The organism is Candidatus Hydrogenedentota bacterium (assembly GCA_019637335.1).
Taxonomy (GTDB): Bacteria; Hydrogenedentota; Hydrogenedentia; order Hydrogenedentales; family JAEUWI01; genus JAEUWI01.
The window spans coordinates 57,672-173,014 of record JAHBVV010000011.1; the positions used below are offsets into that span (position 1 = coordinate 57,672).

Annotated in this window: 88 protein-coding genes and 1 other RNA gene (2 of these 89 cut by a window edge); 51 read left to right on the plus strand and 38 right to left on the minus strand. The window is 63.8% G+C overall.

All coding sequences use genetic code 11. The annotated features are described in order from the left end of the window. From KF886_13480 to KF886_13490, 3 genes are all read right to left on the minus strand, one after another. A protein-coding gene (locus tag KF886_13480) for a hypothetical protein (protein MBX3178366.1) crosses the window boundary here: on the minus strand, window positions 1-520 show its 5' portion. The gene continues 1,484 nt to the left of window position 1, outside the view; 520 of the gene's 2,004 nt are visible here — the first part of the coding sequence; its start codon is at window positions 518-520; its stop codon lies beyond the left edge, outside the window. A 102-nt stretch (window positions 521-622) separates the two neighbouring features. After that, window positions 623-1,369 carry an RraA family protein gene (locus tag KF886_13485; GenBank protein ID MBX3178367.1) on the minus strand — a complete coding sequence of 249 codons (747 nt, stop codon included), beginning with the start codon at window positions 1,367-1,369 and terminating at the stop codon, window positions 623-625. Window positions 1,370-1,687: 318 nt separating this feature from the next. Further along, window positions 1,688-2,137 carry a hypothetical protein gene (locus tag KF886_13490; protein ID MBX3178368.1) on the minus strand — a complete coding sequence of 150 codons (450 nt, stop codon included), beginning with the start codon at window positions 2,135-2,137 and terminating at the stop codon, window positions 1,688-1,690. 927 nt (window positions 2,138-3,064) lie between these two features. Between KF886_13490 and KF886_13495 the strand changes: the two genes are divergently transcribed. The 6 genes from KF886_13495 (at window position 3,065) to KF886_13520 (ending at window position 11,685) form a co-directional block, all read left to right on the plus strand. Further along, on the plus strand, window positions 3,065-5,122 hold the full coding sequence (locus tag KF886_13495) for a heparinase II/III family protein (GenBank protein ID MBX3178369.1): 2,058 nt from the start codon (window positions 3,065-3,067) through the stop codon (window positions 5,120-5,122). Window positions 5,123-5,435: 313 nt separating this feature from the next. Then, entirely contained in the window at window positions 5,436-6,338 is a 903-nt protein-coding gene (locus tag KF886_13500) for a hypothetical protein (GenBank protein MBX3178370.1), read from the plus strand. Window positions 6,339-6,619: 281 nt separating this feature from the next. Then, complete coding sequence (locus KF886_13505) at window positions 6,620-7,066, plus strand: Hsp20/alpha crystallin family protein (GenBank protein ID MBX3178371.1); 447 nt, start codon at window positions 6,620-6,622, stop codon at window positions 7,064-7,066. A 193-nt stretch (window positions 7,067-7,259) separates the two neighbouring features. Beyond that, on the plus strand, window positions 7,260-8,216 hold the full coding sequence (locus KF886_13510; GenBank protein MBX3178372.1) for a glycosyltransferase family 2 protein: 957 nt from the start codon (window positions 7,260-7,262) through the stop codon (window positions 8,214-8,216). Further along, window positions 8,213-9,058 carry a class I SAM-dependent methyltransferase gene (locus tag KF886_13515; protein ID MBX3178373.1) on the plus strand — a complete coding sequence of 282 codons (846 nt, stop codon included), beginning with the start codon at window positions 8,213-8,215 and terminating at the stop codon, window positions 9,056-9,058. The genes KF886_13510 and KF886_13515 overlap by 4 nt, the downstream gene beginning before the upstream one ends. Then, on the plus strand, window positions 9,055-11,685 hold the full coding sequence (locus KF886_13520; protein MBX3178374.1) for a YfhO family protein: 2,631 nt from the start codon (window positions 9,055-9,057) through the stop codon (window positions 11,683-11,685). The genes KF886_13515 and KF886_13520 overlap by 4 nt, the downstream gene beginning before the upstream one ends. Here KF886_13520 and KF886_13525 read toward each other — a convergent pair. Next, a complete protein-coding gene (locus tag KF886_13525) occupies window positions 11,606-13,162 on the minus strand; it encodes a hypothetical protein (GenBank protein ID MBX3178375.1) in 1,557 nt (518 codons plus the stop codon). The genes KF886_13520 and KF886_13525 overlap by 80 nt on opposite strands. Before the next feature lie 181 nt (window positions 13,163-13,343). Continuing rightward, the gene (gene infA / locus KF886_13530; GenBank protein MBX3178376.1) at window positions 13,344-13,562 is read right to left on the minus strand and encodes a translation initiation factor IF-1; all 219 of its coding nucleotides are present in this window, start codon (window positions 13,560-13,562) and stop codon (window positions 13,344-13,346) included. 239 nt (window positions 13,563-13,801) lie between these two features. Here infA and KF886_13535 point away from each other — a divergent pair, with 239 nt between their 5' ends. From KF886_13535 to KF886_13550, 4 genes are all read left to right on the plus strand, one after another. Next, entirely contained in the window at window positions 13,802-14,803 is a 1,002-nt protein-coding gene (locus KF886_13535; protein ID MBX3178377.1) for a DUF3500 domain-containing protein, read from the plus strand. A gap of 329 nt (window positions 14,804-15,132) precedes the next feature. Beyond that, entirely contained in the window at window positions 15,133-17,946 is a 2,814-nt protein-coding gene (locus KF886_13540; GenBank protein MBX3178378.1) for an MMPL family transporter, read from the plus strand. A gap of 282 nt (window positions 17,947-18,228) precedes the next feature. Beyond that, window positions 18,229-19,044, plus strand: coding sequence for an outer membrane lipoprotein-sorting protein (locus KF886_13545; GenBank protein ID MBX3178379.1), 816 nt, complete (start codon window positions 18,229-18,231; stop codon window positions 19,042-19,044). 64 nt (window positions 19,045-19,108) lie between these two features. Further along, complete coding sequence (locus KF886_13550; GenBank protein MBX3178380.1) at window positions 19,109-20,602, plus strand: hypothetical protein; 1,494 nt, start codon at window positions 19,109-19,111, stop codon at window positions 20,600-20,602. A gap of 23 nt (window positions 20,603-20,625) precedes the next feature. On the opposite strand, the gene KF886_13555 is transcribed toward KF886_13550, so the two are convergent. Further along, window positions 20,626-20,934, minus strand: coding sequence for a winged helix-turn-helix transcriptional regulator (locus tag KF886_13555; protein MBX3178381.1), 309 nt, complete (start codon window positions 20,932-20,934; stop codon window positions 20,626-20,628). 1,648 nt (window positions 20,935-22,582) lie between these two features. On the opposite strand from KF886_13555, the gene KF886_13560 reads away from it, so the two are divergent. The 3 genes from KF886_13560 to KF886_13570 all read left to right on the plus strand — a co-directional run bounded on the left by KF886_13560 (window position 22,583) and on the right by KF886_13570 (window position 24,002). Next, window positions 22,583-22,963: a hypothetical protein gene (locus KF886_13560; GenBank protein MBX3178382.1), complete on the plus strand. Its 381-nt coding sequence runs from the start codon at window positions 22,583-22,585 to the stop codon at window positions 22,961-22,963. 21 nt (window positions 22,964-22,984) lie between these two features. Further along, entirely contained in the window at window positions 22,985-23,173 is a 189-nt protein-coding gene (locus tag KF886_13565; protein ID MBX3178383.1) for a hypothetical protein, read from the plus strand. 616 nt (window positions 23,174-23,789) lie between these two features. After that, complete coding sequence (locus KF886_13570; protein ID MBX3178384.1) at window positions 23,790-24,002, plus strand: hypothetical protein; 213 nt, start codon at window positions 23,790-23,792, stop codon at window positions 24,000-24,002. A gap of 1,011 nt (window positions 24,003-25,013) precedes the next feature. Here the strand turns inward: KF886_13570 and KF886_13575 are convergent. Beyond that, window positions 25,014-26,018 (minus strand): NAD-dependent epimerase/dehydratase family protein, encoded by a 1,005-nt coding sequence (locus KF886_13575; GenBank protein ID MBX3178385.1) that lies wholly within the window; start codon window positions 26,016-26,018, stop codon window positions 25,014-25,016. Between the two features lie 689 nt (window positions 26,019-26,707). Between KF886_13575 and KF886_13580 the strand changes: the two genes are divergently transcribed. The 5 genes from KF886_13580 (at window position 26,708) to coaBC (ending at window position 30,757) form a co-directional block, all read left to right on the plus strand. Continuing rightward, on the plus strand, window positions 26,708-27,718 hold the full coding sequence (locus KF886_13580; protein MBX3178386.1) for a glutaminyl-peptide cyclotransferase: 1,011 nt from the start codon (window positions 26,708-26,710) through the stop codon (window positions 27,716-27,718). 96 nt (window positions 27,719-27,814) lie between these two features. Next, window positions 27,815-28,693, plus strand: a complete 879-nt coding sequence (locus tag KF886_13585; GenBank protein MBX3178387.1) for a YicC family protein — start codon at window positions 27,815-27,817, stop codon at window positions 28,691-28,693. 28 nt (window positions 28,694-28,721) lie between these two features. Further along, complete coding sequence (gene gmk, locus KF886_13590) at window positions 28,722-29,300, plus strand: guanylate kinase (GenBank protein ID MBX3178388.1); 579 nt, start codon at window positions 28,722-28,724, stop codon at window positions 29,298-29,300. Next, the gene (gene rpoZ, locus KF886_13595; GenBank protein MBX3178389.1) at window positions 29,300-29,527 is read left to right on the plus strand and encodes a DNA-directed RNA polymerase subunit omega; all 228 of its coding nucleotides are present in this window, start codon (window positions 29,300-29,302) and stop codon (window positions 29,525-29,527) included. The genes gmk and rpoZ overlap by 1 nt, the downstream gene beginning before the upstream one ends. 3 nt (window positions 29,528-29,530) lie before the next feature. Further along, on the plus strand, window positions 29,531-30,757 hold the full coding sequence (gene coaBC, locus KF886_13600) for a bifunctional phosphopantothenoylcysteine decarboxylase/phosphopantothenate--cysteine ligase CoaBC (protein ID MBX3178390.1): 1,227 nt from the start codon (window positions 29,531-29,533) through the stop codon (window positions 30,755-30,757). A 4-nt stretch (window positions 30,758-30,761) separates the two neighbouring features. Here the strand turns inward: coaBC and KF886_13605 are convergent, their stop codons facing one another. Genes KF886_13605 through KF886_13625 form a run of 5 tightly spaced genes read right to left on the minus strand, consistent with a single transcriptional unit; the run spans window position 30,762 to window position 36,229 of the window. Then, window positions 30,762-31,751 (minus strand): glycosyltransferase, encoded by a 990-nt coding sequence (locus tag KF886_13605; GenBank protein MBX3178391.1) that lies wholly within the window; start codon window positions 31,749-31,751, stop codon window positions 30,762-30,764. Then, window positions 31,741-33,825 carry an ABC transporter ATP-binding protein gene (locus tag KF886_13610; protein MBX3178392.1) on the minus strand — a complete coding sequence of 695 codons (2,085 nt, stop codon included), beginning with the start codon at window positions 33,823-33,825 and terminating at the stop codon, window positions 31,741-31,743. Before KF886_13610 ends, KF886_13605 begins: the two co-directional genes overlap by 11 nt. Then, window positions 33,825-34,715: an ABC transporter permease gene (locus KF886_13615; protein ID MBX3178393.1), complete on the minus strand. Its 891-nt coding sequence runs from the start codon at window positions 34,713-34,715 to the stop codon at window positions 33,825-33,827. The genes KF886_13610 and KF886_13615 overlap by 1 nt, the downstream gene beginning before the upstream one ends. A gap of 28 nt (window positions 34,716-34,743) precedes the next feature. Then, a complete protein-coding gene (locus KF886_13620) occupies window positions 34,744-35,763 on the minus strand; it encodes a hypothetical protein (GenBank protein ID MBX3178394.1) in 1,020 nt (339 codons plus the stop codon). Between the two features lie 13 nt (window positions 35,764-35,776). Then, the gene (locus KF886_13625; GenBank protein ID MBX3178395.1) at window positions 35,777-36,229 is read right to left on the minus strand and encodes a hypothetical protein; all 453 of its coding nucleotides are present in this window, start codon (window positions 36,227-36,229) and stop codon (window positions 35,777-35,779) included. Between the two features lie 128 nt (window positions 36,230-36,357). Between KF886_13625 and KF886_13630 the strand changes: the two genes are divergently transcribed. Next, a complete protein-coding gene (locus KF886_13630; GenBank protein ID MBX3178396.1) occupies window positions 36,358-37,155 on the plus strand; it encodes a phytanoyl-CoA dioxygenase family protein in 798 nt (265 codons plus the stop codon). 183 nt (window positions 37,156-37,338) lie between these two features. On the opposite strand, the gene KF886_13635 is transcribed toward KF886_13630, so the two are convergent. From KF886_13635 to KF886_13645, 3 genes are read right to left on the minus strand one after another with little or no spacing between them, the layout of a single operon-like run. Then, window positions 37,339-38,523 (minus strand): SpoIIE family protein phosphatase, encoded by a 1,185-nt coding sequence (locus KF886_13635; GenBank protein ID MBX3178397.1) that lies wholly within the window; start codon window positions 38,521-38,523, stop codon window positions 37,339-37,341. Beyond that, the gene (locus tag KF886_13640) at window positions 38,523-38,903 is read right to left on the minus strand and encodes a response regulator (GenBank protein MBX3178398.1); all 381 of its coding nucleotides are present in this window, start codon (window positions 38,901-38,903) and stop codon (window positions 38,523-38,525) included. The genes KF886_13635 and KF886_13640 overlap by 1 nt, the downstream gene beginning before the upstream one ends. After that, window positions 38,903-41,719, minus strand: a complete 2,817-nt coding sequence (locus KF886_13645) for a PAS domain S-box protein (protein ID MBX3178399.1) — start codon at window positions 41,717-41,719, stop codon at window positions 38,903-38,905. The genes KF886_13640 and KF886_13645 overlap by 1 nt, the downstream gene beginning before the upstream one ends. Window positions 41,720-41,919: 200 nt before the next feature. Here KF886_13645 and KF886_13650 point away from each other — a divergent pair, with 200 nt between their 5' ends. The 6 genes from KF886_13650 to KF886_13675 all read left to right on the plus strand — a co-directional run bounded on the left by KF886_13650 (window position 41,920) and on the right by KF886_13675 (window position 48,847). Next, window positions 41,920-44,709 carry an EAL domain-containing protein gene (locus KF886_13650; protein ID MBX3178400.1) on the plus strand — a complete coding sequence of 930 codons (2,790 nt, stop codon included), beginning with the start codon at window positions 41,920-41,922 and terminating at the stop codon, window positions 44,707-44,709. A gap of 28 nt (window positions 44,710-44,737) precedes the next feature. Continuing rightward, window positions 44,738-45,634, plus strand: coding sequence for a hypothetical protein (locus KF886_13655; GenBank protein ID MBX3178401.1), 897 nt, complete (start codon window positions 44,738-44,740; stop codon window positions 45,632-45,634). A gap of 181 nt (window positions 45,635-45,815) precedes the next feature. Beyond that, a complete protein-coding gene (locus KF886_13660) occupies window positions 45,816-46,910 on the plus strand; it encodes a COX15/CtaA family protein (GenBank protein MBX3178402.1) in 1,095 nt (364 codons plus the stop codon). 48 nt (window positions 46,911-46,958) lie between these two features. After that, the gene (cyoE, locus tag KF886_13665) at window positions 46,959-47,792 is read left to right on the plus strand and encodes a heme o synthase (protein MBX3178403.1); all 834 of its coding nucleotides are present in this window, start codon (window positions 46,959-46,961) and stop codon (window positions 47,790-47,792) included. A 20-nt stretch (window positions 47,793-47,812) separates the two neighbouring features. Further along, on the plus strand, window positions 47,813-48,421 hold the full coding sequence (locus KF886_13670) for an SCO family protein (protein MBX3178404.1): 609 nt from the start codon (window positions 47,813-47,815) through the stop codon (window positions 48,419-48,421). A 6-nt stretch (window positions 48,422-48,427) separates the two neighbouring features. Further along, complete coding sequence (locus KF886_13675; protein ID MBX3178405.1) at window positions 48,428-48,847, plus strand: DUF420 domain-containing protein; 420 nt, start codon at window positions 48,428-48,430, stop codon at window positions 48,845-48,847. Here KF886_13675 and KF886_13680 read toward each other — a convergent pair. Beyond that, a complete protein-coding gene (locus KF886_13680; protein MBX3178406.1) occupies window positions 48,819-50,225 on the minus strand; it encodes an FAD-dependent oxidoreductase in 1,407 nt (468 codons plus the stop codon). The two genes, KF886_13675 and KF886_13680, sit on opposite strands and share 29 nt — an antisense overlap. Before the next feature lie 408 nt (window positions 50,226-50,633). Between KF886_13680 and KF886_13685 the strand changes: the two genes are divergently transcribed. The 6 genes from KF886_13685 to KF886_13710 all read left to right on the plus strand — a co-directional run bounded on the left by KF886_13685 (window position 50,634) and on the right by KF886_13710 (window position 56,823). Next, window positions 50,634-53,045, plus strand: a complete 2,412-nt coding sequence (locus tag KF886_13685) for a PSD1 domain-containing protein (protein MBX3178407.1) — start codon at window positions 50,634-50,636, stop codon at window positions 53,043-53,045. 203 nt (window positions 53,046-53,248) lie between these two features. After that, window positions 53,249-53,563 carry a type II toxin-antitoxin system ParD family antitoxin gene (locus KF886_13690; GenBank protein MBX3178408.1) on the plus strand — a complete coding sequence of 105 codons (315 nt, stop codon included), beginning with the start codon at window positions 53,249-53,251 and terminating at the stop codon, window positions 53,561-53,563. Next, window positions 53,541-53,888, plus strand: a complete 348-nt coding sequence (locus KF886_13695) for a type II toxin-antitoxin system RelE/ParE family toxin (protein MBX3178409.1) — start codon at window positions 53,541-53,543, stop codon at window positions 53,886-53,888. The genes KF886_13690 and KF886_13695 overlap by 23 nt, the downstream gene beginning before the upstream one ends. 63 nt (window positions 53,889-53,951) lie before the next feature. Beyond that, window positions 53,952-54,269: a hypothetical protein gene (locus KF886_13700; GenBank protein MBX3178410.1), complete on the plus strand. Its 318-nt coding sequence runs from the start codon at window positions 53,952-53,954 to the stop codon at window positions 54,267-54,269. An 18-nt stretch (window positions 54,270-54,287) separates the two neighbouring features. After that, the gene (locus tag KF886_13705) at window positions 54,288-55,715 is read left to right on the plus strand and encodes a DUF1501 domain-containing protein (GenBank protein MBX3178411.1); all 1,428 of its coding nucleotides are present in this window, start codon (window positions 54,288-54,290) and stop codon (window positions 55,713-55,715) included. Between the two features lie 124 nt (window positions 55,716-55,839). Next, window positions 55,840-56,823: an OmpA family protein gene (locus KF886_13710; GenBank protein ID MBX3178412.1), complete on the plus strand. Its 984-nt coding sequence runs from the start codon at window positions 55,840-55,842 to the stop codon at window positions 56,821-56,823. Window positions 56,824-56,853: 30 nt separating this feature from the next. Here KF886_13710 and KF886_13715 read toward each other — a convergent pair whose 3' ends face one another. Next, window positions 56,854-57,507: a DUF1080 domain-containing protein gene (locus KF886_13715; GenBank protein MBX3178413.1), complete on the minus strand. Its 654-nt coding sequence runs from the start codon at window positions 57,505-57,507 to the stop codon at window positions 56,854-56,856. A gap of 149 nt (window positions 57,508-57,656) precedes the next feature. Here KF886_13715 and KF886_13720 point away from each other — a divergent pair, with 149 nt between their 5' ends. The 7 genes from KF886_13720 to KF886_13750 all read left to right on the plus strand — a co-directional run bounded on the left by KF886_13720 (window position 57,657) and on the right by KF886_13750 (window position 69,194). Further along, window positions 57,657-58,370 carry a hypothetical protein gene (locus tag KF886_13720; GenBank protein ID MBX3178414.1) on the plus strand — a complete coding sequence of 238 codons (714 nt, stop codon included), beginning with the start codon at window positions 57,657-57,659 and terminating at the stop codon, window positions 58,368-58,370. Window positions 58,371-58,728: 358 nt separating this feature from the next. Continuing rightward, window positions 58,729-59,088: a transfer-messenger RNA gene (gene ssrA, locus KF886_13725) on the plus strand. Window positions 59,089-59,447: 359 nt separating this feature from the next. Beyond that, window positions 59,448-61,685: an MEDS domain-containing protein gene (locus KF886_13730; protein MBX3178415.1), complete on the plus strand. Its 2,238-nt coding sequence runs from the start codon at window positions 59,448-59,450 to the stop codon at window positions 61,683-61,685. A gap of 727 nt (window positions 61,686-62,412) precedes the next feature. Next, window positions 62,413-63,726 carry an ATP-binding protein gene (locus tag KF886_13735; GenBank protein ID MBX3178416.1) on the plus strand — a complete coding sequence of 438 codons (1,314 nt, stop codon included), beginning with the start codon at window positions 62,413-62,415 and terminating at the stop codon, window positions 63,724-63,726. A 318-nt stretch (window positions 63,727-64,044) separates the two neighbouring features. Further along, on the plus strand, window positions 64,045-65,595 hold the full coding sequence (locus tag KF886_13740; GenBank protein ID MBX3178417.1) for a threonylcarbamoyl-AMP synthase: 1,551 nt from the start codon (window positions 64,045-64,047) through the stop codon (window positions 65,593-65,595). Beyond that, window positions 65,585-66,754: an MFS transporter gene (locus tag KF886_13745; protein ID MBX3178418.1), complete on the plus strand. Its 1,170-nt coding sequence runs from the start codon at window positions 65,585-65,587 to the stop codon at window positions 66,752-66,754. Before KF886_13740 ends, KF886_13745 begins: the two co-directional genes overlap by 11 nt. Window positions 66,755-66,926: 172 nt before the next feature. Beyond that, entirely contained in the window at window positions 66,927-69,194 is a 2,268-nt protein-coding gene (locus KF886_13750) for a hypothetical protein (GenBank protein ID MBX3178419.1), read from the plus strand. A gap of 26 nt (window positions 69,195-69,220) precedes the next feature. Here KF886_13750 and KF886_13755 read toward each other — a convergent pair whose 3' ends face one another. Then, the gene (locus KF886_13755; protein ID MBX3178420.1) at window positions 69,221-69,592 is read right to left on the minus strand and encodes a hypothetical protein; all 372 of its coding nucleotides are present in this window, start codon (window positions 69,590-69,592) and stop codon (window positions 69,221-69,223) included. A gap of 283 nt (window positions 69,593-69,875) precedes the next feature. Here KF886_13755 and KF886_13760 point away from each other — a divergent pair, with 283 nt between their 5' ends. Then, the gene (locus tag KF886_13760; protein ID MBX3178421.1) at window positions 69,876-70,697 is read left to right on the plus strand and encodes a PEP-CTERM sorting domain-containing protein; all 822 of its coding nucleotides are present in this window, start codon (window positions 69,876-69,878) and stop codon (window positions 70,695-70,697) included. A gap of 558 nt (window positions 70,698-71,255) precedes the next feature. Here the strand turns inward: KF886_13760 and KF886_13765 are convergent. The 5 genes from KF886_13765 to KF886_13785 all read right to left on the minus strand — a co-directional run bounded on the left by KF886_13765 (window position 71,256) and on the right by KF886_13785 (window position 83,252). Next, window positions 71,256-75,752 (minus strand): right-handed parallel beta-helix repeat-containing protein, encoded by a 4,497-nt coding sequence (locus KF886_13765; GenBank protein ID MBX3178422.1) that lies wholly within the window; start codon window positions 75,750-75,752, stop codon window positions 71,256-71,258. Window positions 75,753-75,957: 205 nt separating this feature from the next. After that, window positions 75,958-78,327 (minus strand): beta-galactosidase, encoded by a 2,370-nt coding sequence (locus KF886_13770; protein MBX3178423.1) that lies wholly within the window; start codon window positions 78,325-78,327, stop codon window positions 75,958-75,960. A gap of 169 nt (window positions 78,328-78,496) precedes the next feature. Then, the gene (locus KF886_13775) at window positions 78,497-79,903 is read right to left on the minus strand and encodes a DUF1080 domain-containing protein (GenBank protein ID MBX3178424.1); all 1,407 of its coding nucleotides are present in this window, start codon (window positions 79,901-79,903) and stop codon (window positions 78,497-78,499) included. A gap of 306 nt (window positions 79,904-80,209) precedes the next feature. After that, window positions 80,210-82,576: a serine hydrolase gene (locus KF886_13780; protein MBX3178425.1), complete on the minus strand. Its 2,367-nt coding sequence runs from the start codon at window positions 82,574-82,576 to the stop codon at window positions 80,210-80,212. 151 nt (window positions 82,577-82,727) lie between these two features. Next, window positions 82,728-83,252: an RNA polymerase sigma factor gene (locus tag KF886_13785; GenBank protein ID MBX3178426.1), complete on the minus strand. Its 525-nt coding sequence runs from the start codon at window positions 83,250-83,252 to the stop codon at window positions 82,728-82,730. A 1,311-nt stretch (window positions 83,253-84,563) separates the two neighbouring features. Between KF886_13785 and KF886_13790 the strand changes: the two genes are divergently transcribed. Together KF886_13790 and KF886_13795 are read left to right on the plus strand one after the other, a co-directional pair. Beyond that, entirely contained in the window at window positions 84,564-85,607 is a 1,044-nt protein-coding gene (locus KF886_13790; GenBank protein ID MBX3178427.1) for an RHS repeat-associated core domain-containing protein, read from the plus strand. A gap of 20 nt (window positions 85,608-85,627) precedes the next feature. Beyond that, the gene (locus KF886_13795; GenBank protein MBX3178428.1) at window positions 85,628-85,822 is read left to right on the plus strand and encodes a hypothetical protein; all 195 of its coding nucleotides are present in this window, start codon (window positions 85,628-85,630) and stop codon (window positions 85,820-85,822) included. Window positions 85,823-86,421: 599 nt separating this feature from the next. Here the strand turns inward: KF886_13795 and KF886_13800 are convergent. From KF886_13800 to KF886_13840, 9 genes are all read right to left on the minus strand, one after another. Then, on the minus strand, window positions 86,422-87,600 hold the full coding sequence (locus KF886_13800; protein ID MBX3178429.1) for a cysteine desulfurase: 1,179 nt from the start codon (window positions 87,598-87,600) through the stop codon (window positions 86,422-86,424). Then, window positions 87,597-89,471: a squalene--hopene cyclase gene (locus KF886_13805; GenBank protein ID MBX3178430.1), complete on the minus strand. Its 1,875-nt coding sequence runs from the start codon at window positions 89,469-89,471 to the stop codon at window positions 87,597-87,599. The genes KF886_13800 and KF886_13805 overlap by 4 nt, the downstream gene beginning before the upstream one ends. A 13-nt stretch (window positions 89,472-89,484) precedes the next feature. Further along, complete coding sequence (locus tag KF886_13810; GenBank protein ID MBX3178431.1) at window positions 89,485-90,348, minus strand: hypothetical protein; 864 nt, start codon at window positions 90,346-90,348, stop codon at window positions 89,485-89,487. Then, entirely contained in the window at window positions 90,287-92,107 is a 1,821-nt protein-coding gene (locus KF886_13815) for a polyprenyl synthetase family protein (GenBank protein ID MBX3178432.1), read from the minus strand. The genes KF886_13810 and KF886_13815 overlap by 62 nt, the downstream gene beginning before the upstream one ends. Before the next feature lie 64 nt (window positions 92,108-92,171). Continuing rightward, on the minus strand, window positions 92,172-93,368 hold the full coding sequence (locus tag KF886_13820) for a radical SAM protein (GenBank protein ID MBX3178433.1): 1,197 nt from the start codon (window positions 93,366-93,368) through the stop codon (window positions 92,172-92,174). 2 nt (window positions 93,369-93,370) lie between these two features. After that, window positions 93,371-94,249, minus strand: coding sequence for a ferredoxin family protein (locus tag KF886_13825; GenBank protein ID MBX3178434.1), 879 nt, complete (start codon window positions 94,247-94,249; stop codon window positions 93,371-93,373). Then, the gene (locus KF886_13830; protein ID MBX3178435.1) at window positions 94,246-94,626 is read right to left on the minus strand and encodes a hypothetical protein; all 381 of its coding nucleotides are present in this window, start codon (window positions 94,624-94,626) and stop codon (window positions 94,246-94,248) included. Before KF886_13830 ends, KF886_13825 begins: the two co-directional genes overlap by 4 nt. Beyond that, window positions 94,623-95,735 (minus strand): cobalamin biosynthesis protein P47K, encoded by a 1,113-nt coding sequence (locus KF886_13835; GenBank protein MBX3178436.1) that lies wholly within the window; start codon window positions 95,733-95,735, stop codon window positions 94,623-94,625. The genes KF886_13830 and KF886_13835 overlap by 4 nt, the downstream gene beginning before the upstream one ends. A gap of 90 nt (window positions 95,736-95,825) precedes the next feature. After that, window positions 95,826-96,302, minus strand: a complete 477-nt coding sequence (locus KF886_13840) for a glycine cleavage system protein H (GenBank protein ID MBX3178437.1) — start codon at window positions 96,300-96,302, stop codon at window positions 95,826-95,828. A gap of 353 nt (window positions 96,303-96,655) precedes the next feature. On the opposite strand from KF886_13840, the gene KF886_13845 reads away from it, so the two are divergent. From KF886_13845 to KF886_13855, 3 genes are all read left to right on the plus strand, one after another. Next, window positions 96,656-98,134 carry a glutamate--tRNA ligase gene (locus KF886_13845; protein ID MBX3178438.1) on the plus strand — a complete coding sequence of 493 codons (1,479 nt, stop codon included), beginning with the start codon at window positions 96,656-96,658 and terminating at the stop codon, window positions 98,132-98,134. Between the two features lie 160 nt (window positions 98,135-98,294). Next, a complete protein-coding gene (locus KF886_13850; GenBank protein ID MBX3178439.1) occupies window positions 98,295-99,272 on the plus strand; it encodes an ROK family glucokinase in 978 nt (325 codons plus the stop codon). A gap of 39 nt (window positions 99,273-99,311) precedes the next feature. Further along, window positions 99,312-100,244, plus strand: a complete 933-nt coding sequence (locus tag KF886_13855; GenBank protein MBX3178440.1) for a 1-phosphofructokinase family hexose kinase — start codon at window positions 99,312-99,314, stop codon at window positions 100,242-100,244. An 11-nt stretch (window positions 100,245-100,255) separates the two neighbouring features. Here the strand turns inward: KF886_13855 and KF886_13860 are convergent, their stop codons facing one another. After that, window positions 100,256-100,807, minus strand: coding sequence for a hypothetical protein (locus KF886_13860; GenBank protein ID MBX3178441.1), 552 nt, complete (start codon window positions 100,805-100,807; stop codon window positions 100,256-100,258). A 292-nt stretch (window positions 100,808-101,099) separates the two neighbouring features. Here KF886_13860 and KF886_13865 point away from each other — a divergent pair, with 292 nt between their 5' ends. Both KF886_13865 and typA read left to right on the plus strand, forming a co-directional pair. Next, the gene (locus tag KF886_13865) at window positions 101,100-101,477 is read left to right on the plus strand and encodes a PilZ domain-containing protein (protein MBX3178442.1); all 378 of its coding nucleotides are present in this window, start codon (window positions 101,100-101,102) and stop codon (window positions 101,475-101,477) included. Between the two features lie 233 nt (window positions 101,478-101,710). Then, complete coding sequence (gene typA / locus KF886_13870; protein MBX3178443.1) at window positions 101,711-103,606, plus strand: translational GTPase TypA; 1,896 nt, start codon at window positions 101,711-101,713, stop codon at window positions 103,604-103,606. A 147-nt stretch (window positions 103,607-103,753) separates the two neighbouring features. Here the strand turns inward: typA and KF886_13875 are convergent, their stop codons facing one another. Together KF886_13875 and KF886_13880 are read right to left on the minus strand one after the other, a co-directional pair. Then, window positions 103,754-103,975 (minus strand): hypothetical protein, encoded by a 222-nt coding sequence (locus KF886_13875; protein MBX3178444.1) that lies wholly within the window; start codon window positions 103,973-103,975, stop codon window positions 103,754-103,756. Then, window positions 103,965-105,173, minus strand: a complete 1,209-nt coding sequence (locus KF886_13880) for a glycosyltransferase (GenBank protein MBX3178445.1) — start codon at window positions 105,171-105,173, stop codon at window positions 103,965-103,967. Before KF886_13880 ends, KF886_13875 begins: the two co-directional genes overlap by 11 nt. Before the next feature lie 132 nt (window positions 105,174-105,305). On the opposite strand from KF886_13880, the gene KF886_13885 reads away from it, so the two are divergent. The 3 genes from KF886_13885 (at window position 105,306) to KF886_13895 (ending at window position 108,029) form a co-directional block, all read left to right on the plus strand. Beyond that, a complete protein-coding gene (locus tag KF886_13885; protein ID MBX3178446.1) occupies window positions 105,306-105,773 on the plus strand; it encodes a DUF1569 domain-containing protein in 468 nt (155 codons plus the stop codon). A 61-nt stretch (window positions 105,774-105,834) separates the two neighbouring features. Then, window positions 105,835-107,088, plus strand: coding sequence for a phosphoserine phosphatase SerB (gene serB / locus KF886_13890; protein ID MBX3178447.1), 1,254 nt, complete (start codon window positions 105,835-105,837; stop codon window positions 107,086-107,088). 101 nt (window positions 107,089-107,189) lie between these two features. Then, window positions 107,190-108,029: a hypothetical protein gene (locus KF886_13895; protein ID MBX3178448.1), complete on the plus strand. Its 840-nt coding sequence runs from the start codon at window positions 107,190-107,192 to the stop codon at window positions 108,027-108,029. A 7-nt stretch (window positions 108,030-108,036) separates the two neighbouring features. Here KF886_13895 and KF886_13900 read toward each other — a convergent pair whose 3' ends face one another. From KF886_13900 to KF886_13910, 3 genes are all read right to left on the minus strand, one after another. Then, entirely contained in the window at window positions 108,037-108,906 is an 870-nt protein-coding gene (locus tag KF886_13900; protein ID MBX3178449.1) for an alpha/beta hydrolase, read from the minus strand. Between the two features lie 8 nt (window positions 108,907-108,914). Continuing rightward, complete coding sequence (dusB, locus tag KF886_13905; GenBank protein ID MBX3178450.1) at window positions 108,915-109,892, minus strand: tRNA dihydrouridine synthase DusB; 978 nt, start codon at window positions 109,890-109,892, stop codon at window positions 108,915-108,917. Window positions 109,893-110,756: 864 nt separating this feature from the next. Further along, on the minus strand, window positions 110,757-112,103 hold the full coding sequence (locus KF886_13910; protein ID MBX3178451.1) for a hypothetical protein: 1,347 nt from the start codon (window positions 112,101-112,103) through the stop codon (window positions 110,757-110,759). Window positions 112,104-112,940: 837 nt separating this feature from the next. Between KF886_13910 and KF886_13915 the strand changes: the two genes are divergently transcribed. Further along, complete coding sequence (locus KF886_13915) at window positions 112,941-114,362, plus strand: sulfatase-like hydrolase/transferase (GenBank protein MBX3178452.1); 1,422 nt, start codon at window positions 112,941-112,943, stop codon at window positions 114,360-114,362. Between the two features lie 351 nt (window positions 114,363-114,713). Beyond that, a protein-coding gene (locus tag KF886_13920) for a DUF2157 domain-containing protein (protein ID MBX3178453.1) crosses the window boundary here: on the plus strand, window positions 114,714-115,343 show its start. The gene runs 696 nt beyond the window's last position; the window shows 630 of its 1,326 coding nt (coding positions 1-630); its start codon is at window positions 114,714-114,716; its stop codon lies off the right edge, out of view.

The window sequence follows — 115,343 nt, forward strand, 5'->3', positions numbered from 1 at the left end:
CGGGCGCATCCGCGGGCGCTGGATAGGCCGACGGCGGCGGGACGGGCTCGCCCAGGTACATCCGGGCAAGCGGCTCGGCGGGAAAGGCCTCGTGCGCCTGCTCGAAGATCCCCCGCACCTGGTCCAGCCGCGCGCGGCGAACGGCGGGGTCCTTCCAATAGCCCCCGTACTCCATCGTTACCCAAATCAGCATCCGCGCGCGATACAGGTGTGTCAGCGGATACAGCGGTGAATCCGCGGCGATGCCGAAATCGTAGTCCTCGGTGTCGAGCACCGGACGGCTGAAATAGTCCGTCCGCGGGTTGTTGATGTAGCGGTCCACCTCCTCCGCCAGCCGCGCCGCATCCCGCCGGACAGAATCGTCCAGGTTCGGATCCGACGCGAGTTCCTGCAACACGAGCAGGCGCGCGGCGTCCGACGGCGCGTTGCCCGCGCGGGAAATGCGGTCTTCGAGGCCCGCGGCGCCCGCGAACGGCCCGGACAGGAGAAAGAAGGTGACAAAAATACAGCACAGGCGCATCGGAATGGCCCTCCTCATGATCAGGTGGCGCGCAACGTTGAATCCATTCTCACCTTACGGGAGCCACACCGCCGATGCAAGCCACGGGCGCCGCGTATCCGCCTACCACTCCCCGCGTTTGCCGAACTTCTCCCGCGCCGCCGCGCCAAAAGCCGCGCCCGCCGCGCGCATATCCGCCAGGATCTCCTCCGTCGTCTTCCCCGCCGCCCCGCGCCCCGCCGGGATTACCGTCCGGCACTCGTTGGAGTCCATAAAGCGCGCCGCGTCCAGCAGCCCGGCCTCGTCCTCCTCCGGAACAACGAGAAATCCGTGCTTGTCCGCATGGATAATCTGGCCCGGGCGCACCCGGCGGCCAAACACCTCCACCTCGCAATTCCAGCGCGCCGGCCAGCTGTGCGCATGCCCCACGCAGAAGCGCCCCGCCAGCGCCTTGAAGCCCGCGTTGCACATCTCGTCCCAATCGCGGATCGCCCCGTCCGTAATCGTGCCCACGCACCCAAGCGCCCGGTGAATATTCGCGTTCACCTCGCCCCAGTACGACCCCAGCACCCGGGGCTTGTCCAGATCCTGCACCACAACAATCTTCGGACCCGGCTGCTCCGCGATATAGCGGAGATACGCCTGCACCGCGTCCGGATGCTCCGCCTTGTGCGCGGGATTCCCCGGCTCGCAGACCACCGTCACCGCATACCCCACCATCGGGCCCATCTGCGGCATGAAATCCGTGCACGCCTCCAGATTAAACCCGTCCGCGGCCGGATCATGCCGGGTGATTTGCTCCCAGCCATTGTAAATCGTCGGGGTGTTCCAGCGTTTCAGTTCCAGCAGTTCGGCGTGGGAGAGGGGCATGGCGGCGCTTTCGAATCCAGAGGTTGGACGCCGGGAACCACAATCGCCCGGCGGACTGCGGAAACTCTAGCAGGATACGGGCGTCGGATTAAACCGCGGGGAGGGGGAGGGCAAACCAGAACCACCGGCGCCGACTTCATTGCGGCGCCATGCGATCGGCGCAAAATCCCCCTTTTCGTGCCACGCGATTGCCGCCTCCGGCGGCATTCGTGTGCCTGGAGCAAGGCAGCGCGCGGCGCCGGCAGAACAACCCCTCACGCGCGTTTCGAGCATCCAAATGCGTATCGTCCGGAAGCTAATGGAGGGATTTTGATCGCCCTACGGAAGGTTTGCCAGATCGTCCATATCGTTCGCCCGCCCTCGTGCGCGCTTGTTTACCTTGAGGTCTTCCAGGCTGATGATATCGGCTTCGATATCGTCGAATCTGGCCTTCCCCCGCCGCGCGTAACATGCCTGGAATATCAGGCCCTCCATGCCAGTGAGCAGTTCGATGCGCAGCGGCGGACACCCCAGCCGGATGACTTTGCCCCATTTCCGGAATGCCTCGTAGAATGTTTCAGAAGGGCGGATTTCAAACGCTTCCAATGTGGCGGTCACTGCGCGTTCGTTGTCCAATGTATTATCGACCCAGAAGTGTATCCCTCCGGCGCCGCGGGGATATCCGTAGTAAACCACCGCAATCCCGCCGACAAGCATGTACCGGACGTCATTTGAGATCATCAATCTCAAAAACTCGTTCCATACGTGCGGTAGCGGGATCGTAGCCATACACCATCCGTCTCATATATTCGATCGCCTCAAGCCGCTCTGCCGGCGTCCGGCTCAGCCAGTATTCCAGGTCGGTTCCCTCGTTGCCAAGGTCGCACACGGAGAAGGCCGTCTTATCGAAAGTGTTCCAATCCACGCTATCCATCCTCTGCACGGCGCGATTTGCGCCATGCTCACACCTCCATTATGGCCCCCTCGGGCGCGCCAATCAACCACCCGATCGCACCGACGCCCCGCCGGAACCGCGATCGCCCACGCAACTCCCAATCGCCCTCGGCCTCGGCATGCCGCTCGCTTCAGTCAACGCGCGCCAACGTGGCTTGGCCTTCCAGGCTGAGGCAGCGTGAGCGCCGGATTCGAACACCCCATCGAGGTCGTGAACACAGCCTCGGATTCCCAAAGTCTGATCGTCTTTTCCTCATTCGTGTCCATTCGCGTTGATTCGCGGTTCAACTTCCTTTGGTTTCGGCCAACGGCCGCCCTGAGCCCTTCGTGGTGATCAATTAATAGACTCCCCTGTGATCTCTGTGATCTCTGTGTTCTTTGGGCTCTATGTGGCTCCCAAACCAATCCCCGTCGCGCCATACTCCCACATCCCGCCCCGGGTCTCGTCCTCCCTTCGTCGTTCTTCTCAACCATCTGTGTGGTCACAAATCCCGATCGCGGCCCGCGGCTGCACCAGGCGAATTCGTGTCAATTGGTGTTCATTCGAGGTCAAAAAACGCTCCCATGCATCCACCCAATTCGTCTGCCTGCAAGAAATCACCCTATGCGCTCTCTGCGTTCTATGCGGTTAAAGCTCTTCTCTGTTAACCTTCGTGCCCTTCGTGGTGATCCCCGCTTCGTTTGTGGCCGATCGCCTTTGCCCCCTCCGCCATTGATGCGCTACCATGCAAATCAATCGCAGCACAACGCAAGGGGCCCATCATGCGCACGCGCCTTCCGAAACCAATCCTGATCGCCATCCTCCTCTTCCTCACGTTGAGCACCCGCGCCGCCGAACCCGACTACGCCGCGAAAGCCGCACAATTGGCCGCGCCTCGGGATCGCCCATCCATGTATATCACCGCCGCGCCGGTCCCTGGGCTGCGCTCCGTGGCGGATCTCCGCGCGGGGATTCAGTCGGGCCACGCGAAAAAACTCTGGGAGGCCCTGCGCGAATCGGTGGACGCGGATCTCGAATCCCCGCCCGTGACCCCGGTGCGGATGGATAACGGCGAGCGCGTCGTGCTCAACCGCTCCTACGGGATCGTATCCCAGGCCGCGAGCCGCATTCTGAACACCGCGCTGGTGGGGCTCGTGCTGGAGGACCGGCGCTATGTTGACGCCACCCTGAACCAGATAATGGCGCTGTTCGACGAAGCGCAGTGGCCGGAATGGTCCGACCAGGCGCACCTGAACAAGGGAATGCACGCGGACTTGCGGCACGGGCAACTCGTGCTGCCCGTGGCCCTCGCCTACGACTGGCTCTACCATCAGCTCACACCCGAGGAACGGAAGGCCATTCTCGACGGCCTCGATGAATACGCGATTACGCCCTACAAAAAAGGCCTCGAGGCCGGAGAACACTGGAGCCGCCGCCACAGCAACTGGATGACCGTCGTGCTCGGCGGCTTCGGCGTCGCCGGCATGGCCCTGGGCCTCGATCACCCGGACAGCGCGATGCTCGTAGCGAATTCGCTGCCCATGATGGAGACCTACCTCGACGCCCTCGGCCCGGAGGGCGAGTTCAACGAAAGCGTGCAGTACGCGGGGTCGATGTTCTCGGTCGTGGGCTATTTCATGGCCATGCGTTACGCAAGCGGCGGGGAGGACCAGCCCTTCGACCGGCATTCGCTCGACAAATTCTACACGTGGTACATGCACTTCACCTTCCCGCCCGGGCGCGTGGCGGGCTTTGGCGATCCCGCCCCGGACATGCCCCCCGTGGTCACGCCCGTGGCTGCCGTGGCGGCCGCCACCCGGAACCCCGTGTTCCAATGGTTCTATGAGCAATACCACACCCAGATGTTGGAGTCGCACCGGCGCCGCGCCATGGAGCTGCTCTACTACGACGCCACCCTCGAACCGAAATCCCCCGCCGGCGTCCTCCCGCTCGGCCGCGCCTACCACTACCAGGGCCACCTCGTGAGCAGTCGCAGCAGCTGGGATCCCGATTCCTGCGTCTCCGTGGTCTATGGCAAGTCCGGACGCGAAGCGCACCACGGCCACGCGGACTGGGGGCAGGTCTGTATCGATGGCTACGGCGAACGCCTGATCGTGGATCTGGGCTCGCCGCCGGGCTACCCCAAGGACAGCACCGAGCGCTATTACAACTACCAGCAGTTCGGGCACAACGTCTTCGTGTTCGGCCAGAACGAACTCGGCGGCGTCCACGCCCGCGAGAAGAATCCCGGCGGCGCGACGGTGTACGCGGAGTTCGACGAAGACCGCGGCGCCGCCTGGACCTTCGATCTCGGCGCGGTGTACGGCGAGGGCTACACCGTCACGCGGACCGTCGTCCACCTGCTGCCCCGGACCGTGGTAGTGCTGGACACGGCGAAGTTGCCCGAAGTGCAGCCAATCAGCCTGCGCTGGCATCTGGCGAAGCCAGTCGAGCCCGCGCCGGATGGTTCATTTCGATGCGCGAGTGGTGGCGTGACGTTGATCGGCCGGATGGTGCAGATCGCTGGGAATGGAAGTCTATCCAACGGACAGCATGCCTATGAGCCCCCCTACAACAAACACAGACTCGGGGAAGAATTCGCGCAACGGTATGAGCCGTATATCGAAGCAAGATCGGAAGCGGATCAATGTCGGGTCATTTCGATGTTCTCGGTCACTGAATCTAACGAGTCGCATCCGGTGTGGCAGGATACACCTGCCAGGGACATATGGTCGATCCAAACGCCGGAGGGACTGGTTTCAGTTGACTTGGAGGAGGCGGGATTGACGGTGGCGCTGGATGACACAGCGTTGTGGCAGGTGGCGGTGGGAGGAGAGTAAATCTGTTGGATTCTCAGAGGTTTTCTGCAATGACCCGTCGTTTGCGCGGCGCGCGTTGGCGATTCATCGCGCACATGAACCGGGCCGACGTCGGTTTAGGGCGGGTCTCTGGAAACGCCTGGCGGATGCCGCGACATCCATTGTCGGCAAACCCGACGCATATTTTATGGAGAGTTTTTGTTTTTTCGGGTACTATCGAGGTGAGGTCGACCGTTCGACCTGCTCATGGTTCATTGTGGTGTGCGCAATTAGCGGCCTGCGAATAGCGTAGCGTCAAGAAGGTGTGCAGATAAATCTGGAGTTACCCCATAACATGGCGAGTCATTGGCTCCTGAAACTGTGCGGTCTTTTCCAGACTTTGGTTGGTATCTTTTGCTGCATAGTTTTTCTAAATCTCTGGCCAACTGCCGACTTCGTGATAGGAATTCTCTTCGGAACCATGGGCCTTTGGCTATGCGCGCTCGGTTTGGGCGTGATGGCGAGTTCACCGTGGGCCTGTTCGCTTTCCCAAGCGACGGCGTGGCTTTGCTTCGCTTTTGGTGCGTGGCAAGTCTTTGGAGAGAAGCTGATTCGTACGGCGAGAATGACGCACACGGCCGACAACGGTGACGTATGGGTGGGCCAAGTCTGTGGCCTTATGGCATTTGCAATTCTTGTAAGGCTGCTTCTTTTTGTCCTGATTCCCTTGGGGTTGGCCCTTGCCTATAGCTTTCTTCAACCCATCGCGAACGCCGGAGAACAAGGGCCGGGAAGGCGCTGGTCGAGGGACCACCCGACATCGGCCCTGGTCCTGTCGGGTCTGTATGCGGTGTCCGCGTTAATTTTGGGCTGCAACGCCTGGCTGGGGACACCATTCCTTTTCTTTGGCGTAATGCTCCCTGGCCCGATTGGCGCCCAGCTGGCCAGCCTAGTTGCGCTCGGGATGCTCTTGCTCTCTGTCGCACACGGGCTGCAATGGAAGCGGACGTGGCTCTTCTCCTCAATATTCAGCGTGGTAATCGGCGGGTCCATCATGACTACGTTGACACGCGTTGATTCCGCTGCACTCTATACTGCCATGGAGTGGTCCGCCGCACCCGGGTATCCACATATCGATGTCGCGCGCTATGGCGCCGCCTTTTGGATGTTCGGAATACTCGGACTCAATATGTACGGGCTGATGAAGCCACTGTTGTTCAGACCTGCCGAACCGGATTCGCCATTGGCTGCAACGTAGCAGCAGGTCAGCGATAGATTTTGCCTGCCAAACGCATTGGTGTGTGTCATTTTGAAGCGCCCGATGTAAAGTAGAGCATAGCGCGCCAGACCCTACAGGGGGGATTTCAAACAGCTTATTTTGTAAGGTGCTTATTTCCAATGCCTTAAAGATTTATATTACTTTTGGCACGGCCTTCGCTCTATGCCTGACAGAACACGCAGACAGCGCGGCCACCGGATGGTCCGGAGCCGCAGACTACATCAAGTTTCAGGCACTGAGTTAACGAAGGAGTTTGAGTTATGAACGCGATGACCTGCAAGTCCAACAGCAACTGCAACGCCCTGTCGCCCTGGGCCGGCTTCCGGGACCTGGAAAACCACCTCGAACGCGTATTCCACGGCCACGCCAACCCCGGCGCCTGGATGCCCCCGGTCGACATCTATGAGACCGCGGACGCCTACATCCTCGAGGCCGATCTCCCCGGCATGAAAAAGGAAGACATCGCGGTGCAGGTCGTGCAGGACCGGGTCTCCATCAAGGGCGCGCGGAAGCGGCCCGAGCGCGTGGCTGAAACGGGCTACCGCCGCTACGAACGCGCCGAGGGCCAGTTCGAGCGGAACTTCCGGATCAACGGCGGCGTGGATGCGGCGAAGGTCGAGGCCAGATTCGAGAATGGCGTCCTCACGGTGACCCTGCCGAAGCCGGAAACCGCGAAGCCCCGGCAGATTGACGTGAAAGTGAGCTAACAGCCTGCCACACCGGCCATGCGAAGCCTCCCGCCGCGCCGCCTCCTCCGGGCGCGGCGGGGGCGTTTTTCGTTCGCCCCTGGATCGCGTGCCATCATGTGCGCTTTGCATCATTACGGGCGCCTTTCGTATGCTGCGGGGAGTTTCACCCAAACCCGTTCGATGACACGGCGCGAGACGCGCTGAAGGCCCCATGGAATCTACGCTTCCCACGCTTTCTGTCGTACTGCCCGCCTGCAACGAGGCGGACAATGTGCGCCCCCTCACCGAGGCGCTTCGCGAAGTCCTCGATGGGCTGGAGACTCCTTGGGAAGTCATCTGGGTAAACGACGGCAGCGCGGACGGCACGGCCGAAGCCATCGACGCGCTGGCGGCGGCGGATCCCCGGGTGCGCGCGCTCCATTTCTCCCGAAACTTCGGCCATATGGCCGCGCTCTGCGCCGGTCTGGAGGCCGCCCGGGCCACTGGCGCCGTTGTCACCATGGATGCCGACGGCCAGCATCCGCCCGCGCTAATCCCCGATCTGGTGTCGCGCTGGAAGGCCGGCGCCGATATCGTTCAGACCCTGCGCGAGCCGTCGAGCCAGGAAGGTTTTCTCAAGCGCCAATCCTCGGCGGGATTCTACCGGGTCCTGGGCTGGCTCGCGGATATCGATCTGCCCGCGGGCGCGGCGGACTTCCGCCTGATGGATCGCCAGGCCGTGGATGCGCTCAACAGCCTGCCGGAGCGCGTGCGCTTCGTGCGGGGCCTCGTGCACTGGGTCGGCTTCACCTGCGAGTGCGTCTCGTATGCGTCCGCGCCGCGCCAGCACGGCGAAACGAAGTACAGCTTCTTCAAGATGATGGCCTTCGCGCTCAGTGGCCTAACGTCCTTCTCCGTGCGCCCCCTGCGCCTTTCCTTCTTGATGGCGCTCATCGTTATCGCGCTCGCCGCGTGCTACAGCGCCTTTGTCCTCTGGGCCTGGTGGGCCGGTCTCGCCCTCACGCCCGGCTGGGCAAGCATCATCCTGGTCATGATGCTACTCGGCGGCGCCCAGCTCTTCGCCATCGGCATCGCCAGCGAGTATCTGGCCCGCAGCTACATGGAGCAGAAACAGCGCCCCATCTATATCCTCCGCAAACCCCGGCCACGCGAAACGGATTCGCCATGAGCGGCGCCTGCATCTGCTGTGAAGGGGCGGACGCCGTCCCGCACCTGCGTGGCCTGCTTCGGTGTCCCGACTGCACCCATGTCTGGGCGGACATGCGCCTGTCGGACGAAGAACTCCGCGCACTTTACGCCGAAAACTACTTCCTTGGCGAAGAATACCTCGACTACGAAAAGGAGGCGCCCGCGCTCCGTCGAAACTTCCGGCTGCGCCTCCGCGAGCTCACGGCCCGCGCCCCGGGCGGCGCCCTCTGGGAAATCGGCTCGGCGTACGGCAATTTCCTCCAGGAGGCGCGGGAATACTACGCCGTGGCCGGCTGCGACATCTCCGATCACGCCGCCGCCCGCGCCCGCGACGTTTTCGGCCAGCAGGTGACCTGCGGCGACTATCTGACCCTTGATATCCCCATGGGCCAGGACGTCGTGTGCCTCTGGGATACCATCGAGCACCTCGCCGCCCCCGCGCCCTATCTGGCGCGCGCCGCGGAGCAATTGAGGCCCGGCGGCGTCCTCGCCCTGAGCACCGGCGACATCGGCGCGTGGCTCGCCCGCGTGCGCGGGGAGAAATGGCGGCTCATTCACCCGCCCACGCACCTCCACTATTTCACCGCCCGTTCCATGCGGACCCTCCTCGCGCGGCTGGGCTTTGTCGAGGTGGAAGTGCGCCACCACGCCTTCTGGCGGAGCGCGGACGCCGTGGCCTACCGCCTGATCGGCCATCCCCCGGATCGATGGACCGCGGGCCTCTACCGCCTGCTGAATCGGGCCGGCGCGCTGGACTTTTCCTTTCCGGTGAACACCTTCGACCTGATGACCGTGTATGCGCGGAAGGGCGCCGCCGAATGAGGGCGTGTTTTTCGCAACATCCCCGGCTGCGCGAGGCCCTGCTGGCCCTGGCGGCGCTCATTATCATCGCCGGCGCGCTCGCCCTCACCTTCCTGCACGTGCTCCGCTCCGGACCGGAGGACATTGCGGGACGTTACGACATCTTCCGCTACTACGGCCCCATCACCTTCTATCTCGATTTTTGCCTCAGCCAGGGCGAACTCCCGCTCTGGAATCCCATGGTCTATTGCGGGCTGCCGAACGCGGCCAACCCGCAGGCCTTCGTTTTCTACCCGCTGAACCTGCTGCGGAGCCTGCTCCTGCCGTCCGTGAGTCCGCTCGCGACCAACATCAGCCTCGTAATCTTCGTCGGCCTGCACCTGCTCGCGATGGGGTGGGGGACCTGGCTCCTGGCGCGCGCGCACCGCCTCAGCTTCCCGGCCGCGCTCGTGGCCGCGCTCGCCTGGGTATGCAGCGCCCTCATCGTGCGGCGGGCCTGCGAGTACCACTTCCTCTACACCATGGCCTGGCTGCCGTTTCTGCTCATCCTGGTCAAAGCCGCCATCGACGCGCGGGAAGCCCGCCTCAAATTCGCCATCGCCCTCGCCGCCGGCCTGCTCTTCGGCATGGCCATTCTCGGCGGCTTCCTGCAAATCGTGAACTACCTCGGCGTCACCATTGCCTTCTACGCCCTCCTCTACCGGGCCTCCCTCGCCGGAGAAGGGCGCGGATGGCGCGCGGCGCTCGCCCGCGTCGGCGTGGAATCCGTCTGCTTCGCCACTATGCTGGCTGTCGCGGGCCTGATCGCGCTGGTATTGCTCCTTCCCGTGACCGAGCTCGCCCCCTTCTCCACCCGCGACAAGGGCTCGTCGGTCAGCATGTACTCCGACCTGATGGCCTGGGACATCAAGCGCCTCTACCAGAGCCTCGTGATTTACGCCGGCCCCCAATGGGAAACCGAGACCGCGCGCCTGGCGGGCGTGACGGCCATCCTCCTCGCCGTAGCCGGATGCTTTCACCGCCGCCGGGGCCTCGTGGCCCTCTTCGGGCTGCTCGCCTACGCCTTAATCGATTGCGGCTTCGGACCGCCCTTCCCGATTGCCTCACTCGTGAACCTCGTTACCCCGTTCTCCTCCTCGGCCTACTCGCGTGGCTTCGATTTCGCGCTCTTGCCCCTGGGCATGCTCGCGGGCCTCGGCGTGGACACCCTCCGCGACGCCGCGACCCGGCCCGCTGCGCGGCGTTTTCTCGCGGTCGCCCTGCTTTATGCCGCCGGCGTCACGCTGATCCCGCTCTGGGGCTGGACCCACCCCCACGGCTACCTGCCGGTGTCGGGCCTGGTGGTCCTGATTCCCGCGCTGGGCCTGCTGCTCATGCTGGCCGCCATCGCGCTCCGGGGCCGCGCGGCGGGGGCGATCGCCTTTCTACTGCCCTTCGTGTTGCTCGCCGAAACCCTCGCGTGGAACAGCGTCTTCGTGCCCTGGATGATCGCGCGCCACCTCAACGAAACCCCGCCGCTGCAAGCCGGCCACCAATTCCCCCAGGCCAACCGGCGCGGCACGGATCCGATACCCAACCGCACGCTTTACAGCATGCGGCCCGCCATAAACGGCGTGGACCCCCTGCACCTGGCGGACATGCGGGTGCTCGTGAGCGGCCAGTTCCGGGAAAAGCTGAACAAACGCGAAGTGCGTGACTGGGAACCGACCGCCGAAAATGCGCGGGGGAATCTCTTCCTGAAGCGCTTCTTCTGGCTCGTTCCCGCGTGGGACGATGCCCCGCTGCCCGGGAAGACCGATCTGTTTCCCCCGACTTCCGTGGTCTACCTCGACGAAGCGCCCGCGCTGGACGTCCCCCGCCACAGCGGACCGGGAGGGACCTGGGCCAGCGTGTCGGAACGCGCAATCCGGGTCGAAATCCCCGGCGCCGCCGCGCAGGTGAACGACCCCGCGACGCCCCTGCGGTCACGATTCTTGTTTACGGTCCCGGAGACCATTGAGGGCGTTTCCGCGGGCTCCTCCGGCGCGCTCCACAGCGCGCTGGTGCTGCACTACGTCGGCGATACCCCCGCACAGGTGGATACCGTTTTCGTGGACCGGGAAGACGGGGCCCGCACGTGGGGCCTACGGCACCGCCCGGGCCGGGGTGCGGGGGTATTGGAGGTCCCCGTGCCCGATATGCGCGCGGGGACCGCCGAAGTGACCATCAAGCCGGAGAAGCAGGGCAATTTCCGGCTCACCGACGCCTATCTGGCCGTGGACCCGGAGGATCGCGATCAAAACATTGCGATCCGGGACTTCTCCGCCAACCGCATGGCGCTGTCGGTCGAAGTGGCGGGGGAGAGGCCGTCCATGCTGGTCTTCCTGGATGCCTGGTATCCCGGTTGGACTGCCTGGATCAACGGAGAGCCCGCACGGATTCAACGCGCGAACGGTGCTTTCAAGGCGATCGCCCTGCCGCCGGGGACGCACGAGGTCGTCTTCGCGTTTCGGCCGCGATCGGTCTACATTGGCCTGGCGATCTCGCTCCTCGCCGCGGTGGGCGCCTTCGGAGCCATGGCCGTGCTGCTCATTCGCTACCGGCGGGATCAGCATCGCCGCCCGTCGCCGGCGCCGTTGCTGGAGGCGCCGGATTCCGCGCAGCCGTGAGGCCCGCCCCGATCAGGTAGACGCAATACGCGAGCAACAGCCATGAAAGCAGGGCCGACAACGCATACTGCGACTCCAGAAACCCCGTGATGTTGAACGCGTGGAACGCGATGACGACCCCGAAGGAGATTGCGGCCCCAATCAGGCGCACGGTGCTGTCCAGGCGCGGCAGAAAAAGAAACAGCGGCAGCAGCAGCGCGATTTGGTAGTACGTCGTGGGCGAGCTGAGGATAAACATCGGGACATAGGAAAACGCCACGGCCTCGTAGTCCTCCAGCTTCCGGACACCGAAGAAGGCAAGCAGCAAGCCCACAATCTGGCAGGCGCGCCACGCGATCTGGTGCTCCCCAAACCACGCTTCCTTCCCCGCGATGCCATCGAAGGCGTGGAGGAAGGCGTATTTGAACCCCGTGCGTTGCGATACCAGGTCCTCGTCGTGCAGTGCGATCTTTTCGAGGAAATCCCGCCAGTGTTGCAGGCCTCCATCCCAGACCACGCTCGCGGTCACCAGCGCCACGGCCACCGCCGCGAAGGCCCAGAAAAACTCCACATAGTGCCGCGCGATCCGACGGTTCGTGTAGATGTCCCAAGCGAAGCGCGCGCCCATCCCGAAGAGAAACACCAGGGGGAACAAACGCGACATCCCCGCAACCGCCACCAGCGCCCCGGCGCTCTTGAAGTGGCCCAGCCGCAGCAGACAGATCGCGATCCCCAGGCAAGCCAGCCAGTCCCAGCGCAGCAGGGCGCCCCGGATTTCATTGACCCCGTACATGCCGAAGGCGAAGTGGGCCCCGAAATAGACCAGCACAAGCAGCATGACGCGCGCTCCAAACGCGCTGCGCACCGCCCCCAGCATCAACGCGAGCAGCAGCGGGTCCAGCCAGAGGAGCAGCCGCATGTGGAAGGGCTGGGCCGTGTCCGTCGCGTTCGTGATCCAAGCCCCGAACATATTCCACACCGGCGTCGCGTTGTACCCCTTGTCATGCACCACGCCCGGCCAGCGCCGTGGAATGGTGATCTCCTGAAAATACGCCACGTCCTTCTTGAACGCGTCCCAGCGCTCCGGGGTGAACAGCGCGCGGTAGCGCTCGGCGTCGCGCATGATGTCCGCGGCGGGTTCCATCGCGTAGGTCCGCATGCTGCGGACCCGGTCATGCATCAGGCGCCCATTGTTCTCGGTATTGGCCACGACCGTGGCGTTGTAGAGGTCGTCGTAGCCCAGTTCGGCGGAGTACTTGGCCCCCAGGTAGTAGTGATACCAGCCGTGCGGGTTCATGAAGCGGCCATGCTTGGGGTAATAGCCGAAATCGAGGAAGAAGGCCACCGAGAGGATCGCGAGCACGCCCAAGGCGATCCCGGCGCGCCGGTCCACATCCGGAAGCCGGTGCTGGCGGGCGATCCGCAGAATAATCAGCAGCCCGATCGCCGCCGCGCAAACGAGGATCTTCCCAATGGCGATGAGCGTAAGCAGATTCACAAGCGCCTCTCCCGGACCGCGGCACAAAGCCCGTATGGTAGGGCGAGCGGGTGTGGAATTCAAGGGCCGCCCGGGGTGCGCGGATCCGCCCCCCGCCGGGAAGTCCGTCCAGCCGCGTTCCCGGACACAACCGTCCTGCGAACTCTGCAATGCGGCGGAAGGAAACGGGCGGGGGAGAGGGCTACTTGTACCGGTAGGTGATGCGACCCTTGGTCAGGTCGTAGGGGGACATTTCGAGGGTGACGCGGTCACCGGGCAGGATACGGATGTAGAACTTGCGCATCTTCCCCGAAATGTGCGCCAGGACCATATGGTCATTCTGGAGCCGCACGCGGAACATGGCGTTGGGCAGCGGTTCTACCACCGTACCTTCGACTTGGATGGATTCTTCTTTTTGCATACGTTGCGATCAATACCTTTTTGCTATGCGTCAGGGTCAATGGATCCAGGAGCGCTCATGCCGCTACCGGCTTGTCCCCCGGGCATACTCCTCTGTGAGTATACCACAAAAATGCCCGCCCCTTTCAAGCGCGCTCTTGCGTTTCGTGCGGGCCGTGGCGTACGCTCCTCTCTTCGGCCTCAATTCGCCACAATGGCGCTCCACGGACCAGCCTTCTGGCCCACGAAAAGGACCCATAAATGACCGGTATTACTTCGTTTTTGTGCCTCGCGGGTTGCCTCGTCGCCGCAACTCCCTCCGCGGACCTCGCCACCGCCGTGAACGCCTTTCTCGACGGGCTCGACGGCAGCCAGCGCGCCCGCGCGACCTTCGCCTTCGATTCCGACGAGCGCTGGAACTGGCATTTCGTCCCCCGCGAGCGCGCCGGCGTCTCCTTTCGCGATTTCAACGAAGCCCAGCGGGATCTCGCGCTGGCGGTGTTGAAGGCCGGCCTCAGCGAACAGGGCTTTCTGACCGCCGAGACCATTCGCGACCTCGAAAACGTGCTCCGCGAAATCGAAGGCCCCCAGGCGACCCACCGCGACCCGCTCGCCTACCACTTCCTCGTCTTCGGAACCCCCGAACCCGAGGGGACCTGGGCACTCCGCTACGAAGGCCACCACCTCGCCCTCAACTGGACCGTGGTAGGCGGAAAGCCCATCGCCACGACCCCACAGTTCCTCGGGAGCAACCCCGGCGACGTCCAGCACGGCCCCCACGCCGGCACGCGCGCCCTCGGCGATCTCGAGGACCTCGGACGCGCCTTCGTCACGGAATTGGACGAAGCAGCCCGCGCGGCGGCCATCCTGAGCGACACCGCGCCGCGCGACATTCTGACCGGAGCCTCGCGCGAGGCCGAACCGCAGGAAGACCGGGGCGTCCGCTATGCCGATCTCGCGCCGGAGTTTCAAGCCCGGATGATTTCCCTGATCGAGGCCTTCGCCCGTGTCCAGCGCCCCGAAATCGCCGAACAGCGGCTTGCCCGCATACGGCGCGCCGGGCTCGACGATGTGAAGTTCGCCTGGATGGGCGGCCTCGAAAAAGGACAGGGCCACTACTACCGGATCCAGGGCAAGACCTTCATTCTCGAATACGACAACACCCAGAACAACGCCAACCACGTCCACGCGGTCTGGCGCGACTTCCACGGCGACTTCGGCCGCGACCTCCTCCGCGACCACTACGCGCGCCACCCCCACTAACCCACAAGAACGCGCCTCAGGCGCGTTCACGTGCCCGGAGCAAGTCGCCCCCATCCCCGCCAAGAACACTCCACCCGAGCGCTTCAACAGGAGGTTGGGCATCCTGCCCGAGACAGCGTAAGGCCACTACTCTCGAGCAGCTGCTCCGAAATATCAAAGGGCGCCACGGGCGCCACACTGCACCCGCCAATCCCACCCCACACGCCCAGCGAAAAACATTTGCAAATCCCCCCACAACGGTGTACAATATGTCGTGAGATTGCGATATGTCCACGTGTGGCCCCACCTATGGGCTCGGAAGGATACCCCCCATGAAAATCAGCGATTCGATGACACGCGCCGCCATGGACCACGCGCGCCTCGTCGCCGCCGCCTTGCTCGCGGCCTGCGTCGCCGTTGCGCTCCTCGCCGGACTGCCCAGCGTCTTTCCCGATGCCCTCCCCGCGCTGAACGGCGTCAAGGTCGACACCGACCCCGAGAACATGCTGAGCCGCGACGAGGCGGTCCGCGTATTCCACAACGACATGAAGAGAGTCTTCGCGCTGAACGAAATGGTCGTGCTCGGCGTGGTCAATGAATCCCACCCCGATGGCGTATTCAACCCCGAATCCCTGCGCAAGATATACGAGCTCACCGAATACGCGCAGACGCTGCGAGGCGAGGCCATCGGCCAAACCGATCCCCAGGCCGGCGTCATCCGCGCGGATGTCATCGCCCCGTCAACGGTCGACAATATCGAGCAGGGCGGCCCGGGCGTCGTGAAGTTCGAGTGGCTCATGCCCGGGCCCCCCGCCACCGAGTCTGACGCCATCGCCGTGCGCGACAAGGCCCGCCGGATCCCCTTCCTCGACGGCACCCTGCTCTCGGAGAGTGGGGGGGCGCTCTGTCTCTACCTGCCCCTGACCTCGAAGGATCTGAGCTACAACGTCTACTCCAGTCTCCGCGACCGGATCGCCACTTTCGAGGGGGACGAGCGCTACTTCATCACCGGGTTGCCCGTGGCCAACGACACCTTCGGCCATGAGATGTTCGTTCAGATGGCGATTTCGGCCCCGACGGCCATGGTCGTCATCTTCCTCCTGATGCTCTTTTTCTTCCGGAAGCTCACTCTGATCATATCGCCGATGCTGATTGCGCTGGCCTCCGTCATCCTCACGATGGGGACGCTGGTTATCACCGGCAACACGATTCACATCATGAGCTCGATGATCCCTATTTTCATCATGCCCATCGCTGTGCTCGATTCGATCCACATCCTGTCGGAATTCTTCGACCGCTACCAGCAGACGCGCAACCGCCGCGAGACCATGTTGCAGGTCATGGACAACCTCTTCACACCCATGCTCTACACCTCGCTGACTTCGTCGGCGGGTTTCGCATCCCTGGCGCTCACCCCGATCCCGCCGGTACAGGTTTTCGGGCTCTTTGTCGCCATGGGCATCATGCTGGCCTGGTTCCTCACCATCACCTTCATTCCCGCGTATATCATGTTCATCCCGGAAAAGCGCCTGGAGAACTTCGGGCTTGTGCATGAGCCCGGTGCGGAGGAGGCCATCGAAAAGGGGCCGATCGCGCGCTTCCTGCACTGGATCGGCTATTTCGCCTTCCACCACGCCAAAGGCGTCGTGGCCGCCGCCGTCCTCCTGCTGGCGGTCGCGGCTTACGGCATCGCGAATATCGAAATCAACGACAACCCCACCAAGTGGTTCAAACAGTCGCACCCCATCCGCGTGGCCGATAAGGTCCTCAACGAGCACTTCGGCGGCACCTACATGGCCTACCTCGTACTGCGCGCGCCCGGCGAGTCCGCCGAAACCGCCCTCGCGGGGACCAGCCAGCCCGAAGCCGAGGAAACGCCCGACGCGCCCGCCCTGCCCGCTGGACTGGGGGGCGACAGCGCGCCCGCCCTGCCCGCCGGCCTGGGGGGCGACCGTGCGCCGGCCCTGCCCGCCGGCCTGGGGGGTGCGCCGGTGGAAGAAGCAGCGCCCGCCCGGGCGGCGGATTCCGGAAAACCGGAAACCTTCAAGGATCCCGAAGTGCTCCGCTATATGCGCGGCCTCCAAGACCATCTGCAAACGACCGGCGTCGTCGGCAAATCAAATTCCGTCGCCGATATCGTGCGCACGGTCCACCGGGAACTGATCGATGGCAGCGAGGAGAATTTCCGTATCCCGGACAGCCCCGCCGCCGTCGCGCAGTGCCTCATGCAGTTCCAGAGCAGCCACCGGCCCGACGACCTGTGGAAGCTGGTCACCCCCGACTACCGCCAGACCAGCCTCTGGGTGCAGCTTCGCAGCGGCGACAACGTGGATATGACCCACGTCGTGGATGAAGTGGCCCGCTACATGGTGGAGAACCCCCCGCCCGTCCCCCTGGAACACGAGTGGTTCGGCCTCTCCTACATCAACGTGGTCTGGCAGGAGAAGATGGTCGCCGGCATGCTCGAGGCCTTCCTCGGGAGCTTCCTGGTCGTCCTCTTCATGATGGTCATCCTCTTCCGGTCGGCGCTCTGGGGCCTGCTCTCCATGATCCCGCTGACCCTGACCATCGCGCTGATCTACGGTGTTGTCGGCATCATCGGCAAAGACTACGACATGCCCGTGGCCGTGCTCTCGTCCCTCACCCTCGGCCTCGCGGTCGACTTCGCGATCCACTTCCTCGCCCGATCCCGCGCCCTGTATGCAACCTACGGATCCTGGGACGCCTGCCACGACCACGTCTTCGGCGAGCCGGCCCGCGCGATCATGCGCAACGTCGTGGTCATCGCCGTCGGCTTCACACCCCTGCTCCTGGCCCCCTTGCTTCCCTATGTCACCGTCGGCATCTTCCTGGCCTCGATTCTTCTCGTTTCCGGGCTGGCCACGCTGCTGCTGCTACCTTCGCTGATCCGCCTGCTGGAACCGCTCCTGTTCCCCAAAACCCAGTTGGTGGCCATGCTATGCCGTTTCGGAACCACCTTTGTCGCAAGCGTAATCGGCATCTTTCTCGTCGCCGTAAACGCGCACCCGTTCCTGGGCGTCACCTGGGCCACCCTGCTCACCGCCATCGCGCCCCTCGTTCTGGTCGCCGCCGGGATCAGCTGGGTCCTCGCCCGGCGCAGCTCGTGCCGCACCTGGCCAGCCGCCGAAACGGAGGCGCCATGACACTGCTCAGAAAACTCTCCCGAAAGAAACAGGTTGCAGTATCAACACAGCTGCTGCTCTCAGATTTCAAAGGGAGATACGGGTGCCACGTTCAAGCTCCGTGGCTCCGCCGCGAAGGCTTGAGCGTGCGAGATTCCAGTAGAGCGCCAACAATCAGAAGCAGCATTTCATCCAAGATGGTTTGCGCGAAGCGTCATGAAAGCCTGTAACTCCAGGGCCTTTACGCCCAGTAGCTATTGAAATCCACAGAACGTTGAGACAAATACGTCAAGGAGACCAGCCATGAAACTCTCTATACGCAACGCCACCCTGGCCCTCGCCCTCGCCGCCTTCCTCGCGGCCCCGGCGCCAGCCCAGGAGACCCCCAGCGTCGACGAGATCGTCCAGAAAGCCCAGCACATGGCCTACTACCAGGGCCAGGATGGCCGCGCCAAGGTCACTATGACCATCAAGGACAAGCAGGGGCGCACCCGAACCAAGGCCTTCACCATCCTGCGCATGAACGCGGACGACCAGGACCGCGAGCAGAAGTTTCTCGTCCACTTCTCCGAACCCGCCGACGAGCGCGGCACGGTCTTCATGGTGCACAAGCACGTCGGCAAGGAGGACGACCGCTGGCTTTACCTGCCCGCCCTCGACCTGGTCAAGCAGATCGCCGCGAGCGATGAGCGCACCAGTTTCGTGGGTTCCCATTTCTTCTACGAGGACGTCTCCGGACGCGGGATCGAAGAAGATACGCACGAACTCGTGGAGACCACGGCAAACGCCTACGTCTTGAAGAACACGCCGAAGAACCCGGGCGCGGTGGAGTTTGACTCCTTCACGATGTATATTGACAAGAACTTCTTCATTCCATTCGAGATTCGGTTTGAGAAGGGCGGCAACGTCTACCGCATCGCCCGCGTCCTCGAAGTCAAGGACATCACGGGAAGCGACGGAACCGTCTACAAGACCGTGACCAAGTCGGAAATGGTGGACGTCGAGTCCGGCGGTTCGACGCGGCTGGATTACGAAAGCGTCGAATACGGCGTCGGCCTGAGCGACGATCTCTTCACGGAGCGCTACCTGCGCAAGCCGCCCCAGCAGTTCCTGAGGTAGTCCGGTTGCGCGCCGCCCCCGGCTGGGCGGCGGCGCGCCCATTGGTTATGACAGGGCATACATCATGATACACACGCGTCTCCCGCGCACGATTTCCCTGCTGGCATGCGGCCTGATCCTGCTCGTCGGCCTCCCCTTCAATCCCGCCGCCGCCCAGGACGAACCCGCGTTGCCCCCCGGCCTCGGCGGGCCAGAACCGGACGACGCCCCCGCGCTCCCGCCCGGCCTCGGCGGGGGGGAGGCCCCGGGCTTGCCACCGGGCCTGGGCGGGCCGGAAACCGGCGATGCGCCCGCACTGCCGCCCGGCCTGGGCGATGCGCCGGAAGATTCCGCCGCGCCCGAAGCCGGGTCCGGCGATACGCGCTTGATCGATCGCCTGCCGCCATGGCTCCACGGCTTCTGGGAAACCCGCGCGGGGATGCGGACCCACAACGATCCGGAACAGCCGGGGGATATCAGCATCGGCGAAACCCGCCTGCAACTCGAAGGCAAGAAGTTCTGGGACGCCGCCAGCCTCGAAGTCACCGCCGATTTCGTGGGGGACGCCGTGGATGAGGAGGGCCATTTCGACCTCCGCCAGCTACGCCTCAGTTTCTCGCCGCTCGATACCGTCGACATCCGCATCGGGCGGCAGGTGCTCACCTGGGGTACGGGCGATATGCTCTTCATCAACGATCTCTTCCCCAAGGACTGGCCGTCCTACTTCCTCGGCCGCGATCAGGAATACCTCAAGGCCCCCTCCGACGCCCTTCGCGTCGGCTGGTACCCCGGCCCCGTTAACATCGAAGTGGTGTACACGCCCCGATTCGATCGCGACCGTTTCATCCGCGGCGCCCGCGTCACCTACCACAACCCGCTCTTCGGGCCCTCGGGGCGCGACAGCCAGGTGCAGAGCAGCCCCCCGAATGACTGGTTTCAGGACGACGAAATCGCCCTCCGCATCTACCGCCGCGTCAACCGCTTCGAACTCGCGTTCTACGCCTACGACGGCTTCTGGAAAAGCCCCGGCGGCCAGTCCTTCATTCCCTTCGAAGCCACCCACCCGCGGTTGCGCGTCTATGGGGCGAGCGCGCGCGGCCCGCTGGGCAAGGGGATATTCAACGTGGAAGCCGGTTACTACGACTCGCGGGACGACCGGAGCGGTGCGGATTTCGCCGTGAACAACAGCGAGTTCCGCTTTCTCATCGGGTACGAACAGGAGCTCGCGAAAGAGTTCACCGGCGCCGTCCAGTACTACCTCGAACACATGATGGACTACGACGCCTACGCCAATTCCCCCTTCTTCCTGTTCCTCCCGAAGCGCGACGAGGACCGACACGTCTTCACCGCGCGCCTCACCAGACTCCTCATGAACCAGAACCTCACCCTCAGCTTCTTCGCATACTACAGCCCCACCGACAAGGACGCCTACCTGCGGCCCAAAGCCACCTACAAGGTAAACGACCACTGGACCGTGGAAGCAGGGGGGAACGTGTTCCTCGGGCAGGACGACCACACCTTCTTCGGGCAGTTCGAAGCAACCACCAACGTCTACGCGTCGATGCGCTTCTCTTTCTGAGGGGATCAGATGCGGAAGCCGCGCTACTTGAAGCGCTCGCCCACACACGCCATGATGTTATTCAGGTGCGGCTCATTGATCTGGTAGAAGATCTGGCGCCCACGCCGTTCCGCGCGAAGCAGCCCGCGGTCCTTCATCTTACCCAGATGTTCAGACGCCATATGGCTCGGAATGTCGCACGCCTCCGCCAGCTCGCCCACCGGGTACTCCCCCTGGATCAGCATCTGCACCATCCGCAGGCGGTGCGGGTGCGCCAGCGTGCGCAGGCATTCGGCCGCCTTCTCCAATCCCTCCAGGGACGTCAGCGGACATACTTTGTTTCGCGTGGTCATGGTTCGCACTGCTCCGTCTCTACCCAGACATACGTATTATATATCGCAATATGACGATATGTCAACCCAGAAAAAACACGCAAACAGCCAAGACAAATGCTCCGCACCCCGCGACCACAACACCGCACCCTCCTCAATGCATCCCAGACCAACGCGTCAACCCGTGCCACGCGATCGCGCCCCCGAAGGATCGCGGGCATTCCTGCCCGCGACAACGACCGCCCCCGCCAGCACAACACCGCACCCTCCTCAACGCACCCCAGCCCCGCGCGTCATCCCGTGCCACGCGATCGCGCCCCAGCGCGTTCGTGTGCCAGGAGCAACGCCCGCCCACCACCGCCAAGCACCACCCCACACGAGCGGCTCCACACCCCACACGAGCGGCGAAAAGGCCCCCCCTCCCGGCGTGCCACGGACAAGCCCCCGCCCGTCATCCCGTGCCACGCGATGGCGCACCAGCGCCTTCGTGTGCCAGGAGCAACGCCCGCCCACCACCGCCAAGCACCACCCCACACGAGCGGCTCCACACCCCACACGAGCGGCGAAAAGGCCCCCCTCCCGGCGTGCCACCGACAAGCCCGCAAGGGCTTGCCCGTGCCAGTCCCCAGGGACTGACGCGCCAAAACCACACCAACCACCAAAATCAGCCCACACGTCCAACAGAGCACAAACCCCCATCCCAGCCACCCCAACCGGCGGGTCTGTCCCGTCGCCGTCCACCCCAGCCCCGCGCGTCAACCCGTGCCACGCGATCGCGCCCCAGCGCGTTCGTGTGCCAGGAGCAACGCCCGCCCACCACCGCCAAGCACCACCCCACGGCAAACCACACCCCGCTCCACACCCCCCTCCCGGCGTGCCACGGACAAGCCCCCGCGCGTCAACCCGTGCCACGCGATCGCGCCCCAGCGCGTTCGTGTGCCAGGAGCAACGCCCGCCCACCACCGTCAACACCACCCCACACGAGCGGCTCCACACCCCACACGCTCCACACCCCCCTCCCGGCGTGCCACGGACAAGCCCCCGCGCGTCAACCCGTGCCACGCGATCGCGCCCCAGCGCGTTCGTGTGCCAGGAGCAACGCCCGCCCACCACCGTCAACACCACCCCACACGAGCGGCTCCACACCCCCCACGCTCCAGCCGTCCCCCCTCCCGGCGTGCCACGGACAAGCCCGCAAGGGCTTGCCCGTGCCAGTCCCCCCAGGCGCGCCCTGGCAGCCAATGCTGCTCCGAAAACACAACGACGAGCGCGCAAAGAACGTGGCACAGCCGTCCCGGCCAGGGCAATCTCATTTAAACTCGATCTCGGTATATGGACGTAAACTTGAATCGATTTGGAACCTTGAATCAACGATAGTGAGCGTTGTGGAGCGCCGGCATCTGTGCCGGCAGGGTCAGAGATTCGCCGCATGCGAAATGCCAGCGCTCCAACACGCGCCTTTTGTACATTGATGGCTCATGGCCGGCTGGGACGTGCTCAACGAAGAGGACGGCACCGGCACGCTGCTGCGCACGCGCTTCGGCGGCCTGGCCATCGCCGCGGGAAGCTCCGCCGCCACGGGAACCTGGGCCTACTATTTCCCGTCCCGGCCGAAGCTCCGCCGCAGGAGGTATAATTCACCGGCCACACCTGGGTCGCCGCTGCGCGGCTGTACTATACCGCCTACCGGTACTACAGCCCCGACGCTAACCGCTGGCTCACCCGGGATCCCCTGGGCATGGTCTACGGCCCGAATGTGTATGCGTATGTGGTGAATAATCCGGTGAGTATGTGGGAGACTATAGGAACGTTTGCAGCTACCGCCTCCTTTAGCATGAGTATCAGCTCTCTCGGAAACCTACAACAGGGAAAGGCAAGAAGCGACTACGCAGCGTTCGGGAGGACCGTGACCCAGCTGGCGAGTATAGCCAGCCGATTGGAAATGATCGGTGACTTTGCCGATACTCTTGACTTTGAACTTCTCGCGCTGAACAGGGCTATCGGTCAAAATAGCTCTCGGTCGGTTTGCGGGAAAGCTTTGAGTTGTTGATCGAATAATTTGGAGTCAGTGATGCGCAATGTATTTGTAGTGCGCCAATTGTATCACTACAGCGAACGACAGTTTGCCCACACGGAACACGAGGCGGTATTTTCGACGTTCGACGCTGCGCACAAGTTCATGCTGGAACACCTGAGCAATCCAGATGCAAGCGTAGTTGAATTGCAATGCTTCAGAAATGGTAACACTTTAGCGGAATGAAGTTGACTTGATTACTCCACGACACAAACCCGCCCCGCAACGGAAGGGCGGACCAATGGGAGCGCGGGCGGCCCGCCCGCATCGCGCCGAAGGCGCGAATTTGATCAACGGGGGTGGTCCGGGTCCAGTCTTCCTCCCGATCAAATGTGCCGACATTGCGAACACGCTTTGCACCTCCGGTGCATTGCAGGCGGGGACGCCTGCGCTCCCAGCCTTGCGCGCTCTCCTCGTAGTGTCGCGGGAAACTAGCAAAAAGACTGGCTCAACTTCAGACGGCTAAAGTATTACCAGAAATGAAATTACTGAAATTTGTCTAGACACGCCAAATGATCCTAATCGCTACCTGAAGAGGGTTTATCTGCCAACAGGAAAACTTCACATCGATTATACGAGTGAGGAAGGCCGTCAATACCAAGTCGTCGATGGTACCGCGAGTAAATTTGCTGTAGGTGATCTTGTGAAAATTCTTCCAGACTACCTTTTCCCGGGGAGTGTTTTGTTTCAAGGTGGGAGCGGCGTTATTGGAGCGTTGGCCAATAGATCCAGTACCTGTCGGTGGTGTAATGAGTACGACTATGATGTGTTTGTGTTGACAGAGAGAGGGAGGCTCTGCAGTTTGTCAACGCTGGAAGCAGCGCTTGAGACGTTATCAGATCCGCTTGAGGTGGAGCTCGAATTCATGGAGAGATTGTCCGATCATTTAAAAGGGAAGAAGTCTCTTTCCAAGGAAATGAGCGATAGGTTAGCCCAATTCCAACAGGACCAACCCTTGTATTTGCTCAATACAGAAATCTACGATTTTTCGACGGGGTCCATTTTGCAGGCGTAATATTCAACCTACAATTATTCTGGCGAATGTGGAAAGCCGGAACAGCCACCAGTTTTGGGTCTCAAGCAACAGCCTGGGCCGCCGCGTGACGGTGACCTTCCCCCAGACAATCGCAACCACATAATAACGAGTACGACCTCCTGGCCTTGCCACGAAGCCTATCGACCTCAATCCCGTTGCGGGCGAGGCGCATGGTTAGTTCTTGAACCGCAGAGAACGCAAAGGGAGCCTTTTTGCGTTCTTTGCGCTCTTTGCGGTTGATAATCCACTCCCCAATTCTCCGGCGCGCGCGGCTTCTCCCCGATCGCCCCCCCCGAACGCGGTAACGCGTCATTTTTTCCTTGCCAGATGCGTCCCCTTGGCCTATACTACCCCAGGCAACGAAATCCCAGGCAGGAGCGGCGAACTTTGGTCACGGCGGCAGACAAAATCCTACCTCGCAATAGCGCGTGGGTGAGTCTTGCCCGCCCGCACCGGCGGGAGACGGCGAGCCAGGAGGATAGGCTTCCAGCCTGTCCCGCGGGCCGCGTCGGATGCCAACGTTGCCGTAGGCTTTGGGACAACTACCTGCCATCCGGGGCTCACGAGACGAATTTGCCGCTAATCGCGTTGACTCGGGCACAGGTTGGGACAGGCAGGGATGCCTATCCTCCTGATCTGGACACCGAGACCATCGCCACGGACAGGGACGTGTGGTATGAGTTCTACGTCAAGGGACGAGAAATATGGACAGCCAACGATATTGCACCTCAAGTACAAATGCCTGGGCCGCCGCGTGACGGTGACCTTCCCCCAGACAATCGCAACCACATAATAACGAGTACGACCTCCTGGCCTTGCCACGAAACCTATCGACCCCAATCCCATTGCCGTCGAGGGGCATGGTTAGTTCTTGAACCGCAGAGAACGCAAAGGAAGCCTTTTTGCGTTCTTTGCGCTCTTTGCGGTCGATAATCCACTCCCCAATTCTCCGGCGCGCGCAACGGTCCAGCCCGGCGCCGCCAGACACATTCAGCGTCCCCCGAGTTCCTTCAGGAACCCTTCCGCCCGCGCGGCCAGCGTGTCGACCCAGGGCTTTGCATCCGCGGGCTCGTGGAGGTTGTTCTCGTCCATCCATCGCACCGTGTCGCGAACACCATCCTCCCACGGCGCCAGGTCGCGGTACGCCGGCACGTCGGCCTTGAGCGCGGCGTTGCTGTAGGCCGCGTGGTACTGGAAATTCTCCCGCAGCCACTCCGCCTTGCCATCGGGCGTCCCGGCCACAATCTGTTCCGTCGTCAGCGCAACCAGGTTCGCGGCCACCCCGATCGCCTCGGCCATGCGCTCGTGGAAACGGCGCCAGGTCATGATCTCGTCGCCGACAATATTGTAGGCCTTGCCGAAGGTGACCTCGCGCCCCAGCGCGCCGACGAAGCCCTTCGCCATATCGTCCACGTGCCCGGGTTGCCACAGGCCGTGCCCATCCCCCGCGACGAGGACCGGGCGCCCCGCGCGCAGCCGTGTAACCAGGCTGGCGTCGTAGCCCCAGACGTCGAGCAGGGGTTGCCCGGGGCCGTAGCAATGGGAGGGGCGGAAGAGCGTCACGGGAAACCCGGAGGACGCGTGCGCCGCGACGAACGCGTCCTCCGCCTCCAGCTTGCCCCGGCCATACGCGCTGACCGGCGTGCGCGGCTCGTCTTCCACCGCCGGAATACGCGAAAGCGGGCCGCCATAGACGCAGACCGTGCTGCAGAACAGGTAATGCGCCACGCGGCCGCCGAACACGGCGATGTTGTGTTCCGCCGTCGCCCGGTCGTAGGTCAGCATATCGATCACCGCGTCGGCTTCGATATCCCGAACGGTCCGCGCAAAGCCCTCAAAGTCCTCGCGATCGCCGTGGAGAGTCTGGACTACTCCCTCGAACCGCGCGGCGGTCTGGCCGCGGTTAAACAAAATCGGCTCGTGCCCCTCGGCCAGGAGACGCCGCACGATGGGGGTGCTGATAAGGCCCGTGCCTCCGATAACAAGAACGCGCATGAACAACTCCAGGTTGAAAAGTGAAGTTTGGGATGGAATCCGAAACGGTGCGCCAAGGCCATTCCATCCCCGCGTGCGAGGCTGTCAATTTAACGTGTGCGGTGAGCGCATTTCCTACCATTCTGTGCTAACGCCCTACAGCGTCATTCCCGCGAAAGCGGGAATCCAGTGGAATCCGGAGGTTTGTGCGATCGCGTTGCTGGATCCCCGCGTGCAAGGCTGTCATTTTAACGTGTGCGGTGAGCGCATTTCCTGCCATTCTGTGCTAACGCCCTACAGCGTCATTCCCGCGAAAGCGGGAATCCAGTGGAATCCGGAGGTTTGTGCGATCGCGTCGCTGGATCCCCGCGTTCGGGGCTGTCGATTTAACGTGTGCGGGGAGCGCATTTCCTACAATTTTGTGCTAACGCCCTACAGCGTCATTCCCGCGAAAGCGGGAATCCAGTGGAATCCGGAGGTTTGTTCGTTCGCGTCGCTGGATCCCCGCGTTCGCGAGGATGACGGATCTGCTCATTCCTTCTATAGTGTAGGGTGAGTTAAGTAAACCGACAGCCCCGTTCGCGGGGATGACGGACCTGCTCATTCCTTCCATAGTGTGGGGTGAGTTAAGTAAATCGACAACCCCGTGCGGTATAATACCTGCATGCGCCGCGGTGGGTACAGCGGCGCCGCACCCCAGGGAGCCGTTCATGCGCCATCATATTTTCCTGCCGCTGCTCATCGCCATCCTCGCCGGGGGCTGTCCCGGGGCCTCCGGGGGCGGCCTGACGCTTGCCGAGGCCACGCTCCGCCTGCGCGACGGGTTTGCGGCGGCGGATGCGGACGGCGACGGCAGGCTTTCCTCGGCCGAGGCCCGCGCGCACCTTACGGCGCTCTCCGCCGCGCAGTTTCGCGCGCTCGATCGGGATGGGAGCGGCTACCTGGAACCCGTGGAGCTCGGTTTGGCCGCGGCGGAAGGCGAGGGTGAGGGGGAAGGGGAGGAGGAGCCGCGCATACCCGTCTTCTACACCTACCAGGTGCGGGAAATGTTCCCGCACGACACCGGCGCATTCACCCAGGGCTTTGTGTATGACGATGGCGCGCTCTACGAGGGCACCGGCCTTGTCGGGCGCTCGTCTCTTCGGCGCGTGGACCTGCCCTCGGGCGCCATCGAGCAGCAGGTGGACCTGCCGTCTCCCTATTTCGGCGAGGGCGTCGACGTATGGGACGCCGAAATCGTGCAACTGACCTGGCGGCACGGGCGTGGCTTCGTCTACGCGCGCGATACCTTCACCCCGCTCCGGGAGTTTCGCTATTCGGGCGAGGGGTGGGGCATCACGCACGACGAGCATGGCTGGATCATGAGCGACGGCACCCACCTGCTCCGCATCCTCGACCGCGAGACCTTTGCGGTCGATCGCCAGCTCGCCGTGTACGACCGCGGCGAGCCCGTGCGCAATTTGAATGAACTCGAGTACATTCAGGGCGAAATCTGGGCCAACGTCTGGCAGACCGACCTCGTCGCGCGGATTGATCCGGCCAGCGGCGAGGTCGTGGGCTGGGTGGACTTGAGCGGGCTCCTGACGCCGGAACAGCGGCGGACCGCCGATGTGCTGAACGGCATCGCGTACGACGCGGCGAACGACCGCATCCTGGTCACCGGGAAGTTCTGGCCCTTCGTGTTTCACATCACCGTGTTCCCGGCGGGCGATTCCCGCTGAGCCGGGCGGTTTAACCCATTCCAGCACAAAAGTTTGCGAAGGAAACCGCCGCTGCGGTATACTTCCGCGATTCCCAGCGCATGACAGGAGTGCCCCATGACCCGCAGCATGACCGGCTTCGGCCGCGTGTCGGCCGAAATTGACGGCGAAAACGTCACCATCGAAGTGACCACGGTCAACCACCGCTTCCTGGAATGCAGCTTCCGCATGCCTAACACCTGGGCCGCGCTGGAGATTCCGCTGCGGAACGTGGCCAAGGACCTCGTTTCGCGGGGAAAGTTGAATGTAAGCATCCGTCGCAGCCGCGGCCCGATGGGGCGTCCCGTCATCCATTTCGACGCGGAAAACGCCCGGCAGTACATTGAGGCGAGCCGCGAACTGGCGCGCATGATGAGCAGCACCGAGGCGCTTTCCCTGGACGCCCTCACGCAGCTCGAAGGCGTGTTTTACCAGGAAGAAAACGAGCAGGACCTGGAATCCGTACGCGAACAGCTTTGCGCGGCGTTCCAGGCGGCGCTCGAACAGTTGAACCAGGCCCGCGCGCAGGAGGGTGAGTCCCTCGCGCGCGATGTCGCCGATCGTATCGCGGCCATGCAGGACGCCGTCTCCATCATCGAGGGGCGCCTCCCCGAGCTGGCCGTGGCCTATGCGGATCGCCTGCGCGCGCGCGTCGCGGAGTTGAACGCGGAGGCGGGGATGAAGGAGGAGCGGCTCGCAATCGAAATCGCGCTCATGGCCGACAAAATGGACGTAAACGAAGAGGTCGTGCGCCTCAACAGCCATTTCGAGCAGGTGCTCGGCCTTTTGAAACAGCCGGAGCCGATCGGGCGCGACCTGAATTTCCTGGCGCAGGAGCTCCAGCGCGAAATCAACACGCTGGGCTCGAAATTGCGCGATCTGGACGTCACCCGCGAGGTGCTCCGGCTGAAGGCGGAACTGGAAAAGCTGCGCGAGCAGGCGCAGAACATCGAATAAGGCGTCGGGCGTGGCGAACTCGGGTATCCTGCTGGTCATTTCCGCGCCATCGGGCGCGGGAAAGCTCACCTTGCTCAACGAGGTGCGGCAACGCGCCGTCGATCGGTTTGTGACCACCATCTCCGCGACGACCCGGCCCCCACGGCAGGGCGAAGCCGACGGGCGCGAGTACTACTTTCTGGGCCGGGCCGAGTTCGAGGCCCGGCGGGACGCGGGCGCCTTCGTCGAGTGGGCGGAGGTCCACGACAACCTGTACGGGACGCTTCACAGCGAGTTGGACCGCTGCCTGGCGACCGGCAAGGATGTGATCCTCGAGCTGGACGTCCAGGGCATGAAAAGCCTCAAGCGCCAGCGCCCGGACATGGTCAGCGTCTTTCTGATGCCGCCCTCGCTCGACGAGTTGGAGCGGCGGCTCCGCAAGCGCGGCTCCGAAAGCGAGGAGGTCATCGCGCTTCGCGTGCGAAACGCCGCGGGCGAAATCGCCGAGCGCGGGGCTTTCGACTATATTGTGGTAAATGATAAAATTGAAACGGCGGCCAGCGACCTCGAGGCGATAATACGCGCCGAGCGCTGCCGCGCCTTCAGGCAACTTCAGGAGAATGCATAATGCCTACACCCTTTTCCGTTGACGAATTCGAGGGCAAGGTCGACAGCCTCTACCGCCTCGTTATCGTGGCCGCCCGGCGCGCCAACCAGATCTCGAAAAACGAATCCCACGGTTTCGGCACGGTGATCCAGTCCAAGAAATCGACCATCACGGCGCTCGAAGAAGTGCTGGACGACAAGCTCGGGTACTACACCGGCACGCCCGAGGAAGAGAACTACCTGGAGTAGCCCATGGATGGCGTGTTCGCAAACCGGTGTATCGTCCTGGGCATAACGGGATCCATCGCGGCCTATAAGGCCTGCGATGTCGCCTCCCGCCTGGCCGAGGCCGGCGCGGACGTGGTCCCCGTCCTCTCCCACGGCGCGCGCGAGTTCGTGGGCGCCGCCAGCCTCGAAGGCATCACCGGGCAGCGCGCCATCACCGGGATGTTCGAGCCGGCGCACAGCCCGGAAATCGAGCATATCGCCTTGGCCCGGCGCGCCGATCTCTTCCTGATCGCGCCCGCCACCGCGAATATCCTCGCGAAGGCGGCGCACGGCCTGGCCGACGACTGGCTCACCACCACGCTCCTGGCGACGCGCGCCCCGGTGCTCTTTGCGCCCGCCATGAACACCATGATGTACCAGCACCCCGCGACGCAGGAAAACATTCGCATCTTGAAGGCGCGGGGTTGCCGTTTTGTGGGGCCCGGCGACGGCGCGCTTGCCTGTGGCGAAGTCGGCCCCGGCCGCCTGATCGATACGCCCGCCATTTTGGACGCCGCAGCGATTACGCTCCGCAATGACCGGTCCCTCCGGGGCCGGCATGTGCTGATTACCAGCGGCGCCAACCACGAGCCGATCGACCCCGTGCGCTATATCGGCAACCGCAGTAGTGGAAAGATGGGCCACGCCCTCGCGCTGGAGGCGCTGATGCGCGGCGCCGAGGTTACGGTCGTCTGCGGCCCCTGTGACACGCCCCCGCCCAACGGTGCGCGCGTTATTTCCGCGCCCACCGCCCGCGCCATGCTGGAAGCCGTGGACGCCTGCCTGCCGGAGGCCGATATCTTCATCGCCGCCGCCGCCGTCGCGGATTATCGCGTCGAAAATCCCCCGACCGAGAAACAGAAGCGCGCGGAGGGCGGATTGACCCTTTCCCTCGCGCCCAACCCCGATATCGCGGCGCACGTGGGGGTGGCGCGCCAGCCGCACCAGATCGCGGTGGGGTTCGCCGCGGAAACGCACGATATTCTGGCGCATGCCGCGGAGAAACTCCGCAAGAAACACCTCGATCTCATTGTCGCCAACGATGTGCGCGCCGAGGATTCGGGGTTCGGGTCCGACACCACCCGCGCCTGGTTTCTCACCCCCGACGCGGAGGCCGAGGCCCTGCCCCTCACCACGAAGGCCGAGTTGGCGCGCCGCCTCTTTGACCGGCTGCTCGAAATGCGCCCCGCGCTTACGGCGGCGATCCGCTGAGCGTTCAGCGCGCCTCCCGCCGCTCGCGCTCGGCCTGTTTCACGCCCCGACGCCAGCCCCGGTAGTAGGAGAGCCGCTCCACAATGCGAAGCCCCATCAGCTGGAGCCGCCGGACGGATCTCACGCCATACGGCGCGCATTGGCCGTGGAACCACCGCAGATCCCAAAAGAAGGACCGCACGCCGGTGACCGTGGGCCGCACGGACTGCACGCCCCAATAGTTCTCCCCGCCGTGCCGCCCCCATTCGGGATGCAGCTCCTCCTGCGTGAGCAGGCGGTGCGTCACCAGCCCGCAGCCGTACCCGTAGTTGGTCCAGGTGCGGACAAAACTCCGCCAGGTGTCGCGGTAGTCATGGTGGATCAGCGCCGATTCCGCATAGGCGAAGCGCAGGCCGCGCTTGTACAGCGCGATGCTCGCGGCCACATCCTCGCCGCCGGGCGTCCCGATATCCGCCGTGAAGCCGCCCGCCTCCAGCAGGGCGTCGCGCCGGTAGAGGCAGTTGCACGTCACCAGATACGGTATGGGATGATCCTCGAATACGATCGGCGTCAGCGTGGCGTTCACCGTGTTGTAGATCGCATAGAGGTTGTCGCGGTTATGCGGTTTCACCGGCCCTCCGGCGCCCACGGCTTCGGGATTGGCCCGCACCGCCGCATACAGCCCGGCCAGCCAGCGGAGATCCGCCACGCAGTCCGTATCCGTAAACGCCACCCATCGTCCCCGCGCGGCTTCCGCGCCCCGGTTGCGCGCGCTGCCGGGGCCCTGGTTAACGTCCTGGCGCACGTAGCGGCACGCAATCTCGGGGTGAGCCGCCGCCCACGTGGCGACCGTAGTCTCCGTGGCGTCCGTGGACGCGTCGTCGACCACGATGACCTCCCACGGCGGCGCGCCTTTCTGCCCGGCCAGCGAATCCAGCAGGCGCGAAAGCAACGCCGCGCGGTTGTAGGCGGGTACGATCACCGAGATCTCGATCGGCGCCGGGCTACCGGACATCGCGCGGTTCCGTTTCGAATCGCACAAGGGCATGCAAGAGCTCGTGCGAGCCGGGTCCCAGCTCAAAGGCCCCGGCGGGACCCGGATTACACATCAGCTGTATCACGCGGCCGGCGTCCGGACCGCCTGTGGATATCGCCGTCGGATGACCGGCGCCAAGCTGGGACTCCAATTCGAAGATCAGCGCCGGGAAGGTGTCCGAGTGGGCGCGAATCCAGCCGCCGTCCCCATAGCGCGTATTCAGGTGCCTCCAGGAGCCGTCCGGCTGCGGATCGACATCAAATTCGCCGGACTCCCGCGCGGTCTCCCAGCGTGTATAGGCGGCCCCAAGTTCGAGCGAGAGATTGGCGTCTTCCAACCGGATTGGGTCATCGCAGGCAATCGAAAGGCGGAGGCGGAGCAGCGCGCCATCGGGCTCCAATGACCACGTCACGCGGAACGGCGCACGCGGGGAATCGCCGGTGAGGAGAATGCGCGCGCCCTCGCGCCGGGGCGGATCCCAGCGCATGGCCTGTCCGACGATCCAGAGTCCATTCACGCGAAATTGCGGGTGTAGATGACGTTCCCGCGACACTATCGCGTCACCGGCGGACAGGATGGCGAAGCCCCGCTCAAGCCGCGCGGACCAGCCATCGCCCGCGACCGTGGAAGCGGCTTCGGCGGCCGACCGGGCGTCGTGTACGGCTTCTGAACTGGCGAATGCGATCCGCAGCGCAGCCTGGCGTCGGCGTCCCGGCGGAAGAGGCCGCTCGGCCCCCGGAATGGCCTCGGTCACGTGCGCCACCCGCGCCTGCGCGAGGTAGTCGGTATTATCCAGCTGGACGGGCGTCCGGGTAGCGTCCGAATCCAGGGCGATACGGATGGGGGGGAGGCTCCCGGCGTCTGGAAGCAGGTAAGCGGGCCCGCTCCCGGCGCGCGCGGGAATTACATTCGCCCAGTGCAGGGCGGTGGGCTCAATCGCCGGCAGCGGCTGGGTGTAGCCATCCTGAAACCAGGCCGTGTAAGTTGCGGGGAAGAAGGCCTGCACCGCGACATAGTCGATGTCGGCGTGCTGGTGGTTTTCCCACGACACGAGGAGTTCCAGACCGTTCTCGTCGAGCGACGCCTCCAGGTGGAGCGTTATCGGAAGCCGCGGCATGACCCCGGTCGCCAGGAAATGATCCGGGCCGGTACGCGATACGGTCCAGGCCGCCGAGGTGGATTCGTGGTAGCTGCCCAGGCTGAAAAACTGCGCCTTGATACCCGCGGGCGCCGTGATCTCCTTCTGATCGCGGTATAGTGAGAGACGCCCGTTGTTGAACAGGACTTCGTCGCGATCATGGGTCAGGCGCGCAATGCCCGCTTCACCGCCGGTCTGGCGCAGGTAATAGTCAATCGTCTCCTGCGCTCCGCCGCGCGAAAGCACGCGCCCGCGTTCCAGCAGGATCACGCGGTCGCAGAGCGCGCTCACGGTCCCGAGGTCGTGGGAAACGAACAGGATGGTCTTGCCCGAGGCGCGCAATTCCTGGATGCGCGCTCGGCACTTCCGCTGGAAGGCCTCGTCGCCGACGGAAAGCACTTCGTCGACCAGGAAGATGTCGGGATCGCTGTGGACCGCCACGGAAAAGGCAAGCCGCACATACATCCCGCTGCTGTAGGTGTCGACGGTCCGGTCGATGAACTCGCCCAGGTCCGCAAAGGCTGCGATCGCGTCGAAACAGGCGTCGGTTTCCGCGTGGCGCATGCCGAGCAGGCCCGCGTTGAGGTACACGTTCTCGCGCCCGGTGAGCATGGGGTGGAACCCCGCGCCCAGCTCCAGCAGACTGGCAACGCGTCCCCGCACCGAAAGCGATCCGGAGGTCGGCGCGGTAACCCCCGCGATCAGTTTCAGCAGCGTGCTCTTGCCGGATCCGTTGCGCCCGATAATGCCCACGGCCTCGCCCGAGTCGATGGCCAGCGTCACGCCATCCAGCGCGGGCGGCGGCGCGGCGGTGCGCGAAAACCAGGACGAAAGGCCGCCCCTCCCGAGTAACGCCCGCTTGCCGCCCGTTGCCGGGTAGGCCTTCGTCAGGTCGTGCGCCTCGATGATCGCCATCAGACGTAGTCCGCCAGCGTGGGCGCGGCGCGCCGGAAGGTCCACGCGCCGGCAACGAGCGCGATCACCGCGAATGCGGATGGCCACACGAAGAGCCAGCCGTCCGGGGTGCGCCCTTCGAGCAGGGCCTGCCGGTACGCCTCCAGAAGCTCCGCCATCGGATTGGCGAGATACAGTGCGGCAATCCCCTCGGGAATGCGCCCCGCATGCGCCGCGCCGAGCACCCAGTCCAGATCATAAAAAACCGGGGAGGCGTAGAAGCCGAGGATTAGCCCGACATTCACCAGGTAGCCCACATCACGAAAGCGCGCGTGCCCGGCCGCGGCCATCAGAGCGATCCCCACCGTGCCAACCGCCTGAATCAGGAAGATCACCGGCGTCCACGCGATCCCCGGCCCGAGGCTTCCGCCGAGTCCCAGGTGTACGCCAATCAGGAGCAGCAGCCCGACCCCCAGGGCGATCAGCGGATAGCCGAACGCCGCCAGCGGGACCACCTCGCGCGTGAAATTGACCTTGGTGACCAGGTGGGCGGCGTTCGTGAGCGACGGCGTCGCGGCGGCCAGGGCATTCGCGGTGAATTGCCAGAACACGAGGCCGCAGAGCAGGCCCACCGCATAGGGCACGCCCGCGCCGAACATTACTTCGCCCGCCCGCGGCGCGAGAATCCACTGGAAGATCACGGTCAGCACCGCCGTGTACGCCAACGGCTCCAGGGCGGCCCACAGAAAGCCCGCCGCCGCGTACCGGTAGCGGACGCGGAGGTCTTTCCAGATTAAGTCGCGCAACAGTTCTCGCGACCGGATCAGGTCGCGCGGCAGCGCCCGGAGCCGGGCGTTGTTCAGGTGCGTGGAAGGGCCGGATTGCATGGGGGAGATGGTAGCACCCCGCATGCGGGGCTTCAAACGGCGGAAAATGGCCTCAGGCGTTCTCGAGTATCTCGGCGAGCGCCGCCATATAATCCGGATCCGCACCCTTGAGCTTGCCCGAGCGCGCGAGACGGAGGTAGGTCCCGATCCATTGGGCGGCCGTTTCCCGATCCGTCGCCGCGGCGATCGCGTCCACAAACGCCTCGGGATCCTCCGGCGCCAATGGGCTTTCTACCCCGCGGAACTTCCACGTGTCCGTGAGCAGGAAGCCGACGACCTTGGCCGGGCTGAGCCGCGTCTGCATGTGCACGCAATTCACCAGCTTCAGCCCCGGCATACCCTTCCCGCCGCGATGCACCTGAAAGGTCGACGGCTCGATCTGGTGCGTGTCAATGCCGTCCCGCTTGATCGGGTGAAACGCCGACGCGATCAGGGTGACCATGCGCGCGCGGAGGTGTTCGGTCTCCCGTTTCGTAAACGTGTGGGGCACGCCGCCGGCCGTCATGTACTGGCCGTTCCGGTGGATACCCAACGGCTCGTAGCCGGAATGCACGGTGGTGATGTACGCGCCAATATCCCGGTTTTTCGCCTCGCGGCGGTACCGGTCGGGCAGGAATATCGCGCCGGACCGGATCGGAACCGCCATGGCGTCGGGGATCCGCTCCGCTAGAATTTTCAGGTGCTTGTACTCCAGCGCAACCCGCCGCGTCGCCTCTTCCGCGTTTTTCGCCACGATCAGCGCGAACGACGCCCGCTTCCGGCTCGCGTAGGCCGCGCTGACGTGGAAAATGAAGCGGAGCGCGTCCTCGTCGGCCAGTGTGAACACGATCTGGCTCAGCCGCCCGGGCGCGCCGATCAATTGCTCAATGGCGGGCTGCAGGAAGCGATCGCCTTCGTGAACCAGCTTGTCGATGGCGCTCGCGAGCGTCTCCAGCTTGTAAAAGCGCCGCCACGATTTTCCGCGGAAATCCGTGAGTTCGACAAGGTTCTGCCACTTGGAGACGGCCACCAGCTCCCGGCGGGGCTGGTTGCGGCCGGTGAATTCCTTGGGTTTTCTTCGGGGTCGGGGCACGGCTTATCTGTTTCTAGACGCGGTGATTATCCGCTTGCCAGTTCTGGATGCGTTTCTTGATGGCGTCCGCCTTGTGGATGTGCTCGTCGAGCACCGCGCGAACCAGGTCCGGAAGTTCCTCGTCCGATGCGAAGCGCAGCCCAACCAGTTGCTGGACCGTCAGCTGCCGCGACGCCGTCCGCAACTCGGCCGGCAGCACCTCCGCCAGGCGCGCGCGCATCTCGGCGCGGATAATCCGGTCCTGGAGCTTCGTGGCGTAGTGCCGCATCAGCAACAGCGCGTAAATCGACGCAATCGCGTGGATCAAGACTGCCGTGCCCACCAGGCAGGTTCCAGCGGTCGTGTTCGGCATGAACAGGCCCGCGGTCGCGAGGATCGCCGCAAGCAGGAGCACAACGGAAAGTACGATCAACTTGACGGGGACAACAACATGGTTCTCGTAATTCTGCGGTGCGGGGTCGGCCATGGAAGAGTCCTTTCTCGCCGGAGAGGCATCGCCGGCAATGGCGGTATGAATCGAACGATTCGGGCTGATACTATAGCACAGGCGGCGCCCGAAACAGGAACGGGCGCATTTTAACAGGAAACCACACGATGTTGTCGCAGGCCCAACGCGAGTTTTACGAAGAGCACGGCTACCTCCACGTACCCGGGGTCTTTTCCAGCGAGGAGATCGGCGCCATGGAAGAGCACCTGCACGTCCTCCTCAAGGACTGGGCCCAGACCGATATCGGCTGGACCGGCCCCTGGCGCAAGGCCTACATGGACGAGGAAACCGAAAAGCAGTCGAAACTCACCCACCTGCACGATCTGCACTTCTACTCCGACGCCTGGAGCCGCGCCATGCACAATCCGCGTCTCGTGGGGACGCTCTTGGACCTGCTCGGCCCCAACGTCGAGCTGCACCACACCACGCTCCACCTCAAGCCGCCGGAGACGGGGCACCCCTTCCCGCTCCACCAGGACGACGCCTTCTACCCGCACGAGGATGGGCGCTACATTGACGTGCTGGTGCACCTCGACGATACCCGCCACGAGAACGGGGAGATCCGGTTCACCGCCGGCAGCCACAAGGCGGGCCGCCTCCCGCACATCACGGAGACCCCCGAAGGCCCCTGCACCCCGCACCTCCCCGTGGACCGGTATCGCCTTGAGGACACCGTCCCCGTGCCCGCGAAGCGCGGCGACATCGTTCTCTTCAATATCTTCACCATCCATGGGAGCCACATCAACCAGACCGATCGCATGCGCCGGCTTGTGCGCTGCGGGTTCCGCGATCCCGCGAACCGGCAACTTGACGGCCAGAGTGTCGGGCGTCCCGGAATCATGGTCCACGGCCTGCGCCCCTGCGCCCCCGGACAGAAACCCTTCCCGGAAGAAGCGATAGCCTGATTCACGCGCCGGCCCGCACGAGCGGCGTCAAAGGAGGTTGGGCATCTTGCCCGACGCAAGGTGAGCCCCAGGACAGAAAACGGCTGTCGCGTTTCGCTCTGTGGACCCGCGCTTCCTGTTCGGCCAATGTCGCGGTCGTGTTGGCGTGTCGCGTTTGCTGTGTCGGGCAAGATGCCCAACCTCCTACGCGTTCCCGTTGTAGCGCACCCCCAGCGTCGTAATATCGTCATGCTGCGGGTAATTCCGGGTAAAGCGCTCGATGACATCCGCAAGCCCGCGCGTGATCTCTTCCAGCGGCGCGCCGTGATGATTGGCCAGATGCTCGCCGAGCCGCGTGTCGCAAAACATCGCGTGGTCCTGATCCATCGCCTCGGTCACTCCGTCAGTGTAAAGAAACAGGCTCTCGCCGGGGGCCAGCGTCAACGTCGACCGTGTGTAGCAGGCGTCGGGCATGACGCCCAGCACGACCCCGCCCTGATTCGCGAGCGCTTCGGGTGGCGCGCCGTTGTTGCGCAGCCAGTAGGGCGGATTATGACCGGCATTCGTGTAACTTACCTCGCCCGTCCGCGTGTCGAGCACCGCGTAAAACACCGTCACGAACAGTCCCGCCGAATTGTCCCCGCAAAGGATTCCGTTAACGCCATTCAGGCAGTCGTCCGTGCCATCGCCATGCAGCGCCGTGGCCTTGATCAGCGTGCGGCAGACCGCCATGAACAGCGCCGCGGGCACCCCCTTGCCGGAGACATCGCCAATCACGAATGCGAGCCGGTGCTCGTCAATGAAGAAGAAATCGTAGAAATCGCCGCCCACCTGGCGGGCGGGCGTCATGGCGGCGTAAATCTCAATCTCGCCGCGCTCCGGAAAGGGGGGGAAAGTTTTCGGGAGAATCGCCTCCTGAATCCGCGCCGCTACCGCGAGCTCCTGCTGCACCGAGATCAGGCTGCGCGTGGCCTCCAGGCCCTGCCGCAGTTTCGCGACCTCGCCGATTGTCTTCTCGATCGTGATCTCCAGATCCGCAAAGTCGATCGGTTTCGTCACGAAGTCGAATGCCCCCCGGTTCATCGCCAGGCGGATGTTGTCCAGATCGCCGTAGGCCGAAATCACCACCGCCTTGTACATGCCCTCCCGCTCGGCCAGGCGCGCGAGCAGCGTGAGCCCGTCCATCACCGGCATGTTGATATCCGTAACGATGACGTCGACATTCTCTTCGCGGTCGAGCAGGTCGAGCGCCTGCTGGCCATTGCCGGCGAAGGAAATGGTGTACGCGCCCTCGTTGATCTTCTTACGGAACTTCTGCCGGATCAACGACTCCAGATCCGGCTCGTCGTCCACCACCAGCAGGTGTACCGGTTTGCGCTGCGCCGCGATCACGATTTTTTCCCCACGGCGATCATCGTCTCCTTCAACTCCGCGAAGTCAATGGGCTTGTGGATATAGCCGTCGGCCCCGCGCGACAGGGCGTCTTCCTGGTTCGCCTGATCGCCAAAGGCGGTGATCATGATTACCGGAAGCTTAGGGCGGCGCTGGCGGATTTCGTGGAGCAAATCGAGCCCGCTCATCCCGGGCATATGGATGTCGGAAAGGATTAACACCAGATCGGCCCCGCCCTCGCCGTCGATTACGCCCAGCGCCTCCTGGCCCGAGAATGCGAATCGAAAGTGCATCTCGCCGCGCTTGATCTCCTTGCGGAAGCGCTGCTCAAAGAGGATCTGGATGTCCGGCTCGTCGTCTACGACCATGATATGCATCAGTTGGCGGCCTTCTGTGACGGCGTCGTCACGGGCAGTCTAAGGATAAACTCGGTGTACTCGCCGGGAGTCGATTCCACCCGGAGCTCCCCATGATGTTCCTGAACCACGATATCGAAGCTGATCGAAAGCCCCAGCCCGGTTCCCTTACCCGCCGGTTTCGTCGTGAAAAACGGTGTAAATATCTTGTCCCGGATCGCATCCGGAATCCCGTCGCCGTTGTCCCGGATGCGCACCGTTACCATATCAGATTCATGCGAGGTCGCGACAGTCAGCTCGGGCCGGAAGCCATCGCCCTCGCGCAATTTTCGCTGGTGCGCCGCGAAGCAGCCGTTGTTCAATATATTCAGGAACACCCGGGCCAGATCCTGCGGAACGGCTTCGACCTCCGGCAGCGATGGATCGAATTCAAGGTTCAGCGTGATGTTAAACGCCGCGTCCTGCGCGCGCATCCCGTGGTAGGACAGCTGCACATATTCATCGAGCAACGCGTTCACGTCGACTTTCTGTTTCTCGTCTTTCTTGCCGCGCGAGTGGAGCAGCATCGCCCGGACAATGTTGTCCGCGCGTTTGCCATGCTCCTGGATCTTGCGGGTGTTCTGTTCGATGGCGGCGAGCAATTCCTCCAGCTGTTCCCGGCGCTCCGCCGCGATGGCCGTGCCCAGCCCGCCGATCTCCTCCCGCAACTCGGCGGTAAGTTCCGACGTAAGTTCCGCGAAATTGGTCACGAAATTCAGTGGGTTCTTGATCTCGTGCGCAATACCCGCGGTCAGCGCGCCCAGCGACGCCATCTTTTCATTCAGGACAAGCTGATTCTGCGTCGCCTGCAGCTCTTCCAGCGCCCGCGCGAGTTCATCGCGATTCCGCTCAAGCTGGAGTGTGCGCTCCGCCACGTCCCGCTCCAAGGTCGCGCTGTATTCCCGGAGGATCCGTTCCGCCTCCTTCGTTTTCGTCACATCGCGCAGGTTGATTACGGTGCCCGCAATGTTCTCGTCCTCCAGGCGGCTCGTGCCGATCGCCGCAACGTCCACCCACCGGCCGTCCTTATGCTGAAACCGGTATTCGATAAGCGTCGGTTCCCCGGGCTGCTCAATGGCTTCCCGGGCCGCGCGCTGCACCCGGGCGCGATCATCCGGATGGACCTTGCCGAACAGGTCCGTTCCCACGAACTCCCCGGGCGCGTAGCCAAGCGTGCGCTCGAAGGAAGGGCTTACGAAGCGGGTAGACTGGTTCCGATCCAGCACCACAATTACGTCCGGCGCGTATTCAATCAGCGCCTTGTAATACTGCTGGCGCCGTTCCACTTCCTCCTGCGCCCGCTTGCGCTCCCGCACCTCGCTCTCGAGCGACCCGTAAAGCATCTGCACCTTGTCCATGAAGCGGTTGAACGAGCTCGCGAGCTCCGCGACCTCGTCCTTGCCCCGCACCACCAGCCGCTGGTTCAGCGCATCCTCCCCCTGCAGCATGCCCTTGAGAATCGCCACGGTGGATCGCAGCGGCCGCACAATCGGCTTGGCCAGGTAGTCGGCAACGAAGCAGAGAACAAGAATAGCCGCCAGCACAATGGCGTCACTCATGTACAGCATGCGCCGGACCGTGCGCCGGGAGGTTTCCTCCATCTGCCGGACCGCGGCAAAGGCCTCGGCGGGATCCACCTGCGCCACCAGGGCCCAGGTCGTGCCCAGAATCTCGATCGGCGTGAACGCGATGAGCGCCGGATTCCCGTTCAGGTCGTTGTACACGCCACAACCCTGCTGGCCCAGGTGAAACACGGTGCGCACCGGGCCAATATCGATGCGGACCGGATTCGGACCCGGCGGGCGCGCCTCCTCCAGCAGCGCGGCGGCGACCCCGCCCCGCGGCTGGTAGTCCGGCCCCACGAGATAAACGCGCCCCCGGCCCTGCAGCACCGACATCGTGCCGAGAATCGCGTCGAAGCGCTCGATCCCGAACGCAAACAGCACCACGCCCTTTTTCTCGCCCTGCACAAAGACCGGCGCCGCCACGAAACAGACATTGGCGCCGCCCGCGGGAAAGTACGGCGCGACATCCTTGAACACCACGGTCCGCGGGTGGCCCTCCCACGCCTCGCGGTAGGCATCCGCCGCGTGCGTGCCGGCCAGCGGGCCGCGCACCAGGGAGGCCCCGAAATCCACATTCTTCGCGGCGGAATAGACCACGTCGCCCCGCTCGCCGTCCACCAGCAAGATGTCCACATAGCCAAGCTGCTGGAGCATCTCCATCCAGAAGGCGTGCATCCGCCCGTGTACATCGGCGTAGGGCATGGCATCCGGCCCGCGAGCGGGAGGCGGCGGCGGTGGGGGCGCCGGTTCCGTTCGGGTGGCGACAAGGTAGTGGTATTGCAATACGACACCGGCGGGGGAGAGGGCGTCGACAAAGGTCTCGGCGTCCGGCGCGACGCCATTCGGCCCCGCGGGCGGAACTTGCGGCGGATTGGCGCGGTACCAGTTGATCAGGGCTTCGCGGCGCGACGCCATGGTGCCCGGCAACGCCGAAAGCGCCGCCGCGGCTTCGTAGAACTCGTCCCGCTCCAGCAGGGTTTTGAGGTGATGGGATTGGCTCAGAAGCCGCGTTTCATTCTCCAGCCCGCGAACGAAGGTGTCGAGATGCAGCTTCTCCGCCGTCACGATGGCCGCGATGTAGTCCTCGGCCTGGGATTCCAGCGCTTCCCGGGCCAGGGATCCCGTGTCCTCGAGCGCGCGCTTCGTGATCGTGTGGGTGAAGAGCGTCCCCAGCAGCAGCGGGGCCAGGCCGCAGACGAGAAGTGCGAGCGTAAACTTACCGAGTAGATTCATGGCGGCCCTGATCCAGGTTCTTGTTTCCGCGGCCTATGGTAGCGCAAATTGCGCCCGGATGGCATGCCGCGCGAACTGGAAGTCTTCTCCGCCGTGATGTACCATACCGCGGGATGGGCGGCCAGGGTTGTTTCTGTGCTTGATGGTGGCGAATTCGGGGGAGCGCGCAACGCGCGGGACATTCAAAAGGGGTAATGGCGATGTCGCTCAGGGTCAAGGTCGAACTCATCCTCTTCATTACGTTCGCGCTCGTGATCGGGCTGGGCTACGGCATACAGCGCTTTGTCGTCATTCCGCAGCTCGTTCCCGTCGAGCGGGAAGCAGCCGGCCGCGACATGGAACGTTGCATTGGTGTGCTGGAGCGCCAGCGCCTCGCCCTGCGCAAGGCCTGCGCCGAGCTGGCGGACGCCCCCCTCCTTCGGGGGGAAGCCCCGACCGGAGAAACCGCCCGGGCGCTGGCCGGCGCAGCCCGGGAGCTGGACCTCAACGCGGTGGTCCTGCTGGACGTCGGGTTCAATCCCATCGCGGCCCACTACTCGTCCTCGGATGGCGCGTCCGCCTCCGCCTACGATTCCGACGCCTGGATCGCAAGGAGCGAGCTGCTTCAGGCCACGGCCGTGGGGCAGGGCGCGGGGGTTGATCTGACGGGCCTGGGGCCCGCCCTGGTCGCGGTCAGCGCACTCTCCGGCGCGGCGGAATCCCCCCTGGGCTACCTTGTGATATACCGGCTCATAACTCCGGAGCACATTCAGGAAATGCAGCGACAGGCGGCGACTTCGTTCCAGCTATGGCCCGTCACCGATCCCGTGCTTTCGCCGGAAGAGCGGAGTATCGTTCAGGAATTCCTGGCGGGAAAAAAACTGCACATTGAAGAGACCGGCTCGGACCTCTTCCGGGTCTACGCGGCGTACCCCGGGCTGACCGGCCGGCCGGTGCTCTTGCTGCGCTCCGACCTCCAGCGAAACCTCCTCGCCCGCGCCCGCGCGACCATGCAAACCGGCCTCCTCGCCAATGTCGGTGTCGGACTCGCCGCGCTCGTGCTCCTCATCATTCTGTTCCGCCGCACCGTCATGGATTCACTCTCCCTCCTCACGCGCCATGCCGCGCACATCGGCAAGACCGGCGATCTCTCGCTCCGGCTCGTCATGGATCGCGGGGACGAGCTCGGGACACTGAGCCACGAGTTTAATCGCATGGTCGAGCAGCTGGAGGCCGACCGCGCGTACCAGCTCGAAGTGAAAGAGCAGCTGCGGGAAAGCGAGGAGCGCTACGCGCGGGCCGTGCGCGGCGCCAACGATGGCCTCTGGGATTGGAATCTGGGCACGGACGAAATCCACTTCTCCGAACGCTGGAAGAACATGCTCGGCTTCGAAGGCGGCGAAATTGGCCCGTCACCGGACGAATGGCTCGACCGTATACATCCCGATGACCGTGAGAACGTCCTCGCCGCACTAGAGGCGCACCGGCTTCAGAAAACCGCCCACTTCGAGTCCGAGCACCGGATCCGCCACAAGAGCGGGACCTACCTCTGGGTGCTGTGCCGCGGACTCGCCGTCTGGAACCCCGACGGCGAGCCCACGCAAATGGCCGGCTCGCAGACGGATATCACGCTCCGGAAGATCTTTGAAGAGCAACTGCGGCACCAGGCGCTGCACGACTCCCTCACCAGCCTGCCCAACCGCGCCCTGTTTCTCGACCGGCTCACCCAGGCAATTAAAATGGGGACGAGGCATGCCGGCTACCAGTTCGCCGTGCTATTCCTCGACCTCGACCGCTTCAAAGTAATCAACGATGGTCTCGGCCATGTCATCGGCGACGCGCTTCTCGGCCTGTTTGCGGAAAAGCTGCGCGGCATTCTTCGGGCTGTGGACTCGGTTTGCCGCCACTCCGGCACCCTCGCGCGATTCGGAGGCGATGAGTTCGTGGTGCTGCTGGACAATATCAGCAGCGTGGCCGACGCAACCCTGGTGGCGCGCCGTGTCGAACGGGCGCTCGAAGAGCCGTTTCGAATCGACAGCCACGAGGTCTACACCACCTGCAGCATCGGGATTGCAATGAGCAATCCGGGGTACACCAGCGCGGAGGAACTGATTCGCAACGCGGACACCGCCATGTACCGCGCCAAGGCCCAGGGCAAGGCCTGCTTCGAAATCTTCGATTCGGATATGCACTCGAAGGCCATGGAACGCCTCCAGCTCGAAAACGATATGCGGCGCGCGATCGATCGCGGCGAGTTCATCGTCCACTACCAGCCCATTATCTCGCTGGAATCCGGGCGCATAACCGCCTTTGAGGCCCTTATCCGGTGGCGGAGCCCCGAGCGCGGTCTCGTGTCGCCCGCGGAATTCATACCCATCGCCGAAGAAACCGGGATGATCGTCGCCCTGGGAGAATTCGTCCTGCGAACCGCATGCGCCCAGGCGCGCGCCTGGCACGAGGAACTGCCACGGTACGCAGATCTCAAGATCAGCGTCAACCTCTCGGTAAAAGAATTCGGGAAACCCGATCTCATCGGGAGCATCACCGATATTTTGACGGAAACCCGGCTCGATCCCCGCCTCCTCAAGCTGGAGATCACCGAGAGCGCCCTTATGGACAGCGTCGAGTTCGTTACCCGGACTTTGCGCCAGTTGCGCGACATGGGAATAGAACTCTTGATCGACGATTTCGGCACCGGCTACTCTTCCCTCAGTTATCTGCATCGCTTTCCAACCCATACCCTCAAAATCGACCAGTCCTTCATCCGGGACATGCAGGGAAGCCACGAAAGCGCCCAGATCGTGCGCACCGTTGTCCTGCTGGCCAGGGCCCTCTCCATGGGCACGATCGCCGAGGGGATCGAGGAGGAGTCTCAGGCCCGGCGCCTGCGCGATCTCGAGTGCGGCGCGGGGCAGGGCTATTTCTTCTCGCGCCCCCTGCCCGTGGAGGAGGCCACCGCCCTGCTGAAAAGCGATCCCGTCTGGTTCGCGCCGCCTCCGGACAACGGCTGAACCCGGCCTGTGCGCAAGCGTCCACCCTATGCTGCCTGAACAAACCGTACAGATTATCGCGAACCCCGTCGCGGGCGGCGGGCGAGGCGCCACGTTGGCCCGCGCCCTGGAGGATTGTCTCCGCGCCGGCGGTTACGAGGTAACCCGATTCGAGACCCTGAAAGCCGGTGACGCGCGCGGCGAAGCGGCGCGCGCCCGAGCGGAATGCGTGGCGGTCGTCGGGGGCGATGGCACGCTCAATGAAGTCCTCAACGGATTACCGGAGGGAACCGGCGCGCGCCTGGCCATCGTCCCCGCGGGCACCGCAAACGTCGTTGCGCGCGAGCTCGGCATGCGCCCGGATGCCGCCCGCGCCGCGCGCGCCATCGCGGGCGGGAACACCATTTCGATGGATGTCGGCCAGGCCAACGGGCGCCGTTTCCTCCTCGGGGCCGGCGCGGGGCTCGACGCGGCCGTGGTCCGCGGCGTGCACGAAGCCCGCGGCATGCGTTCCAGCGTCTTGCGCTGGTTCGGCCCCGGATGGCGCGTGGTCGGGGCCGCGCGATTCCCCGGGATCGCCGTGGAAGTCGACGGGGAGCCGCTGGCCTCCGAAGCGAACTACGTCGTCATCGGGAACTGCCGCTATTCCGCGGGCATCTTCCCAGCCACGCCGCACGCCCGGGTCGACGACGGCCTGCTCGACATCTGCGCCTTCTCCGGGCTTACCCGCGCGCGCCTGGCTTGGCTGGCCCTCAATGTCTGGTGGCCCGGATACACCGACCGCCCCTGGATCGCGTGCAGGCAGGGAAGGGTCGTGGCGTTGCGCCCGGCATCGGAGGAGCCGGTGGACTTCCAAATCGACGGCGACCCCGCCGGGATCCTGCCAGCCCGCGTGGAACTGGCGGGCTGGAGCCTGCGCATGGTCGTCCCGCCCCCGAAGGCGTAGCGCCACCAGGGCCTCCGCCAGGCCCGGCCGCGTTGCACCCACCAGGCTCAAGAAGGTATCATACGGGCCTGCGCACACGGTATTGCGCCGCTTCCCGCGGCCGCGCTCCGGCCCCGCCTCACGCTCTTTGTCCAATCGGGGCCGCAATGGCCGCCCCAATCCATACGAGGGTGTACGAAGTATGTCCAGCAACCCAACATCCCCCGAACCCGCCGCCTCTTCCCATCTGCGCCGATTCGCCCTGGCGCTCTGCCTGGCCACCCTGCTCCTGATATTCTTCGGCGGGCAGGTGAAGAGCCATGAGGCCGGCCTGGCCGTCCCCGACTGGCCCCTGACCTACGGCGAAAACCCGATCACCTTCGGCATTTCAAAATGGCAGGGCGGTATCTTCCACGAGCATTTTCACCGACTCTATGCCGGTGTCGTCGCCCTGATGACGGTTGCGCTCGCTATCTGGCTCTACCTGCGCGACAACCGTGTCTGGATGGTCGCGCTGGGTTTTGGGGCGGTCATGGCGGTCATGCTGCAAGCCTTCCTCGGCGGCCTGACCGTTTGGTACCAGCTCCCCGTGCTCGTTTCTAGCGCGCACGCCATCCTCGCGCAGACATTCTTCGTGATCGCGGTAATCATCTGGTACGGGCTGTCACGAGAGCGCGCAAAACGCGCCGAAGCCGTGCAAGCGACCGGCCCCGAAACCGCCACGCCCCTCAAAATCGGAGCCATCGTACTGATTGTCGCGGTGTATCTTCAGCTTTTCCTGGGCGCGGTTATGCGGCACACCGAATCCGGCCTCGCTATCCATGATTTTCCCACCACGGGCGGAAACATCCTGCCCTGGGTTAACGAAAATACCCTGATCGCCATCAACGACTGGCGTTTTAACAACACCGACTACTTCGGCGCCGTATTGCCCGACGTCACGCGGGGGCAGGTGCTCCTTCACCTGTCGCACCGCGCGGGAGCCGTACTGGTTAGCGCCATTGCCGGTCTCCTCGCATGGATGGCGTGGCGTCGGCGCGCCACCCACCCGCTCCTCTGGCGAGGCGCACTTGGGCTCGCCGTGGCCGTGGTCATTCAGGTCGCCTTCGGAGCCATCACCATCTGGACCGTCAAACACCCCTACGTGACCAGTGTCCATGTCGCGCTCGGAGCCGGCATTCTAGGCCTGAGCGCCCTGCTCGCCCTCCGCGCCTGGCCCCTCGAAGCGAAAGAAGTCGCCGCCGTGACCCGGGAGCCGCGGACCGCCGCGCCGGGACTCAAGACCGCGACATCCTAGTTGCCGGGCCGCCTGATGGGGACGAGCACCTGGAAATCGTACCTGGAGTTGACCAAGCCCGGAATCGTTCGGCTGGTCCTCGTCACCGCAACGATCGGGTTTGCGCTCGGCGGAAGCGGCCTCGGACGCTGGCCCCTGCTCGTCATCATGCTGATTGGCACCGCGCTCGGTTCCGCCGGGGCCTTCGTGCTGAATCATTACTTCGAGCGCGAGCCAGACGCCCTGATGGACCGCACGCGGAATCGACCGCTCCCCGCCGGAACCGTTTCCCCGCGCGCGGCATTGATTTTCGGGCTCATACTCTTGTTCGCCGGCACGCTCATTCTCTACTGGGGCGTGAACCTCTTGTCGGCCGCCCTCGTCTTCGGCACCAGCGTCCTCTATGTGCTTGTATACACCCCCCTGAAGCGGCTTTCCTGGTGGAATACCCCCATCGGCGCAATCCCCGGCGCCGTGCCGCCACTCGTCGGATGGGCCGCATCCAATGGACGCCTCGACACGGGCGCCTGGGTACTCTTCCTGATCCTCTTCCTCTGGCAACATCCCCATTTTTACGCGCTCGCCTGGATGTATCGAGAAGACTACGAACGCGGCGGATTCAAAATGTTGCCCGTCGTGGATCCCGATGGGAAGAGCACCTTCCGGCACAGCCTCGTCGCGGTAATCCTGCTGGTGCCGGTGAGCATGTGGCCCTTCTTTGTGAAGATGTCCGGCCCCATCTACCTGGCGAGCGCCTTGGTTCTTGGCGTTTTGTTTTTGTTGGTTTGTATCCGTTGGCGACTGAGCCAGTCGATACGTGATGCCCGCCTCGTTTTCATCTATTCCATCCTTTACTGGATGTTACTGTTTGTTTTTATCCTTATCGACGCGTACGTGTTTTAGCCGCCGGAGAAATTGTTCCCATGAGCACACGCATGCTGATCGCGACCGGACTCGCGCTCTTCCTACTTCTGAATGTCTCTCTGATGTCACTCTACGTCCTCGTCCGGCACGAGGGACGAAACGCGCCCCAACAAACCCATAACCTCCCCGTCATCAAGTCACTCGAGCCTTTTGCGCTTACCAGCGAAAAAAACAAACCATTCTCCTCGGCAAGCCTGCTGGGCAAAGTCTGGGTGGCGGACTTCTTCTTCACGTCCTGCCCGAACCCCTGTCCCACCATGACCCGAAACATGGCCGGCGTCGCGGAGACCCTCAAGGACTTCGACGACGTCGCTTTTGTCTCGATCAGCGTCGATCCGGACACGGACACGCCCCAGGTGCTCGCCAGCTATGGCAAGAAGTACGGCGCCGACCCCGAGCGTTGGAACTTCCTGACGGGCCCCGAAGAAGCCATCAAGGCCATCGCGGTCGAGGGCTTTCTCGTGGGCTCCGTGGACGATCCGATTATCCACAGCCCCAAGTTCTGCCTCGTGGACAAGCGGGGCCGGATTCGCGGCTACTATACCGGCACCGAGGATGCGGAAATGGACCGCCTTGTTACCGATATCCATCAACTTCGGAAGGAATAGGCTCCGATGAACGTCGATTCGCTGCCCGCCATTAACGCCAGCCTCAACGGGGTGGCCACTCTCCTCCTGATCGGCGGGTTCTGGGCCATCAAATTCCGGAACGACCGCGATCTGCACAAGAAATTTATGGCGGCGGCGCTTGTCTGCTCCGCGCTCTTTCTCTCGTGCTACCTCTACTACCACTACAACGCCGGCGCGATGACGCCCTTCGAGAAGCAGGGGGCCATCCGCGTGGTGTATTTCACCATTCTGATAACCCACATCCCGCTGGCGGCGCTGATGACCCCCTTTATCCTCGCCGCCGTGTGGTTCGCGTTGCGCGGCCAGTTTGATCGGCACAAAATGATCGTGAAGTGGGTGTGGCCCGTCTGGATCTACGTTTCCATTACCGGCGTGCTCATTTATCTGATGCTGTATCGGATGTAGCGCCCGGGCCGTCCAGGACCGCGAGCATATCCGCGACGCGGGTGAAGCGCTCGCGCGGTTTGCCGGACGCCGCCCCCGCCGCCTGTTCCGCCGCGTCGATCTGACGCCAGTCCGCCATCGTCACGTAGCGAACCCCGCGCGACGCGAGCAACGCGGGAATAGCCTCCGGATCCGGCCTTGGGCACGGCGGCAGGGCCTCCCGATCCTCCCAGATCCGCTCCACCGTTTCGAGGCTGTCGGGCTTGTTGGTCCCGATAATTCCCGACGGCCCGCGCTTGATCCATCCGGCGGCATAGAGCCCCGGCACGATGCCGTTCGAATCCGTCACGCGCCCGGCGACATTCGGCACGACGCCGCGCTTCTGGTCGAAAGGTATACCCGGAATGCCGATGCCCCGGTAGCCGATGCTGCGGAACACCAGCCCGCAAGGCAGATCGAACGTTTCACCCGTCGGCTCGGCCCATTGCTTGAACGGCTCATTGCCTTCCAGGCGGTTCCTGCCCAGCCGGAGCGACTCCACCCGCCCGTTGCCTTCGAGGGCGACCGGGCTCTCCAGAAAGCGGAAATACAGCCGGCGCGGCGCGTTCCGGTCCGGCGCGGCGGCGAACTCGCGCAACAATTCCAGGTTGCGCGCGCGGTTGTTGTCGGAAAGCTCTTCCTCGCAACGCGGGCCCAGCGCCAGCGCCGCCGGGTCCACAATCGGCTGGCAGGCCACGAGGCGGCCCATTTCCTTCAGCTCCAGGGCCGTGAACGCGGCCTGCGCGGGTCCGCGCCGCCCAATCAGGTGGATCTCGCGTACCTTGCTTTCCGCCAGCGCCTCCAGCGCGTGCGTCGCGATATCGGTCGTTCGCAGTTCGTCCACGGTCTTGGCCAGAATCCGCGCCACGTCCATCGCCACATTGCCCACCCCCACGATGGCCGCGGCCTCCTGCTGCAAGTCAAAAACAGCGTCACGATAGTCCGGATGCCCGTTGTACCAGCCCACAAACGAGGTCGCCGTGTAGCTGCCGGGCAAGTCCTCGCCCGGGACCCCCATCGCGCGGTCGGTTTCCGCGCCGTACGCCAGGATGATCGCGTCGTAATGTTGCCGGAGATCCGCCAGATCAAGATCGCGCCCGATGGTGACGTTGCCGAAGAATCGAAAACCCGGCCGGTCCGCGATGCGCTCGTAGACCCGCGTGACATTGCGGATCTTCTCGTGGTCCGGCGCCACGCCGCCGCGCACCAGCCCGAAAGGCGTCGGCAGGCGATCGAACATGTCCACCGCCGCCGGGCGCTCGGATTTGAGAAGCGGATCGGCGGCGTAGAAGCCGCTGGGGCCGCTGCCAACAATAGCGACGCGAAGGGGACGCTCGAAAATGCCGGAATCAAGTGTCAAAAGGGGCTCTCCTCCCGGGGGCTCGACCGCTCCAACAAGCCATCCCGTATGCAGTACTATCGTGCATGCGTACCCGGATTGGCAAATCGATTCGCGTCATACGCTTTGCCGCTTGCGCCGGAGTATACCGTCGTTTACACTGAGCGGGCTGTGAGTAGAAACCGGTAACACTTCAGCCGCTTGAGTAAGGCGGTCGCCAATACGAGATTCCTTACTTACACTGGATGAATTCGTCATTCCCGCGAAGGCGGGAATCCAGAGGGTTTGCGAGGTTATCGTTGCATGGTCTCTGGGTCCCCACGTTCGTGGGGATGGCGGTGTTAGATCACCGAGAGCCGCCACCGTTGGATGGGACGAGAGTGACCAATTCAGTCGGCTGAAGAGTTACCGAAACCGGAAGTCCCCGCTATGTTCAGTTATAGACTGCTCTCGCGCCTCGCGCGCCCGTCCGCCATGCTCGTGGCCGCGTCCATCTTCGCGGCCGCCGCGGCCCCGGGCGAGCCCGCGCTCTCCTTCAACCGCGACATTCGCCCCATACTCTCCGAGCGTTGCCTCACCTGCCACGGATTCGATGGGGCCGCGCGCAAGGCCGGTCTCCGCCTCGATACCGTGGAAGGCGCAACGTCCACACTCAAGTCCGGCGCGGTCGCCGTGGTCCCGGGGGACACACACGCCAGCACACTGCTGGCCCGGGTCAGCGCATCGGACCCGAACGACCGGATGCCGCCGCCGGAAGCGGGGGAGGCGCTCGACGCCGCCGAAATCGAACGGCTCCGCGCCTGGATAGCGCAGGGCGCCCCCTTTGAGCCGCACTGGGCCTATGTCGCGCCGCAAAAGCCCGCCATCCCCGCCGTACAGCTTGCCGCCTGGCCGAAAAACGCCATCGACCACTTCGTGCTCGCGCGGCTGGAGGCGGAGGGAATCGCGACGGCGCCCCCGGCGGACCGCTACACCCTGCTTCGACGGCTCAGCTTCGATCTGACGGGCCTGCCCCCTTCGCTCGAGGAGGCGGACGCCTTCGCCGCGGACGAGCGCCCCGACGCGCTGGATTGGGTGCTCGATCGGCTCTTCGCGAGTCCGCACTATGGCGAACACCGCGCGCGCTACTGGCTCGACCTGGCGCGCTATGCGGACAGCAACGGCTACCACGTGGATGCGCCGCGGTCCATGTGGCCCTATCGCGAATGGGTCATCCGCGCCTACAACCAGAACATGCCGTTCGACCAGTTCACCATGGAGCAGATCGCCGGCGACCTGCTGCCCGACACGACGCTGGAGCAGCGCATCGCCACGGGCTTCCATCGCAACACGCTCTTTAACGAGGAAGGCGGTATTGATCAGGAGGAATTCCGGACCAAGGCCGTAATGGACCGGGTCGACACGACGATGACCGTGTGGATGGGCACGACCATGAACTGCGCCCAGTGCCACGACCATAAGTACGACCCTTTTACGCAGGCGGAGTACTACCAGCTCTACGCCTTCTTCAACAAAGTCCCGGAACTCGGCGGGGGGACCTTTCAGAGCCGCGCGCCGCTCGTGGAACTGCCGCCGGACCCGACCCTTCAGGCGGAATTGGACGGACTGGCCTCGGTCATCGCGAAACTGGAAGCTGAATCGCCGCCGGATGGGGGAGGGGAGGCGGCCGAAAAACCGAAGGACGCCCCGCCGACCCGCCTCGAAGCCCTGAAAAAGCAATACGAAGAGGCGCGCAAAAGAATTGTGACCTCGCTCATAATGGAGGAAATGCCGGAGCCCAGAACGACCCACATACTACGGCGCGGAAACTTCCTGGATCACGGCGACCAGGTTACGGCAAACACGCCGGCGGCCTGGCCGCCCGTCGCCGCGCGCAACGGCGCAGAACCGGACCGGCTCGACCTGGCGAACTGGCTCGTCGCGCCGGAAAACCCCCTGGCCGCGCGCGTCACCGTCAACCGCCTCTGGCAACAACTATTCGGACGTGGCCTCGTCGCCACCCCGGAAGACTGGGGGAGCCGCGCCGCGCCCCCGTCTCACCCGGAATTACTCGACTATCTCGCCGTGACTTTCGTGGAAAGCGGCTGGGACGTCAAGGCGCTCCTGCGGATGATCGTCTCCTCCGCCACCTACCAGCAGTCCGCCAGCGCCGGTCCCGACGCCTATGCGCGCGACCCGAAGAACGTGCTGCTCGCGCGCGGACCGCGCTTCCGCCTCGACGCCGAGGCGATTCGCGACAACGCCCTCACCATCAGCGGGCTGCTCAACCCCGAAGTAGGCGGTCCCAGCGTCTACCCCTACCAACCGCCCGGACTCTGGGAGGAAAAAGCGCTCACCGGCTACGGCGCCGGCATCTGGCCCGACACCACCGGCCCGAACCTCTACCGCCGCGGCATGTACACCTTCCGCCGGCGATCGGTGCCCTATCCCACCTTCCAGGCCTTCGACGCGCCCGGCTTCGAGTTCTGCACCATGGAACGCCCGCGTACCAACACGCCCCTGCAGGCGCTGACGACCATGAACGACCCGCAGTTCGTCGAGGCGGCCCGGGTGTTCGGTCAGCGCATCCTCCGGGAAGGCGGCGACGATCTGGACGCCCGGGTGATCTTCGCCCTGCGCCAGGCGCTCGCCCGACCGCCAAGGGAAGAAGAGCGCGCGCTGTTTCTCCATATCTACAACGAGCAGCACGCGGCCTTCTCGACCGACCCGGAAGCGGCCCAGGCCATCATCACGCAGGGCCGCGCACCGGTAGCGTCGGATATGGAGCCAGCCGCCCTGGCCGCCTGGACCACGATTGCGAACGTGTTGCTGAACCTGGACGAGACCGTGACGAAGGGGTAGGGGTGAGCACTCAAGCGTTGCACGGAGTTATGCGACGGATGGGGTCGTAATAAGCTTCGGCAAGGCCGGTGTTTTCAGGTCAATGATAACTTGGTCCCTGTCGTCCCTGAAGTCCCTGTCGTCCCTTATGTCCCCCGCCGTGGATGGCCCCGGACCACGATGGAGTAATTGACAAAGATTGCCAATCATGCGAGAATTCAAGCATGCCAACACAAAACGTAAACATCACCGAGGCCCAGGCCGAGTTTATCCGCAACTGCGTGGAATCGGGCGACTACAACAACGCCAGCGAGCTGGTGCGGGAGGCCCTGCGCCTCTTGAAGGAACAGAAGGACGAACACCAGGCGCGGGTGGAGTATCTGCGGGCGGAGTTGCAAGTAGCATATGACGCCCGCGGGCGTGGTGAATATATCGATCTCCACAGCAAGGAGGACATACGGGCGTTGCGCGCACAAATGCGACGTGAGCGGCTCGACAAACTGGCACAGCTAAGTAATGCGTCGCCTTCGACTAAGTGAGCCCGCAAGTAGTGATATTGACCGTATCTGGTGGTACACGTACGACCGGTATGGAATGGAACAGGCGGATGACTACGACACGTTGATCTGGCAAGCGCTTGAGGACATCGAAGAGAATCCCGACCGACCAACGAGTCGTCCGGAACCCGGGATCGGTCCCAACGTTCGAAGTTACCATATCTCGCTCAGTAAGAAACGCAGTGGAACGCACATCAGAAAGCCACGGCATGTCGTCTTCTACACACTGGTATACGAAGATGAGATATTCGTAATGCGAATCATTAAGGATGATATGGATGTCCAACGTCACCTTTTCGATGCGTGAGCGAGTTTCTGCCTGGATAGCAGCGGACTTGAACCAGGTATTGGGCAGAAAGGCGGAATTCTTATGAAACTGCACGACGTTTTTCTGATTCCGTCCCGGGCTCAGTTTGTCCGCAAGTGTGTCGAGACTGGCAATTTTGATAGCGAGAATGAGGTCATTCACGAAGCGCTCGGGTTGTTGAAACTGTGTTTGGAAAACGACGAAGTTCGTTTGTGCGTTTTGCGCGCTGAACTGGAAAAAGGGATTGATGACTATGAGGCGGGTCGCTACATCTCCTTCGAATCCCGCGAAGAGCGGGAGGAGTACTTTAAAGATCGGCGACGGAAACTCATGGAGCAGTATGAAGCAGAGCAGGACGAAGCTGCGGGACCGCCCCCTTAGGGATTTCGATTGAGAGCCATGAACCCCAACCTCGCCCACAGCAAAGCCATCACCCGCCGTCAATTCTTCAGCCGCTCGGCCACGGGCGTCGGCGTGGCCGCGCTCGCGTCCCTCCTCGGCGCGAAGAGCGAGGCCGCTGTCTCCGCCAGGCTCTCGCACATGGCCCCGCGGGCGAAGCGCGTCATCTATATGTTCATGTCCGGCGGCCCGAGCCACCTGGACCTCTACGACTACAAGCCCTACCTCGTCCAGCACGACGGCGAGCCCGTCCCCGAGTCCTTCATGGAGCAGCAGCGCTTCGCCTTCATCAAGGGCGTCCCCAATATCGGCGGCACGCGCTGGAAGTTCAACCAGCACGGCCAGAGTGGCGCGTGGTTCAGCGAATTACTGCCGCACATCGCCTCCATCTCCGACGATATCGCCGTCATCCGCTCCATGCATACCGAACAATTCAACCACGATCCCGCGGTCACGTTTCTGAACAGCGGTTCGCCCCTTACGGGACGCCCCTGCATGGGCGCGTGGGCGAGCTACGGGCTTGGCAGCGAGAATTCGGACCTGCCCGCCTTCGTTGTGCTTACCTCCGGCGAGGGCACCCAGCCGCTCCAGTCCCGCTATTGGGGCAACGGCTTCCTGCCCTCCACGCACCAGGGCGTTCAGTTCCGCAGCCAGGGCGACCCCGTCCTCTTCGTGAACAATCCCGGCGGCATCGACCGCGACCGGCGCCGCGCCACCATCGACGCCATCAACCAGATGAACCAATGGCAGTATGAGCACGTGGGGGACCCCGAAATCCTCACCCGCATCGAGGCCTTCGAACTCGCCTACCGCATGCAGACCAGCGTCCCCGAACTCATGGACATCGCCAGCGAGCCCGAATCCGTTCGCGCGCTCTATGGCGTGGAGCCCGGGAAGACCTCCTTCGCGAACAACGCCCTCCTCGCACGGCGGCTGGTCGAGCGCGGCGTCCGCTTTGTCCAGCTCTTCCACACCGGCTGGGACCACCACGGCGGCAAGGGCAAGCAGAACCTCATCGGCGATCTACCGGTGACCGCCGGACAGATAGACCGCCCCGCCGCCGCCCTGGTGAAGGATCTGAAGCAGCGCGGCCTGCTGGAAGAAACTCTGGTAATCTGGGGCGGCGAATTCGGACGCACCCCCATGGTCCAGGGCGAAGTCACCGCCGAAAGCATGGGGCGCGATCACAACCCCCGCGCCTTCACCATCTGGATGGCCGGCGGCGGCATCAAGCCGGGCATCGTCCACGGCCTGACCGACGATTTCGGCTATAACGTCGTCGAAAAGCCGGTCCATGTGCACGATTTCCAGGCCACCGTGCTCCACTGCCTTGGCATGGAGCACGAAAAGCTCACCTACCGCTTCCAGGGCCGCGACTTCCGCCTGACCGACGTCCACGGCAACGTCGTGCGCGATCTCTTGGCCTGAGCTCTGGGAAAGGACGGTGCTCTGGCGGGGAAATGGCGCTATTGACCGGCCCGTTCCTCATCCGGTAATGTTCCCAGAACCAGCAGTGAGAGGACGTTCGGGATACAGGAGAAAGGGGTTGAGTATGTTGCAGCGAATACTGCCCGGGCTCGCCGTGGCATTGGTTGTTGCGGCCGCCGTTAATGCGCAGGATGTCGACGGAAGCGAAGACCACCCCGTCATATCCCGCTACCCTGGCTCGGTCATCCAGCAGTACATCGTGGAGAATTACCGGGCCTACAAAGTGCCCATCGGGCCCGTGACCGGCTATCGCACCATCGCCGATTGGATCGAGACCGAAGGCCGCCTCACGCGCATCTATTATGGCCTCGACGGCGGTGAACGAAGCCACAGCGAGGTCTATAAGAACTATGTGGAGGCCTTGAAAACCGCCGGGTTCGAGATGCTCGCCGAAGGGCTCTATACCGAGAGCAGCCGCAAACCCGAGGTGGGGAGCCGGGCATGGCAGGCGGTATTCTTTGGCGCCAACCCGTGGGAGCCCAGTGGCCCGATCCGGAATATGGTTTCGGGTACGGCGACATCCGGCGGCAGCGGAACCGTCATCGCCCGCAAGGAGCGGGCGGCGGGCACGGTTTACGTCTGCGTATCTGTGGTTCACTTCAGCAACGAACACATCGGCACACTCGTCGATGTGCTGGAAGTCGAGGGCGCCGAAACCGGCCTCATCGTCGTGGACGCCGAGGCCATCGGTAAGGGCATCGAGGAATATGGACGCGTGGTGTTGGACGGCATCCTTTTCGACTACGACAAGGCCACGCTCCAGGCAGAGTCAAAGGCCGCCCTGGAGCAGATCGCCATCTATCTCAAGGCCAATCCCGACAAGCCCTTCTATGTCGTGGGCCACACCGACGCCAGGGGCTCGCTGGAATACAATCAAAAACTCTCCAGCGACCGGGCCAGGGCGGTGGTCGCCGCGCTCGTAAAGGAGTACGGCATTGACGCTGGCCGTCTCGAAGGCCACGGCGTTGGCCCGCTGGCGCCCGTGTTTACCAATGAGTCGGACGCAGGTCGCGAGAAAAACCGCCGCGTCGAACTGGTGGAACGATAGCCGGAAGCGAATCGGCCTGTCGGGCGGTCCCTATTCCGCCGGCGCCGGCAGCTTCCGGATCTCGATGTCCTTGTACCACGCTTCCGCCGGCTTGCCGCTGTGGATCTGGAGCGCAATGACGCCCGTCTGCGGGATGCCCGGCTCTTCCTCGGTGTAGTCCACGGTCTGCTCGCCGTTCAGCCAGAGCTGGATGCGGTTCCCCTCGCAGCGAATCCGGTAGTCGTTCCAATCGTCCGGCTTCAGAATCCGCGCCACCAGCGCCGGATCCGGCTGCTGCAGGATCTTGTTCCGCCGCGACTCGTCGTACAGGCAGCCCCAATAGTGCTGGCCCATGTCCGCCTGGTATCCGGAAACCTCGGTATTGTCCGGAATGCGCTCCGTCCGCAGCTGGATGCCCGCGTTGGCGTCTTCCCCCGCCAGTTTCACCTTCAGCCGCAGTTCAAAGTGGTCGTAGCGCTCCGTCGTGCAAAGGAAGTAGTTGTGCGCCAGGGAATCCCGCAGATTCCCGCCCACAATCGCGCCCTCCTCAATGCGGAACTTCGTCAGGTCGCCCTCCCAGCCCGTAAACGTTTCGCCATCGAACAGGCGTACCCAGCCCGCCGCCGGCGCCTTCTCCGCGCCCTCGGCGGCGGCGGGCAGCGCCGCCAACGCGGCAACCCAGGCAATGAAGCTTATTCTTGTCATGACTACAATCTCCGCAGGTTCGTCTCGATTTCCAATGGTGATCCTACAGCCGGCCCCCTTCACATTTCCATAATCAGGAGATGCGTCCGGGAATACTGGACCACGAAAGTTCGTTGTGGCAGTATCACGATAGGTTGAGCGCGGCCTCCATGACCCGACGCGAAGCCGCATGTTGGGTAATCGGCCCGTCCAACCAGGAGAGCAAACACGTGCGCTGGCTGCAACTCGACCCCGAAAGCGTCGCCCGCCGGGCGGAGGCCTATGGCGTTTCCCTTCCCGAGCCACGCCTCGGCCGGTTCGTCCTGCGCGGCGCACTCGGCTTTCTCCTCGTGAGTCTCGCGGGCTTCGCCCCGTGGACCCTCGCCGGAAGTTGGTTCTACCAGCGCATCGGCGAGGCCGGGCTCTACGCCGTCTGCGCCCTCGTATTCATCGCGGCTTCCGGACCCCTGTTGCACCGGCTAATCCTCGGCCCGGGCTCCCTGCCCCGTTTCTATTGCCTGTTCGGTGTGGCCTTCGCGGGCTACTCCGTCGCCTGGACCGCCGCCTGGCTGCTCATGCCCAGCCACACCGGCAGCGTCATCGGCCTGGCCGCCGGGACCGCCTTCATGGGCTGGGTGATCGCCCGCGCATTCGCCGCCGCCGCCGCCACGTTGCCCGTCGTGCTCGCGCTCTTCCTGTTCAACGCCGCCGGTTATTTCCTCGGCGGCGTGCTCGACTCGGTCCTCTGGAACCTGGATCCCTTCCCCTTCCCCCGGGATGTCCAGGTCATCCTCGCCCGCTCCAGCTGGGCCGTGCTCTATGGCCTCGGCTTCGGCGCCGGGCTCGGTTACGCCTTCTGCCGCGTCCAGACCCCGCGCCGCTGAAGCGGGGGGGAGGGGGCCGTGCAGGGGCACTCGGCGCGCTCGCATCCAAACGGGATCGAGATGGATGGGTGTTCAGTCGCGACGATTTGGAGCACCGATTCAAAGAAAGTGAGCGTGATGGAGCGCCGGCATCCCTGCCGGCACGGTCAGGGATACTCCACATGCGAAATGCCACCACCCAGACGGGCCCCGGTTTCTGAGTTTGCGCTGATTCAAATAGCGACCATCTCGTACACGCCTTCGAAACGCGATGGCCCCGCACACGCCACTGGACGAATGCGCATACCCTGTGGCATAATGAAACAAGCTCGGGGTCGGGTTGCGGCCCCGGGTGACCGATGCTTTTGCCGGTCTTCGTGGGGGCGACATGGTCTCGACGAGGGTGGATGAAGCGTTGGCTGCGTGTCGAGGACTCCGGTGGCCTCGTAAAAAACCGGAACCTAATTAACTGCGAACGATCAACACGAATTCGCACTGGCCGCTTAGTTAAGCAGCCGCGTCTTGCGCTCGACCGCCTGCTAGGGCGATAAGACGTCAACCAGCGGGCCTCGCGCCGGAACGGCGGTGAAACGTCCGGCAGAGTAGCTTTTCACCTGGCGGCCCCAGGTAGCGCGCCTGACGCGACCCGGGGTGGCGAGACTTAAAGGACAGGCTACACACGTAGACGCCTTCGTGGACGCACTTTCGGACGCGGGTTCGATTCCCGCCGCCTCCACCATTATTTAAGTTGTACTGCAGTTGTCTCTTTCCCAAGCCCGTATGACTTGACGCCGCGCTCCCGGCATGGACGATTTTGATTGCCATTCCTGCGCTCGACCTGTAATCTGCCGAAGTCGTGCATCACGCCGAGTGAGGGCCCATGGACCTGCCCTCAGATCCGGCAAAAGGAATTGGTCCACCAAGGGACCACGCCATCCGCTCCGCTCCGCAAGTAACACGACACCCGCCCCGCCGCTGATTGGTGAGCGGAAGAAATAGACTTCTGTGCGTTCTCGGTGGCAGGGTTTTGCTGCACTACCAAGCAATGCGAACCTACCGGCGTGAAGACCGCTACGGTCGTGACTAACGGAGGAGAGCATGGCAACTCAACTGGACCACGAGTTAGCGAGACTTCGCCAAGGCGATCACCTCTGCCCGGTTCACGACAACTTGGTGGAACAGACCAGCAGCGCCGTGGCGTTCATCGCCGCCGGGTTGCGGAGTGGTGATCGCTGCCTCTATGTCGCCAACGATTCGCCGTTCGAGGAACTCGTCCGGCGATTTGCTGCCCTGGGCGTGAATGTTGCCCAAGAAACCGACAAGGGCTCGCTCAAGATCCTGACCAAACGCGAGGTCTACCTGCGAGAGGGAAAGTTCGACGCCCGCAAGATGCTCGACTACCTGGCGGAGTGCGAGTCCGCGGCGGTTGCCGACGGCTACGCTGGCTTGCGGTTCCAGGGGGAGATGACCTGGGCGCTCGACGCGAACGTGGAAGGCGATCGCCTGATCGAATATGAGGCCATGCTCAACGAGTTCCTGGCCACGCACCGGGCGGTTATCGCGTGCCACTACTTGCGGCCGCGCTTCGATCCCGCGCTCATCCATGACATGCTCGTCACCCACCCGTTAGTGGCCATCGGCGATCTGGTCTGTCCCAATCCCTACTACCAACCGCCGGAACTCATCCTCCGGCCCGAACCGATGTCGGTTTTGGATTTCAAACGGAAACGGCTCGATTGGTGGCTCGAGCGTCTGCGCGCGGCGATGGCGGGCGAGTCAGAGCGCAAGCAGGCCATGCAAGTGGCCCGTGAGCGGGAAGAACTCGTCCAGTTGCTGCTCGATTCCACGGCCGAGGCTATTTACGGAATCGACCTCCACGGCAACTGTATGTTGGCCAACCCCACGTGCGCCCGGCTCCTCGGCTATGCCGACCCCGAGCAACTGAATGGCCGGAACATGCACACCCTGATCCACCACCATCGTCCGGATGGCCGTCCGTATCCAGAGGAAGAATGCCCGATCGTTAAGGCGATGCACTCACGGCAAGGGATTCACGTCAAGGACGAGGTGTTCTGGCGCGCCGACGGGAGCAAGTTCGACGCAGAGTATTGCTCATACCCGATGTGGCGGGGCACGGAGCTAATCGGTGCGGTGGTAACATTCATCGACATCACTCACGAGAAAAAGCTGGAGGAGCAATTACGGCAGGCGCAGAGGATGGATGCCATCGGGCAGTTGGCCGGCGGCGTGGCGCACGACTTCAACAATCTGCTGACCATTATCACCGGATACAGCGAACTCTTGCTTCAATCGACCCCCACGGATGATCCCAACTGGGAGTTGCTGGAGGAGATCCGGAAGGCCGGGTATCGGTCGGCATCGTTAACTCGGCAGTTGTTGGCGTTTAGCCGGAAGCAGGTTCTGGCCCCCGAGGTGTTGGACCTGAACGACGTGGTTCGGGATACGGAGAAAATGCTTCGTCGCGTCATCGGCGAGGACATCCACTTGGCCACCGTGTTGCACCCTGAACTCGGAAGGGTGAAAGCCGATCCGGGACAACTGGAACAAGTCCTTCTCAACCTCGCGGTGAATGCCCGCGACGCTATGCCGCAAGGCGGTAAACTCACTATCGAAACCAACAACGTCATCCTTGGCGAGGACTACGCCCGGTCCCACGCGGACGTACAGCCGGGTCGGTACGTGATGTTGGCGCTCTCGGACACGGGAATCGGCATGACCGAGGAAGTCAAACGTCGCCTGTTCGAACCGTTCTTCACCACCAAGGAGGCCGGAAGGGGTACAGGTCTGGGACTGGCGGTGGTTCACGGTATCGTCAAGCAGAGCGAAGGCTCGATCGAGGTATACAGCGAACCGGGCGTGGGGACCTCGTTCAAGATCTACCTCCCGCGCGTGGATCAAGCCGCGCCGACCGGGAAGTCCTGGGCCGGCCTCAGTTCCGCCCCACGCGGGACGGAAACCCTGCTGCTGGTCGAGGACGAGGACGCTGTTCGGGCACTGACCCGCTTCACCCTGCAACAGTGCGGCTACACCGTCCTCGAAGCGAGCCACGGCGAAGAAGCCATACGAGTCGCTAAGAACCACCGGGAGAAGATTCACCTGCTCGTCACAGACGTCGTGATGCCCGGTATGGGGGGGCGAATCCTCGCCGAGCGGTTGCTGAGCCTCCATCCCGAGATGAAAGTACTCTATCTTTCTGGCTACACCGACGACGCGGTCGTTCGCCACGGCATTCTCCATGAGGAAGTGAACTTCCTGCAAAAGCCGTTTTCCCCGAGCGCACTGGCTCACAGAGTCCGGGAGGTTCTTGAGAATTGAAAAGATTTCAATGTCCAATCACGGATGCCAACCTATGGCGTAATTCATTTGCAGAGTTGGAACGCAATTGGGAAGCGTAAGATTTACTAGACTAGAACTCCGTGATGCACGCACTAATCGCCGATTCCGAATCGGAATTGCGCCGGATACTCGCGTCCGCCCTGGTCCGTGTCGGATTCACCTGTCACACCGCGGCTGGCGGTTGCGGAAAGGGCCCCACGCGCGCCCCGCACAATGACGGTCATATTCGACAACCTCGCCGAGCCCTACGACCGCTGGTACGATCAGCCGGCGGGACGCGCCATTTTTCGCGCAGAACAGGATTGCCTGCGGGGCCAGTGTCCCGGCGCGGTCTACGGTCGTGACCCACCTTCACTGCTCCGAAAATGCACAGGCGGGACGCCTGTGCCACATTCCTTCAAAGGTACTCTTACGAACCAAGGTGAAGCGTGCAAAGAACGTGGCACAGCCGTCCCGGCTGTGTACCGGTTGCGAAGCAGCCGGTTTTCATCCTTAATGGGTTACACAACGCGTCATGCCCCCCATCCACATCGCTTACTGAAAACCGCACATGCTGCCGCGTGCCGTGCGACCCGTGAACCGCATTCGCGCGGCCAGGCCCTCGCAGTGTCCACATCAAGACTTTCTTGACAGTGCGGATTCCAACTGCGTATATTTATTCTCAGTTGGGGTTGTAACTGGCCATTTATGGAGCAGGATTGGTTCCGTGCTGGACTCGATAAAGCGTATCCTTCTCGACTTCCAGGAGTCTTCACTGGAAACCGGGGCGCCCCGACGCTTGCGGGTAGAGCCGGTCCGCGGGAAGGCAACCGTGTTGATTGGGGTGCGCCGGTGTGGGAAGTCCACCTTTCTGTTTCAACGTATTCAGAGCCTGCTGGACCGCGGCGTTTCGCCTCAGAACATACTGTATGTGAATTTTTTCGACGACCGCCTTCACAGTCTACGGCATGAGAGCCTCGCCCTCATCACCGAAGCGTACTATGCGCTATACCCGGTGAAGAAGGGTGAAGAGATGGTCTACTGCTTTTTCGATGAGATACAGGCCGTTCCGGGGTGGGAACCCTTTGTTGATCGCATCATGCGCACGGAGAAATGCGAGGTCTATCTCACGGGCTCGTCGGCGAGGATGCTATCGAAGGAGATCGCGACGCAGATGCGCGGGCGCGCGATGTCCTGGGAACTATTCCCATTCTCATTCCAGGAGTTTTTGGATGCCAGGGGCATCGGCAGCGAAAAAGCCCTTTCAACGAAGACGCGGTTACTCGTCCAGAAGGCCTTTGAAGAATATTGGGCAACCGGCGGTTTTCCCGAAGTCATCGGCCTTCAGGAGAGCCTGAGGATCAAGACCCACCAGGAGTACTTCCAGGCGGTCCTGTTCCGTGACCTGGTAGAGCGACACGATATTTCGCACCCGAGGGCGGTGAGCGATCTGGCCCATCGGCTGGTGGACAACACGGGATCTCTCTACTCCGTCAACCGCCTGACAGCCTATCTGCGATCGATTGGACATCACGCGCCGCGCGCTGCCGTTTCGGATTACCTGGATTGGTTCGAGGATGCGTATTTTCTCTTCACCGTGCAGGTGTTCGACGCTTCGCTTGCGCGCCGCAACACGAATCCCAAGAAGGTCTATTGCATCGATCACGCTCTGGTTGCCTCGGTGGCGTCGGGCGTGCTTGTCAATGCCGGCCATCTATTGGAGAATCTCGTGTTTACGGCGTTACGGCGAGTGTATCCCGAGATCTACTATTACAAGACCAGGACGGGTAAGGAGGTCGATTTCATCGTTCCATTGCGCGGCGGTTCCCGGCTCCTGGCGCAGGTGTGCGCGTCGCTCGCCGAGGAGCAGACGCGAACCCGGGAAGTCGCGGCCTTGAGCGAAGCCATGGCGGAAACCGGCGTCACGTCTGGGGTCATAGTGACCCGTAATGAGGAGTCGCAAATCGAAACCCGAAGCGGTACGATCAATGTCGTGCCGGCCTGGCGTTTTCTGCTCGACATGCCCGTGTCGGGATTGTAGTGCATCGACGGACCTGACATGCGGCGTCCAACTTCGTCCGCCATGCCCCCCGAACGGGCCACCGGATATGCATGGAGCCCGTCTGATGCCGTATAATCCGGCCACGTAACGCCCGGGGGATTTACGCACGATTTGACGCCCGAAAGAGGTGCGTGTGCCGGTAGACATCCCATACCACGGGCGCGCCACGGTCGAAGCGGCGCCACGAACCCCTGCCGCATCCAGATACGAATCATCCGGGCGAGTAGCGCCCCCGGCCACGTGTGGCGCTTTGTAGGGCCATCGAAGGCCATCCACGCATTGATAAGGGACGACGACTTGCAGCGCAATCCACAGCGCCCCGATTTCACAACGCCCCGCCCCGCCGTCTTTTTGGACCGGGACGGAACGCTTGTCGAGGACGTCGGCGTCATTCGCGGCGCCGATCAGATCCGGCTTTATTCGGATACGATCGAAGCTTTGCGGTTACTGCAAGAAAAGTATTTGCTGTTCGTCATCACCAACCAATCCGGCATCGCTGCGGGCGAGGTGACGGAAGAAGAGGTCAGCCGGGTCAACGACCACTTGAACGAGATCTTACGGGGGGAAGGCATCTTCATTCGGGAATGGTATGTCTGCCCGCACCAGCGGGAAGACGGCTGCGCCTGCATGAAGCCCGGTCCGGAATTCGTACTGCGGGCCCAGCGGGACTATCGGCTCGATCTGGGCCGATCCTTCGTCATCGGGGACCATCCACACGACACCGTCACCGGGAACGAGCACGGCGTGTTCGGGCTGTATCTCCTGACCGGCCACGGGGGACGCCACCTCGCGGACCTGCCGATCGAGAAGCCGGTGTTCCATCGCATCCGGGACGCCGCCGAATGGATTCTGAGCCACCCCGATCCCGGGAGAGACCTGGCACGGCAGATCGAGGAAGGCGCAGCCGCCATCCGCGCCGGTGGGGTCGCCGCCTTCCCGACCGAGACGGTCTATGGGCTCGGGGCCGATGTCTTTCAGCCGGAGGCGGTGAAGAAGATCTTCGAAATCAAGGGGCGACCGCACTACAACCCGCTAATCGCACACATCGCCGATCCGGAGCAATTGAAGCGCCTCGCCACAGCGGTTCCCGAAAAGGCGTCGCGGCTTATCGACGCGTTCTGGCCCGGGCCACTTACCGTGGTGCTTCCCAAGCGCTCGGAAGTCCCGGATATCGTGACCGGCGGACACAACACGGTCGCGGTCCGCATGCCCGCCCACCCGATCGCGCTCGAAATCATACGCCAGTGCGGCTCCCCGCTGGCCGCGCCCAGCGCCAACCGCTTCACCTGCACGAGCCCAACGACCGCCCGCCATGTAAGGGACCAACTGGGCGTTCAATGCCCGGTCATCATTGACGGGGGCGCATGCCGCGTCGGCGTGGAGTCCACGGTAATCTCGTTCACGGGACCCGTCCCTGTGATCCTGCGCCCCGGAGGCCTGCCCGTCGAGGAGATCGAACGCCTGATCGGCCCGGTGGCCATCCGCGCGGCCACTTCCGAGAACACGAGCGATATGGAAAGCCCGGGGATGATGCCCAACCACTACGCCCCGGCCACGAAGCTGACCGCCTACGTGTGTATTCCTGCGACCTATGCGAATCAGCCGGATATCGGGTTGCTCCTGTTCAAGACCCCGGAAACAACCTACGCGGGCGCGGTCGAAGTGCTCAGCAAAGCCGGAGACACCCGGGAGGCGGCCGCCAACTTCTTCGCCGCGCTTCGCCGTTTGGATGCGTTGGGCCTGCGAGAGATCATCGCGGAGTATGCCCCCGAAGAGGGGCTGGGTCACGCGATTAACAACCGGCTTGCGAAGGCCGCCATGGGCAGGGTAGTACACGATGAACAATAGATGGGTCGTTCTGGCCGCGGGTTGCCTTATGCAGACCGTGTTGGGGGGTATCTATGCCTGGAGCACGTTTGTCCCATATCTGACGAAGGCTTTCGGCCTCACCTCCGGCCAATGCGGCCTGATATTCGGATTGTCGATTCTGATCTTCACTTCCGTGATGATTCTGGCCGGACGCATCCTGGTCAGAAAAGGTCCCCGTTTTACCGCGCTCATTTCGGCCCTCCTGTTCGCCCTCGGCTATCTGCTGGCGTCGTTCTCCGGCGGCGCCTTCATGCCGCTCCTCCTGAGCCTCGGCGTCATCACGGGATGCGGTATCGGCTTTGGCTATGTCTGCCCCGTTTCCGTGGGCATGCAATGGTTTCCCGAAAGAAAAGGGCTGGTAACCGGTGTGGCGGTGGCCGGGTTCGGCTCCGGAGCCATTGTCCTCTCCTCGATCGCGGAGTACCTCCTCCTCAGCGGGGTGGATGTGCTCACGTTCTTCCGCTGGTATGGCGTGTGCGCCGGGCTGGTGCTCTTTTCCGCAGCATTGCTCCTGCGCGATCCTCCGGGAACCCGCTACAACACCGCAAACAACGGCGAGAAGTCCGAGGTCTTCACCTGGCCGTTCTACCTGTGCTCGATCGGAATCTTCGCCGGAACCTTCGCCGGGTTGCTCATTATCGGCAACCTGACCCCCATCATTATCAAGACAGGGTTGACCGAACGGCAGGCCGCCCTGGCCGTCTCCATATTCGCGGTTGGAAATGGGGCGGGGCGCATCATCTGGGGCAGGCTGTTCGACCAGTGGAACTACCGCTGTATTCCCCTGTCGCTGGGAAGCTTCGCCCTGGCGGCGGGGCTGCTCCTCGTTCCGCTTCCCGCCCCGGCGCGCATGCTGACGGTCGTGCTGATCGGATTCTGTTTCGGGGCGAACTTCGTGCTCTACGCCTCCGCCATTTCACGCTACTTTGGAACGGGCGCCTTTCCACGCCTCTACCCGATCTGCTTCATGGCCTATGGCGTTGCGGGGGTGATCGGCCCGGGCCTGGGCGGATGGCTCGCCGATCAGACGGGGACCTACCACACCGCGATCTACATCTGCATCACCCTCGTAGCGCTGGCGAGCGTCTTCACGCTTATCAGACTGCCCGTTTTTTACAGCAACCCAAGGCCTGAATAGCGGGGCCCCTCGGATTTGAACGCGCTGCCTTGCCATAGCCGATAATCTCTCTTCAATCGCAAGGGGCGTCTGGAGTATCATTCAAAGGTGCGGCGTGCGGGGAGCGCCCGTACTCGGGGGAGTGTCGGCGCGAATACCCCGCAAGCCCCTAACCCGCCAGCGGAGGTGCGCAATGCTTTCTCTCTCCCTGCTTCTCGCCCAATTCACAAACGTTCTGTCGCTGGCGGCGCCACCCTTTCCCGGGGCGCTCGATCGGGCGGCGATTGCCGTGGAAACCCTCGACAATATCGTCGAACATGGCCTCCTCCTGGGCAATGGGGACATGAACGCTCTCGTACATGCCGAGGGCGATGACCTGATTGTGCGCCTCACGAAAAACGACGTATGGGACGCCCGAATCCCCACCGAACTGGACCCGCCCCTGCCGCGCTTCGCCGAGATCCTGAAATTGGATGCGCCGGACGGTCCCGTCCGCTCGGAAGGTGGGCCCAATTCCGGGTTTATCCTCCCGCGGGGCTATTCGTTTGAGGGGCCCGATTCCTACCACGCCAACGCCTATCCCTGTCCTCGCGCGTGTGCCGTCGTGCGCATTCCCGATGCCGCGCGGCCACCGCTCACGGCCACGCTCGACCTCCGCCGCGCCGTGCTGACCGTGGCCGCCGCCGGGGTACGAACGACGCTGCACATAGACGCCCGCGCCAACCGGTTGATCGTGGAGACGACGTCCGCATCGCCCAGCCGACTGGAACCGGTTGTTTCGGATGATCTCGATCCGCCGGACACGGGCGCGCGCGACGATCTTTCCTGGGTCGCTCAGGACATTCCGGGCGATGCCGACTGGCCCGGGATGCGTTTCCGTGTGGTTCTGGCTCAGGAAGGGGGCCGCACCGCCGTTTCAATCGGCACGTCGCTGGATGGCGCGAATCCGGAAGATATCGTCCGCGCTGCCTTCCCGGCCACGGGCATGGAGGCGCACGAGCGGGCCTGGTCGGAATTCTGGAGCCGGAGCGGGATCAAACTGGATGACGCCCTGCTGGAGCAAACCTGGTACCGCAATCTGTATTTTCTGCGCTGTGTCAGCCGCCCCGGGGTGCAGGCGCCCGGTCTCTTTGCTGGCCTCATCAACGATAAACCCGCCTGGCATGGCGACTACCACACGAACTACAACATCCAGCAGACCTTCTGGGGCGCGTACATCAGCAACCACGACGAACTCGCGGAGCCCTACGCGCGCCTCATCCGGGAGTACCTCCCCCGGGCGCAATGGCTCTGCAGGACGGTCTTCGAATGGGATGGCGCCTTCTTCCCGCACGTGCTCTACGCCTACGAGCCGCCCCACCCCGAACAGTGCAAGGCGCCCAATGGCCGCCAGTACCTCCACCACGTATGGGGCTTCACCATGGGCGTCACGCCCTTTACGGTCCAACCGGTTTGGTGGCACTACCAGTACTACCCGGATCGCCGTTTTCTGGAGGAAACTGCGTATCCCCTCGTTCGAGAAGCGGCCAATTTCTGCGCGGGTTTCGTTGAACGCTGCGCAAGAAGTGCCGACGGCGCCATCGACTTCGGTCCCTCGGTATCGCCGGAACACTGGACAGGTTGGCCCGAGGGCTTCAGTCGAAACTACGACGGCGCCTTCGACATCGCGTTCTTCCACTTCATCTTCGACGCGGCGCTGGAAGGGGGGGGGATCCTGGACACCGACGGCGACCTCGCCGCGCGGTGGTGCGCCGCCCGGGACCAGCTTCCGGACTATCCCGTCACGGGCGGAAACGAGCCCATCGTCGTGGACGTGCGCGGTGCGCCGCCCATCGAATACAACATCCCCGTGCCGGCGACGCCGGTCTTTCCTGCGGGCGTCGTAGGCTGGCAATCGCCGGAATCACAGCGGCAACTGTTCGCGCGCACGATCGCCGCCATGCAAACCAACGGCAACAACAGCGCGGTCATGCTCGCGGCGGCCCGAGGGCGCTTGGACATGCCGGACAAGGTTCCGTTTCTGCGCGGCGTAATCCAGGAGCGGCTGCGCGCCAATGGCTCCATGAGCCTGAATGCCCTGAATCCCCCGCGGCGCTTTAACGACTACGGCCTCTACACGGAACAATTCGGCGTGGTGCTGCCCATCAGTGAACTGCTCCTCCAAAGCGCGGGCGGCGTGATCCGCGTCTTTCCCGCTTGGCCCCCGGACCAGGCCGCGTCCTTCGAGCAACTCCGCGCCGAAGGCGGTTTCCTGGTTTCCGCGAAACACGATGGCGAGGAAGTGACGGAGATTCGCGTACGCAGCACCGCCGGCGGGAACCTGCGCCTGCAGCCACCCTGGGCTGGGACCCCCGTGGTGCGCGGCGCCGATTCGATTGCCTCGGATGTCGCAGAAAATGGCGCGATCCTGCTGCGGGTTATGACGGAACCCGGGCAGGAACTGATCTTCGCTCGACCCTGATTGACTTGGGACAGGAGTGCGCGCCGTTATCGCGATTCGCCTTCTCCCGCCGGATACACTCGCATTACCTGCGCGCCACTCCCGGAGATTTCGAAAGGACCGGGGAAGGGGCGCTCCGCATCGCGTGGCGCCCCGGCATAGTCCCGATCGATGCGCACCGGGGAGCGGTCCGGGTTCAGAAAGGGGAGTTGGGGAATCTTCGCCATTCCAAGCGACTCGGTCGTAACCAGCGCACGCGTTCCCAGCCCGCTCCAGTCCTTTTCCAGCGCGATCGTCAGATGAAGGGATCCGCCATCTTCCGTCAGCGCGATGCCCGGGTCGAAATCCTCCAAGTCGACCGCGCCCGCTTCGCTGAAGTCGAGGTAGTTCGGTTTCAGGCGTATCTGGCATGGTGGCACGCTCGGATCTCGAATCGAGGACAGCGTAGCTTCGGCTACGCCCCCGTACCACAGGTGATGGGAGCGGGAAGATCCCCGGTTACCCGTTCCGGGTTACAACGGGATTGTCCTGCTCTGGTTGGAGGTGCATGAGCCCGGGGAGGTACTTGACATCGTATTGATAATGGTTTATCATCCGCATATGGGCGGCGCACGCCCTTGTAAAAAACGCGGCTGGCCTCTACGGCGTGCAGCCACAAAGCCAAAACGACGTCTTAATCGGCGCAAGAAGGAGAATTGGTTCATGAGAAGATGTTTGTTGGTTAAGGTGATTGCGGGACTTTTGTTGGCAACCGGGAGCGCTTCGGCCACCCTGATCCACTTCGAGGGTTTCGAGGATCCCAGTTGGGTGCAGGGCCAGCCGGGGAACTGGAAGCCCTTCTTCAGCACGGCGACCCGCGTGGTATCCGGCACGGACGGGATAACCTCCCGGAGCGGCGGAGCCCACGCCACATTGCAGTCATCGCTGAACGGTGCGGGGCCGGTCACCGATTTCGGCGGCTGGTCGAGCGATTTCGGGGCGGGCTTCGCCACTTCGCTCGACATTTACCTGGATCCCCTTTGGGATGCGGGACGGGCCTTTACCTACCGGGTGGGTGTGAACCGCCAAAATGGCGACCAACTGCGCTTTTTCGACTGGCGCTTCGACGCGGAGGGCTCGGAACTGCACATTAACGCCGCGCATACCGGCGACTCCGGGGCGACGGGCCCGAGTCCGGAATTCGTTGTATCACAAGTTGGCTGGTACACCTTTGAAAACGTATTCCGGAATAACGGGGGAAGCCTGCTGGTGGATTTTAATGTTTATGATGATAGTGATATGTTGCTCTATACGGCGTCCCGCGGCGAGCTTACCGACGATATAGCGAGCCTGGTGGGCGGCAACCGGAACGGCTGGCTCTTCAACAGGACGAATAATGCCGTCACCGGCCTCGCGATCGACAACACGAGGCTTACCGGCCTCGATCCCATTCCAGAGCCGGCCACGATGACCTTGCTGGGTATCGGGCTGGCGGGCCTGACGCTGCGCCAGCGCCGCAAGAGCAAAGAGGGCTCAAGCGCGTGACGAACTGGCTTCCAAAGTGAATGCGCAATTCGGAAAGGCGGCGTGCCTATAGCTGGCAGCCGCCGGATGTGCGGTGGAGCCCCGACTCGCTGTCCGGGCTCCACCGATTTCGTGAATCGATGCTATGCGTCAGGCAACCGGGAGCACGGTGCAAGGAGTATCCGCCACGTTGTTGACAGGCAGTCACCCTCGTGGCGCATTAATCCATGCCCAGGCTTGCGCGCAACGTCGTGGCGGGGCATAGCGCGCAGCCCGGCAAAAATGGGGAGGGAGCACTCCCTTGTGGACGAGGACCGGCGTGCGTCGTATCGGTTCTTGCGCGAACACGCGGAGCGCCATGGCCTCAGCGTCCGCCGTGATCGCCGGGGAGCGAGCCGCATGCACTTTGGGCCGCGCCGGCGGGAATCTGCGCGTGCAGTCGCCCTGGGCCGACATACAGGCCTTTCACGACGCCGAACCCATCCCCGTGGGAAGCAGCGAGCAGGGCATATTGAACCTGGCCACGGAAGCCGGGAAGGAATTCCGCTTCGTCCGGCATTGATTGAGGCTGACTTTTCGTTACCGCCTGTCGCGGGCGATCACGGGATACACGGTAACCACCTTGGCGCCATTCCCGACTATCTCGAAGGGGCCGGGGAAGGGGCGCTCCGCATCGCGTGGCGTCCCGGCATAGTCCCGGTCGATGCGCATCGGTGACCGGTCTGGATTGAGATAGGGGAGTTGGGGAATCTTCGCCATTCCTAGCGACTCGGTCGTAATCAGCGCACGCGTTCCCAGCCCGCTCCAGTCCTTTTCCAGCGCGATCGTCAGATGAAGGGATCCGCCATCTTCCGACAGCGCGATGCCGGGGTCGAAGCCATCCAGAACCAACGCGTCCGGCTCGCTTGCGGGCGGCGTAGCGCCGTGCAGGTACACATTGCCCGAGGCCTGTATCGGGTGCGCGGCGTTGTCGTAGACCGCAAGCCCTGCGGAACCGACGAACAGGTTGTTAAGAAACCGGTTGTCTCCGCCGTCCGTCCTGCTCAGCCCGGCCACTTCCGTGCCATGCGCCTCCAGGTGCGGAGTCTCGCGCGACAGCTCGGGGCGCGCCACGATTTCCCCCGCCATCAGATTGTGCGCGTAGGCGCCCCCCTGCGACATGTCGAGCAGCGCGCGCTTCGATAGGAAGATATTGTTGGCGACCAGAAAGGGACCGTGGTTCACCTCCATAAACAGGTCCTCGCTGGCGTTTTCATACAGAACGTTCTCCCGCACCGAAGCGCCCTGCGCCATCCAGTCCAGCCAGATCCCGCGGACCGTACGAAAGATCCGGTTGCGGCTGATTTCCGAGTCCACCGCGGCGTGGATCTTGACACCCGCCATTTCGGCGCCCGTGAACAAGCGCTGAACGTGGATGTCGTGAATCGTGTTGCCGGTGATCGTGCTCGCAATGGCGCCGAGGCTACCCGCGATGCCTGCCTGTTCGCAGTGGGCGATCGTGTTATTCCGCACCACATGGTGGCCGATCGTGTCCATGGACCATCCATTCTCCAGGGCGCGCTGGATCGTAAGGACGTAGCCCTCCGCGGTATCTTCCGAGGTGTTGTCCCAGGCGTCGCCGTATTTGCCGAGCGTCAGGCCCGTGCATCGGGAATGGCTGATGACGTTATCCTCAATGATCCATCCCTTGCTCCAGTTTGTCCCCACGAGCCCCACCTGTTCCGCCGTCGGCGGGGCCCATTGCGTCGCCGCGTTGCGTAAAATGAAACCGCGCACGGTCAGGTAGTTGACGCCGGTCTTCTCCGGGTACAAGACCGTTGGGCGTACGTTAATCTCGACCTCGTGTTCGTTGGGATTCAGCCCGGGAAACTGCGCCCATATCGTCGTCGTGTCGGCGTCCACCCGCCCGAACCAGCGGGCTTCGCCTTCCACGGGCTTGAGCGCATCTTCCAGGGTGGCCGCTTCCAGGAGCCAGTTCCCGTTCAGGTAAACGGCCCCCGTGTGGTGGGACCGGTCCTTCGGATTAAACCAGTCGCCCTGAATCGGGTCCGCGTAGGGGTTGTAGTCTCCGAAAACCGAATTGGGAATGGCCACGGACCAGGTGTCGTCCTGGACCTTTGTCCACCCGCTGACCGGCTCGGAGCCGCGGATTTCGGCGCGCGCGCCAGGCGCCGCCTGGTACGTGATGCGAATGGTATCCGACGCGCCGCCACGCGGAGGGTTGACCCATTCCCTATAAACGCCTTCATGTACTGTCACCGCATCCCCCGGCTGCGCCCGTTGCGCCGCGGCCGAGATGGTGCGCAAGGGTCGTTCCAGCGTTCCATCGTGCGCGTCGTCTCCACGCTCGGACACGTGATATTCCCGTCCCGTACTCACCGGTTCCTCCTTCGGCGCCGCCTCCGCCGAATTGGCGGCGGGCGGCGTGCTGACATTCCAACCATCCACGCGCAACTCGGCCCTCGCGCCGTTCAGGTGTGCTGTGGTGATTCGTCCGTCAATACGGCGTTTTTCGCCCGGCAGCAGGCTGAAATAGTTGTCGGACCAGTAGGTGGGACCGACTTCGAGTCCGTCGGATCCCGCGTGCAGCGCCAGCTGGATTCCGAAGGCGAGATGGGGCGAAGGATTGCGGATTGTTACGGTTGCGACCGTTTCGTCCCCGTCTAAGCGCAGTTCGCTTGCGGCCTCCAGGGTAACGGGAGGGAGCGTATTGAGTTCGGTGTAGTCCGGAACGGACTTCGGATTCAACTGGAAGTCCGTCCAGCTGTCCTTCATATCGCCTGGTATTTCGGGCGTCGTGGACAGCCAGTAGAAGTTGTCGGAGAGCGTGACGCCCGACGTATCCGCCAGCGTCAGTTTCAGGAAGTAAAGGGTACTCAAATCGGACGGCATTTCGAGCACAAAGGCCTTCGTCTTGCCATCGGGGCCGACCTTCACCTTCGCCGTCTGCTCGCCCCGGACGGCCATGTGCTTGTCGTAGATTCGCGCGGTTACCACCAGGTCGCGGAATTCCTGACGCAATGAATTGACGACCCAGATGCTGTCGTCGTCATAGGAATACTGCACATGCAAAGGCTCGCACGCCTTCTTCGCGCCGTAATAGGCCGCCGTCGCGTTGCTGTACCAGTCGATGTAGGCCCACGTCATCGCCGCCGGCCACGCGACGTTGTATTTCCATGTGGTAATGCCGGTCGCCGAATACTTCTCGCGCCCGTAGGCCTCGAACATGGCCCGCGCACATTCGTAGTTCAGCGCGCCCGCTTTGCGACAAAACGCCTCGATGCCATCGGCCGCGCCATAGCGCGCGTCCACCTGCTCCCGCACCGTCTCGAAGAAATCGAAACCCTGGATTACCGTATGCAGCGACCACGTGGGATTCGTCGGCGGCCAAAGCGCTTCCGCAGGCATCATGCGCTTCATGCTCTCGTGCGAAACCACAATGCCGCCGATGCCGCCCGACTGCGCGAAGCCCCAGGCGCCGTCCTCCTTGCCTGTGTAATACTTCGTCGGATGCGCAAAGGTCCACAGTTCGCGCGTGCCCGTTCGTGTCCCGCCGGTCTCGAAACGCTCCTCGACGTCGAAGGCGCCGGAATGCGGCTGGTACGTGCGGTCCGGGATGTGTTTCGCGATGAGGTCCTTGTACGCCGCGTCCAGGGTGGGCGTTGGGAAAGTCTCGTCATGCCCCAGGAAGTGCGCCAGGCTCGGATGGTTGCGAATCCGCAGGATGGTGTCTTCCACGCACGCGACCGCCAGCGCTTCATCCGGAATGCTGCGTCCGAACAACTGCTGCGTGACCATAATTCCATATTCATCGCAGAGATCGTAAAACTCGTCGGTTTCGCGAATCGAGAAACCCTCGGACCGCAGCATGTTCAGGTTCGCTTCCTTCGCGTAGCGCACCAGGGCTTCGGTTTGCCGCGGGTCGAAGCGCATCATCATATCCGCGGTCATCCAGGCGCCGCCGCGGATCAGGATCTCTTTACCATTCACCACGTAGGTCCGCCACCCTTCATCATTAATATAGGTCGTCAACTGCCGGACGCCAAAGCGGGTGCTCTTCGCGTCGGAGGGATGCCCATCCACGCTTGCCGTGAGTGTGCATTCGTACAATTCCTGTGGACCGAGCGGATTCGGCCACCAGACCCGCGGCTTCTCCAGGCGGAGTTGACTAAACTCCTCGGGTCGGAATCGCACCCACTTCGATTCCCCTGGTTCCAGGGTGACCGGTTGCGCGAATTGAATGCCCTCGATGACGCCCGCCAACTCCAGCGCAACCGCCACGCCGGTCAGGTTAACCACCTGCGCCTCCACCGTCAGGTCAGCCCGGTCCAGCGACGGGACCGCCAGTTCCGGCATGACGTAGGGATGCCGCACCGTTACCGCGCCGGTGGCCTCCACGTACACATCCTCCCAGATACCCATGTTTGCATCGGGCGGTTGCGGGCAATGGTCGTCCCAGCCGGTGGTCGCCTCAATCTGCTTGGTCCTGTAGACCTTGTCCTCCCCCTGGGCCGGCGCAATGATCTCCACCGCCAGGTGGTTGGCGCCCTGGCCTACGAAGTTCGCGGTGACGGCAAACTGGAAGCGGCGAAACATCCCGATTACGTCGGTGCGATCGGCGATCTTCTTTCCATTCAACCAGATGTTGGCCTCGTAGTTGATTCCGTCGAAATGCAGCGTAATCTGCTTTCCCGCGTATTCGTTCGGCAGTTCAAACGACGTGCAATACCACCACGGGCTCCGATACGGGCTGTCCGGCGGCATCACCATCCACCGCCCCTCCCGGTACCCATCGATTCGCGTCAGATTATCGCCGTAATACGGATCCGGAAGCGCGTCCGCCTCTGCCAGCGCGGCCAGGACGGTGGAGGGAACCCGCACATCATGCCAGCCGGCGAAATCGTAGGCCCCGCCGGAAAGCGCCGCCCCATCCGCGGCGATAGAAGCAGCCGACTGGAGTTTCCACCCGTCGGAGAGTGGGATCCGCGCCTGCGCACCGGCATCGTGGCTCCAGGCGGCGGCCGCCGCAATCGCAAGCGTGAACAAGGCGTTGGGAAGTCTGTGCTTGGTTTTCATGGCGGGTGACGCCTCCGTAAAGTCGCTTTCCTGAAGGATTCTCCACAAAAAGGGGCGATTGCCTTTTTCTCCCAGACCTTAGACTTCGCGGGTGATTCTTTCGTTACGCTTTGGGCATGAATTGATACGGCGCCCCCAGGGATTGTTCGCAATCGATATTCGGGGGAGCGGGGGCTTCAGCGGGCGGGCTCAGTTGGGCTCCGAATCATCTTGCCTGGGACTGACCCGGCTCGCCCAGCACCCGAATGCTGTAAGGCGGCATTTCTTCGTCCAGCAATCCATCCAGACGTACCCGCGCGGGTTCGTCGCGGTAGTTAAGAAGGACGATCTTGTTCGTCTCCAGGGCGCTCACGAAAACACGGTCGGGATGCTGCACCGCCAGCGCTCGTTTTGTAAGCGGATGGAGCGTTTCCAGGCCCCGCAGGATAGTCTCGATGAAGTCGCCGTAGAGCGTGATTGGTTCCATGTCGCCCTGGAATCGATGGAAGCTGCCCTGGCCGGTGTCCCCGCGTTCCCAGGCGCTGAACAGGGTCGTGTCGCCGTCCGGCGTTTGTTGCGGACCGCGGGGAAACGTGGGGTAGATGGCGCAGCCGCCGTTGCGTATCCACTGGTCGATGTGTTGCTGTACGTCCGGCTCGACGATAGCGCCCCAACAGAAAACAAGGACCTTGTAGCGGTCCAGGTACCCCTCCCGGATGAGACGCTCGTCGAGAAAATCGTTGTCAATGCGGCGTCGCACTTCGGCTGCGCGGGTATTGAACCCCCAGGCATACAGATGGCGGAAGGATCCGCTGTCCAATTGGTTCATGGTCTCGGGGTAATACACCGCCACGTCAATAATCGGGTTTGCCCGTTCGTCGAGCAGACAAAAATCGCGTCGCCACTGATCCACGGCATACGGCGGCTCGAAGAGGACGTTATGGCGGGTGTACAGGTTGTCGCCGTTGGTGGTGAGGGTGCTGAAAAAACGGCCCGCAACGCCGCGCGCGCTATGGTAGCCGGCGGGTTCATAGCCAAGGCCGATTCCGTAGAGCCGCGCGGCCGTCGCCGCAAGCCGCGTGGCGTAGAAATTCTGTTCGAAGCTGTCGGTTTCGTTGGTGAGGCGAATGCCGCCGTTGCCGATGGCCCGCATCGAATCGGCCTGGCCGGAAAAGTCGGTACCCGCTTCGCGGAAGCCCCAGCCGCCGGAGGACTGGTAGATGGGCGTGTCGGGAAGGGCCGCCCGCGCGAGGTGCGCCCATTGATCGCACCACGCCGTCATGGAATCCGTGTACCAGCCGGTCATATCCAGCCGTCCCTGATTCGTACGGTATGTCTCGGGCAACTGTGGCGCGATCTCCTCGAATCGGGCATAATGCGTGTCCCACGCCCTGTTCAGTGCATCAATGGTTCCGTAGCGGGTGCGCAGCCATTTCTGAAACGCCGCGCGGGCAAAGTCATCGCCCGCCCACCAGCCGACATGGCCATGCATCCGCGCGCCGCGCACCCCGAGCGCGCTCCCGGCCCCGGCGGGATACTGGGCCTCTCCGAAATTGCCACTGGGACCCAGGCGCACCGCCTCCAGAACCCCCATCGGGCCGTAGTGCGCGCCAAACGCCCGAAGGACGCGCTCGACATGCGGAAGGTTGGCGGAGTTCCAGATCGTGGGAACGGCGTTCTCTTCGCCATGCTCCAGACATTCAAACCCGGCGGCCTCACCGGAAGCTAGATACCACTCGGGCAGTGCAAAGGCCGAGGTGATGACCAGGTTGGGAAACCACTGGAGACCGCGTTCCGTGATGGCCCGCACGATCGTGTCGTAGTGGGTGAAATCAAAGTGTCCCGGCGCCGGCTCGATAAGGTTCCAACGCACAAAGCATTCGGCGGAGGTAAAGCCCATGAGGCGCGCAAGCGGCCCGAATTCGCGAATATTGTTCAGCGCGGTTTCGAGCGAAGGGGGATCGCCCGTGTCTGGGATGCCGATTGTGCAGGTGATCTGCATCGGGCGGTCGAGGGTAAGCATGGGCTCCACGCGTACGGGCACCGCATCCGCCAATTCCCGCCAGCGGTCTTCCTCAATGTGGTCATAAGCCCGAACGGCGATGAGTCCCTGAAGCCCCGCAATCCTTAAATGCGGGTGCGTCGTTGTGGCGGGCATCCGTGGATTCGCAAACTCGAACAGGGCACGGCGCACCCGTTGCTGGTTCAGCCGCGTAAAGGACACCCCGCGCACGGGCGTGGCGTACGTCCCGTTAAAGGCGTCGTCCACCAGCATCGTGGGTTGGATGACGCCCGCGCCGTCATCGAAGTGCTCGATTTCCAGAAATATCGACGCGGAATCAGGAAAGGGCGTGTCGCTGAAGCGGAAGTCCCAGGTAACCTTCTGATAGGGGTCGGTGTCCGAAAAAATATGCAATGCCGTTGTCTCGCCGAATCCGGCTGACTGCGTCTCCGCGACGTTCTCGAGCCGCGCCCCGACCGCTTCGCCGCTGGATTGAAACAGGATTATCCCATCGGTCTCGGCCAGGGCGGCCAGCGGCTGGATCATACCAATGACAAAGGCCACGAGGCGCACCACGATGTGGCGAATACCCATGTTGGACTTCCTTTCGGCTTCTTGTTGTGCGATGGCGACCAAGACAGGACCCTCAACAGGCTGGCCGCGATTCCGGACGAGTTCACAGGCGGGACGGGAACCAATCACAAGGCTCCCCACGTCAGGTATCGATGCTACGATGCATTCGGCGGTATCATGGCGCGCGCCGCTATCGTGCGCCCGTCTCGGATAACGACGCAACTTCTGCGTCGCTCAGCGCGCGGGACCACACCGCTACGTCTTCGAGTTCGCCCCGAAAATGCCGGGACACCGTATCCCCGTCCTTCTCCGCGGCGATGATTAGCGGAGCCTCGGTCGGTAGCAAAGCGCCGGCGTGGGGGAGAGCCGCCACGAGCGCGCCATCGCGGAACAACGCCACTTCACGGCCGTCGTACCGGCCCACCAGGTCCCGCCACGCCGTGGCGTCTTCCCCCGACACGGGAAAATGCGCCCGCGCGACACCCCGGTCGGTCCGCACTTCAAACGCAATATCGCTCGCGCCATCCCCGTCCCCGTCGCCGGCGAACAAGCGGAACTGCGAGTCAGGCCCCCCAATACCATGCCCCAGCAGCGCCGCATCCCACGCCCCGGCGGGATCCCGCAGGCGCAGATACACGGTAAGCGCTTCAGCCCCGGACACCATGCCTGGGCCCGCGTCGAAATAGGCCCCGTCCAGCACGGCGCACTTCGCGCCGGGAACCGCGCCGGGACCCGACGAAAGGACATTCAGCTCAAGCTGGTAGAACTGCGGCACACTCGTCAGCGGCCGGGCCGCGCCCCGTCCCGCCGAATCCAGCTCCCACCAGGCCAACGCGCCCGAAAGCAGCGCACGCCGCCGCTCGGATTCCGCGTCCGAAGAAAGCGTCGTGCCCTCTTCCGCCGCGTTGAGCACCTTCAGCCGGATATTCCGAAACTGAACCACCGTCGGCGGGCCGCTGTGCAATTGCAGCGCCAGGATCCCCTGCGGCTCCGCCCGCCGCGGATCCGAATCCTCGACCTCCGCCGCCAGACGCCCGTTGATGAATAGTCGGATCTGCCCGCCGATACATACCAGGCGGTATTCGTGCCACGCCTCAAGCGCGAACCAGGCTTCCCCCGCGCCTTCCTCCAGCGGCGTAACCGTGCGCTGCCCCGCCGCGTCGAAGGAAGCACGCTCGCCGCGTAACGCCAGATCATGCCGCCCGTACTCGTCATAAAGCCGCACAAGCCAAGGCGTACCCAGATTGTTGTCCACCTGGTACCCGCAAACATCGCCATCCGGCAGTTGCCGGCTCCGAAACTGAAAGCCGTTGTTGATCATGCCGTCCCCGTTCAGGCGCGACTCCAGCGTTAGCTCAAAATCCGCCAGCTCGCCGCCCTCCCATACCAGGTACTGGTTCTCCGCGCACGGATGCGCCGGCGTGATGCGCCCCGTAATCGCCCCATCCTCCACCGACCAGTACGCCGGATCCGTCGCGCGCCATCCATCCAGACTGCGGCCATCAAAGAGAGAAACGAACGCCTTCGCGGCCGGAACAGGCTGAACCAGCGCCCCCGCCGCCACGGCAACGGACAGCACCACTAGTGTATGACGCATCAATATTCCTCCATGCTCCCCGGGCGCGCGCCTCTCCCTCGGACAGCCCGCACGAGCGCACTGTTGATCACCCAGGCATCTCTCCCGGAAGCCCATTGTACGCCCCGGCCCCTCAACGCCGCCACGCCACCTCACCCTCTGTTCCGTCCCAAGTCCCGTGCCACGCGATCACACCCCCTCAGGGACTGACACGTCACACCACCCCGCCTGGCACACCAAACATCGAAGCCTACACCAAACACCCCAATCGGGCGCACAAAGCGCAACCGGCGGGTCTGTCCCGTCGTACGCAGCCGCGCGCAGCGTCTACTCCCGTCCGCCGTGACGCTCCAGTAGTGCAACGACCGCCTCATCCACCGCCCGGAATGCCGTGTTCCCCCCCGCATTCGTCACCGCGAAGAACGCCATATCCCGTTCCGACGCGATCCAGACGGTCGCAAACCATAGCGTGTTGCTTCCACCGTGGGTAAGCGCCCGACCGCCGGCCCAGTCCCGTTCGGTTACGATCCATCCCATGGCGTAATCCCCGCCCTCCGCGGGCGTATGCAGCGTGCGGAAGGTTTCCGCCGTCACGATGCCGTCTTCCCCTTGCGCACCCTTCAGGTGGGCCGCGATAAACCTGGCATAGTCCTCCAGCGTGGTATGCACAGTGCCCGCCGGGCCGAGGACGGGCGCGTTGTCGGCATTGCGCGCGGTCGGATTCTTCGGCTTCCACGCGAGCAGGCCGCTCTCATGACCCCAGGGCGCGCCGGGCTCTGTCGGCGCGCCGAAGCCGGTGGCGGTCATGCCGAGGGGTTCGAACAGCCGCTTCCGCATGAGGTCCTCCCATCGTTTGCCCGTCACCACCTCCATCATCGCTCCCGCGACCACATAGCCCCCGTTGCTGTAGGCGTAGCGGCCTTTCTTGGACGGCGGCTTTCCGAGGAGTTCCGCCGCGCATTTCAACCGGTCCTCCGGCGCGGCGAACCAGTTGATATTGGGCGTGATGCCGCCGGTGTGGTGGAGCAGCATGGCGAGGGTGGTGTCGCGGTGGGCCCCATTCATATCCGGCGCGGCTTCACCGAGCACCTCGCCGATGGTGGCGTCCCACCGGAGCAGGCCCTCCTCAACCAGCATGCCCGCCACCGTCGCGGTCATGGCCTTCGTGTTGGAGCCGAGATGCCATGGGGCGTCGGCCTTTACGGGCGTGTCGTCTTTCGCCGATCGCGTGCCCACGGTGGCTTGCTCGATGATGGCGCCGCCGCGCATCGCAAAGGCCGCCATGGCCGGCAGCTTGTAGGAAGCGCGGATGGCCTCCAACGTTTCTTCGAAAGGTGCGTTGGGGTCCGGCTTGCCGCGGTTCATGGTTTCATCCTTCATCGCTTCATCCGGTTGATCCAACCGCTCTTCCATTGCTTCCCGTCCCTCTGCGGCCCTCCGCACCGCCCGGCGGTTGGCCGCGGTCATGGCAACTACCTTCGTGGCCATCTCGGTCATCGAGACCCCGTCGAACTGAACGGTGTCGCCGGTCTCATGGCCCATCCCGGCGAGAATACCCAACAGGTCTTCCGCGAAGCGCTGTTGCCACGCGCCCGGATGGTTCTCCTCGCAATAGGTCCTGATCTCGATCACGGAAATACCGTTGACGGCAAGAAGCAAGTACGGTTCGCCGTCAACCGCTATTATGGGTATCTCATTCACCCAACGCTCCACGGTGAAGGATGCGGTTGATTCCGATGTATTGTCTTCCGCCCGATCTTCCACGGGATCTCCCGCTTCGACCCCTTCCCGAATGCCACCGGGCTCCGCATCCCTAATGGCAACTTCAACCGCGGTTCGCCCAGGCTTTGAAATCAGGCCGAGCCGGACGGTGTCGCCGGTCTTATGGCCCATCCCGGCCAGGACTTCGACCAGGTCTTCCGAAAACCGTTTCTGCCACTTGTCCGGGTAGGTCAACTTACAGTAGCCGATGATTTCGTCCACAAAAATGTCGTCAATGGCATAGAGAAAATACGGCTTGCCATCAACGTCCACCTCGGGGAAGCTGTCTCCCCAGCGCACGTCGGTGAAGGGCGCAAGCTTCGGGAAGTCGTCTCCCCCGATCCCGACAGCGAAGTAGAGGATGGCCGGCACACCGATCACTAGAATTAGCACGGCAAGGATATTTCCGATAAGTGTCCGGCGCGGCGAGCACGAATCGCGCCCGGCGCCCATGAGTATCGGGTATTCACCCTTTGCCGACTCCACGGAATCACCGGCCAGGCTTTCGAGTAGCGCAAGGAGTTCCTGGCGGCGGGGTTCCAGTTGCCTTCGCACAGCGTATTGATTGAGCAGGTAGATGCCGAAGTAGACTACGAGGAGCGAGCCCACCATTAAGGTCGTGGCCCCGATCGCCTCCGTCCAATGCGACGCGGCCTGAAAGGAAACCTGGATGAAGAACGCCGAGATCGAGACAATGAAGGGCAGCAGGTACCACCAGAAGACATTGCGCAGCAGCCAGATCTGGTGCGACACCTGGGTGAGGGAATCCCGGGCGCTTTGCAGCAACGAGTCGCCCGGCGAGCCGGTGTTCTGCCTGTGGCGCATCCGGTCAATCCCCATGAACCCGATGACCCAGATCAACGCCGGAACGGTCAAGTACCAGGTCCAGGGCGCCGCTATCCGGGAACCCAGGTAGAACCACAACGGAATCATGACCACGGCTACACCCACCTCGCGAAAGTCCCGCCATAGAATCGTGGATCTGAAATCCTTGCCAGCCGCGCGCACGTGTTCATGCAATGCTTTGGCATCGATCGAGACACGCGTTCTCGATGATTCCGCGCGCCAGGCCGCTTGATAGTCGTCAGGGCTCATTGGAGTCCGCTTTCATAAGTTCGCCCAGTTTTCTTTTCGCGCGATTCAATTTCACCCCCACGTTAGTCTCCGAGACGCCCAGCACCTCCGCCATCTCCCGATAGCTCAGTTCGTCCAGATAGAGCAGTACCAGGGCCGCGTCGGCCTTGGGCAGTTGCTGGATGGCGATATAGAGCCGCTCCACCGTCTCGCGCTGCTGGACCTGCGCCGCGCTGTCGGCCCCTCCCGGAGATTCCATGTGGACATCCAGCAGGGGTTGCTGCCGGGCGCGGCGGGGCTTGTCCTTGCGCTGCCAGTTCATCGCGGTCTGCAACGCTACCCGGTAGAACCACGTCGCCGCGCGCGCCCGCCCCTCGAAATTCGGGAGGGAGCGCCACGCCTGAAGCAGGATCTCCTGCGCCAGGTCCTGGCACTCCTCATGCGTCAGTGTGTACGCCCGCGCCACCTTCCAAATGGAAGCGCCATGCGTGTCCGCCCAGCGGAGAAACTGCGCCTTTCTGTCGTCGTCCACCAAGGTTAGCCTTCCGTTTATTCCTATTGGTAACGCAACCAGGACTTTTCTTACAGCATACACGTCCCCAGGGACTGACACGCCAAACCACCCCACCCGGCACACCAAACATCGAAGCTCACACCAAACGCCCCAATCCGGCGCACAACGCCCAAGCAGGCGGGTCTGTCCCGTCACCCCCATCGCCTTCCCCGGGCGTGCCACGGACAAGCCCGCAAGGACTTGCCCGTGCACGTCTCCCCAGGGACTGTCACGCCAAACCCAACCGGCGGGTCTGTCCCGTCACTCCCAACGCTTCCTCAGGGGTGCCACGGACAAGCCCGCAAGGGCTTGCCCGTGCAAGTCCCCCCAGGGAGCAACACGCCAACCCACCCCAACCGGCGCACCAAACACCAACCCGTGCCACGCGATCGCGCCCCAGCGCGTTCGTGTGCCTGGAGCAACACCAGCCCACCATTGCCAGTACCACCCTGCACGAGCGGCAAAACCGCCCCAGTTCCGACCCCCACGCCGCGTCTCCACCAGTCCCATTTTGGGACAAACCGCCCATATCGCGCGGGAGAATCCAGAAAAACCGGCTCTATATCGGCCCGTAACTATTCGCATGCCGCCCGAATTTTTTTCTTGACAAAACGTCCCGATGGATATAGCGTAACGATATCGCGGCAGTACAGCGCGTCAAGAAACGATTCCGAAACAGCAACCCACCTGAAGGGGCTACTCCGATGGACCTGTTCTCGCGCCACCAGCGGTTGTTCGACTCGCTCCCTGGCGCGAGCCCCATCCAGCAACGAAAGCGCAAACCACTGGGAGCGCGGGTCGTAGATGCGCCGTGGTGGACGGCGCGCCCGCCACGCGCCGAACGCGTAACGGATCGGGGACATACCCGCAAGCGGCGGACCTCCGGCACGCCACCAGGCGATTGGCCACACGAGCGGCGCAACAGGAGGTTGGGTATCCCGCCCGACACGTGGCCCGTCCACGATCGCGCCAGGCCGTCCCTTCGTTCAATCGCCCCGATTCCTGTGCCACGCGATTCCGCCGCAGGCGGATTCGTGTGCCTGGAGCAGAAACAAGCCAACGCTACCAGCGCCACCAGGAACGAGCGGCGCAACAGGAGGTTGGGCATCCTGCCCGGCGCAACATGCGCTCCCGATGCGGCAGTACCTGCAATTTCGTCGCATAACCGAGCGTTTCCACGTGGACACGCCAGGGGGGCCTGACCTGAAAGCCAGCCACCTACGAAATCGACGCGCGCGCCGCCGCAGACAGAAATGTCCGCGATCCTACGACACCGGGAACCGACTGAGCCGCGTGGACATTCCGAACGGCATGCACACGGCGTATGCGTATGATACGTCCGGGCGGCTGGACGCCATCCACCACAAGGACGGGACTACGGTGGTCCAGGGCTTTGACTACACCTTCGACAATGGCGGCAACATCACCCGCATCGACCACGAGGATGGCAGCTATTGGGCCTACGATTACGATGGGCGGGACCGGCTCATCGAGGCCGAGCGCTACGACGACACGCCAACGCTCCTCCACCGCTACACCTACACCTATGACGATGCCGACAACATGCTCACGAAAGCCGTCTACGATCCGAGTGGCCCGAGCACCGTCACCACCACCTTCACCTACAACGACGCCAACGAACAAACCAGCATGAGCGACGGGACCACCACGACGAACATGACCTATGACGAATGGGGCCGTCTGGTGGAGAAGGACGACGGAACCTACACCGCCACCTACGTTTGGGGACTTGGTTCCGAACTACTGCAGTTTGATTCGAATTTCCCCGGACAGGGAACCGTCAGCTATCAGTATGGAGGTGATGGCAAGCGCCGTAGCGTGGACGACGGAACGAGTTTTGTGTGGTACAACTGGGCCAGAAACATTCCCATTAATGAAGAGGACCAAGGAGCAGGTGTCGGCGATGGGCCGTTAAGCAAGACTCTCATTGCCTTTCGAGCAGAAGTGGGAGGGAGCGATCCATCCTCGGGCACATATACCTATTTCGCGACGGACCACCTAGGTTCGATCCGTTCGACCTTTAACCAAGCGAAGAACAATACGGGGAATGCCGAACTCGCTCCGTTTGGCACGCTTTATCAGGCTGCATTGCCAGGGGCAACGAGAGCACGATATAGCGCCCACACGCTTGATAACAAAACGGGACTGTACTATACCGAATATCGCTACTATGCGCCGGATAATGCACGATGGCTGAACCGGGATACCTTCGGCGCGATTGATGGACCGAACCTCTATGCCTACGTGGGCAACAATCCGATATCGTACTGGGACCCCAATGGAGCAAGCCAGGTTCCAACGGAAGCTGGTGGATAAATAGGGGACAGGCATCTATTTTGCCTAACCACTCAAAAAGGATTCATAAGAGATGCGCATCGCCGTGTTTGCCCGCCACCGGCCTGAAACCGCTGGACATCGGGCGCTCGAAGCACCACGACTACTACCTCGACGCGACGGCCTTCGAGCGCTGGGAGTACGTGTATGACGGGGACAACATGCTGGTCGAGCTCGTCGGGGCAGCTGACAGTTGACAGCGGGGGCGTTGGATTAGATTGAGGGGAGTCAAGTTTTTCGGCTTCCTGGGAGTTGAACCGCTCGTGCGGGGTGGTTGTGGCGGCGGTCGGTTGGCGTTGCTCCAGGCACACGAATCCGCTTGGGGCGGAATCGCGTGGCATGCTTGAAAGGGAGGAGCAGACAGGATTTTCGCCCCTTGAGGCCGATGCATGCCGCGCGAACTGGCCCGACCCCGACCGGGACATACCCCCGCGCTGGGGCGTGACGTGTTGACGCTCCGGGCGCCAGTGGACGCGGGGGTGTTCGTTGCAGTGTCTGGCGCCTCTGCGGCGGTACGTCCCTTGAAGGGACGGGTGCGCGCTGGAAACCTCGAACCCGCGCACATAGACTGGCGTCCCGCGCAGGAGACCGCCGCCCTTCCCGAACACCGCCGGTGCGCGCGCCTGTCCCGGTCGGGGTAGCGGCGGGAGGCGTGATTTGTGGTGGGGGGGACTGGCACGGGCAAGCCCTTGCAGGCTTGTCCGTGGCACACCCGGGGGGGCAGTTGTCAGTTGTCAGTTGAGTGTTGACAGCTGACTGTTAGAAGGGGCAGGGGCGGTATTGCGGGGTACGCCTTTTAATCCCCGCAGCGCGCGCGATACCCCGGTTCCCGGGCGCGCTCGACGGCTTCGGCGATGCGCGCGGCGACCTCGTGGATCTCCCCGGCGGTGGTCGGGCGTCCCAGGCTGAAGCGGATGCTGCATTCGATGGCCTCGCGGTCGCGGCCCATCGCGGCGAGAACGTAGCTGGACAGCCGCGTCGCGCTGCTGCACGCGGCCCCCGCCGACACCGCGACTTCGGGCGCCCCGGCCATGATCGCTTCCGCAGCCGCTCCGGCGAAGGTCAGGTTGGCGAAGCCGGCGAGGCGCGCGCCCGGCGCGCCATTCCGGGTTACCCCGGCCAGGCGCCGCATCAACGCGCTTTCAAGCAGGTCGCGTAGTTCCGCGATCCGCGCCTGCTCCGTTTCCGGGTCGCGCCCCGCGATCTCCGCCGCGAGGCCCAGCCCCACGATGCCCGGGACGTTCAGCGTGCCCGACCGGAGGCCCCCCTCGTGGCCGCCGCCGTGGATCAGCAGGGCACAGCGCACGCGCGGGCCCTTCCGGCGAACATAGAGCGCACCCACGCCCTTCGGCCCATAAATCTTGTGCGCGCTCAGGCTCAGGAGGTCAATGTGATCGCGGTTGACGTCTATCCGGAGCTTCCCGAAACTCTGCGTGGCGTCGGTGTGGAACAGGACGCCGCGTGCGCGGCACAACGCCCCGATCTCGCGAATCGGCTGGAGTACACCCGTCTCGTTGTTGGCGTGCATCACCGAGACCAGCCGGGTCTCCGGCGTGATCGCATCGGCAAGCCGTTCGAGGTCGATAAGCCCGTCGTCATCAACTGGCAGGCGCTTGACGTGGACCCCTTGCGACGCCAGATGCGCGCAGCAGTCGATCACGGCCTTGTGTTCCGTGGCGGCGGTGACGATGTGGTTGCCGCGTCCCGCGTAATACGGCGCAAACGTCACCCCCTGAAGCGCCAGGTTGTCGGATTCCGTCGCGCCGCTCGTCCAGACGATCTCGCGCGGGTCGGCCCCCAGCACCGCCGCCACCTGTTCGCGCGCGTGTTCGACCGCGTCCCGCGCCGCCTTTCCCGCCGCGTGGCCCGTGCTTGCGGCATTGCCGAAGCGCTCGTTGAAATACGGCAGCATCGCGTCCAGCACCCGCGGGTCAACCGGCGTCGTGGCCGCGTAATCCAGGTAGATCAGGCTCATGGCGCGGGCGCATCCTCGGCCAGGCAGGCCGCGGCGCCCGCAAGCGCGGATACGGTGAAGACAAGCGGATACATCGCCTCATGATACCAGAGCTGGGCGAAATAGAGCCCGATCGGCGTCGCAGGGAACTGGACGCCGCTCGCCGTAGCGACTTCAAGCCATGCGCAACCCTGGAGCATGGCCTCGCGTTGCCTTCCGACATCCCCGGCGTAGCACAGATTCCGCGCCAGCGCGTCCACAGCCAGCGCGGTCTCCTCGATACTCGGGACAACGCCCGGCGCCCCGCCCCAGCCGCCATCCGGGCCCTGCGCCACCAGCAGCCAGTTTACGGCCCGCGCGCGCGCCGCTGTCCACGCGTCCCGTACGCCCGCGAAGGCCGCCACCCCGGGCAATTCCGGAACGCCCAGCGTGACCGCCGTGCCATACACCGGATTGGTCTGCCCCGGCGCCGCCTGATTCCCAAACCAGAGCGGCGTCCACGATCCATCCTCGGCCTGCTCCCGCAGGAGAAACGTGATCGCGCGCGCGGCGGCGGTGTCCACCTCCACACCCAGCGCCGGCGACACAAGATTCCGCCACGCGAGCCACGCGCGCAGACTGTGGGCCGTCAGATCGGGACAGCTCTTGTCGAAGGGCAATTTGCCCCAACCCCGGCAGAAGGTCGGAATCCCGCCGTCCTTGTTCTGGAGGTCCATAAGCCAGCGGATGCCCGCTTCGGCGCATTCCAGGATCGTGGCGTCCACGAGCCGTCCCTCCGCCGCCGCCAGGCCGTACACCGCAAGCAAGGCCCCCGGCGTATCGTCCGCGTCCGGAACCCCGCCCGAAAGATCGGTCCAGGCCCAGCCGCCCGGCGCCGCCAGCGTGTAAGGGTGGGGGACCCGCCCCTGCCGCGCCAGGATCCATTCCAGGAGCCGGCCCCGCTCCGCCCCCGGAAGGTGTTCGCCTGGCGATCCGCCTCGCGCCAGCGCCTTTACCGCCAGCGTCGTGACCCACGTCCGCAGGTTCGTGTCAATCGGCCAGCTGCCGTCCGGGCGCACCGTATCGGCCAGAAAGTCCAGACAACGCGCCGTCACGGGATGGCTGGCCTCCCCGGCGCCGATGAGGCTCATCGCCACAAAACTGGTCAGGGGCGCGGCCTCCAGAAAGCCGCCCGACGCCGGTTGAATGGCCTCGAGGGTGCGCAGGGTGGGCTTGCGGGCCAGCGCGCGAAGGCAACGGAGGACCGGATTGCGGCTCGGGCGCTGGCGGTGCTGCGCCTGGCCCACCGCGATGAGCGCCGGCAGCGCGTAGCTCACCACGGGCAGCCCCAGGCGGTTGAACCAGCGGCGGGGGAAGGCCCCCAGCTCGAAGGGCAGCGCCGGGATCCCGCGCCAGGCCGCCCGCCCCGCGCCGAAGCGGCCCGACAGGGCGCACATCGTCAGAATCGGTACCGAAAAGGTCCGGTCAAGCCCGTAGCGCGCGCAGATCGTGCGGGCGATCGCGTCCGCGGTCAGCTCGCCCGTTTCGCGCACAAGCCACGTCTCCGCGCGATGCGCGGCGGGGGAGGGGACGCCGTCTTCGTGTTGGGCCGCGCCCAGCGCCGCCCAGCACAGCGTCGTCGTGCTGATGTTCGTCGGGCTGTCCACCGTGTCGCCCCACCCGCCATCCGCATTCTGGCGCCTTTCCAGCCACGACCGCGCGCCTCCGATGAGCGCGCCGATATCACCGCCGCCCGCCGGTACCCCCGCGCGCCGCGCCAGGGTCAAGGCGCAGAGCGCCGTCGCCGTGGATAGCGCGCTCGACGAAAGTTCGCCGTCCCAGCACCCAGCCTCGTTTCGCGCGTCCAGGAGCCGCGCGCGCGCGGTTTCAAGCGTCTTCAAGAGCGCATCCATAATCCGTCCAATGTCAAAGGCTCAAGTGCCCCAGCGCCAGCAGCGCGTAATATGTATACTCGCAATCCTCCGCGTCGTCCGCCCAGCTCCCGCAGAACGCCTTGCCCGTCCAGAGGCTGTCCAGGAAGTCGAGGCACGGCTCCTTCACGTGTTCAAAGGACATGTGCATGCCCGATAGCGCGTGCAGCGCCGTGGCGGTGGAGAGCAGGTCCGGAAAGTCGATCAGGCCCGTCGCGGTGAAGCCGCCGTCCGCGTGGCAGCGGGCAAGCAACCACGCCCCCGCTTCCGGCGGCGGCGGCTCCCCAAGATGCCGGAGCAGCGTTAGCGCCGCCGCCGTGGCGGGCGTCGTGCCCACGGGCATCGCCGGCTCGTTTGCGTAGGCGCCATCCTCCGTGCGCAGGCCGGCCAGGCACCCGATCATGCGCGCCGGATCCGGCATCGGGAGTCCCAGGTCTTGATACAGCCCCATCGCCAGAAAGCTGTGGTAGACCGTGCCCCGGCCCGCCCCGGAATGAGCCGCGTAGCCGCCGTCCGGCGTCCGACAGGCCTCGATTTGCGCCGCAAGCGCCCGTTTCGCCCCGGCGTCCAGGCCCTGGCCCGGCATCGTGGCCCAGCAGCGCGCCAGACACGCCGCGTGCACAAAATCGAGGGACTCCGGATCACCGAGGTTGTTGAGGAACGCGCGCGTCTCCTCCAGCGGGAGTTCGGCGCGCAACGCCAGGAGGCCCTCCAGCCCGAACACAGTGTAATAGAGATCGGGATTGCCGGCGCGATCCGCCACGCCCCCCGCGGCAAGAAACTGCCCGCGCAAGAACTCAGCGACCGGCCGCGACGCTTCCTGGAGCAGATTCGGGGCCAGCCGCGCGACTTGTAGCATTTCGAGCCTCAAACTCACTGCAATAGCCCTCGATAAGCTGCTCGCTGAACATTTTTCCGACCACCCGGCGCAGGAGCCCCTTCAGGGTCGCGTTGGGGATGAACCGGAGCGACCGGATCGCCTCCTCCTTGTACGCCGCGAGCAGGTCGTCGGCCTTCTCCAGCACGCCGCGATCCTCAAGAATTTCACGGACCTCCTCGCGCACGTCGGCATAAGGGATTTCACCCCGCCAGAGACGCGCAATCAGATCCTGCTGCGCACCTTCCACCGCCCGCTTGTGCGCGATCGCCAGAATGAGCGACGGCCGAATCGCGTCCAAATCGTGGGAATCGCCCTCGTCGGAATGGTCCTCGATATCGTCGTTGATCTGGTAGGCGATGCCCAGGGCCTCGCTGTATTTCTGGAGCACCTCGTGCGTTTCCTCATCCGCCCCGCCCAGGCACGCGCCCAGCCGCAGCGCCACCTCAAAGGCCGGCGCCGTCTTCATCCGGAAGATATCCAGGATCTCCAGCGACGTAAGAACCCGCCGGTTTTCGGCCCAGCAAAGCTCCGTGCCCTGGCCGCGGCTCAGCGTCTCGTGCGAGCAGGCCGCCAGCCGCAACATTTCCACCTTGCGAACCGGATCCACGTCCGCCTCGGCGAGCAGCCGGTAGCCCAGGCCGAGCAGGAAGTCACCCACGTTCAGCGCGATCGGCACGCCCCGCTCCGTGTGCAGGGTCGCCATGCCGTAGCGCTGGGTGTCCGCGTCCTCGATGTCGTCGTGGATGAGCGAGGCCTTGTGGAAACACTCAATCGCCACGGCGGTCTGGCGCAATGCGCGCGAGGGCGGCGGGGGCGTTTCATGGCGCGACGCCTCCAGCGCGAGCGCGGTGCACGCCGCGAGATACGGGCGCCAGCGCTTGCCATCGCGCGCGAGCCAGTCCCGGGCAATCTCGTCCGTCTCCGTGGCGCACGGCCCGAGCAGTTCGTCCAGCGCGTCGCGGGTAAACCACGCGCGCACGTCGGCCTTCAGCGCTTCCAGGTCGAGCCGGTACGTCTTGTCGTCCGCGGTGAGGTGAATTACATCCCAGACCCAGTCCAGGTCGACCGTGGTGTTGATGCAGTCGTCCTGCAAAAGGGGAATGGCGATACTCGGTATGGCCGCGGCTTCCATATGCGGGAAGCACTTCTCCAGCACGTTCAGACAACTCACCCCGACCACCGCCTCGATCTTTCCAGTCTCGATCATCTTGCGGACTATCGCCGACCCTTCCGCCACGAGCACCGCGTAGCCCAGGCGCTCCGCCTCGACGCTCAAATCCTGGATCGAGCAGAGACCGCATTCCTTGCACAGCAGGCCGAATTCATCGAAGGGCGCGGGACATTTGTCTTCCACGCGGAGGCACTTCGGCAGCAGGAGCAGGCGCCGATCGAAGGGAACCTGGGCCAGCGCATCCGCCCACGCGGCGTTGCTCAACAGCACGGCCGCGTAATCTTTGTAAACCGGGTCCAGGCCGACGCGCTTCAGGACAGTGGCCGTGTGTTCCCGGAGTTCGTCCATCGTCAGCGGCGGCGTCAGTCCCTCCAGGCGCGTGTAAATTCGAATTGCCTCCTTCAGCCGGGCGCGAACCGTCTTTTCATCCGGAATGTCCGATTGGGCCGGGCGGTACGCCTGCCGGGGGACCCGGGGGGGCAGCACCACCTGCGGAACCGGGCCAACGGCGGCGGGGGAGAGGGGGGCCGTTGCGGTTGCATGGCCATTGGATCGTACTTCGCTCATGTCGCCACCACGTTCCTTTCGACTCGTTCGCTGCGTGCGGGGCGCGGCGCCACAACATACCGTATCACGTGTAGGCGCCGAACCCGAAAAACCAATACTTCTTGGCGAAACGATAGAGCCAATGTTTCTCCGGGATCTCGTTGCCCGGGTTGTACTGGCTGTTACGCGACGCCATCGCCTCCAGTTCCGCCAGGGCCCGCTTGCGCGCGGTGGTATCGCGCGAGCCGTTCCGCGTCACGATGTCCTTCAGGAGATCGGGACGCTCCAGCACAATGCAGCCCCGCGTGGCCTGGGCCGCCGTCTTGCGGAAGTCCGCCAGCAAGGTAGACTCCGTCATGGTGCGGTAAATATCGCCGCCGTTGTCCCCGATCGACTCGTTCGCGAATTGGATGATCGGGCAGGGCTCGATATCGCCCCAGGGGCTGATGTGGTGGCTGATGCCCACGGCGGCGGGGCATAGCGCATTGCCCTGGTCGTCCCAGTACGCATCCACGAAACCGATGGGCTTGCGGTTGCGCATCTCCACGCCGAAGCGCCGCACCGCGAGCACCTGCTCGGGCGTGAGCGCCAGTTCCGGCTTCGGATCCGGGCCCACCGGGCGGTAGGTGTGAAACCAGGCGTAGTGCACGCCGCGCTTTACGAGTTCGTCGACCCATTCCTCGCGGACCAGTTCGTCAAAGTTGCTCTGGCACACGCTGGTGGCGACGCCCGTAATCAGCCGGTTGCGAATGCAGGCGTCGATGCCCGCCAGGGTATGGTTCAGCACATTCTTCCGCCCGCGCCGCTCGTCGCTGACGATTTCTCGGCCCTCGACGCTGATGAGGGGCGTGGCGTTGCCGGCGCGCCGGAGTTCGGCGGCCACCTTGTCCGTGATGAACTGCCCGTTGGTGAATATCTGGAAATAGCAGTCCGGATGCGCCTCCAGCAGCCGGATCAGGTCCGGGTGCATGAAGGGCTCGCCGCCGAGAATCCCGAAAAAGCTGTTGCCGTGCTTCTTTGCGTTGGTGACCAGGCGATCGAGGTCCTCAAACGATATCATGGACTCCGGCGCGGCCACGTCCACCCAGCAGCCCTGGCAGCGCAGGTTACAGCTGTTGATAATCGAAATATACAGAAACGGCGGGAATACCTTGCCCTTTTTCAGTTCGCGCTTGAAGCGCTGGACGGACAGCATGCCCTTGAACCCGAAGTTGTAGGAAAATTTCCACAGCAACCGGGCGTCGACCGTGCGAACCATGCGGTAGGCAATTGCGGGAACCATCGTTAAATACCCCAATCTTCCTGGGTTGGCGCAGGGCGCTCGGCGTCCCGGGCGCTCTTGGATCGCTCCAGGCGCTTCTTCAGTTTTTCGCGCGCGCGCTCTGCCCGCTCTTCGATATCCCCGGCGGACGGAAGGCTCATGAGCACTTCTTCCGGGATGTCCAGATCTTTCTTCAGCTTCTTCAGGCACCGCTTCCGCTCCAGCAGCGCCTTCGACTCGTCGCGCTCCGTGGAAAACCGCTTTCGCGCGTCGGACTGGCGCGAACGAAGCGCCGAATAGATGTCCCCGCCAAGCAGGGCGGACACATCCACCTTCATTGCCTCCCGCTGCACATCCTCCGGACGCACCACATCGCCGTTGATGGGGCCCTTCCGGTACTTGGGAAAGAGGATTGCCACCTCCGGGCACACCCGCGAGCAGGCCGGGCAGTCCGTCTTACAATTACTTTCATTCTGGACGCTGATCTTGTCGTGTTCATCCACCGCGTAGACGTCGAACAGGCAGAAACTGAGGCACTGCATGCAGTTCGTGCAGCGGTCGTAATCGATCACGGGAAACCACGGCTTCCACGCCTCCAGCGCGCGCGCGCCGGACGCCTTACGCACGGTTCGGGCCAGATCCACGACCGCCTCGGGCGTCTGGCCGGCGATATCATGGTATTGAACGCCCTCGGACGCGGCCAGCGTGTCGGGCGCGGGGCCGAGCACCAGCATCGGGGAGCCAGCGGCGTCGTGCGCTTCGCCGTGCATCGGGCGGCTTACCTCGAAACCGGCTTCCAACAGCGCGCACAGGGTCTCCGCGCGCATCTCGGGAGCCAGGCCCTCCCCGTGGAACACGACCCGCAGATTCAGCCCGTCGGTTTTGCTCGCCTGCGTCCTCATGTCCGTTCTCCGCAATGCGCGCACGGCGCCAGCAATCCATCCAGCACGTCTTCCGCGGAGTCGACCCGCATGTTGTGCACCTCCGCCCCCTCGGCGGGCAGGGGCGCGCCCGCACCGTGAAACAGCCACCGCACCGCGCGTTCGTAACAGGCCGCAATCCGTATGTGCGGCGTGTCGGCCAGCCGCTTCAACGACGGATCCTGCCGGGCAGCCAGATCGCAAAGATCGGGAACAGCCTCAAACGGAACGCCGGAATCGGTCAGGCCCGCCAGGACAGCCCGCTTGACCTCGCGCGGCACGACATTCGCATACGTGCAATTGCAGAAAAGGATGCGCGGCGGCGCGGCGCTGGTTTCGGGGGCGTGTTCGTTGCTCATGCGCCGCTGCTCCCGCTGGCGATGCCGGCCGCGTCCCGGTGCACCGGCGTTGGCATGCCAGGCCGGAAACTCTCCAGGTGTTCGATAGACAGGGTCGCCTTGCTTGATGCCGACAGAGAAATCAGGGTGTCTTCCACGATTGCCCGAAGGGCATCCGGATCCATCTCCGCCCGAAGATTGAGAATCAGCGACCCCGAGGAGACTGTTTCGTCCAGCGCCTCACGGAGTTCCGGCGCGGCATCCCCCCGCACCGCGCTCACCACCGAAAGCCGCCCGGCGATGTCGCCCGCGTCGAGCGTCATCTTCAAATGCGCGACCTCGCCGTCCGCGGCCAGCACGCGTTCCTGTATTGCGCGTGCAAGCTCCAGCAGAAGGCCGTCCGCCGGCACGCTTCGCTCCGCGCGTACCTGAACCGTGGCGTTCAACCAGCCCAGGAGCGCCTCGCCCGCGCCATACGTATCGTAATCCAGCTCCATCGCGGGGCGGCTGCCGCACTCCTCCGAGAGCACCTGTTCGAACCACGGCTCGAGGCCCATACCATCACGCGCCGCGCAGCAATGCACGGTCGCGTGGGGAAAACGCCGCCGGAATTCATCGGCCAGCCGCTCGCGCAGTTCGTCCGCCACGCTGTCGCACTTGTTAATGACGATAATATCGGCTTCTTCCAGCTGCTTCGTGTAAATGTACACGACCTTCTCGGAAAACGCCCGCCCGGGCTCCAGCCCGAAAATCCGCGCCGCCCGCGACGGGTCCACCAACACGCTCAGCGGCGCAATGGTGAAGCGCTCGCCGTAGATGCGGCGCAGGGGATACGAAACCGTGGCGACCAGGTCGGTGCAGCTCCCCACCGGCTCCGCCAGAAACACATCCGGCGCCGCCGCGCGCGCCAGCTTCTCCGAGGCCTCCATCAGCGAATCAAAACGGCAGCAGAAGCATCCGCCCGCAATCTCCTCCACCGTGAAGCCGCGCGAACGCAACAGCGCCGTGTCCACCAGGCCCGTGCTCTGATCGTTGCTGATCAGCCCAACGCGCGCGCCGCGATCGGTGAGATAGCGCGCGAACGCCGCTATCGCCGTCGTCTTGCCCGCGCCGAGAAAGCCGCCGATCATGATGTAGCGTGGTTTTTCGGATTCCGGCATGGATGCCATGCTCCTCAATAACAGCCCCGGCCGGCGCGCGGCCGGCCGGTGGGTAATGGGTCACTTGAGCGCGTCGTCGCCCATCATTGTGTCGATTGACGTATCGAGAACGGCCATGTAGGCGGCGCGATCCAGGCAGTCGGGTCCCGGCGCGCCTTCCACGCGGTAAAGCCACCCGGCCTGGTGCGGATCGCGCCCCAGCAGGTCGATCCGGTCCAGCAGCGCGGGGTTGACCCCACGGAAGACGCCGTCCATCGGGGTGTAGATATCGCTCACCGCCTTGAAGCCCTCGAGCCAGCCAATGCCCTGGCCGCGCGCTATCACGTCGCCCGGTTGCGCCTCAAATTCCAGCTCCACCGGCTCGCCCAGCATGCGCATGGCGAACTGGGTATAGCCGATGTGCCAGATCTCGCCTTCCTCATGCCGTAGCCAGGCGTGCGCCGGCGTATAAAGGCAGTCGTCATACAAACGCGTCGAAAAACGCGCGCGTCGGTAGCGGATCGGCCCGGAGCCGGCTGTGGGTACTACGTGTGCCATGTTACTCGCGTGTGGACTGCGCGGAATGGGCCCGTACAGTGTCGGATACGCCGCCGGCGCGCCGCGCCGAAAAACGTATAGCGCTATCGCGCCGTCCGGTTCGTTGCTGCCAGCTGCGGCGCGGCGCGTACCGCCAGTAAATCAGAAACCGAAAGCCGGATCAAGTCCCCATCAAACGGGAAACAGACATTCGTGTCTGTGATTCTGCACTCAAAGTTCATTCCTGCCGGGACAGCCTCACGCGTTGAGCCCACGCCGGCTCTCCCAAACCGCAATCCGCCACATACCGGACCCGCCCCGCAATATGCTATTATCGCGCTTTCACGATGACCCCCGCGTTCACTGGAGATCCCATGAGTACCGTTCGCTGCCGCATTGCGCCCTCGCCCTCCGGCTTCCTGCACATTGGCACCGCCAAAATGGCCCTGTTCAACTGGCTCTTCGCCCGCAAGACCGGCGGCGCGTTCATCCTGCGCCTCGAAGACACCGACGCGGAGCGCACCGACGAAGCCTTCGTTCAGGCCATGTGCGAGGGCTTTAAATGGCTCGGCATTCACTGGGACGAGGGGCCCCCGTTCGGCGATGAACCCGCCCGTGGCGAATTCGGCCCCTACCGCCAGTCCGAGCGCAAGGCCCAGCACCAGGAAATGGGCCACAAACTGCTCGCCAGCGGCGCGGCCTACCGCTGCTTCTGCACAAAAGAGGCCCTCGACGCCGAGCGCGAAGCCGCCCTGGCCGAAAAACGACCGCGCCGCAAGTGCCCCTGCCGCGATCTGGACCCCGCCGCCGCCGAGGCCCGCCAATCCGAGCCGCACACGGTCCGTTTCAAAGTGCCCGAAGGCCAGACGGTGGTGGAGGATCTCGTTCAGGGAACCGTGCGCACCGATAACCGCGAACTGGACGATTTTGTCATTCTGAAGCCCAACGGCGACCCGATCTTCCACCTGGCGGTCGTCGCGGACGACATCCTCATGGGCATTACCCACGTGATCCGCGGCGATGACCACCTGACGAACACGGCCCGCCACGTCCTGCTTTTCGACGCCCTCGGCGCGAAACGTCCGACCTTTGCCCACCTGCCCATGGTGCTCGACGAGGCCGGCAAGAAGTTCAGCAAGCGCCTCCACGGAGCCAACGTGCTCGACTGGCGTGACGACGGCTACCTCCCCGAGGCGCTCATCAATTACGTCGCGCTCCTCGGCTGGACGCCCGCCGAGGAGAACCGCGAGCTCTTCACCATCGCGGAACTCACCGATGCCTTTGACCCGGCGCGCTGGAGCAAGTCCGCCGCGCGCTTTGACCGGAAGAAGCTGGACTGGCTCAACGGCCAGCACATCCGCGCGCTCCCCCTGCCGGTCCTGAAGGAACGCCTGGTGGCTGTCCTTACCGCCGCCGGATTCGAGGTCGCCGTGCGGGATGACGCCTGGCTGCTGTCACTCGCGGAAATTACGCGCGAAAAACTGGCCACGCTCAACCAAATCGTCGAGCAAGCCGATTTCTTTTTCCAGGAAATCGCGGAATACGAGGAAAAGCCGGTAAAGAAACTCTGGCAGGTAGACGGCGCCGCCGATCTCATGGACCAGCTCATCGCCTGCATGGAGGGCGTGACCGGCTGGGACCGCGAGGCATTGAAGGCCGCCTACCACGATCTTGCCGAGGCCAGCGGGGCCGGGCTGGGCAAACTCGTTCACCCCACCCGCCTGGCGCTCACCGGCAAGTCGATAGGCCCGGGGCTCTTCGAACTGGCGGAACTGCTTGGGCGGGAAGCGTGTATCGCCCGTTTGCGGCAAGCGCGGGCCTACATCGAGACCATCCCGCCGCCCGGCGCTTGACCTGAACGGGCGGCCGGCTGAATTCATGAAAGGGATTGGACACGCGCCATTTCGCGACACCAACATTGGCTCCGGGCGGTCTGTAACGTAATACCCGGGGGAGCGCCGGCCCGGACGGCCATCGTATTGGCGCCATCACGTGCAAGGAGAGAATGGGAGTATGACCAACAGTGTAATTGTCGGCGTCGATCTCGGCGGAACCAACGTAAAGACCGCGATGGTCTCCTGGGACAAGCAGGTCCTCGCGAAGGACTCCCGCCCGACCAACGCCAACGAGGGCCCGGAAGCGGTTTTTGACGCGATTGAATCGAGCGTGCGCGACCTGCTCGGCCAGTCCGACCTGCGCCCGGAAGAGGTCATGGCCGTTGGTATCGGCGCGCCCGGCCCCATGGACTGGCGCACGGGAGTGGTCTACAGCCCCCCCAACCTTCCCGGCTGGGAGAACGTGCCCCTGGCGGAGATCATGCGCGAACGCCTCGGCGTGCCCTGCTATGTCGAGAACGACGCCAACGTCGCCTGTTACGGCGAGTTCTGGCTGGGCGCGGGCCAGGGCACCCAGAACATGGCCCTGCTCACGCTCGGTACCGGCGTGGGCGGCGGCGTGGTCGTATTCGGTATGCTCCTGCGGGGCGAGGACGGGACCGCCGCGGAGCTCGGCCATCTGAAGATCCAGCGCGACGGGCGCCCCTGTGGCTGCGGAAGCCGGGGCTGCCTCGAGCAGTACGGCTCCGTTACCGGCATGGTCCTCACCGCCCGGGAAGGCCTCGAAAGCGGTCGCGAATCCGCGCTGCGCGAAATGTGCGGCGGCGACTTCGACGCCATTACGGGCAAGATGATCAGCGACGCCGCCGCCCGCGGCGACGCGTTCGCCCGCTGGGTCGTCGAAGAGACGGCCACCTGGATCGGCCTCGGCATCTCCAGCATCATCAACTATCAGAATCCCGAGAAAGTCGTGCTCTGCGGCGGCATGATCGCGGCGGGCGATTTGCTGCTCGAACCGGTTCGCCGGGTCGCCCGCGAAAACGCCTTCCCCGTTCCCGCAAAGCGCTGCCAGATCGTTCTGGCCGGTCTGGGTTCCGATTCCGGCGTGCTGGGCGCCGCGGGCTGCGCGCTTTCCCGATTCGAAAGCAATTTCTGACGCCGTGAAGCAGCGCTGCGAAACCCAATCGAAGAAGCCATGATTTTATCGGTTACGCCCAACCCTTGCGTGGATAAGACGGTTTTTCTGGACGAAATGGCTGTGGGCAAGAAGAATGTCGCCCGCCGCGTCACCTGTATCCCCGGCGGCAAGGGCAACAACGTCGCCCGGGTCGTCAAGGCCCTCGGCGGGCAGAGCGCGGCCCTGGTTCTCGTCGGCGGAGCCCCCGGCCAGCACGTGGTCGACATGATAGAGCGCGACGATGGCGTGACCTGCCATCCGGTATGGGTGGCCGAGCAAACGCGCACGATCACGACCGTCCTCGAAGAGACCCCCCACCGCCAGACGCCCCTGTTTGAGCCCGGTCCCCGGGTGACGCCCGCGGAGCGCGACGCCTTCGTGGCGGCAGTTCTGGATCGCCTGCCGGACATCGACGTGCTCACACTCAACGGCACGGTGCCCGACCCGATCCTGGCGGACGCCTACGCCGAAATCATCCCGGAGGCCAACGCGGCCGGCATCTACACCATCCTCGACACCCACGGCCCGGAACTGGCCCTCGGCGTGGCCGCGCGCCCGTTCATGGTCAAGCCCAATGAAAGCGAGGCCGCCGAACTTGTGGGATTTCCGCTGGACAGCGACGAGGCCCGCTGGCGCGCCGTGGCGTACTTTCACGATCACGGGATCCGGCTGGTCGCGCTCTCACTGGGCGCCGAAGGCCTGCTGCTTTCGGATGGACGCGAACGGTTGCGCGTCACGCCGCCCCTGATTGACGAAGTGAACGCCGTGGGCTCCGGCGATGCGCTTGTTGGCGCCATGGCCCTGGGGCTGCTCGAAATGTGGCCGCTTGACCGCCTCGCAACCTGGGGCGCGAGCGCCGGCGCCGTGAACGCCATGCAGTGGGACATCGGCCGCGTCACACGCCCCGAAGTCGAGGCCCTGGCCGGGCGCGTGACCGTAAAGCGCTGCTGATCCGACCCACCTTACGGCGCGGGGGGCGCCTCTTCCGCCGCCTCTTCCGCCGGCGCTTCCGATGGCGTCTCCGCGGCCGTGGGCTCCGATGGCGCGTCCGGCGTTTCGGGTGTCGCAGTCCCCACGGACGCGGCACGGTCCGCGGGCGGCGGGCCGGCGTGCCAGTGGTTGTGGTCCGGATTGAAATGCTGGTTCGTCAACGGATCGTATTGCCACGGCTCGGGGTTGGGGATGTCCGGCGCGGATACCGGAGCCATCCCTTCATGCCCTTCCGCGGGCGGGCGGCCCGAGTGCCAGTGCCGGTGATTCGGGTCCCAGTGCCGGTTCGTCTCCGGATCGTACTGCCACGCGGTCGGCGCGGCTTTTACCGGCTCGGGAGCGAGCCGGATCGGCTCGCTCGGGCGCTGGCGAAGGGCCACCACCGCGGCAAAGCCGCCCACAACCAACACAATAGAAGCGACCCCGGCCAGGATCCAGCGGGTAAACGGATCGCCAGAAGGCGCGGGAGACTCGGCGGGCCCCGGGTTCTCCGGAGCGATAATCTGCTTCTTCTTGCGGGACATGGGTATTCCTGACTCCTGATTCATGTGTGTTTGGCATGGATCCTGTCTGAATTTGCGCGAAAAACCCGTGGTTCTCGCGCCGTCTTGACCGCCGCTCGGAAGTCCATTCAAAACCCGAATACCTTCTCCATGCGCCTCCAAATGCGCGATCAAGCCTCGCTAGCGTATCGATTTCAGGCTCCAGTTGCAAGGAAACGATTCACCTCCATCGGAATTACAGGGTATAATCCAGGTGAGTCGAGCGTTTTTCGCCACCCTCATCCTCTGAAGTCGGAACTTAGAAGGAGTACCCATGCCCCCAGGCTACAACCAGCGCAACTACACCCGAATTCTGGCCGATATGCCCGTCACCTTTGTGGCGCACGGTTCGGTCGAAACCGATGGCGTGCTCGCGGACATTTCCGCCGGCGGGCTTCGCATTGAATCCACCCACCCGCTTCCCGTTGGAACGCTGGTCACATGCAGCTTCTATGGAAGCAACCACACCCTTATCGACGTTCGCGGCGAGGTGTGCGCCGTGGATGGCGTCGGATTCGGCGTCCGGTTGACCGGCTACGACGTGGTATCCTACAGCCATCTCAAGTCCCTGCTCATCAGTCTTGCGGACGACCCGCACGCCGTCGAAAACGAGATCCTGCTGAATCTCGACGTCCTGCCGGAGCCCGACTGATCCGTCCCGTCTTGCTAACCTCGCGCTAACGCGCGGTTTAGCGGCCACGCCGCGCCGTCAAAACTTGCCTTTCTGGCCCGCCAGCCGGTACAATTCCGCGTCCCGTCGTGTTTCCTCCCGCGCCTTTGCCGCCGCCTGATCCCTGCCCCGTGCCGGCCTGGGTCGGGGGAGGAGGGCGGCACGCTACCGAAATCAGGGTTCCGCCAGCGGCGGCCCAGGAGAATACCCCCCGCATGCATTCCATCGACAAGATCCGCAATGTGGCCATCATTGCCCACATCGACCACGGCAAGACCACGCTGATCGACAGTATTTTCGCCGCCACGCACCTGTTCCGCAGCAACGAAGCGGTCGCCGAGCGCGTCATGGATAACAACGAGCTGGAGCGGGAGCGGGGCATCACCATTCGTGCAAAGCACTGCACCGTGACCTGGAAAGACTACCTGATCAACATCGTCGACACGCCCGGCCACGCCGATTTCTCCGGCGAGGTGGAACGCACGCTTTCCATGGTCGATTCCGTGCTCCTCCTCGTGGACGCGAACGAAGGCCCCATGCCGCAGACGCGCTACGTCCTCACCCGCGCACTACGCATGGGGTACCGCCCGGTCGTCATCGTCAACAAGGTCGATCGGCCCCAGGCACAGCCCGACAAGGCCCTCGACAAGACCTTCGATCTCTTCGTGGAACTTGGCGCCACCGATGAACAGTGCGACTTCCCGGTCCTCTACGGCTCCGGCCTGAACGGCTGGCTCGTTCGCGATCTCGAGGACGACGCCCACGAGGGCATGGAAGCGCTTTTCGAGACGATTATCAACGAAGTGCCCGCGCCCAAGGGCGATCCCGAGGGCCCCTTCCTGATGCAGGTGAGTTCCATCGGCTGGAAAGACCACATCGGCCGCACCGGCATGGGGCGCGTGCTCCAGGGCAGCCTGAAGAAGGGCCAGAAGTTACGCCGCGTATCCACCCGCTGGCTGGGCGAAAAACTCGCCCACCACGATGAATTCCACCACCAGCGCGAGTGGGACATCATCGAGGACCAGGTCGAAAAGTGCACCTACCTCTGGGTGACGCGCGGCCTCGAAAGCGAACTGGTCAACACCGTCAGCGCGGGCGATATCGTCACCATCGCCGGCCCGGATGATATCAACATCGGCGACACTCTCTCCGATGTCGACCTGGACCAGGTCCTGCACCCCCTCGAAATCGAAGAACCCACCGTTTCCATGAATTTCATGATGAACAACGGCCCCTTCGCCGGTAAAGACGGCGCCGCGGTCACGCTGCGCCAGATTGCCGCCCGCCTCGAAAAGGAAATGCGCACCAACGTCGCCCTGCGCGTGGAGGAGACCGAGCGCGGCGACGCGCTCAAGGTTTCCGGACGCGGCGAACTCCACCTGGCCATCCTCCTCGAAGAGATGCGCCGCGAGGGAATGGAGCTCTGCGTCTCCCCGCCCGAGGTCATCATTCACCGCGACGAAAACGGCAAGCGCCTCGAACCGATGGAATCCCTGACCGTGGACGTGCCCGGCGAGTTTCAGGGGACCGTTATCGAGAAGTTGGCCCAGCGCAAGGGCGAGCTGATGCACATGCACGTAGAGCCGACCGGCATGGTCCGCCTCGAGTTTAACATCCCCACCCGCGGCCTCATCGGTTACCGCGGCGAGTTCCTGACCGACACCCGCGGCCTCGGCATCATGGCCTCTCGCTTCGAGGGCTACGGCCCCTGGTGCGGCGATGTCGTCACCCGCAAGCGCGGCTCCATGGTCAGTATGGAGACCGGCCAGAGCACGACCTACAGCCTGGAGAACCTCCAGCAGCGCGGCGCCCTCTTCATCGGGCCCATGGAACCGGTTTACGAAGGCATGATCATCGGCGAATACTCGCGCCCCGGCGATATGCCCTGCAAGCCCACCAAGCGCAAGGCCCTCACCAACCACCGCGCCGCCGGCAAGGACCACACGGCCGGTCTCGACGTGCCGAGGGTTCTTACGCTGGACACCGCCCTCGAATGGATCGCGCCCGACGAACTCGCGGAGATTACGCCGAAGTTCGTTCGCGTGCGCAAGGCGGTGCTTAACGAGGAAGAGCGGAAGCGCGATGAGAAACGCCGCCTCGCCTCGGCCTAGCGCGATATAGATTCCCAATGCCAGACGGCGCCTCTGCGGAGGCGCCGTTTTCCATGCCCGCCCGGCGCTTCCTCATTTCCAGGCGGTCCGGTTTTCGTTTGGCCTCTCGCCCTCGAACACCCTGAACCCACTGGGGTCCTATGAGTCCTATCGGGCCCTGTTGGCCCCGCCGTCTCTGTAGTCTCTGTAGTCTCTGTAGTCCCTGAAGTCCCTATAGTCCCTATAGTCTCTGTAGTCTCTGTAGTCTCTGTAGTCTCTGTAGTCTCTGTAGTCTCTGTAGTCTCTGTAGTCCCTGTAGTCCCTGTAGTCCCTGTAGTCCCTGAAGTCCCTGAAGTCCCTGTGCGCTCTCTCGCCGCGCTCACCCACCATACCGTTCCCGCAACATCCCCTCCATCGCCTCCAGCCGATGCCGGTACGTATGCTCGCCGAGAATCCGACGCCGGGCCGATTCCAGGATTTCCCGCCGCGACGCAGGGTGCGCCATGAACCACTGCAACTGCTCCCGCGCCTCGCCGATCGTGCGGTACGTCGCCACCTCGCGCGCCACATCAAAAAGTTCCGCGAGCGAGGCCTGATCGTCCGTCAGCAGGAAACCGCCCGCACCGGGGCAGTCGAAAACACGCTGGTTCACCGCCGACGCCATCTGGATGCTCGTCGTATTCAGGTTCACCGGACATTCCCGGTAGAACGCGGCGAGTTCCGGCCCATACGCAATGCCCGGCCCGCACTGCGCGGTTACCTTCCGCCAACCCTCGTCCCCGCGCGCCACCAGACCCTCCGGGGCCAGCGTCTCGACAAGCGCGTGGCGCAGGCGGCGCGTGCCCTCGATGAAAAAGACCAGTTCCGCGCGCCGCAGCGCCTCGGCATCGAGACCGGCGGCCTCCTCGCCGAGAATGGCCTCCACGCCCCGGGCAAAACCCGCGCGCGTGACCCGCCCCTGGTCGAGCGCCCGGCCAACCCGGGCCGCCAGCACGGGGTCCTGCGCCAGCGCGGCATATTCCCGCGCGCTGTAATCGCGCATCGAATTCCCCACAAAGGCCGGCGCTCCGTCCGGCGCGTCCGCCGGCGGGTGCGAAAACAGCGCGTCATCCAGCGCCAGCGGCAGCACGTGCGCCGCGCCAAAGCCGCAGCGCCTCAGGTAGTCCGCGTACGCCGGCTCCCACGTCAGCGCCACGGCATAGTCCGATCCATAAGTTGTGCGCCCCATGAGGATCGTGCGCGGATCGTCCACGAACCACGTCGCGTGGGGGAGTTCCAGATCCGCCAGAAAGCGCGCCAGCAACCCCTCGGTGTCCATCCCGCTCAAATTCACCGAGAGCACAAAATCCGGCCGCAGATCCACCAGCGCCTGAAAGAAGCCCTGGATCAGCTCGCGCGACATCACGCCCTGCATCGCAACCCGCGCCTTCGCCACCCGCCACCCCAGCCGCGCCGCCGCCGAAGCGCACGCCTGATCCACCCAGTAGTGGCTCTCCAGAATCAGCACCCGAACGGGACGGCGCGCAAACTTCTGATAGCCCATGTGTTCGCGGAGATAGGGGGAGATAGTCAGGCGCGGCGCTTCCATGCGCGCTATCGTAGCAGTAGAACCCGTCGCGCGACAACGGACCCCGCTCTGGCTCTGTGGAATCGCAACCCGCGCCGCCTACCTGCTACAATGCCGCCCGGTCAGCTTCCCTAGGGCAGAGGAGATCCGCGTATGAAAACTTTTGACGAAGACTTTGGTCAGGTCGTCCTGCGGCGGCTGGGCGACGTCCCGGAAAACGCTGCCCCGGCCTGGGGCAAGATGACGCGCGGTCAGGCCATTGGCCATCTCAAAAAAGTCCTCCGCTACACCCTCGGCGGCGGGCCGGATGTCCCCTTCAAGGGCAACGCAAAGACCCGTTACATCTTCAAGCACGTCATCCTGCTCGGCCTCCGCGAAATCCCGCACAACGTCCGCGCCGCCGCCCCCAAAGGCGTCTCGCAGGAGCAGATGTTCGCCGAAACCCCGCTCGAAGACCTCGAAGCCGCCATTCAGGAGTACCTCGCGCGCGCAAAAACCGGCGACCTGCCCCCGCGCATGCACCCCTATTTCGGCATCCTCACCGGGCCCCAGTGGCAGCGATTCCACCGCCTCCACACCATCCATCACCTGAAACAATTCGGCGTCGGCGACGGGCTGTAGGCCGCATTTCTCGTCCTTGTCCCGTCTCCGTTTCCATCCTCCGCTCCTTTCGAGACCAACCATGCACGAAATCTTCCTCATCAGCGTCACCGGCGAGGACCGCCCCGGCCTTACGCACTCCCTCACGAGCGTACTCGCCGCCTACGACGTCACCATCCTCGACATCGGCCAGGCCGTCATCCACAAGATGCTGTCCCTCGGCATGCTCGTGCGTGTGCCGGATTCCGCCGAATCGGCGCCGGTGCTCAAGGAACTGCTCTTCAAGGCCCACGAGATGGGCATCCACGTGCAGTTTGACCCCATTGCGCCGGATGACTATGCGCAATGGGTCGCGCAGCAGGGCAAGCCCCGCCACATCATCACCCTGCTCGGCAACCGCCTCGAAGCTTCGCACATCGCCGCCGTCACGGAATTGCTTGCGGCCCACGGCTTCAATATCGACATCATCCACCGCCTCTCCGGCCGTATTCCACTCGATCCGGACGCCCGCGCCCCCTACGCCTGCGTCGAGCTATCGGTCCGCGGCATCGCGGACGACGCAACCGCCCTGCGTGGTCGCTTTCTCGACCTCGCGCATGAAACGGGCATCGATATCGCCTTCCAGGCGGACGATCTCTACCGCCGCCACCGGCGCCTGGTTGCCTTCGACATGGACTCCACGCTCATTCAGACCGAGGTTATCGACGAACTCGCCCGCGCCGCCGGCGTGGGGGAGGCCGTTTCCGCCATCACCGAGGCCGCCATGCGCGGGGAGCTCGACTTCAAGGAAAGCCTGCGCCAGCGCCTCGCGCTCCTCAAGGGCCTCGACGTCTCCGTCATGGCGGGCATCGCCGAAAGCCTCCCCCTGACCGACGGCGCCGAACGCCTGTTGCGCACCCTGAGACAACTGGGCTACAAAACCGCCATCATTTCCGGCGGCTTCACCTACTTCGGCGAGTATCTCAAGGCGAAGCTCGGCGCGGACTATGTGATCGCAAACGAACTCGAAATTGCGGACGGAAAGCTCACCGGCGGCGTTGTGGGCGATATCGTCGACGGCGAGAAGAAGGCCGAGTGCCTCGCCGCGCTTGCCTCGCGCGAAGGCATCCGCCTGGAGCAGGTGGTCGCCGTAGGCGACGGCGCCAATGACCTGCCCATGCTCCGCCGCGCCGGCCTCGGCATTGCCTTCCGGGCCAAGCCCGTCGTCAAGCAGAGCGCCCGCAACGCCCTCAGCACCGTCGGACTCGACGGCATCCTCTACCTCATCGGCGTGCGCGACCGCGAAGCCACCGCCATCCAGACGAACGACGACGCCATCCCACTGCCCGCGCGCTGACAACCGATCCAATAATCAGCACGCGCGCCATTCCTCCCCGAGAATGCGCCCCGCGCACGCCGGAATAGATTTTCCCGCCCGCCATTCTCCATCATACCCCCATGAACGAATTGCCCTACATTCTGTCCGCCGCGACCGCCCTGGCCGCGGCTTTCGTCGGCCGCGCCTACGGCCGCCGCCTGCACGCGCGCGGATTCACGTTGTCCGCCCATATCAGCGTAAACGAGTGCCCCCTCATTCCGCTCTCCCTGCTGCTGTTCGTACTGCTGCAAGTCTGCGCCAGCACCCTCCTGCGCAACCCCCAGATCGGCTGGATCCTGCCGCTGCCCGTCGAATACTACATCACCCCCGCCATGTGGGCCCTCAAGCTCTTCTTCGTCGTGTTCGCGATGGCCTCCGTGGCCGCTGTCGCCGTACTCCAGGCCTATCCGCGCCGCGCCGCAATCCTACTATTCACCATCGCGGCGGCCCTCGCGGTCGAGGGCCTCAACCGCTGGGCGGTACAGCCCGGCCTGGGCCAAATCGAGGAGCGATGGCGCGACGGCGTGATCATCCAGACCAACCCCTCCACCTGCGCCGCGGCCTCGGCGGCGAACATCGCCCGCCAGTTCGGCATCGAAAAGACCGAAGCGGAAATGGTAGATCTACTGAACACCACCTGGGCCGGCACCTCCCCCGCGCAGATCGTATACGGCCTGCGAAGCCTCGGATTAATGGCGGAAAAAGTGCAACACCCCGACCGCGACCTGTCGAAAGTACGCGCGCCCGCCATCTTGCTCGTGGATGCCGGTGGGGAACCCGACGCACACGCCGTGGCCTACATGGGGCGCCGGGGGCCGCTCTATGAGATCTGGGACCCCAATCCGGGGCGCACCATATTGCCCCTGGCCGCCATACAGGAGCGCTGGCGGGGCCGCGCTATCGAAGTGCGCGCGGAATAGCTTCCCCCTATTCGGGCGACATGCTCGCATCCCGCGCGAGCGGATTCGGGCCGAAAATCGGCGTCAGAAACGACTCCCAACCGCGCCGGTACACCGCCTCGGACAGCACGAAGCCAATATTGTGACCGCCCGCGATCTCCAGAAACGTTTTGGGTTCATTCGCTCGGGCGAACAGCTCCCGCCCGTGCGCATACGGAATGACCTCGTCTTCCGGGCTGTGAATGATCAGCAGCGGCGCCGAAATACGGTCGACCTTGTCCTTGTTCTCGAAGCGGTGGCGGATCAGCCAGGTCACCGGGCGAAAAAGCAGCGTGGATCGCGCGATGTCCGGGGTCGAAAGAAATGCGCTCTCCAGGATTACCGCGCCCGGGCGCACCGAGGTGGCCAGTTCGGCGGTCGGCGCCGACCCCAGCGATCGGCCAAACAGAAGGATCTCCTCCGCCGGAATGCCGCGCTCCTCCCGGAGGTAGTCCCACATCGAATGGATATCCGCGTAGCAGCGCGTCTCCGACGGCGATCCCGTACTGTGCCCGTACCCGCCGTAGTCATACGCCAGCACCGAAAACCCGAAGGAGCGCAGCAGCTGGATCGACTCGATGCGCCCCGAGAGGTTGCCCGCGTTCCCGTGGGAAAACAGCACCACGCCCCGGTGGTTCTCCAGGGGGACATACCACCCGTGCGTCGTGTGCCCCAGAACCTCCCGCGTCACCTCCTCAAACGGCAGGCCCGCCGAGGCCGGCGTGCGGTCCATGTGGCGCGACGCGGGGAAGATCAGGTAGCCTTGGAGGAAGTACAGCGCGGCGCAGAACAGGACGTAGGCCCCGCCGCACAGCGCCACCATGCGAATCGACTTAATGAGCAGCGAGGGGGTGTCCATCCGTTGAATCAGGCGGCCTGCCCGGCCTTGTATTCGTTCAGAAAGCGCAGCAGGCGTTCCACAATTGGCTCGACTTCCATATGCTCCATCAGATCCTTCCGGAGGTTCGCAATGTTGTGCACGCCCTTCAGGTAGCCCGCGTAATGCCGCCGGAACGCCGGAACGCCCCGCCGCGCGCCCCGGTAGTCCACCGAGTCGCGGAGGTGCCGGATGCACATCTGAATCCGCTCTTCCAGCGATGGCTCCGGGAGCAGCTCGCCCGTGTTCAGGTAATGCCGCATATGCCGGAAGATCCACGGGCTGTGGATCGCGCCCCGCCCGATCATGACGCCGTCACAGCCCAGATCGAAGCAGGCCTTCGCGTCTTCCGGCGTCGCGATGTCGCCGTTCGCAATCAGCTGGATGCCGCTCGCCGCCTTGATGCGCGGCAGCCAGCTCCAGTCCGCCCGGCCCGTGTAGCCCTGCTTCCGCGTGCGGCAATGCACCGTCAGCGCCTGCACGCCCAGCGACTCCAGCATCCGGGCGACTTCCTCGATCACGAAGCTGTTCTCATCCCAGCCGAGCCGGGTCTTCACCGTCACCGCCAGGTCGGTGCCCCGCATGACCGACTCCACCACCGCGCGGAATTTGTCCAGATCCCGCAACAGCCCGGCGCCATCCCCGCGGCAGGCAATCTTCTTCACCCAGCAGCCGCAGTTGATGTCGACAAAGTCCGCGCCCGCCTCCTGCGCAATGGCCGCCGCGCGCTCCAGCGATTCCTCGCCGCTGCCATAGAGTTGAATCGCCACCGGGCGCTCCGTGTCGAGCACCTGGATCTTCTTCATCGTCTGCGTCACATTGCGGACAATCGCCTCGCAGTTCGCGAACTCCGTATACACCAGATCCGCGCCCTGCTCCTTGCAGATATGCCGGAACGGCACGTCCGAAACATCCTCCATGGGCGCGAGGCAAAGCGGCTTGTCAATATCGATGGAACCAATTTTCATGATGGAAACGTCGGGGGTTGGCCCAAAGGGCGGCTGCTGCGGCAATTTACGCAAGTATAACAGACTTTCCCCCAACAATGCCGCCCCCAATCGAGCGAAAAGAACGTGGAACAGGCGTCTCGCCTGTTCTCAGCGCCGCCAGGCGCGCAAGGCGCTCAACCATCCCTCCCGGGAAACCTCACCCCCCCAGGACAACCTCAAAAAGGATCATCCGGTTTGAAGGTGCATCAGTAACGATGACCTCAAATTTGAGTTGATTGCTCGGTTCTCATTTCCGGGCGGCGACGCTATGACCGGATACGTGATTCCCTGGACCTTGTCTGTAGTGCAGACGGTATATTCGGCGGCAGAACCGGGTGCCAATGCACTCTTTCGGCCCGAAGGGCCAACGCAGTTTTCAGCCCTGGGCAACGCCCAGGGATTGAGCGGTGGGTTTCTTGTGCGCCCTGAAAGGGCAGCGCAGTTTAACTTCGGAAACGCTGGACTGGCATAGCACTGCGCTGCCCTTTCAGGGCGGGGAAGGTGGCGTCCCCGTATTCCCCGGGCGTTGCCCGGGGCTGGGAGCTGCACTGGCCCTTCGGGCCGAAAGAGCAGTCGATACGATTTCACCAACAGAGGCCTAAACCGGCATACATTGGCGGTTCCGGATAATTGGGACACGGAGAAACGGCTATGAAAAATCCCGTACGCTCCAACCGGATGAGCCTTCGAAAAGAACGTGGAACAGGCGTCTCGCCTGTTCTCAGCGCCGCCAGGCGCGCCAGGGACTCAAACATCCCCGCCGGAGAACCTCCCCCCCCAAAAAAACAACCGGCGGCGCCACGTGGACGCCGCCGATTCGGAAAAACAATCTCCCCGACACACTCAGATCTTGATGATGATCTTCCGGTCGTAGAAATACTTCGCCAACGCGTAAATCAGGCCCCAGTACACCACAAACGAGCCCAGCACCAGCGTGCCGCTCGTCGTGACTTTGTAATTCCAGTGCTGATTCAGGTTGCTGGCCATGTCCAGCGTGAGCGCCTGGAAAATGTAGATGAAGAGCGGGTTCATCCCGACCACCGCCATGCCGGGGACATTCCACTTCAGAACGTCGCAGATCACATAAAAGCCCAGCATGTGGAACAGGCACAACGCGGTGGCCCAGAAGGTAAACGGCATCGTCTGGTAGTTCTTCGAGAAGACCCAGGCATTACCGGCGCGCGGAGCCGTTTCCGGGGCCCGCGCCGCGAGATCCTCCAGCTGCGGCCGGAGAACTTCCGCAAAGCGCTCCATGTTCCGCGCCGCGAGCGCCGCCGCCGCCTCTTCGTTGTACTTCGCCAGCGAATCGTAGAACATGCCCGGGCTCTTCGACACCATCCGAGCCGCCGTCTGGTGGTCGCCGTCCAGCATCGCCTTCGCCGCCCACGGCTCCGCCTTGCTGTAATACGCGTTCGTGCCGATCGCGCGCGCGCCGAAGCCCGCAATCGTCAGCACCACGCCAAACCCGATCAGCCCGCCCAGAATCGTGTTCCGGTCGCGCGTCGCCATGATGTCATACGCGATCGTGCCGAAGATCAGCATGAACGCCCACGACCAGTGCCCGATCAGGCCGCCATTGATCTGCACGTCAAGCAGCTGGCCGCGCAGCGGGATGAAGATCGTGATCCAGGGCCACTCCAGCTCCCGGCCATACTTGCCCATACGAAGCAGCCACTCGCCATAGCTCGTGTAGAAGAAGATCAGCTGGAACGCCAGCACAAGCCCAAGCGCGTACGCAATGCGCACGGTCCACTTCTTATCCACAATCAAGAGCGCCACCAGGCCCGCCAGGCCGATGTTCATCAGCGCGTCCCAGAGCCAGCCCGCATAGATCGCAAACGCGATCAACACCAGCGTGAAATACCGCCCCGCCATCGATTTCCGCGCTACAGACGGCTCCACCTTGTTCACGCGGTTCAGCCACGAAAGCCGCATCCCAATCCCCACCACGAACATGAAGATCGGCGCGATCGTGTCCGCGTACGTCATAAACTCATTGTGGTGGTGCAACTGCTCACCGAAAATGAACATCAGCGCCGACTTCAAGCCGGAATCGTTCAGCTCCTGGATCCACTTCGTGTCGTAGTGGCCAAAAAAATTGACGAGTAGCATGCCGAAAATGGCGTAGCCGCGGTACTGGTCCAGCGACGCAATACGGCCCGCGGACGGACTGGGGGCGGTAGAAGTCATGAGAGAATACTCCAGAGTTAACCGATTGGACGCCCATATGCTAGCACGCAAGTTTCTGGCCGGGCAAGTTGGATCGGGCTTTCACCGTGTAGTGAGCCTCGAAGGTAATCCCGGTTCGGGCGGTACCGATCCCACTGAATTCAACAGCGGCCACGGAACGGCGAAATGCGGGTAAGCCGTGTCAAAGACCTGTTTTCCAGGCAATTGCCCCAGGACTCATTACGGCAGCCGTCGTGCCCGTTACCATCACCACGACCATTCAAGATCGGCCAACGTGGCTTAGCCTTCCAGGCTGAGGCAACGCGAGCGTCGAGTCCGAAGTGCCCATCAACGCCACAGCACAAGTCATTGATGGAAAATTGTTTGTCGGCATGATAGCCAGGACGCTGTATTCGGTCTTTACACTCGCGACCACACCAGGCTGCGCTGGTCCTTCGGGCCGAAGATGCCCCATCATGCCAGTTGCCGTCACTGAATTTCTTTGCGTTCTTTGCGATCTTTGTGGCTCCAAATCCATCCCCACGCCCGCCCTAACCGCGCGTCCTCGCCCCGCACTGGATCGTCTCCTTTGCGTCTTTGCGCCTTCGCGTGAATATCAATCCTTCCCCAGCTTCTTTCCTTCGTGCTCTTCGTGCCCTTCGTGGTGATCTTTTCTTTGGTCGCGGCCAAGGCTGCCCTGCGTTCATTCGTGGTTCACTCCTTCCTGCACGGCGGCCTTGCGCCCCAGCGTGACCTCTCCCATAATCGTGCAAACCCGACCCGATTCGTGGTTCACTTATTCCGGTGGCCGCAGCCCGGCGCCGCGTCAAATCTCAAAACCGCGAGAGACAAAGCAACATGCGTTACCTTTTTGTGACCCTGCTCCTACTGATCGCATCCGCCGCCGCCACGGCCCAATCCCGCCCCAACATCATCCTCATGATGGCCGACGATCTCGGCTGGGGCGATGTCGGCTTCAATGGCGGCGGAATAATCCAGACACCGCACCTGGACGCCATGGCCGACGCGGGCCTCACCTTCAACCGCTTCTACGCCGCCGCGCCCGTGTGCAGTCCCACGCGCGGTAGCTGCCTCACCGGACGCCACCCCTACCGCTACGGCATCCACTTCGCCAACGACGGCCACCTCCGTGAAGGCGAATGGACGCTCGCCGAGGTCCTCAAAACCGCGGGCTACCGCACCGGCCACTTCGGCAAGTGGCACCTGGGAACGCTGTCGCCGGACTACTCGGGCAAGAAAGATCGCAAGCCGGAGGAGAATTACGCGACGCCGGGCATGAATGGCTTTGACGAATGGTTCAGCACGGAATTCGCCGTGGCCACCTGGGACCCTTACGACCCGGCGAATTCCCACCTGGGCAAGAACGCGCCGCCCGATACCCGCGCGCTCTACTGGCAAAACGGCGTCAATGTCACCGGCGGCCTGGAGGGAGACGATTCCCGCATCATCATGGACCAGGCCATCCCCTTCATCGAACGCGCCGCGGCGGCCGGCGATCCCTTCCTCAGCGTCATCTGGTTCCACACCCCCCATGCGCCGGTCGTCGGGGGACCGGAATACCGCGCGCGCTACGCCGACCACGATCCCGAGGCCCAACATTACTACGCCTGCATCGCCGCGATGGACGAACAGATCGGTCGCCTGCGCAACACCCTCCGGGAACTGGGCGTCGCCGAGAATACGCTGATCTTCTTCTGCTCGGACAACGGCCCCGAGGGCGACGCCGCCGGGAGGCGCACCGCCGGCAGCGCCGGGCCCTTCAAAGGACGGAAGCGCTCACTCTTCGAGGGCGGCATCCGCGTGCCCGCGGTCATAGAATGGCCCGCCGTCGTAAGACCGGGCGTCAGAACCGACGCCCCCGCCGTCACCAGCGACTACCTGCCCACCGTGCTCGACGCGCTCGGCCTCGCCATGCCCGACACGCGCCCGCTGGATGGCCTCAGCCTGATGCCGGTCCTGCGCGGCGAGCGGTCCGAGCGGTCCGCCCCGATCTTCTTCGAGACCCGCGGCGGCGCCGGGACCACCCTCTCTCGCCAATCCCCCCGCATGGCGGTGATGGACGGGCCGTGGAAACTGCTCACCGACCTGAGCGAAAGCGGGGAAGAGGATCTGCTGCACGACCTTACGGCCGACCCCGCCGAATCCCAAAACCTCGCCCAAGCCCAGCCGGAACGCGTCCGGGCGATGAAGTCGGCTCTCGAAGCGTGGCGCGCAAGCTGCGCGGCCAGCTCGGCGGGGGAAGACTATTCAGACCGATAGCACCTCAGCCGGCTTAAGCGGCAAGGCGTCCGAGGGACGCGGAGATTCCCGGGGGAACGCTTCTGGCGCTCCCGGCAGTGCCCGTACAATGTGCCGCGCGATCCTGACTTTCGCCGGGGCGAAGCCCCGGAAAGTCGAGTTCGTGCGCAAGGCGCTCGATCAACGCGCCGCGAGAAGAACGGCATAGCCCCCATCGGTTGGCGTCAACAGAACGCTCATAGCGCGATTTGCATGAAAAATTTGTATAGAATAAAACTGTTGCAGATCTAACAAAAACGTGCTATCATTTTCATAGAGATCGTCCGAAAGCAACCGCGCTATCCTGATCCCGGGGGCAAAGGAGACCGTCCTATGAAACATCGACACGTGCAGTGGCTCTACGGGGAACTCCCCGGCCTCGTGGCGGCCGGGGTGCTTCCCGAAGTGGGGGCGGAAAGCCTGCGGGCCCACTATGGGCCCGTGAAATCCATTTCAGCGGCCCGGCTGGCCGTCGTGCTCTTGAGCGTGCTCGGCGCCATGCTCATCGGGTCGGGGATAATCCTCCTCCTGGCGCACAATTGGGAGGATCTTGGCCGTCCCGTGCGCGCGGTATTGAGCTTCGCGCCCCTCGTCGCCGGCCAGATGCTCGTCGCCTGGACCCTTTACCGCAAGCAGGACTCCGTCGCCTGGCGCGAGGGGAGCGGCGCCTTCCTGGCGATGGGCATCGGGGCAAGCATCGCCCTCATCGCGCAAACCTACCACATCCCCGGCGATCCCGAAAAATTCCTGCTTACCTGGGCGCTGCTGGGTCTGCCGATTCTTTACCTCCTGCGCAGCAGCATGGCCGCCGCGCTCTATTTCATCGGCGTCACCGCCTGGGCCGGTGAAGCGCAACAATCAATGGGCCACGCCATCGGCTACTGGCCGCTGATGGCCGCCGCCATCCCCGCCGTGTGGATGCAATTCCGCGACGGCCCGCGCCGGCCCGGAACCGCCTTCGTC

Coding starts and splice junctions, on each gene's coding strand:
- KF886_13625 (MBX3178395.1), bottom strand. CDS start 36,229: ATGGCCGACCCCGCACCGCAGAATTACGAGAACCATGTTGTTGTCCCC.
- KF886_13875 (MBX3178444.1), bottom strand. CDS start 103,975: ATGGTGGGTGAGCGCGGCGAGAGAGCGCACAGGGACTTCAGGGACTTC.
- KF886_13630 (MBX3178396.1), top strand. CDS start 36,358: ATGTTGTCGCAGGCCCAACGCGAGTTTTACGAAGAGCACGGCTACCTC.
- KF886_13685 (MBX3178407.1), top strand. CDS start 50,634: ATGTTCAGTTATAGACTGCTCTCGCGCCTCGCGCGCCCGTCCGCCATG.
- rpoZ (MBX3178389.1), top strand. CDS start 29,300: ATGCCTACACCCTTTTCCGTTGACGAATTCGAGGGCAAGGTCGACAGC.
- KF886_13520 (MBX3178374.1), top strand. CDS start 9,055: ATGAGGGCGTGTTTTTCGCAACATCCCCGGCTGCGCGAGGCCCTGCTG.
- KF886_13910 (MBX3178451.1), bottom strand. CDS start 112,103: ATGACTTCTACCGCCCCCAGTCCGTCCGCGGGCCGTATTGCGTCGCTG.
- KF886_13510 (MBX3178372.1), top strand. CDS start 7,260: ATGGAATCTACGCTTCCCACGCTTTCTGTCGTACTGCCCGCCTGCAAC.
- KF886_13695 (MBX3178409.1), top strand. CDS start 53,541: ATGCGTCGCCTTCGACTAAGTGAGCCCGCAAGTAGTGATATTGACCGT.
- KF886_13535 (MBX3178377.1), top strand. CDS start 13,802: ATGACCGGTATTACTTCGTTTTTGTGCCTCGCGGGTTGCCTCGTCGCC.
- typA (MBX3178443.1), top strand. CDS start 101,711: ATGCATTCCATCGACAAGATCCGCAATGTGGCCATCATTGCCCACATC.
- KF886_13915 (MBX3178452.1), top strand. CDS start 112,941: ATGCGTTACCTTTTTGTGACCCTGCTCCTACTGATCGCATCCGCCGCC.
- KF886_13805 (MBX3178430.1), bottom strand. CDS start 89,471: ATGGATGCGCTCTTGAAGACGCTTGAAACCGCGCGCGCGCGGCTCCTG.
- KF886_13730 (MBX3178415.1), top strand. CDS start 59,448: ATGGCAACTCAACTGGACCACGAGTTAGCGAGACTTCGCCAAGGCGAT.
- KF886_13860 (MBX3178441.1), bottom strand. CDS start 100,807: ATGTCCCGCAAGAAGAAGCAGATTATCGCTCCGGAGAACCCGGGGCCC.
- KF886_13655 (MBX3178401.1), top strand. CDS start 44,738: ATGCTGCCTGAACAAACCGTACAGATTATCGCGAACCCCGTCGCGGGC.
- KF886_13505 (MBX3178371.1), top strand. CDS start 6,620: ATGAACGCGATGACCTGCAAGTCCAACAGCAACTGCAACGCCCTGTCG.
- KF886_13515 (MBX3178373.1), top strand. CDS start 8,213: ATGAGCGGCGCCTGCATCTGCTGTGAAGGGGCGGACGCCGTCCCGCAC.
- KF886_13865 (MBX3178442.1), top strand. CDS start 101,100: ATGCCCCCAGGCTACAACCAGCGCAACTACACCCGAATTCTGGCCGAT.
- KF886_13700 (MBX3178410.1), top strand. CDS start 53,952: ATGAAACTGCACGACGTTTTTCTGATTCCGTCCCGGGCTCAGTTTGTC.
- KF886_13745 (MBX3178418.1), top strand. CDS start 65,585: ATGAACAATAGATGGGTCGTTCTGGCCGCGGGTTGCCTTATGCAGACC.
- KF886_13710 (MBX3178412.1), top strand. CDS start 55,840: ATGTTGCAGCGAATACTGCCCGGGCTCGCCGTGGCATTGGTTGTTGCG.
- KF886_13840 (MBX3178437.1), bottom strand. CDS start 96,302: ATGGCACACGTAGTACCCACAGCCGGCTCCGGGCCGATCCGCTACCGA.
- infA (MBX3178376.1), bottom strand. CDS start 13,562: ATGCAAAAAGAAGAATCCATCCAAGTCGAAGGTACGGTGGTAGAACCG.
- KF886_13705 (MBX3178411.1), top strand. CDS start 54,288: ATGAACCCCAACCTCGCCCACAGCAAAGCCATCACCCGCCGTCAATTC.
- KF886_13640 (MBX3178398.1), bottom strand. CDS start 38,903: ATGCATATCATGGTCGTAGACGACGAGCCGGACATCCAGATCCTCTTT.
- KF886_13810 (MBX3178431.1), bottom strand. CDS start 90,348: ATGCTACAAGTCGCGCGGCTGGCCCCGAATCTGCTCCAGGAAGCGTCG.
- KF886_13575 (MBX3178385.1), bottom strand. CDS start 26,018: ATGCGCGTTCTTGTTATCGGAGGCACGGGCCTTATCAGCACCCCCATC.
- serB (MBX3178447.1), top strand. CDS start 105,835: ATGCACGAAATCTTCCTCATCAGCGTCACCGGCGAGGACCGCCCCGGC.
- KF886_13775 (MBX3178424.1), bottom strand. CDS start 79,903: ATGCGTCATACACTAGTGGTGCTGTCCGTTGCCGTGGCGGCGGGGGCG.
- KF886_13720 (MBX3178414.1), top strand. CDS start 57,657: ATGACCCGACGCGAAGCCGCATGTTGGGTAATCGGCCCGTCCAACCAG.
- KF886_13500 (MBX3178370.1), top strand. CDS start 5,436: ATGGCGAGTCATTGGCTCCTGAAACTGTGCGGTCTTTTCCAGACTTTG.
- KF886_13495 (MBX3178369.1), top strand. CDS start 3,065: ATGCGCACGCGCCTTCCGAAACCAATCCTGATCGCCATCCTCCTCTTC.
- KF886_13580 (MBX3178386.1), top strand. CDS start 26,708: ATGCGCCATCATATTTTCCTGCCGCTGCTCATCGCCATCCTCGCCGGG.
- KF886_13855 (MBX3178440.1), top strand. CDS start 99,312: ATGATTTTATCGGTTACGCCCAACCCTTGCGTGGATAAGACGGTTTTT.
- KF886_13765 (MBX3178422.1), bottom strand. CDS start 75,752: ATGAAAACCAAGCACAGACTTCCCAACGCCTTGTTCACGCTTGCGATT.
- KF886_13605 (MBX3178391.1), bottom strand. CDS start 31,751: ATGTCCGGTAGCCCGGCGCCGATCGAGATCTCGGTGATCGTACCCGCC.
- KF886_13650 (MBX3178400.1), top strand. CDS start 41,920: ATGTCGCTCAGGGTCAAGGTCGAACTCATCCTCTTCATTACGTTCGCG.
- KF886_13830 (MBX3178435.1), bottom strand. CDS start 94,626: ATGAGCAACGAACACGCCCCCGAAACCAGCGCCGCGCCGCCGCGCATC.
- KF886_13825 (MBX3178434.1), bottom strand. CDS start 94,249: ATGAGGACGCAGGCGAGCAAAACCGACGGGCTGAATCTGCGGGTCGTG.
- dusB (MBX3178450.1), bottom strand. CDS start 109,892: ATGAAAATTGGTTCCATCGATATTGACAAGCCGCTTTGCCTCGCGCCC.
- KF886_13690 (MBX3178408.1), top strand. CDS start 53,249: ATGCCAACACAAAACGTAAACATCACCGAGGCCCAGGCCGAGTTTATC.
- KF886_13815 (MBX3178432.1), bottom strand. CDS start 92,107: ATGAGCGAAGTACGATCCAATGGCCATGCAACCGCAACGGCCCCCCTC.
- KF886_13880 (MBX3178445.1), bottom strand. CDS start 105,173: ATGGAAGCGCCGCGCCTGACTATCTCCCCCTATCTCCGCGAACACATG.
- KF886_13555 (MBX3178381.1), bottom strand. CDS start 20,934: ATGACCACGCGAAACAAAGTATGTCCGCTGACGTCCCTGGAGGGATTG.
- KF886_13760 (MBX3178421.1), top strand. CDS start 69,876: ATGAGAAGATGTTTGTTGGTTAAGGTGATTGCGGGACTTTTGTTGGCA.
- KF886_13610 (MBX3178392.1), bottom strand. CDS start 33,825: ATGGCGATCATCGAGGCGCACGACCTGACGAAGGCCTACCCGGCAACG.
- KF886_13615 (MBX3178393.1), bottom strand. CDS start 34,715: ATGCGGGGTGCTACCATCTCCCCCATGCAATCCGGCCCTTCCACGCAC.
- KF886_13885 (MBX3178446.1), top strand. CDS start 105,306: ATGAAAACTTTTGACGAAGACTTTGGTCAGGTCGTCCTGCGGCGGCTG.
- KF886_13900 (MBX3178449.1), bottom strand. CDS start 108,906: ATGGACACCCCCTCGCTGCTCATTAAGTCGATTCGCATGGTGGCGCTG.
- KF886_13800 (MBX3178429.1), bottom strand. CDS start 87,600: ATGAGCCTGATCTACCTGGATTACGCGGCCACGACGCCGGTTGACCCG.
- KF886_13565 (MBX3178383.1), top strand. CDS start 22,985: ATGCGCAATGTATTTGTAGTGCGCCAATTGTATCACTACAGCGAACGA.
- KF886_13540 (MBX3178378.1), top strand. CDS start 15,133: ATGACACGCGCCGCCATGGACCACGCGCGCCTCGTCGCCGCCGCCTTG.
- KF886_13780 (MBX3178425.1), bottom strand. CDS start 82,576: ATGATTCCGTTGTGGTTCTACCTGGGTTCCCGGATAGCGGCGCCCTGG.
- KF886_13585 (MBX3178387.1), top strand. CDS start 27,815: ATGACCCGCAGCATGACCGGCTTCGGCCGCGTGTCGGCCGAAATTGAC.
- KF886_13850 (MBX3178439.1), top strand. CDS start 98,295: ATGACCAACAGTGTAATTGTCGGCGTCGATCTCGGCGGAACCAACGTA.
- KF886_13770 (MBX3178423.1), bottom strand. CDS start 78,327: ATGGGTATTCGCCACATCGTGGTGCGCCTCGTGGCCTTTGTCATTGGT.
- KF886_13490 (MBX3178368.1), bottom strand. CDS start 2,137: ATGGCTACGATCCCGCTACCGCACGTATGGAACGAGTTTTTGAGATTG.
- coaBC (MBX3178390.1), top strand. CDS start 29,531: ATGGATGGCGTGTTCGCAAACCGGTGTATCGTCCTGGGCATAACGGGA.
- KF886_13750 (MBX3178419.1), top strand. CDS start 66,927: ATGCTTTCTCTCTCCCTGCTTCTCGCCCAATTCACAAACGTTCTGTCG.
- KF886_13675 (MBX3178405.1), top strand. CDS start 48,428: ATGAACGTCGATTCGCTGCCCGCCATTAACGCCAGCCTCAACGGGGTG.
- KF886_13545 (MBX3178379.1), top strand. CDS start 18,229: ATGAAACTCTCTATACGCAACGCCACCCTGGCCCTCGCCCTCGCCGCC.
- KF886_13550 (MBX3178380.1), top strand. CDS start 19,109: ATGATACACACGCGTCTCCCGCGCACGATTTCCCTGCTGGCATGCGGC.
- KF886_13820 (MBX3178433.1), bottom strand. CDS start 93,368: ATGGTTCCCGCAATTGCCTACCGCATGGTTCGCACGGTCGACGCCCGG.
- KF886_13660 (MBX3178402.1), top strand. CDS start 45,816: ATGTCCAGCAACCCAACATCCCCCGAACCCGCCGCCTCTTCCCATCTG.
- KF886_13670 (MBX3178404.1), top strand. CDS start 47,813: ATGAGCACACGCATGCTGATCGCGACCGGACTCGCGCTCTTCCTACTT.
- KF886_13645 (MBX3178399.1), bottom strand. CDS start 41,719: ATGAATCTACTCGGTAAGTTTACGCTCGCACTTCTCGTCTGCGGCCTG.
- KF886_13895 (MBX3178448.1), top strand. CDS start 107,190: ATGAACGAATTGCCCTACATTCTGTCCGCCGCGACCGCCCTGGCCGCG.
- KF886_13835 (MBX3178436.1), bottom strand. CDS start 95,735: ATGATCGGCGGCTTTCTCGGCGCGGGCAAGACGACGGCGATAGCGGCG.
- KF886_13485 (MBX3178367.1), bottom strand. CDS start 1,369: ATGCCCCTCTCCCACGCCGAACTGCTGGAACTGAAACGCTGGAACACC.
- KF886_13715 (MBX3178413.1), bottom strand. CDS start 57,507: ATGACAAGAATAAGCTTCATTGCCTGGGTTGCCGCGTTGGCGGCGCTG.
- KF886_13845 (MBX3178438.1), top strand. CDS start 96,656: ATGAGTACCGTTCGCTGCCGCATTGCGCCCTCGCCCTCCGGCTTCCTG.